92 protein-coding genes, 1 pseudogene and 2 riboswitches (1 of these 95 running past the window's edge) are annotated in these 115,343 nt (G+C 42.3%); of the genes and pseudogenes, 37 read left to right on the plus strand and 56 right to left on the minus strand.

From position 1 onward, the window contains the following. Positions 1-279: 279 nt before the first annotated feature. Complete coding sequence (locus WAZ74_RS07755) at positions 280-723, plus strand: PACE efflux transporter (protein ID WP_422307522.1); 444 nt, start codon at positions 280-282, stop codon at positions 721-723. Positions 724-856: 133 nt separating this feature from the next. Here the strand turns inward: WAZ74_RS07755 and WAZ74_RS07760 are convergent, their stop codons facing one another. Further along, positions 857-1,654, minus strand: a complete 798-nt coding sequence (locus tag WAZ74_RS07760; protein WP_422307524.1) for an enoyl-CoA hydratase/isomerase family protein — start codon at positions 1,652-1,654, stop codon at positions 857-859. Positions 1,655-1,951: 297 nt separating this feature from the next. Between WAZ74_RS07760 and WAZ74_RS07765 the strand changes: the two genes are divergently transcribed. Then, positions 1,952-2,764, plus strand: coding sequence for an alpha/beta fold hydrolase (locus WAZ74_RS07765; RefSeq protein ID WP_422307526.1), 813 nt, complete (start codon positions 1,952-1,954; stop codon positions 2,762-2,764). 106 nt (positions 2,765-2,870) lie between these two features. Here WAZ74_RS07765 and WAZ74_RS07770 read toward each other — a convergent pair whose 3' ends face one another. The 3 genes from WAZ74_RS07770 to WAZ74_RS07780 all read right to left on the minus strand — a co-directional run bounded on the left by WAZ74_RS07770 (position 2,871) and on the right by WAZ74_RS07780 (position 6,079). Beyond that, complete coding sequence (locus WAZ74_RS07770) at positions 2,871-3,935, minus strand: HpcH/HpaI aldolase/citrate lyase family protein (protein ID WP_422307528.1); 1,065 nt, start codon at positions 3,933-3,935, stop codon at positions 2,871-2,873. An 84-nt stretch (positions 3,936-4,019) separates the two neighbouring features. Then, positions 4,020-5,213, minus strand: coding sequence for a cysteine protease StiP domain-containing protein (locus WAZ74_RS07775; protein WP_422307814.1), 1,194 nt, complete (start codon positions 5,211-5,213; stop codon positions 4,020-4,022). A gap of 20 nt (positions 5,214-5,233) precedes the next feature. Further along, positions 5,234-6,079, minus strand: coding sequence for an HAD hydrolase family protein (locus WAZ74_RS07780; protein ID WP_422307530.1), 846 nt, complete (start codon positions 6,077-6,079; stop codon positions 5,234-5,236). A gap of 260 nt (positions 6,080-6,339) precedes the next feature. Between WAZ74_RS07780 and WAZ74_RS07785 the strand changes: the two genes are divergently transcribed. Next, on the plus strand, positions 6,340-6,465 hold the full coding sequence (locus WAZ74_RS07785; protein ID WP_422307532.1) for a hypothetical protein: 126 nt from the start codon (positions 6,340-6,342) through the stop codon (positions 6,463-6,465). 50 nt (positions 6,466-6,515) lie between these two features. Here WAZ74_RS07785 and WAZ74_RS07790 read toward each other — a convergent pair whose 3' ends face one another. The 9 genes from WAZ74_RS07790 to WAZ74_RS07830 form a co-directional block, all read right to left on the minus strand. Further along, on the minus strand, positions 6,516-7,487 hold the full coding sequence (locus WAZ74_RS07790) for a peptide ABC transporter ATP-binding protein (protein WP_422307534.1): 972 nt from the start codon (positions 7,485-7,487) through the stop codon (positions 6,516-6,518). Next, entirely contained in the window at positions 7,484-8,560 is a 1,077-nt protein-coding gene (locus WAZ74_RS07795; RefSeq protein WP_422307536.1) for an ABC transporter ATP-binding protein, read from the minus strand. The genes WAZ74_RS07790 and WAZ74_RS07795 overlap by 4 nt, the downstream gene beginning before the upstream one ends. Beyond that, positions 8,560-9,474: an ABC transporter permease gene (locus WAZ74_RS07800; RefSeq protein WP_422307538.1), complete on the minus strand. Its 915-nt coding sequence runs from the start codon at positions 9,472-9,474 to the stop codon at positions 8,560-8,562. Before WAZ74_RS07800 ends, WAZ74_RS07795 begins: the two co-directional genes overlap by 1 nt. 262 nt (positions 9,475-9,736) lie before the next feature. Beyond that, positions 9,737-10,753, minus strand: coding sequence for an ABC transporter permease (locus WAZ74_RS07805; protein WP_422307540.1), 1,017 nt, complete (start codon positions 10,751-10,753; stop codon positions 9,737-9,739). Between the two features lie 215 nt (positions 10,754-10,968). Then, positions 10,969-12,612: an ABC transporter substrate-binding protein gene (locus WAZ74_RS07810; protein WP_422307542.1), complete on the minus strand. Its 1,644-nt coding sequence runs from the start codon at positions 12,610-12,612 to the stop codon at positions 10,969-10,971. Positions 12,613-13,091: 479 nt separating this feature from the next. Beyond that, entirely contained in the window at positions 13,092-14,402 is a 1,311-nt protein-coding gene (locus WAZ74_RS07815; RefSeq protein WP_422307544.1) for a phosphoribosyltransferase domain-containing protein, read from the minus strand. After that, entirely contained in the window at positions 14,395-15,741 is a 1,347-nt protein-coding gene (locus WAZ74_RS07820) for an NYN domain-containing protein (RefSeq protein ID WP_422307546.1), read from the minus strand. Before WAZ74_RS07820 ends, WAZ74_RS07815 begins: the two co-directional genes overlap by 8 nt. A gap of 55 nt (positions 15,742-15,796) precedes the next feature. Then, entirely contained in the window at positions 15,797-17,026 is a 1,230-nt protein-coding gene (locus WAZ74_RS07825; RefSeq protein ID WP_422307548.1) for a S1 family peptidase, read from the minus strand. Positions 17,027-17,084: 58 nt separating this feature from the next. Further along, complete coding sequence (locus WAZ74_RS07830; RefSeq protein WP_422307816.1) at positions 17,085-18,269, minus strand: ATP-grasp domain-containing protein; 1,185 nt, start codon at positions 18,267-18,269, stop codon at positions 17,085-17,087. Positions 18,270-18,566: 297 nt separating this feature from the next. Between WAZ74_RS07830 and WAZ74_RS07835 the strand changes: the two genes are divergently transcribed. Then, positions 18,567-19,832, plus strand: coding sequence for a TerD family protein (locus WAZ74_RS07835; RefSeq protein WP_422307550.1), 1,266 nt, complete (start codon positions 18,567-18,569; stop codon positions 19,830-19,832). 106 nt (positions 19,833-19,938) lie between these two features. Here WAZ74_RS07835 and WAZ74_RS07840 read toward each other — a convergent pair whose 3' ends face one another. The 11 genes from WAZ74_RS07840 to queC all read right to left on the minus strand — a co-directional run bounded on the left by WAZ74_RS07840 (position 19,939) and on the right by queC (position 32,578). After that, positions 19,939-20,547: a TerD family protein gene (locus tag WAZ74_RS07840; RefSeq protein ID WP_422307552.1), complete on the minus strand. Its 609-nt coding sequence runs from the start codon at positions 20,545-20,547 to the stop codon at positions 19,939-19,941. A 113-nt stretch (positions 20,548-20,660) separates the two neighbouring features. Next, positions 20,661-21,413 (minus strand): TIGR00266 family protein, encoded by a 753-nt coding sequence (locus tag WAZ74_RS07845; protein ID WP_422307554.1) that lies wholly within the window; start codon positions 21,411-21,413, stop codon positions 20,661-20,663. Positions 21,414-21,592: 179 nt separating this feature from the next. Continuing rightward, on the minus strand, positions 21,593-22,168 hold the full coding sequence (locus WAZ74_RS07850; RefSeq protein ID WP_413519960.1) for a TerD family protein: 576 nt from the start codon (positions 22,166-22,168) through the stop codon (positions 21,593-21,595). 579 nt (positions 22,169-22,747) lie between these two features. Next, positions 22,748-23,815, minus strand: coding sequence for a DUF475 domain-containing protein (locus WAZ74_RS07855; protein WP_422307557.1), 1,068 nt, complete (start codon positions 23,813-23,815; stop codon positions 22,748-22,750). Positions 23,816-24,019: 204 nt separating this feature from the next. Continuing rightward, the gene (locus WAZ74_RS07860; RefSeq protein WP_422307559.1) at positions 24,020-24,595 is read right to left on the minus strand and encodes a TerD family protein; all 576 of its coding nucleotides are present in this window, start codon (positions 24,593-24,595) and stop codon (positions 24,020-24,022) included. A gap of 271 nt (positions 24,596-24,866) precedes the next feature. Beyond that, the gene (gene rlmKL / locus WAZ74_RS07865; protein WP_422307561.1) at positions 24,867-27,176 is read right to left on the minus strand and encodes a bifunctional 23S rRNA (guanine(2069)-N(7))-methyltransferase RlmK/23S rRNA (guanine(2445)-N(2))-methyltransferase RlmL; all 2,310 of its coding nucleotides are present in this window, start codon (positions 27,174-27,176) and stop codon (positions 24,867-24,869) included. A gap of 211 nt (positions 27,177-27,387) precedes the next feature. Next, the gene (locus WAZ74_RS07870) at positions 27,388-28,575 is read right to left on the minus strand and encodes a mechanosensitive ion channel family protein (RefSeq protein ID WP_422307563.1); all 1,188 of its coding nucleotides are present in this window, start codon (positions 28,573-28,575) and stop codon (positions 27,388-27,390) included. A 226-nt stretch (positions 28,576-28,801) separates the two neighbouring features. After that, entirely contained in the window at positions 28,802-30,331 is a 1,530-nt protein-coding gene (locus WAZ74_RS07875) for a dihydrolipoyl dehydrogenase (RefSeq protein WP_422307565.1), read from the minus strand. Positions 30,332-30,509: 178 nt separating this feature from the next. Continuing rightward, positions 30,510-31,007, minus strand: coding sequence for a peroxiredoxin (locus WAZ74_RS07880; protein ID WP_422307567.1), 498 nt, complete (start codon positions 31,005-31,007; stop codon positions 30,510-30,512). 177 nt (positions 31,008-31,184) lie between these two features. Beyond that, the gene (locus WAZ74_RS07885; protein ID WP_422307569.1) at positions 31,185-31,514 is read right to left on the minus strand and encodes a hypothetical protein; all 330 of its coding nucleotides are present in this window, start codon (positions 31,512-31,514) and stop codon (positions 31,185-31,187) included. A gap of 284 nt (positions 31,515-31,798) precedes the next feature. Next, positions 31,799-32,578: a 7-cyano-7-deazaguanine synthase QueC gene (gene queC, locus WAZ74_RS07890; protein WP_422307571.1), complete on the minus strand. Its 780-nt coding sequence runs from the start codon at positions 32,576-32,578 to the stop codon at positions 31,799-31,801. 401 nt (positions 32,579-32,979) lie between these two features. On the opposite strand from queC, the gene ttcA reads away from it, so the two are divergent. After that, the gene (gene ttcA, locus WAZ74_RS07895; RefSeq protein ID WP_422307573.1) at positions 32,980-34,158 is read left to right on the plus strand and encodes a tRNA 2-thiocytidine(32) synthetase TtcA; all 1,179 of its coding nucleotides are present in this window, start codon (positions 32,980-32,982) and stop codon (positions 34,156-34,158) included. Positions 34,159-34,261: 103 nt separating this feature from the next. On the opposite strand, the gene WAZ74_RS07900 is transcribed toward ttcA, so the two are convergent. The 6 genes from WAZ74_RS07900 to ccoN all read right to left on the minus strand — a co-directional run bounded on the left by WAZ74_RS07900 (position 34,262) and on the right by ccoN (position 40,396). Further along, on the minus strand, positions 34,262-34,843 hold the full coding sequence (locus WAZ74_RS07900; RefSeq protein ID WP_422307575.1) for a FixH family protein: 582 nt from the start codon (positions 34,841-34,843) through the stop codon (positions 34,262-34,264). A gap of 212 nt (positions 34,844-35,055) precedes the next feature. Continuing rightward, a complete protein-coding gene (ccoG, locus tag WAZ74_RS07905) occupies positions 35,056-36,465 on the minus strand; it encodes a cytochrome c oxidase accessory protein CcoG (RefSeq protein WP_422307577.1) in 1,410 nt (469 codons plus the stop codon). A gap of 471 nt (positions 36,466-36,936) precedes the next feature. After that, complete coding sequence (gene ccoP, locus WAZ74_RS07910; RefSeq protein ID WP_422307579.1) at positions 36,937-38,088, minus strand: cytochrome-c oxidase, cbb3-type subunit III; 1,152 nt, start codon at positions 38,086-38,088, stop codon at positions 36,937-36,939. After that, entirely contained in the window at positions 38,085-38,267 is a 183-nt protein-coding gene (locus WAZ74_RS07915; protein ID WP_422307581.1) for a cbb3-type cytochrome oxidase subunit 3, read from the minus strand. The genes ccoP and WAZ74_RS07915 overlap by 4 nt, the downstream gene beginning before the upstream one ends. Then, entirely contained in the window at positions 38,267-38,905 is a 639-nt protein-coding gene (gene ccoO, locus WAZ74_RS07920; RefSeq protein ID WP_422307583.1) for a cytochrome-c oxidase, cbb3-type subunit II, read from the minus strand. Before ccoO ends, WAZ74_RS07915 begins: the two co-directional genes overlap by 1 nt. A 9-nt stretch (positions 38,906-38,914) precedes the next feature. Next, positions 38,915-40,396, minus strand: coding sequence for a cytochrome-c oxidase, cbb3-type subunit I (gene ccoN, locus WAZ74_RS07925; RefSeq protein WP_422307585.1), 1,482 nt, complete (start codon positions 40,394-40,396; stop codon positions 38,915-38,917). A gap of 853 nt (positions 40,397-41,249) precedes the next feature. Here ccoN and WAZ74_RS07930 point away from each other — a divergent pair. After that, on the plus strand, positions 41,250-41,639 hold the full coding sequence (locus WAZ74_RS07930; RefSeq protein WP_422307587.1) for an SCP2 sterol-binding domain-containing protein: 390 nt from the start codon (positions 41,250-41,252) through the stop codon (positions 41,637-41,639). Between the two features lie 130 nt (positions 41,640-41,769). On the opposite strand, the gene WAZ74_RS07935 is transcribed toward WAZ74_RS07930, so the two are convergent. Next, positions 41,770-42,753, minus strand: a complete 984-nt coding sequence (locus WAZ74_RS07935) for a hypothetical protein (protein ID WP_422307589.1) — start codon at positions 42,751-42,753, stop codon at positions 41,770-41,772. Between the two features lie 449 nt (positions 42,754-43,202). On the opposite strand from WAZ74_RS07935, the gene WAZ74_RS07940 reads away from it, so the two are divergent. The 3 genes from WAZ74_RS07940 (at position 43,203) to WAZ74_RS07950 (ending at position 45,646) form a co-directional block, all read left to right on the plus strand. After that, positions 43,203-44,438, plus strand: a complete 1,236-nt coding sequence (locus WAZ74_RS07940) for a lipoprotein-releasing ABC transporter permease subunit (protein ID WP_422307591.1) — start codon at positions 43,203-43,205, stop codon at positions 44,436-44,438. A 44-nt stretch (positions 44,439-44,482) separates the two neighbouring features. After that, complete coding sequence (gene lolD, locus WAZ74_RS07945; protein ID WP_422307593.1) at positions 44,483-45,163, plus strand: lipoprotein-releasing ABC transporter ATP-binding protein LolD; 681 nt, start codon at positions 44,483-44,485, stop codon at positions 45,161-45,163. A gap of 174 nt (positions 45,164-45,337) precedes the next feature. Continuing rightward, complete coding sequence (locus WAZ74_RS07950) at positions 45,338-45,646, plus strand: hypothetical protein (RefSeq protein ID WP_422307595.1); 309 nt, start codon at positions 45,338-45,340, stop codon at positions 45,644-45,646. Positions 45,647-45,726: 80 nt separating this feature from the next. Here the strand turns inward: WAZ74_RS07950 and WAZ74_RS07955 are convergent, their stop codons facing one another. Continuing rightward, positions 45,727-46,302: a DUF2062 domain-containing protein gene (locus WAZ74_RS07955; RefSeq protein WP_422307597.1), complete on the minus strand. Its 576-nt coding sequence runs from the start codon at positions 46,300-46,302 to the stop codon at positions 45,727-45,729. 303 nt (positions 46,303-46,605) lie between these two features. Here WAZ74_RS07955 and WAZ74_RS07960 point away from each other — a divergent pair, with 303 nt between their 5' ends. From WAZ74_RS07960 to WAZ74_RS07975, 4 genes are all read left to right on the plus strand, one after another. Then, complete coding sequence (locus tag WAZ74_RS07960; RefSeq protein ID WP_422307599.1) at positions 46,606-49,716, plus strand: ComEC/Rec2 family competence protein; 3,111 nt, start codon at positions 46,606-46,608, stop codon at positions 49,714-49,716. A gap of 198 nt (positions 49,717-49,914) precedes the next feature. Beyond that, positions 49,915-50,970: a signal peptide peptidase SppA gene (gene sppA, locus WAZ74_RS07965; RefSeq protein ID WP_422307601.1), complete on the plus strand. Its 1,056-nt coding sequence runs from the start codon at positions 49,915-49,917 to the stop codon at positions 50,968-50,970. 189 nt (positions 50,971-51,159) lie between these two features. Beyond that, a complete protein-coding gene (locus WAZ74_RS07970) occupies positions 51,160-52,050 on the plus strand; it encodes an alpha/beta fold hydrolase (protein ID WP_422307603.1) in 891 nt (296 codons plus the stop codon). An 11-nt stretch (positions 52,051-52,061) separates the two neighbouring features. Beyond that, a complete protein-coding gene (locus tag WAZ74_RS07975) occupies positions 52,062-52,859 on the plus strand; it encodes a CPBP family intramembrane glutamic endopeptidase (protein WP_422307605.1) in 798 nt (265 codons plus the stop codon). Between the two features lie 54 nt (positions 52,860-52,913). On the opposite strand, the gene dusA is transcribed toward WAZ74_RS07975, so the two are convergent. From dusA to WAZ74_RS07990, 3 genes are all read right to left on the minus strand, one after another. After that, positions 52,914-53,885, minus strand: a complete 972-nt coding sequence (dusA, locus tag WAZ74_RS07980) for a tRNA dihydrouridine(20/20a) synthase DusA (protein ID WP_422307607.1) — start codon at positions 53,883-53,885, stop codon at positions 52,914-52,916. 177 nt (positions 53,886-54,062) lie between these two features. After that, positions 54,063-55,364, minus strand: a complete 1,302-nt coding sequence (locus tag WAZ74_RS07985; RefSeq protein WP_422307609.1) for an MFS transporter — start codon at positions 55,362-55,364, stop codon at positions 54,063-54,065. 229 nt (positions 55,365-55,593) lie between these two features. Then, on the minus strand, positions 55,594-57,291 hold the full coding sequence (locus tag WAZ74_RS07990; protein ID WP_422307611.1) for a phospholipase D family protein: 1,698 nt from the start codon (positions 57,289-57,291) through the stop codon (positions 55,594-55,596). A 405-nt stretch (positions 57,292-57,696) separates the two neighbouring features. Here WAZ74_RS07990 and WAZ74_RS07995 point away from each other — a divergent pair, with 405 nt between their 5' ends. From WAZ74_RS07995 to WAZ74_RS08010, 4 genes are all read left to right on the plus strand, one after another. After that, positions 57,697-58,971: an O-succinylhomoserine sulfhydrylase gene (locus tag WAZ74_RS07995; RefSeq protein WP_422307613.1), complete on the plus strand. Its 1,275-nt coding sequence runs from the start codon at positions 57,697-57,699 to the stop codon at positions 58,969-58,971. 113 nt (positions 58,972-59,084) lie between these two features. Continuing rightward, entirely contained in the window at positions 59,085-59,414 is a 330-nt protein-coding gene (locus tag WAZ74_RS08000) for a YbaB/EbfC family nucleoid-associated protein (protein WP_422307615.1), read from the plus strand. Positions 59,415-59,521: 107 nt separating this feature from the next. After that, complete coding sequence (gene recR / locus WAZ74_RS08005) at positions 59,522-60,115, plus strand: recombination mediator RecR (RefSeq protein ID WP_422307617.1); 594 nt, start codon at positions 59,522-59,524, stop codon at positions 60,113-60,115. 159 nt (positions 60,116-60,274) lie between these two features. Beyond that, positions 60,275-61,573, plus strand: a complete 1,299-nt coding sequence (locus tag WAZ74_RS08010) for a ribonuclease D (RefSeq protein WP_422307619.1) — start codon at positions 60,275-60,277, stop codon at positions 61,571-61,573. Positions 61,574-61,589: 16 nt separating this feature from the next. Here WAZ74_RS08010 and WAZ74_RS08015 read toward each other — a convergent pair whose 3' ends face one another. From WAZ74_RS08015 to gcvT, 5 genes are all read right to left on the minus strand, one after another. Continuing rightward, the gene (locus WAZ74_RS08015) at positions 61,590-62,264 is read right to left on the minus strand and encodes an esterase/lipase family protein (protein WP_422307621.1); all 675 of its coding nucleotides are present in this window, start codon (positions 62,262-62,264) and stop codon (positions 61,590-61,592) included. A gap of 229 nt (positions 62,265-62,493) precedes the next feature. Then, positions 62,494-65,394, minus strand: a complete 2,901-nt coding sequence (gene gcvP / locus WAZ74_RS08020; protein ID WP_422307623.1) for an aminomethyl-transferring glycine dehydrogenase — start codon at positions 65,392-65,394, stop codon at positions 62,494-62,496. 68 nt (positions 65,395-65,462) lie between these two features. Beyond that, complete coding sequence (locus WAZ74_RS08025; protein WP_422307625.1) at positions 65,463-66,233, minus strand: nitroreductase family protein; 771 nt, start codon at positions 66,231-66,233, stop codon at positions 65,463-65,465. Between the two features lie 260 nt (positions 66,234-66,493). Beyond that, positions 66,494-66,874: a glycine cleavage system protein GcvH gene (gene gcvH / locus WAZ74_RS08030; protein WP_422307627.1), complete on the minus strand. Its 381-nt coding sequence runs from the start codon at positions 66,872-66,874 to the stop codon at positions 66,494-66,496. 80 nt (positions 66,875-66,954) lie between these two features. Further along, positions 66,955-68,133 carry a glycine cleavage system aminomethyltransferase GcvT gene (gene gcvT / locus WAZ74_RS08035; RefSeq protein WP_422307629.1) on the minus strand — a complete coding sequence of 393 codons (1,179 nt, stop codon included), beginning with the start codon at positions 68,131-68,133 and terminating at the stop codon, positions 66,955-66,957. 191 nt (positions 68,134-68,324) lie between these two features. Next, a riboswitch (glycine riboswitch) is annotated at positions 68,325-68,467 on the minus strand. Between the two features lie 54 nt (positions 68,468-68,521). Next, a riboswitch (glycine riboswitch) is annotated at positions 68,522-68,660 on the minus strand. A 237-nt stretch (positions 68,661-68,897) separates the two neighbouring features. On the opposite strand from gcvT, the gene WAZ74_RS08040 reads away from it, so the two are divergent. The 4 genes from WAZ74_RS08040 to WAZ74_RS08055 all read left to right on the plus strand — a co-directional run bounded on the left by WAZ74_RS08040 (position 68,898) and on the right by WAZ74_RS08055 (position 72,637). Further along, a complete protein-coding gene (locus tag WAZ74_RS08040) occupies positions 68,898-69,218 on the plus strand; it encodes a YcgL domain-containing protein (protein ID WP_422307631.1) in 321 nt (106 codons plus the stop codon). Positions 69,219-69,488: 270 nt separating this feature from the next. Next, the gene (locus WAZ74_RS08045) at positions 69,489-70,166 is read left to right on the plus strand and encodes a hypothetical protein (RefSeq protein WP_422307633.1); all 678 of its coding nucleotides are present in this window, start codon (positions 69,489-69,491) and stop codon (positions 70,164-70,166) included. 290 nt (positions 70,167-70,456) lie between these two features. Next, positions 70,457-71,320, plus strand: coding sequence for an AAA family ATPase (locus WAZ74_RS08050; protein ID WP_422307635.1), 864 nt, complete (start codon positions 70,457-70,459; stop codon positions 71,318-71,320). An 81-nt stretch (positions 71,321-71,401) separates the two neighbouring features. Continuing rightward, entirely contained in the window at positions 71,402-72,637 is a 1,236-nt protein-coding gene (locus tag WAZ74_RS08055) for a vWA domain-containing protein (RefSeq protein ID WP_422307637.1), read from the plus strand. Between the two features lie 76 nt (positions 72,638-72,713). Here the strand turns inward: WAZ74_RS08055 and WAZ74_RS08060 are convergent, their stop codons facing one another. The 6 genes from WAZ74_RS08060 to WAZ74_RS08085 form a co-directional block, all read right to left on the minus strand. Further along, complete coding sequence (locus WAZ74_RS08060; RefSeq protein ID WP_422307639.1) at positions 72,714-73,565, minus strand: phosphodiester glycosidase family protein; 852 nt, start codon at positions 73,563-73,565, stop codon at positions 72,714-72,716. A gap of 53 nt (positions 73,566-73,618) precedes the next feature. Further along, positions 73,619-75,427: an FMN-binding glutamate synthase family protein gene (locus WAZ74_RS08065; protein ID WP_422307640.1), complete on the minus strand. Its 1,809-nt coding sequence runs from the start codon at positions 75,425-75,427 to the stop codon at positions 73,619-73,621. Positions 75,428-75,641: 214 nt separating this feature from the next. After that, complete coding sequence (gene rtcA, locus WAZ74_RS08070; protein ID WP_422307643.1) at positions 75,642-76,745, minus strand: RNA 3'-terminal phosphate cyclase; 1,104 nt, start codon at positions 76,743-76,745, stop codon at positions 75,642-75,644. 360 nt (positions 76,746-77,105) lie between these two features. Next, positions 77,106-77,564 (minus strand): DIP1984 family protein, encoded by a 459-nt coding sequence (locus WAZ74_RS08075; protein ID WP_422307645.1) that lies wholly within the window; start codon positions 77,562-77,564, stop codon positions 77,106-77,108. Positions 77,565-77,593: 29 nt separating this feature from the next. Further along, positions 77,594-79,225 carry an LA2681 family HEPN domain-containing protein gene (locus tag WAZ74_RS08080; RefSeq protein WP_422307647.1) on the minus strand — a complete coding sequence of 544 codons (1,632 nt, stop codon included), beginning with the start codon at positions 79,223-79,225 and terminating at the stop codon, positions 77,594-77,596. Between the two features lie 41 nt (positions 79,226-79,266). Then, positions 79,267-80,499: an RtcB family protein gene (locus WAZ74_RS08085; RefSeq protein ID WP_422307649.1), complete on the minus strand. Its 1,233-nt coding sequence runs from the start codon at positions 80,497-80,499 to the stop codon at positions 79,267-79,269. A 380-nt stretch (positions 80,500-80,879) separates the two neighbouring features. On the opposite strand from WAZ74_RS08085, the gene WAZ74_RS08090 reads away from it, so the two are divergent. From WAZ74_RS08090 to WAZ74_RS08105, 4 genes are all read left to right on the plus strand, one after another. Further along, positions 80,880-81,290: a hypothetical protein gene (locus WAZ74_RS08090; RefSeq protein WP_422307651.1), complete on the plus strand. Its 411-nt coding sequence runs from the start codon at positions 80,880-80,882 to the stop codon at positions 81,288-81,290. Between the two features lie 36 nt (positions 81,291-81,326). Further along, positions 81,327-83,024, plus strand: coding sequence for an RNA repair transcriptional activator RtcR (gene rtcR / locus WAZ74_RS08095; protein ID WP_422307653.1), 1,698 nt, complete (start codon positions 81,327-81,329; stop codon positions 83,022-83,024). Positions 83,025-83,192: 168 nt separating this feature from the next. Continuing rightward, the gene (locus WAZ74_RS08100; RefSeq protein ID WP_422307655.1) at positions 83,193-84,377 is read left to right on the plus strand and encodes an acyl-CoA dehydrogenase; all 1,185 of its coding nucleotides are present in this window, start codon (positions 83,193-83,195) and stop codon (positions 84,375-84,377) included. A 400-nt stretch (positions 84,378-84,777) separates the two neighbouring features. Further along, positions 84,778-86,244 carry an NAD-dependent succinate-semialdehyde dehydrogenase gene (locus tag WAZ74_RS08105; RefSeq protein WP_422307657.1) on the plus strand — a complete coding sequence of 489 codons (1,467 nt, stop codon included), beginning with the start codon at positions 84,778-84,780 and terminating at the stop codon, positions 86,242-86,244. Between the two features lie 500 nt (positions 86,245-86,744). On the opposite strand, the pseudogene WAZ74_RS08110 reads toward WAZ74_RS08105, so the two are convergent. The 8 genes and pseudogenes from WAZ74_RS08110 to WAZ74_RS08145 form a co-directional block, all read right to left on the minus strand. Beyond that, positions 86,745-87,866 (minus strand): annotated as a pseudogene (locus WAZ74_RS08110) (glycosyltransferase); the annotation flags it as partial. A 161-nt stretch (positions 87,867-88,027) separates the two neighbouring features. After that, entirely contained in the window at positions 88,028-88,912 is an 885-nt protein-coding gene (locus tag WAZ74_RS08115; RefSeq protein ID WP_422307659.1) for a TIGR03915 family putative DNA repair protein, read from the minus strand. Positions 88,913-88,993: 81 nt separating this feature from the next. Beyond that, positions 88,994-90,262 (minus strand): putative DNA modification/repair radical SAM protein, encoded by a 1,269-nt coding sequence (locus tag WAZ74_RS08120; protein WP_422307661.1) that lies wholly within the window; start codon positions 90,260-90,262, stop codon positions 88,994-88,996. 234 nt (positions 90,263-90,496) lie between these two features. Further along, positions 90,497-91,435: a hypothetical protein gene (locus WAZ74_RS08125; RefSeq protein WP_422307663.1), complete on the minus strand. Its 939-nt coding sequence runs from the start codon at positions 91,433-91,435 to the stop codon at positions 90,497-90,499. Between the two features lie 380 nt (positions 91,436-91,815). Then, a complete protein-coding gene (gene greA, locus WAZ74_RS08130; protein WP_422307665.1) occupies positions 91,816-92,292 on the minus strand; it encodes a transcription elongation factor GreA in 477 nt (158 codons plus the stop codon). A gap of 357 nt (positions 92,293-92,649) precedes the next feature. Continuing rightward, entirely contained in the window at positions 92,650-95,904 is a 3,255-nt protein-coding gene (gene carB / locus WAZ74_RS08135; RefSeq protein WP_422307667.1) for a carbamoyl-phosphate synthase large subunit, read from the minus strand. Positions 95,905-96,089: 185 nt separating this feature from the next. Continuing rightward, positions 96,090-97,322, minus strand: a complete 1,233-nt coding sequence (gene carA, locus WAZ74_RS08140; protein ID WP_422307669.1) for a glutamine-hydrolyzing carbamoyl-phosphate synthase small subunit — start codon at positions 97,320-97,322, stop codon at positions 96,090-96,092. Positions 97,323-97,715: 393 nt separating this feature from the next. After that, positions 97,716-98,285 carry a phosphatase PAP2 family protein gene (locus WAZ74_RS08145; RefSeq protein ID WP_422307671.1) on the minus strand — a complete coding sequence of 190 codons (570 nt, stop codon included), beginning with the start codon at positions 98,283-98,285 and terminating at the stop codon, positions 97,716-97,718. A 174-nt stretch (positions 98,286-98,459) separates the two neighbouring features. Between WAZ74_RS08145 and WAZ74_RS08150 the strand changes: the two genes are divergently transcribed. From WAZ74_RS08150 to WAZ74_RS08165, 4 genes are all read left to right on the plus strand, one after another. Further along, positions 98,460-98,996 carry a gamma carbonic anhydrase family protein gene (locus WAZ74_RS08150; protein ID WP_422307673.1) on the plus strand — a complete coding sequence of 179 codons (537 nt, stop codon included), beginning with the start codon at positions 98,460-98,462 and terminating at the stop codon, positions 98,994-98,996. A 137-nt stretch (positions 98,997-99,133) separates the two neighbouring features. Continuing rightward, the gene (locus tag WAZ74_RS08155; RefSeq protein ID WP_422307818.1) at positions 99,134-99,844 is read left to right on the plus strand and encodes an HAD family hydrolase; all 711 of its coding nucleotides are present in this window, start codon (positions 99,134-99,136) and stop codon (positions 99,842-99,844) included. Positions 99,845-99,953: 109 nt separating this feature from the next. Continuing rightward, a protein-coding gene (prfB, locus tag WAZ74_RS08160) for a peptide chain release factor 2 (protein ID WP_422307675.1) occupies positions 99,954-101,049 on the plus strand; the annotation gives its coding sequence in 2 pieces (ribosomal slippage) (positions 99,954-100,025 and positions 100,027-101,049; 1,095 coding nt in all). A 49-nt stretch (positions 101,050-101,098) separates the two neighbouring features. Then, positions 101,099-101,383 carry a pyrimidine/purine nucleoside phosphorylase gene (locus WAZ74_RS08165; RefSeq protein WP_422307677.1) on the plus strand — a complete coding sequence of 95 codons (285 nt, stop codon included), beginning with the start codon at positions 101,099-101,101 and terminating at the stop codon, positions 101,381-101,383. Between the two features lie 247 nt (positions 101,384-101,630). Here WAZ74_RS08165 and WAZ74_RS08170 read toward each other — a convergent pair whose 3' ends face one another. Beyond that, positions 101,631-102,107, minus strand: a complete 477-nt coding sequence (locus WAZ74_RS08170) for a GNAT family N-acetyltransferase (protein WP_422307679.1) — start codon at positions 102,105-102,107, stop codon at positions 101,631-101,633. A gap of 173 nt (positions 102,108-102,280) precedes the next feature. Here WAZ74_RS08170 and WAZ74_RS08175 point away from each other — a divergent pair, with 173 nt between their 5' ends. The 8 genes from WAZ74_RS08175 (at position 102,281) to WAZ74_RS08210 (ending at position 115,026) form a co-directional block, all read left to right on the plus strand. Further along, positions 102,281-103,414 (plus strand): DNA topoisomerase IB, encoded by a 1,134-nt coding sequence (locus WAZ74_RS08175; protein WP_422307681.1) that lies wholly within the window; start codon positions 102,281-102,283, stop codon positions 103,412-103,414. 202 nt (positions 103,415-103,616) lie between these two features. Then, positions 103,617-105,323 (plus strand): AMP-binding protein, encoded by a 1,707-nt coding sequence (locus WAZ74_RS08180; RefSeq protein ID WP_422307683.1) that lies wholly within the window; start codon positions 103,617-103,619, stop codon positions 105,321-105,323. 88 nt (positions 105,324-105,411) lie between these two features. After that, on the plus strand, positions 105,412-106,200 hold the full coding sequence (locus WAZ74_RS08185; protein WP_422307685.1) for an SDR family NAD(P)-dependent oxidoreductase: 789 nt from the start codon (positions 105,412-105,414) through the stop codon (positions 106,198-106,200). 125 nt (positions 106,201-106,325) lie between these two features. Continuing rightward, positions 106,326-106,904, plus strand: coding sequence for a L,D-transpeptidase family protein (locus WAZ74_RS08190; RefSeq protein WP_422307687.1), 579 nt, complete (start codon positions 106,326-106,328; stop codon positions 106,902-106,904). 340 nt (positions 106,905-107,244) lie between these two features. Continuing rightward, positions 107,245-109,842, plus strand: coding sequence for an ATP-dependent chaperone ClpB (gene clpB, locus WAZ74_RS08195; protein ID WP_422307689.1), 2,598 nt, complete (start codon positions 107,245-107,247; stop codon positions 109,840-109,842). Between the two features lie 170 nt (positions 109,843-110,012). Then, on the plus strand, positions 110,013-111,266 hold the full coding sequence (locus WAZ74_RS08200; RefSeq protein ID WP_422307691.1) for a PQQ-dependent sugar dehydrogenase: 1,254 nt from the start codon (positions 110,013-110,015) through the stop codon (positions 111,264-111,266). A gap of 249 nt (positions 111,267-111,515) precedes the next feature. Beyond that, the gene (locus WAZ74_RS08205) at positions 111,516-113,165 is read left to right on the plus strand and encodes a BCCT family transporter (protein ID WP_422307693.1); all 1,650 of its coding nucleotides are present in this window, start codon (positions 111,516-111,518) and stop codon (positions 113,163-113,165) included. Between the two features lie 205 nt (positions 113,166-113,370). After that, positions 113,371-115,026: a BCCT family transporter gene (locus WAZ74_RS08210; protein ID WP_422307695.1), complete on the plus strand. Its 1,656-nt coding sequence runs from the start codon at positions 113,371-113,373 to the stop codon at positions 115,024-115,026. Between the two features lie 116 nt (positions 115,027-115,142). Here the strand turns inward: WAZ74_RS08210 and WAZ74_RS08215 are convergent, their stop codons facing one another. Further along, positions 115,143-115,343, minus strand: the 3' portion of a protein-coding gene (locus WAZ74_RS08215; RefSeq protein WP_422307697.1) for a hypothetical protein. Its footprint extends 183 nt past the window's final position; only the last 201 of its 384 coding nucleotides appear in the window; the start codon falls outside the window, past its right edge — the gene reads right to left on this strand; its stop codon occupies positions 115,143-115,145.

A 115,343-nucleotide genomic window follows, 5' to 3' on the forward strand; every position in this document is an offset into this window, starting at 1 on the left:
CAAACAAGAATTCAAAAGGGCTTGGGCTATAAAACGCCAAGGCAGGTGTGGTTTGACTTCTATCGTCAGGCTGCGTAACTAAACTCTCCCAAGTTTAACTGTACGGATTTGACGGCAGGGGTCAAAGTGTACTGGCTGATTTTTTACACCATCTTATGTATAATATGGGAGCAGGCGGAAACCGTGGCTCTGTATGTGACTCATCTTTTTCTATCTCGGGGCGGACCGATACTTTGATAGGCACTTTTTTGTTTACGCTCAAGTGCTTTGGAGTTTTGGTTGATTACTTTATCCCCCATCAAACGTCGTCTGCTCTATGTGACGATTTTTGAAATCATTGCGATTATCTCATCTACCTTTGTGCTTATGTTGTTAAGCGACAGCAGCGCAGCAGAGTCTTTACCAGTTGCGGTGATGGTGTCGTTAGCAGCGGTGATTTGGAATTTCATTTACAATACGGCGTTTGAAAATTGGGAACGTCGTAAGCAGGTAATGCAGCGCACGTTCTTCATACGTAGTGCCCATGCGATAGGATTTGAGGGCGGCTTGGTTTTGATTTGTCTGCCGTTATATATGATTTGGTACGATGTTGGTTTTATCAAAGCCTTTATGATGGAAGCCGCCTTACTACTATTTTTCTTGGTTTATACTTTCTTCTTTACCTTAGGTTTTGATAAAATATTTACCCTACCGCATCACTATAAAAACGCTTCTGCTTCTTAATAAGTAAAAATATTAATGACAATGCTGTTGACTATTATTACTAAAATTTATGGCTTATAAAGTTTTACCCAAATAAAAGGCTACCTAATGGCAGCCTTTTTAATGATATTGCAAAGAGCAGTGTTATCAGTTTTTATTTACCTTGATAAATCGGCTTACGTTTTTCCATAAATGCCGTAATACCTTCTTTAAAATCATCAGTTTTGGCCAACATCGTTTGTTGATCGACTTCCATATCTAGCGCTTCATTAAGACCCATATACGCATGAGTATTAATCATATGCTTCATTGATGCCAATGCTTTTCCGGGCAGATTACTTAGACGAGTTGCCAATGCCATGACCGTTGCATCTAATTCTTCCGCACTCACTACATTATTCACTAAGTTTAAACGTGCCATGTCTTCGGCTTTTAGCTTATCGCCAAGCATTACCATCTCAGTGGTTTTTGCCACACCAATCAATTGATTAAGCAAATATATACCGCCAGCATCTGGAATCAGACCGATATTGACAAAGGCTTGTACGAATTTGGCATTATCAGAGGCTATACGGAAGTCACAAGTGAGGGCTAAGTTCATGCCTGCACCTGCGACTGCACCTTCTAGTTTAGCGATAATAGGCTTATGAATATTGCGCAGCTTTAAGCTAATCTCAGCCACTTCACCGACCATAAAATTCAGCTTGTCTGATAATGCTTCGCTTTCCATGCCGTTTTCTAACATCTCACCGATATGACCGCCACTAGAGAAGTTGTTGCCTGCGCCTTGTAAAATAATAACTCGTACTTGTTGATCTTCATCTGCTTTGGTCAGTGCTGCCATCATGGCGTCTTTAAGTACAGTGCTGAAAGCGTTAAGCGTTTTTGGGTCGTTCATTGTGATGGTGGCGATATGGTTTTCGGCTTGGTATTCGACGAGAGCTTGTGACATTTTGGATATCCTTAAGAGGGTTTTCTAGATAATGATGATAATAAAAAGATGGTATTGACAGTAAGTCAGACAAATAATGTAATGCCAATTACTATAGCAGCTTGGGGTTATTATAAAAGCGAGATTTGTGCGCGCTTAAGGCACATTTTAAATAATATTTTTTGCCGTTATCACTATCGCTACAGGCATAAAACCTACCGTTCAAAAATAAGGCTACTAACTGTAGGGTGGTTGAATTATGCTAGAAGACAGATTTTAAAAGGTTTGATTTTTTATTACACCAACAAGGAAGTGGTTATGCCAATTATTCATGTCAATAATGTCGAACTTTATTATGAAGATAGTGCGCCAAACGATAAGCAAATGCCAGTCATGGTATTCGCCCATGGTTTGCTATGGAATACGCGCATGTTCGACAAGCAAGTTGAGTATTTTAAAGCCGGTTATCGCTGTATTGCGTTTGATTTCCGGGGACAAGGCCAGTCTGAAATCACCAAATCTGGCTATGATATGGAGACCTTAACTGAGGATGCACTGGCATTGTTAGAGGCGCTAGATATTCAGCAGTGTCACTTTTTAGGACTATCGATGGGTGGGTTTGTCGGCCAACGTATTGCGTTAAAACGACCTGAATTATTGCTATCGCTGACGCTGCTTGAAACATCAGCCGATCCTGAAGATCCTAAAAACGTGCCACAGTACCGTAAGCTTATGAAAGCTATTCGTTGGTTGGGTATGAAGCGTGTCAGCCAAAAGGTAATGCCTATTATGTTTGGTAGCAGTTTCTTGGCTGATAAGTCGCGTAAGGCTGACCGTAGAGAATGGTTATCCATATTGCAAAGCAACCGTAAGGATGGAATCATTAAGGCGACGATGGGCGTTATTGAGCGCACGGCAACCTATGATCAGCTAAGTGATATTAAAACGCCCACACTTATCATCGTTGGCGATGAAGATGCCGCAACACCGTATGCAAAAGCTGAGCGCATGCATTTTGCAATAGCAGGCTCAAAGCTGGCGGTGATTAAAGGCGCAGGACATACTTCAACAGTCGAAGAGCCGGAGCAAGTTAATAAAGCTATCAATAAGTTTTTGGCAAACTTTATATAGTGCTCATTTATCAGTAAAAAATACTCTAATAAAAAAGCCGTTATCAAATTTATGATAACGGCTTTTTTTGTTAGAATTTTTAAAATATTTACTTTACAGTTTTAATTTATAAACGAGCAGTATAGTTATTATTACCATCATTAATAGTGCCAAATACTTGAGCTCGATTAACGATTTCTGTTGCCCAAGCGCGATGGGTAGCGGGCTCTAGCATGGTATTGTTATATTTAAACACTGCCTTTGCCTCGCTATGTAAGATAGCCTGTGCCTCATCTAAAATGCTAAGCGGTACGCAATAGGCTTGCTGTACCAAAGCGATTTGGCTTGGATGAATAACGGTTTTTCCGACCAGCCCCAAGCTGACATCACGGGTCAGCTCTTGCATAAATAACGTTGGCTCATCCAAATACTCAAACACCGGTGCCGACAGATAAAAACCATGCGGTACAAAGCAGCCAAGTAGTTGGTAGGCTAGCGTACCAACAGGCGTATCATAGACAATGCTATTTTTAGGACGACGCAAACGCAGCGCCGCAAACAAATCATTGCCACCGATACGTAAGGCAAAGACTGGTTGGCTAAACGCTTCTTTAAAAGCAATGGCCAACTCTTGATTGTGATGCGGATTAAATAGCGCTGCGGTCTCAAGGGTCGGCATCAACAGCATGTCAGTATTTAGAGTCTGACACGCCATACGCCAATTAGATAGGCTATACATATCGACTTTGGGCATCACAAAACCATCAATCAAATCAATATGGGCAAAATGTGATAGCTGCTCTAACATTGCCGGATGACGCGGACGGATAAACACCAATGGGCGCGTTGGCTGCTCGGTATGAATATCTGCTTCTTTCGATGGCTCATTGATGCTATCGACGTGCGCCGCCCACGTATGCAGCAGGGCTTGCAGGCGCATGAGTGCTAGCTCAACATCATTGTGGCTGACGGCATCTTCTAAGCAGATAATAATACTATTAATCGTTGGTAATTTATCACGCTTAATCACTTGCCAAATATCTTGGCGCGTCGCTGGCATATAAAGACTCGCACCCAATTGGTATGGATGATGCGCATGCGGTTTGATCATCGCATGACGCTCAGTGATCAGATGCGCATAAGACTGGGTATTCTGATAAAGGTTGGACTCGTTGTGTGGCATATCTGACATAGTGGGCAACATAAATAGTGATAAATGAGTGATTAGGGACAGAAGGTAATACGATAAAAAGCGCAGCGTTAAAACAATAAATCATTAATCGTTTTTGGCGCGCTGCTTGATCAGTGTAATCGCTTGATAGGGGAGTATTTTATCACCTAATACCCTGATAGGGATATGTCGCTGTGTACATAAATGTCGCAATAATATGGTATCGGGATGCTCAGCGCTCGCTAGCAGAATACACTCAGGGTCGCGGCGCAATATCGCCCGTGTCGCCTCAGCGATAGTCGGCTTAATACGATTACGATTACTGATATTGTATTCTACTGCCAACTTATCTATTAAGTCTGCGGTCTGGTAGCGAGGTTGCTTATACGTTGGCAAGCCTTGTAAAGGCGTGGTCAATGTACGCCTTGTTGCATCAATACAATCGATAAAGGCTAAGCTATGATCTGCTTCAATTAAATTATCATAAAAAACACTACGATGTAGCCCCAGTTCTGGCTCGGTATATAAGCTACGTGAAATCAGTCCTGACACCGTACTATTTAATAAACCCGATGGAATCAGCCAGTCTTCCTCGCTAGCCGTAAGCCAAGCAACGCCAGCCGGATCAGCAAGGGTAAGTAGCGGTATAACATCTATACCTTGATGGAAAATATTGGCAAAATTGGTATGGCTAGGATCGGCAAACGCTTCTAAACTACGCGCCAGCTCTTGATAAATTGCCCCTTTACCCGTCCAGCCATCGACAAAGACAATCGGACTATGAGGATGGCGGTTTAATATCATTTGTAAAGCAACCGCATCCAAACCACGATCTCGGATGATGCTGACGCCGTAATGTATACTTGGTAAAGAATAGCCGCTATCAATATCTGCCAATGCGCGCTGCAACAGCACGCCAATAGGTAAACCAGCACGAACTAAGCTAACCAATACTAATGGGCGTTTATGATCAACGGTTTGCTGAAAAACTTGCTGTAGCGTATAGGCCAAGTTAACAATATCAGTCGCCGCTCTTGTCTTACCTTGCTCTAACGCTTCGACATACAATTGCTCGTGCATGGTACTTGGCGCATCTTCCAAGGTTAGCATATCAGAGTAATGACGCTGCCCACTCTGAATCAGCGCTTCCTTCTGACTGACTGGCACATCAGCAACGGCGTCTTTATTAACAATATCGAGTAGCACAGTGACATCGCTGGCAAGATAGCTGCCCGAGCCGTAATTTTCCATATGATTGTGGTTGCTTGCAGGCTTTGAATTAGAGTGGTCTGGGTTCATAGGTGAAATATTAGTGCTCATTATGATTGCAACGTTTGTAGTTGATTATGAAGTTGCCCGTGATTGGGCATACCATACCAGTCAAGGAGTTGCAGAAATGGTAAATCGGCCATGCTATCACCAAAACCAAAGCTTGGGCGCTGGCTATCTAAATGATGGTCTAGCAGAAATTGTACAGCATGACGTTTATGAACGGCATGCGGCAGTATGGCTAAGTTATTAGCATTCACATGCACATAAAAATGCGTATCAAAGTCTGGTATGAGAATAGGTAGCTGTGCATCTAAATCTACCAATACTTGATGATCCTTTTGCGCATGTTTAATGGCTAAATAAATGGTCAACTTGTGCTTGTTAGAACCATTATAACTAATCTTACCACTATTAAAAGTATCGCTATGTGGCGTAAATACTAACTGACTGTTAGCCCCTTTACTGTGATTCGCAAATACTTCGCTTAGCTGGTTAAGCTTATCTTGTAATGGCGCAAGCGCATGATACATCTGCTGCTGCCACGTACTTAGTAATTCGCCATCAGACGTTAAAATAATCGCGCCATGAGTCAATACTTGCCAGCTATTAAAGGGCAACTTAACGCGCTTAATCTCCTGACGATCACGTGCTGTAACGGCGATTAATTCGGTGCTGGCAAGTAACCAATTAAAAAACGCTGACTGACGCTGAGTCATAAAGCTTAGTGGCTCGCCTTGTTTATTAACGGTAGCGCAGACTAAATCTTCAACTTTAGCAGTTGGCAAATTCCAAACGTCAATCTTACGCTGAGTTTGAAAGAGCGTATCGTCTAAATCCATTAGCGCATAAGGTTTGATGGTATTTAAGCTAGGTTGGAAAAATGGGGAGGTCATAACGTTTTCCAAAGATAAAATGATGACAAGGCTGTTTAAATATAGGTTGAGGATTGATATTCAATCGAGGTAGAGCGCTGATTTTTACAGTTATCAGTTATCAGTTATCAGTTATCAGTTAGCTATCTATCAGACCTTAGCCAAATGCAGACAGTATAACGATAATCATAAAAAAGGTCAGAATAAATCGGTAATAAAAGTGCAAAATTATTGCAAGAGGATTGGGTTCAGCGAATTTGGGGTTGGATAGATCAGTTTGAATGACAGAAGATGAAATGGGGCGTTATAAAAATGGGTTAGAGCTGATCGCAGCTATCAATTTAATAAACTCAGAAAGTTTAAGTAGTAAATATTCCGAGTTTATTAAAGTTGGGTTACTTGGATAATAGGACGGTATTAAGCTGATAGAGATAATAGTGATAAAGTCAGCATCCAATTATCCATATATCTCCTCTAATCTTAAACAAGAGACCAAGCGTCCTTCCCATTCGCGCAGCTCAGGCTCAATTTCGCTACATACAGGCTTGGCATAAGGGCAGCGTTTATGTAGGGCGCAGCCACTTGGCGGATTCAGCGGACTAGGTAATTCACCTTGTAAGGTCAGCTCTTTTTTATGACCCGTCACCGAAGGCGCAGCCGAAAGTAGAGCGATGGTATAAGGGTGCTTAGGATCATTATAAATGGCATCTTTAGCACCATGTTCAACGGCTTTGCCTAGATACATCACCATCACATCGTCTGCGACATGGCGTACGACTGAGAGGTTGTGCGAGATAAAGACATAGGCAGTATGATACTCATCTTGCAAGTCCATAAAGAGATTGAGTACTTGCGCCTGAATCGATACGTCCAGTGCTGATGTCGGCTCATCAGCGACGACAATTTTAGGATTGAGCATCATGGCACGAGCAAGAGCAATACGCTGACGTTGACCGCCAGAAAACATATGCGGATAGCGACCCGTATGCTCAGGACGCAAACCGACATGCTTCATCATGGCATGGACTTTGGTACGTTTTTCTTCTTTAGATAAAGTAGTATGAATGTCTAATGGTTCGGTCAGCTGAAAACCAATGGTATGGCGTGGATTAAGACTGCCATAAGGGTTTTGGAACACCATCTGAATCTCAGTACGCAAGTTTTTCAGCGCACTTCTGCTATAACTGGTGGTTGCTTCATTATTAATAAATAGCTCGCCACTGGTTGGCTGCTCTATCAACGTCAGCTGGCGCGCTAAAGTAGATTTACCGCAGCCAGATTCACCGACGACCGCTAAAGTCTTGCCTGCTTCTAGCTCAAATGAGATACCATTTAATGCTTTGACGAAGGCTTTACCTTTTCCTATACCTAGAGAGACTTCATAGTGTTTATGTAGATTATCTGCCTTTAAGACGATTTTATGACTCATATTTCAGACTCCAGAGTAGCGGTTTGAGCAGTCCGAGTAGGATGTTCAGGAAGGGTGGCGTGAATACAGCGAACCTCGCCATTTGGAGTTTTTAAAATAGGTGGCGGAACCTCGCAAGCTGGCTCTTTGTAGGGACAACGTGGTGAAAGCAAGCAGCCTGTAGGTCTATCATATTGACTAGGCACCACACCTGGCAAGCTATTCAATCTATCTTGTCCAACAGCCAGTTCAGGAATCGCCTGTAGTAGAGCTTCGGTATAAGGGTGGGCAGGTTTTTGGAATATTTCTGGTACTGTACTGGTCTCGACGACTTGACCGGCATACATGACGGCGACATCACGAGAGTTTTGCGCGACTAAGCCCAAGTCGTGAGTGATAAGCACCATTGCCATCTGTTTTTCGCGTTGCAAACGACCAAGTAAATCCATAATTTGCGCCTGAACGGTCACATCAAGAGCGGTAGTCGGTTCATCAGCGATAAGTAGTTTCGGCTCGCAAGCTAGTGCCATCGCAATCATCACTCGCTGACTCATACCACCTGAGAGTTGGTGCGGATAGACACGCAGACGGTTCTTAGCATCTGGCATTTCAACCAGTTCTAATAACTCTAAAAGACGCTGCTTTACGGCTGCTCCGCGCAAGCCAAGATGGGTAGTTAATACTTCTCCCATTTGCATCTCGACCGTAAAACTTGGATTGAGGCACGACATGGCATTTTGAAAGATCATCGAGATATCTTTGCCAATAATCTTGCGCTTTTGTTTTGCCGGCATGGTGAGGAGTTCTTTGCCATCAAAGTTGAGTCGATCAGCAACGACGGTGGCAGAAGAGGGCAGTAAGCCCATCAGTGCCATCATAGTGACGGATTTACCCGAGCCAGATTCACCGACAACCGCGATGACCTCTCCTTGTTTTATTTTTAAAGAAACATCGTCGACCGCACGAAATGCTCGTGCTCCTTGACCAAAGGTCACGGATAGATGCTCAATATCAAGGAGTAATGAGTTATCTGTGGCAGAATTATTCACTATTGGGCTATTCACGTCAAAGCTATTTACTTGAGAATCGTTCATTAAGAAACCTGCTTCAATTTTGGATCTAAGGCATCACGCAGCCCGTCGCCCGTTAGGTTGATGGACAATGCAGCTAAGAAAATCGCCACACCCGGCCAAATCGCTAACCAAACATTGCTTTGGATATATTGACGCGCAGTACCTAGCATCGCACCCCACTCCGCATCGGGTGGTTGAACACCGAAACCTAAGAAACCAATCGCACCTGCTTCCAAAATAGCCGTAGAGAAAATCATCGTAGCTTGAACGATTAATGGCGCCATACAGTTGGGTAGTATGGTAATAAATAACAGCCTTAATACGCCTGCACCCATGACCTGTGAGGCAATAAAGTATTCACGTTGTAGCTCAACCATTGCTGTAGCGCGAGTCAACCTGATAAAAGGTGGCGTACATACTAAGGCAATGGTAATGATGGTGTTGGTCATTGAAGGCCCTAAAATGGCAGCAATGATAATGGCAAGCAGCAGACTAGGATAAGACATCAAGATATCATTGACCAGCATGACGGCTTTGCCCCAAACCTTGGGCCAAAAGGCAGCACTTAACCCTAACGATACACCTACAATCATCGCTATCGAAGTGGCACTGATACCGATAAATAATGAATAACGTGCGCCGTGCATGACGCGAGAGAGGGTATCGCGACCAGCATCATCGGTACCCAAAAAGAACATTGAATCACCACCACTAAAGAAGGATGGTGGTAGCTGCTCTTTACCGGTAAATAATTCATAAGGGTCATAAGGAGCAATAGCAGGGGCTAAGATTGCGACGATGACCATCAGCATTAAAACGATAAAACCCAAAACTGCGCCTTTATTTCGGCAAAAGGTGTATAAAAACAGCTGCCAAGAAGACGGCGGTTTTGGGGCTGCCAGAGCAACGTCAGAAGGAATTACAGAAGGCTTCATTGGATATTCCTTTAGTGAATCAGACCTTGTTTTACGCCACTGGTTTGCTCACTTTATTCAACTAAGTTGCTTATTTTATTGGGCTAACTTAGGCAGTGCTTGGCTTATGCAAGCTTAGTAATACAAACTCAGTGGATACAAGGTCGTCACGGGCACTATGGGTAATTAATTATAAAAACTATAAATAGGTGTTGCAGATACAGTCACGATGTATTTGAGATGCATCAAAAATGTATCAAATGGGCTTCACCCTAACAATAGGCTATGAGGAATGCCGAATTCTAGGATTAATAAATCCATATAAAATATCGATCATTAAGCTCACCAGAATCAGGGCGGTGGCGACCAATAAAATACCATTTTGTACAATGGGGTAATCACGGGTAAAGAAGCCATCTAGCAACCAGTTGCCAACGCCTGGCCAACTAAAGATAGTCTCAGTGATAATGGCACCAGCCAGTAACGTCGCCATCTGCAATCCAACTACGGTAACCACAGTAATGAGCGCATTACGCATCACGTGAATCAAAATCACGCGTTTTGGTGATAGACCTTTTGCTCTTGCGGTACGTACATAATCTTCATCTAACACCTCAAGCATCGCCGAGCGTGTCATACGAGCGATCATAGCTAGAGGGATAGTAGATAAAGCAACAGAAGGTAAGATAAAGTGCTTTACAACATTCCAAAAGGCGCCGGGCTCACCAGAACTTAAGGAGCCTAGTAGCCAAGAACCATATAGGGGTTTGACATCTAGGAACTGTGCGACAGAGATGACGCCAGAGACGGGCAGCAGACCTAAATAATGAGCGAAGATACCCGTTAGGATAGGGCCCAATAAGTAAATAGGCATAGAATAGCCTGCAAGTGCGCCCGACATTAACGTGTAGTCAATCCATGTACCTCGGCGTAGGGCAGCAAAAATACCTAGGCTGATACCTACCACGCTGGCAATCGTAATCGCACAAAGCGCCAACTCTAATGTTGGGACAAAATGGGCGAAAAAGTCCTGCAAAATGGGCGTTCGGGTGCGGAAGGATTCACCAAAGTCACCTTGCAGTATTCCGGTGAGATAATCCCAATATTGCACTGGTAACGGTTTGTCTAAACCAAGGCGGGCTAAAGCCTGCGCATGTAATTCAGGATCGACCATGCGCTCTCCCATCATAATCTCAACCGCATCGCCAGGTACGAGGCGAATGAGGATAAAGGTCGATAGGGTTAAGCCGATATAGACCGGAATTAGAATTGAAATCCGGCGTAGAATGTAAAGTAGCATAGCTCAGCTCGTTTTTATAAAAGTGGCTTTTAGCAGATATAGATTATGCTCAGACAAAGACGGCTGGAACAGAATATCTGTACCAGCCGCAAACGCATATAAAGCAATGACTATAGAGTAAAAGGCGTCACTAGGGTTTGTTAGGTACTGGTATTGAAGCTAATACCAGTACCGAATGCAGCACTGATATTAGCTAAGGCTATTATTTAATAGCTTTATTCAATATCAACGCCATCAAAGCGAATTGAGCCGAGTGGGCTAATTTTGTAGTCTTTAACATTGGGCGTGGTTAATACGGTCACGACTGAGTTGGCGACTGTGGTCCAAGGCAGTTGGTCTTTAAATATCACCTGAGCCTGCTTGTAATTGGCAATACGCTCATCTTGATTGGTATTTGCACGCGCATCCATCACTAGCTTATCAAACTCTGGATTACACCAGCGAGCGTAGTTGTTGCCACCGACCGCATCACAAGATAATAGAACGCCTAACCAGTTATCAGGATCGCCATTATCGCCTGTCCAACCGGCTAGAATAGCTTCAGGCTCGCCTTTGCCGGCACGCTTTAGATACTCGCCCCACTCGTACGTTACGAGCTTGGCTTTGACGCCGATTTTAGCCCAATCAGATTGAATCATTTCTGCCATGAGCTTGGCATTTGGGTTATAAGGGCGCTGAACGGGCATATACCATAAATCGATTTCTAGATTTTTAGCACCTGCTTCAGCCAGTAGGGCTTTGGCTTTTTCAATATCATAAGGCGCGTCTTTGATGTCCTCGTTATAGCCCCATTGCGTTGGTGGCATAGGGTTGGTTGCTTTGATACCAGAACCTTGATAGACCGCATTGATGATGGCGTCTTTATTAATCGCCATATCGAGTGCACGGCGAACGTTTACGTCTTTAAGGTCTGGCTTTTCAGTGTTATAGCCTAAGTAGCCCACGTTAAAGCCAGCATCATCTAGCACATTTGCTTTGCCAGATTTTTTAGCAGAATCCACTTCAGATGGGTTGGCGTAAGCCGAGACATTACATTCGCCTGCTTGTACTTTCTGTGCACGAACCGCAGAGTCTTTAGTGATGACAAACACCAGATTATCGATATGAATGTCGTCTTTGTTCCAGTAATCGGGATTTTTGGTATAACGAATCTGCGCATCTTTTTGATACGAGGTAAAGACGAATGGTCCGGTACCGACTGGCTTGTTATTCAGGTCAGCGGCGTTACCAGCGTCTTGTAATTGCTTGGCATACTCAGCAGAATGCACATAAGCAAACGGCATTGCTAGATTTTGTAAGAAGGGCGCATTAGTTTCAGTTAGGGTGATTTTGACCGTATAATCGTCAACTTTTTCTACCTTGTCGATAATCTCAGGCAAGCCCATACCTACTGAGTACGGGAATTCAGCCGGATAGTCTTTATTAAAAGCAAAGCCCGTATCGGTCAGGCGTTCGATAGTAAAGATAATGTCATCAGCGTTGAAGTCACGCGTTGGGGTGAAATAATCAGTCTTGCCGAATTTGACGCCTTTACGTAGATTAAGTGTATAAGTTTTGCCGTCTTCGCTGATATCCCAGCTTTCTGCTAAGCCTGGCTCAATTTCGGTTTCGCCACGTTTGAACTGTACGATACCGTTAAAAATAGGATAAGCACTGGCATCAAAGTCAGTACCCGCCGTGTATTGCGCAGGGTCAAAGCCGGCTGGGCTACCTTCTGAGCAGTAAATAAGGGTCTTAGCGGCTTTGGCATCGCTGCCGGCATCTGCTGTTTTGTCAGTGGTTTTGTTATCGCCGCTACAGGCACTAATGCCTAAGGTGAGGGCTGCTAGCAGAGTGAGCTTGAAGAAAGGTATTTGCATTATGATTACATCCTGTATAAACCGTAAGATAATTATCGATTAATAGCACGACAACAACGCTAAACCACACGCCGTTGATATCGAACCTCAATCGATAAACCTTTAATTCCTTTTAAAGTATTTACCAATTCAAATTATTTCAGGTCATTACAAATTATTTAGATTTAAAAATAACTTGAGAACACTTGCTTCAAGTTTTTAATCTTCTAATAATTGAGAAGTTGGCGCTGAATGAGCAAATGAATAGACCGAATATATATGTAAATGTAAGGTTACGCAAGGTATCTATAGCGTAAATATAAATTTTTTTATGCTATGGGTATCTTTTTTATTATGATTTCTAGGATTAACTCCCTTAAAATCAAAGGTGTATAAAAGTAAGCTTCGTTTTAGAAAGAGTATTAAACAGTCTAAAAACGCTGTTATTACGGCTATAAATCCATTACTAGTAGCTATTAATATTTATGTTAAATGAGCGATTATATAGGACTCACCACCAACACATTATCCAAACCTTTCCACATGGCATCAACGCTATCAGCAGAGGTTTCTACGCAGAGTACAATCAAATCCCAGTCTTTAGGATTAACGTTATAAACAAAGTTGGTCATGCCAAGCCCGTAATTATCGTTAAAGCTTAACATCGTGCTAATACCGCCACCAAGCGCAATCGGTGAGCGGGTCAAGGCACTAAAATTAACCGTGTTATTGCTGCTATCTACATTCGTGTTTTGCTCAAGCCATTCCGCCAGCAAAAATGGTAGCCATACAAATTCATTGCTGCCTAAAACTAATATCTTTTTTGGCAAATCAGCTTTATCAAACGGCGTTTGCTCATTGAAATCTGTAAATACTGTTTGGAAATTTGCTAAATAATTATCAAACCCATCCGTACTATCTAAGGCTGGGAAACGCCCCCAATTACCAGTATCACCTAACGATTGCGAGCCTGCCGCAGTAGTATCAACCGATGGCATAATGATAGGCTCAGGGTTGGGGGTATCTGTCCATTGCCAAGCACCCGATAATAGATGGTGGCGATGAAAGTCAATATTTGGCAGGCGTTTAGCCATTGCGTCATCTGCTCCCTCTTGCGCTAATGACCAATCAACTAAGGTCGTCAAATGTACCTGTTTTAACTGAGACAATCCTGCACTGCGTAGTGCAGTGACGACATTGATACAGGTATTACCCGTTGAGGCTTCGTCATCGACCATAATCAACGTTTTACTGGCAAGTAATTGTTCTTGAGTGATTTTATCTTTACTTTGATAAATCAGATGCTGACTGGCATGACTGTGGTCTTCGCTAAAAGTCGTCAGTAAAGCGTCTGTATCATTGTCATCGTGCTGCGCGTGACGAGTAGAATTCAGTAATAAAGCATGCGGATAGCGCGTTTGTAGCGCTTGATGGACGCCAGCAGATAAGCCAACCGCCGTTTCAGCCATACCAATCACCAAAATAGGTTCAGGTAAGTTATCAGGGACTAAATTTGCCAAGTCAGTAAAAGCACCACGCATAGTACTGGGCGCAACTGGAATATGACGACCTAAGACTTTTGAGACAAACAAAAACGCCCGCTTTGGATTAATACGCTGAGCAAAATCAAGCAAGTCTTCTAATTGATAAGGCTGATTGTCGGTATCTGAGTTTTGCTCATCACTGATCCGTTTGGTAGCCGCATTTATCTGGTAGGTTAGCTCAAGCGCACCTCGGGGTAAGGTGATGGTACGCTTATAAAAATTATTAGATATTAAGTTAGATGTCGCATTGTTTTTTAGATTAGTCATCGCTTAGTTCTACCCCATATTTTTCGCAAAGATAACGTAAATCGCCATCTATACTCTGATGCTTTGGCACAAACTGCCATTGGTTGCCTGCGCGGTTCAAGGTAAACAGTAGCAAGCTTTTGCCTGCCTTATTCTGTATATCAAATTCACCCGTGAATAATACGGTGCTTTTTTGCTTATCTGTAATACTTAATTCAATAGAAGTGTGTTCAACATATAAAGATAAACTATCGAGCAGTTCACTAGATAGGGCAAACGTAAGCTGAGCGATGCTAGCGGGCTGATTATTTAAATCACAACTGAATGCTGATACTGATTTATCGTCCTCAAACTGCTGGTCAAGTGCGACTGTTCCGTCTTCGCTATGAGTTTGCCCATAAAATATCATATCCTCATCGCCACGTACTTTTGTATTGGCGTCTATTCTAAATAACACGGCATCAATAGTTGGGGCGGTCCCTATTTTGATCGTAATAGTAGAAGCAGTGAAGAGGTTCAAAGCTGTATGGTTTGTCGCTTGTGCTGCTACTGACCTGTTTGGAATAGGTTTTTTATTAGTATCCAGCGCGTTTTGCGACTTTGTTTTAGCCCAAAACCCATTAGATTGTCTTCTTATATCATAAATACCTAAGGCATTGATAAAAGTGGAGAATTTATCGTAACCATATTTATTTACTTTGATACTGTTATGGTTTTGACTAAGTTGGCTAGCAAGATGAGATAAGTTCGACCAGCCATTGTGTGCATTAGGATCTTCTTTAATGATTTTATTTAGAGCGCTAATTAAGTGTGTCTGGGTTTGTAATTGCTTGGTTGTCCAAGGTGTTAATGGATTGTTCACAGATTTATTGGAAAGCTGGCGGTTTGCTGAAAGCGCGATTGTAGCAGAATGATCGGACTTAGGTAATAAGTCCTCGACATAAAAGAATTTATCACAAGCTTTGGTAAACGCAGCGACAGTATTACGTCTACCAAAGCCAAAAACTTTTACTCCATTTTTTCGAATACGCAGTGCCAGTGAGGTAAAGTCGCTATCACTTGATATCAAACAGAAGCAATCATATTTATCACTATACAGCAAGTCCATGGCTTCAATGACCATACCAATATCGGTGGCATTTTTACCTTTCACATAAGCAAACTGTTGTATAGGGTCAATGGCGTACTTAAGTAGTGCTTCTTGCCAACCTTTAATATGAGCGTTACCCCAATCGCCATATATCTTTTTACAAGTAACGCGACCAAAGGTATTTATCTTTTGGATAATATCGCCAATACTATTCGCCGAGGCATTATCGGCATCGATAAGTACTGCGATATTATTAAGCTTAGACGACATTCATATTCCTTAACGTACTTCTAGAGAAGCTACTATTCTTATAGTTCTTTATTTTTTAACCTTCACAGCCAACTAGCCATAACGCGCCGCGGCTTTGTTTGCTCAATTGAGGTGTGGTCATAGCGGTAACGCGTGACGCATCGGATGAGCTTTCCAAGCTAATACCAGCGCTCGCGAGTAGGGCGGATAATAACTGAAATTTCACCGCATAGTTCATGTTTTGTGCATGCTCATGAACGAGGCTTGACGTGACCATTCCGACGACTTCACCCGTTGGTAATAGCAGCGGACTACCGCTAGAGCCGGGTTGAATGGGCGCGGTGAATTGCATGTAACGAATATCATCGCCAAAGCCGGTTAATCCTGATATACAACCTTGTGTGACTTGTAGCTGGCTGCTCAATCCCGACAATGGAAATCCCAAAGTCGTGATAGTCTCACCCAAATTATCAGAGCATTGCCGTGCTAACAGTAAATAGCTGTTTAGAGGCTCACTTACTCTAATAATCGCCGAGTCGCTACCAATATCGCTGAGCACCACCTGCGCCTCGCGATCAGGTTGTCCTTGCTGGCGTATTCCAATCATCGCTGCCGATTCAATCACATGGTAACAAGTTAATAAGTGATATGGGTCAATGGCAAATGCTGTACCTGTCCAAGTCTCACCGGTTTGAACTTGGCGCGGTGGGCGCGATTCGTTATTATTTCCCGATATATTTTGTTGGCGTTGATTTTCTTGAATCAGCGCATGCGTATCTGGTGGACGGATATCAAGGCTGATTTGCACTCGATGCTCAAGACTTGCCAGTCCTTGGGTGGAGCTTTCACCAAGGGCACGACATTTAAATTGCCCATTACGTTGGTATATCTCTAATATTATCGCCGCTTTGACATGACGCTCGCTAGCTGTGAATTCATAGCGAATATCACCATTATTTAGAGTTAGGCTGACACTATTTAACTCAACCGCAGGTAAGTTAAGCGCTGGCTCATGATAAGTATAAGCAATAAGTTGTAAAAAACTAACGCCTTGGGTATCAAATAATTTTGGCAAGTCTAACTGCCATGCGCTTGGGTTGTTGGCATTATCTAACTTCGCCCAGTCTTTAGGCTCATGAAGGTAGGCAGGACTACAAGCTGCTTTACGATGCTCATCTAAAGGCAGCCATAGTAGCCCAAGCTGCTCGCCAAACTTTGGCTGATTTGTCGTAGCAAAAGCGACCGAACAATTGGGTTGCGCGATAACCGTATTTGCGCCTAACACTAACGTGGTTTGTGCTGTCATCGTGCGCCTCTAATAAATTATGTAATCGTTAATGGTCAGTTCTTTAAATGCCTGCTGCTTACTCAGTAATGTCTTCTTCAATCTTGACGCTGACCATAATTGAACGCACTTGGCAGGGTACGATTTTCTGAGCGCTATCAGCTAGCTTCGGCTTATCACTTAAGCCCAACCAATAGGCAAAACCAACTTGGGTTAAATCGACACCGCTATGTGTGGTGTAATCGATACCGCCAGAAGGGCGGCTATTGATCTCAAGCACTCGGTGTTGACCGTCATCATCGGCTTTGGTTTGAACGCTGACAATACCGTCACAGCCAAATACTTTAATCAAAGGAATGACGACATCCATGACCGACTGCTCGTATCCAATATGCTGAATTTTTCCGGTTTTGTAACGGGTGACAGCCGCCAGTACTTCACCGTATTCACAGACGACATCGATAGAATACTCTTGCCCTGATAAATAAGGCATCAGTAGCATGGGAATTGGGCGTTCATGCACCATGACACTGTTAGCATAAGCGTGAATAAATTGCGCCGTATTGATTTTTTTCTCTTCGGTAAAGTATAAATGCTCAAAGCTATCGTATTGTTCGCCTATTTCTTGACCTGCTTCTTTATCCTTACCCAAACGCCAAAATCCTTGCGCGAAAATACCTGTGACCGGTTTAACGCATAATGGTTGATGGCCGTGTTCGGCAAGTAGTGCCTTGAGCTCCGTCACATTATCAAAGCGCCACGCATCGGCGACAGGAATATTATGCTCATGGCACTGCTGCATAAAAGCAAACTTATCATCGATGGTTTCTAACGCCGCTACGCTGGTCGCACCTGTTAATAAACGAATACCAGCGCCGCTAAATAGTTCACGATGGGCTTCATAATCAATACCGTTACGACCGGTTAATAGTACTTTCACCTTTTTCTGCTTAGCTTGTTCTAATACGAACTGCCAACGTGGCTCAATAGACACAGCAGATTCAAACATTGCTTGATCATCGCTGTCAGTATCAGAGACAGCAGCATTAGAGGGTTCACGATAAGCGCTATCGGCAAACTCAAAAATTTCAGGTCTATCATGACGGTGCGATGCAATAATATGAAAGGGCGTATTAGATTGGACTTTCAGCGCTTGAAGGCTGGCTAACATATCACGCTGGCTTGATTGACCTTCAGCTAACCAAGCCGCTGCTATGTCAGTTTGATGATTGCTATTACCATTACTATTGGTTTGATTATTCATAATTTTCTCAGCGCTTTCGTTAGTCATTTTAATTATCAGTCAGCTCAAGGTTGCATATTGGTTATCAGAAGTGCTTGGTAAATCAATGATGTCAGTATTTAATTATTTCACTGTTTAATATTTCATGTCACCGTCATTATATACAAATGCGGCTAGATATAAATGCTTAACGAAAAATAGCATTCAGGTTAGATTAAAATATTTAGGTAGGAGTGTTCATTAAAGAATAGCCTACATTCATGCTACTATATGGCGATAGCCAATATAACAAATTATAATGAATTTTAAGGATAAACCATGAGCCAAGCCTTGATTGCCGGTGCCAATGCGCCACTGCCAACTGATAATATTAGCATTCGTATATTAAGCCAAAATGCCATCGATTGCGCGGCTTATCGTCTGGCTAGCGATGGTAAAGTACGCGGTGATGGTGACATGATATTTTATGGGCAGACGCGAAGCGATGATGGCAGTGTCAGCTTTCGAGGGCACGATAGCGATGGGTTTTTTGATATAAATCTGTCTGCGCAGCCTGCGAGTATAGAGAAGATAGCATTGGCGTTTTCTAGTGCGCAGACCTTGGCTCAGGTTAGCGATGTCGATATTCAAGTATTGCAAGGCAGCCAAGTGCTAATGACTTGCCAGCTTAGCGCTACTGGACGTAATGAAAAAGCCATTATCTTAGCGGAATGCTATCGCCGTCAGGGCAGTTGGAAGTTTCGCTTTATTGCGCAAGGTTTTGAAGGTGGTCTTAAACCGTTGTCTGAGCACTTCGGTGTTGAGATTGCTGATGACGTTCCGGCACAAGCGCCTCCATCGAACAATCAGTCTATCAATACGCAAAAGCCAATCAATACGCAAAAAGCCAGTAGTGCGCCTCAAACAAGTACGCCACCACCGATTCCAGCTGGTAATACAAGCGCCCCTGCAATTAACTTAAGTAAAATCACCTTAACTAAAAATCAATCTAGCATCAATCTGACCAAGCGCGATGACTTTGGTAAGATATCAGTTAATCTTAACTGGAACCAGCGTCCAGATATGGATAAGCAAGCCCCTAAAAAAGGACTGTTAGGTGATTTGTTTAAACAGCATAAAGCTGGCGGAATAGATCTCGATGTTGGCGCTATGATTCATTTGAAAAACGGTGAAAAAACCCTAATTCAAGCCTTGGGTAATCGCTTTGGTAGCTTGACATCAGCGCCGTATGTGCTGTTGCGTGCCGATGATAGAACAGGACAGGTAAGCGGCGGTGAGTGGCTCGATATCAATGGTCAGCAGTGGTCACAGATTGAGGAGGTGTTTATTTTCGCCTTTATCTATGAAGGCGCGCCAAATTGGGCGCAAACAGATGGGGTAGTGACCATTCATGTACCAGAGCAACCGCCAATTGAAACACGCTTGACAGAAGGCACGGGTAACTTACCGATGTGTGCCATCGCTCGTCTAGTCAACCAACAGGGTAGTATCAACGTTGAGCGCATTGACCAATATTTTAAAGGTCATCAAGAGATGGATAAAGCCTTTAATTGGGGCTTTAGTTGGAAGCGTGGTAGTAAATAATTTTTTAATATTAAAAGAAAATCAAAAAAGAAGCCTCTTTATTAATAATAAAGAGGCTTCTTGCTGATAGACAACTAACAGTACTTATTAGAAAATATTGAACTCATTAAGCATGCGGTGTAATAGCAGGCATCAAATCATGGAAAGTACGACCTGAAGCGGTCTCACCAATCGCGTGCATTTTCCATTCATCATTATGGCGATAAACTTTTGCCATAATCATTGCGGTATGAGTACCTTGTGACGATAAGTTATAGCGCGCCACTTCAGTATTGTTATTAGCATTGACGATACGGCAAAATGCGTTTTCTACTGTCTCAAACGTCTGACCGGTAAAGCTATTCACGGTGAATACCAATGAAACGACGTTAGCTGGTATTTTTGATAGATCAACATTGATGACTTCATCATCACCATCGCCGTCACCCGTACGGTTGTCACCCGTATGAAGGATGCTGCCATCTTTTGATTGCAATTGGTTGAACCAAATAGCATCAATTGGTTGTTTGTTGCTATCGAACATGATGCAAGACGCATCTAAGTCGATAGAATCGCCGCCACTACCGCCGCCGAATAATTTACCTAAAAAACCACCTTTTTTATCTTGTGGACCTTGAGCAACATCCCAACCAAGACCTAATTTCACTTGAGTGAGTGTGCCACCGGCTTCTTTGCTTAAGGATATTTTCTGTCCCTTTTGTAGACTGACTGCCATACGATAATCCTTGTAATAGTGAATGATAAAATTAAAAATAAATGGATAAATAAAGCATTGATAAATAAATTACTAAATAAGCATTGATGCGGTCAAGCTAAAACTGAATAGTGCTATAAGACATTACCTAAAAAGCCACTACTACCGCCGCGACCACCTGAGCTGGTGCCCAAGATACTTTGTAGCCAACCTTGATAGCTGTCGCGATTGCGCGAGCAGATGATCACTTTACCCGTACCAGAGAAGTTTAGAACCATACCTTCTCCACTGGTGACAGAGTTGATAATATTGCCCATAAAGCCTTTTTTCTTGCTGGTTGCGACCGATAGTTTGTATTCCAAACGCGAGTCCCAGCAGACTACATGACCATTATCAATAATGACATCTTTACCAGGTTCGACATCAATCTCAAACAATGAGCCGAAGCCTGATACCACTACTTGACCATTACCTTGGGTTTGCATAACCATAAAGCCGCCAGTGTCGCCAAAGATAGCGCCGCCCAAATTACGCTGAATCTTAGCTTTCACATCGACACCGGTTTGCGCCGCTACAAATGCGCCGTCACTAAGCGTATATTGCTGCGTGCCGACATCAAGTATTTGCATATCACCATCAAGCGTTGGTGCTAATAGACAATCACCTTCACCATTCACGGCTTCAATCTGTTGCTGAAATAATGATTCATCATTGGCAAAGCGTCGCATCAGTGACTGCACTAATCCGCCCTGTAATTTACCTTTAAGCTCAAGATTCGACTCCATCATCACCATTGCATTGGCTTCGCAATATATCGAATCGCCTTTTTTAAGGTTACAATGTAAAAATGGTTCAATCGTACCGATTAAGCTAAACGTTGCGGCCATGAGGTGCAGATCCTTATATAAGCATTTGAATAGTGATTTAATATTTTTTTAAAGTTATTTACTTTTTAAACGCCTATCTAAAAGCAAACTTTTGCTAGCCAATTACTTTTAAAGCCATCAAATGTGATAGTAGGACACACTTGATAGCTTTTTTGAGTTTACCGATTTAGCTTTTGGTCTTAAACACTAACGCCATAAGATGAGGCTAATGGACCTAGACCGCCGCTAAAGCCTTGACCAACGGCACGGAATTTCCAGTCACCAGCATGGCGATATAATTCGCCAAAGATCATTGCCGTTTCAGTACTGCCGTCTTCTGAGAGGTCATAACGAGCAATTTCAGTGCCACCATTATCATTGACGATACGGATATAAGCTTCGCCTACTTGACCAAAGTTTTGGTTACGGCCTTGGCCTTCATAGATGATGGCACAAAGGGCTACTTTACTCACATCAGCTGGAATGCTTGCCAAATTTACTTTGATTGCTTCATCATCGCCATCGCCTTCACCCGTACGGTTATCGCCAGTATGCTCAACCGCGCCATTGTCTGACTTTAAGTTGTTAAAAAAGATAAAATCTTGATCATTACGCACTTTTCCTGCTTCATTAACCAAAAAGCCAATGGCATCTAAGTCAAATTCTTGACCGTCAGTGGCGCGTGGATCCCAGCCAAGACCGACCGTGATATTTGTTAAACCTGGCGCTTCTTTTGATAAATTTACGTTGCCGCCTTTCGTTAAGCTAATAGCCATATGAATATCCTTTGATTTATTAATTAAATGATTTTATTTTTGATAGTATGAGAATTGAGCTAAAAACAATAATACATTAATGTTAAGCCACGTCCTGCATATCGTTACGTTTTACTATACTAAGCGAATCAATACTAAGCAAGGCGAATTTTGTGTGCTTACGAATGAGTATAATAGTCATGTACAGCTGATACTTTTTTAACACGCTAGGCTATAGTAGATAAGGTATTGTTATTAAAAAATAAATTTGTTAGTAGGTAAGAGATAGATATAAAACATCTCTATTCAGCGAGCAATAAGTAGATAACATTCTAAGGCGCAAGGAATATAGTCGTTCCACTATTAAATAAATACAGCGCTACTGGGATAAACTTTGCGCAGCCTCTGTCTGCGCAGGCACAGTAAGCAAGTAAAATTTACACCAGTAGCGTCTGATAATAGTTGTACTTTTTTTATTTAGGTCTGACTATATGAATAAGGTTTGAAAATAAAAACAGGTCATACCAATTGCTTGATATAACCTGTTTATAGTCCAACTTCGTACTCACAAAATCGTAAGTGCTTACTTTTAATTTAACGTTAAGTAATCGATTTTGCTTGTTGCTTGCGGTAATTGAGTGAGGCAACAAATGCCCAGCCAATAAAGGCAATACCGATAAGACCAGTAATGATCTCTGGTACATGGAATTTCACTGATAACAGCATGATAATGGCTAAAGCACCGATGGCATAATGCGCACCATGTTCAAGATAGACAAACTCATCAAGCGTGCCTTTATCGACCAAGAAGATGGTCATCGAACGCACAAACATCGCACCAATAGCAAGACCTAACATAATAACTATCACGTCATTGGTAATTGCAAATGCGCCAATCACACCATCGAAACTGAATGAAGCATCAAGGACTTCAAGGTATAAGAACCCGATAATACCCCCTTTCATAATCGCACTGGTCGCTGCTACACCCGAACCGTTTTCTTCATTTTCTAAATCTTCTTCAAGGTCACCCTCAAGCATGCCAGAGACGACTTGTACGCCCAGGTATACCAAAATACCCCAAATACCGGCGATTAAGACAGCATTTGACTGTTCAGGAGCGGCAAATGATACGGCAATCATTAATACAATAAGCGCTACAAACACACTCATGGCATCGACTTTGCCCAGTTTGGCCAAACGGCTCTCAAGCCAATCAAACCAATGTACTTCTTTTTCATCAAAGATAAAGTTTAAAAAGACGAGCAATAAGAAAATACCACCAAATGCTGAGATTTCAGCATGATGCGCCAATAGTCTGGCTGAGTATTCTTTAGGATCGTTTAAAGCCAAGTCGACTACTTGCATAATACCAAGGTCGGCAGTCACGGCAACGATGACAATCGGGAACACCAAACGCATACCAAATACGGCAACTAAAATACCAACGGTTAAAAATATCTTTTTCCAAAACTCGTCCCAGCCTTTAAGCACTGAGGCGTTGACCACCGCATTATCAAATGATAATGAAATCTCCATGACGGCCAAAATAGCAGTAATAGAAAGGGTGGTTATCATGCCGCCCATACCACCATGTGAATATCCCCACCACGCAGCGACCATCAATGCGATAGCTGTGAAGATGAAGTCTAAATAAAAATGTCTCATGACATATCCTGTCTGGTTGCGTAAAGCTAAAGTCTATCGACTAGAGATATAGACCATAAAAAAGCGGCTATCTCTAGCCACTTCTTATGTGTAATTTTAAATGAAACATAAAGCATTATTAATCGTTTTACTATAGCGAATTGTGACTATTTTGCAACTAAATGTACTTTACTTTTTAGACACGACATAAATATAAGGCGCCACTTAGATATTTACACCATATTGCTGACACATCGCTTGCAAGCCACCTGAATAGCCTTGACCAACGGCACGGAATTTCCACTCGCCGTTATGACGATAGACTTCACCAAATACCATCGCTGTTTCGATAGAGTAGTCTTCTGCCAAATCAAAACGTACCACTTCGGTGCCCGTTTCTTCATTAACAACGCGAATAAAAGCATTAGCTACTTGACCAAAGTTTTGACTGCGAGCAGTAGCATCATGAATGGTAACGGTGACGACGATTTTATCGACATCAGCAGGTACTTGGGTGAGGTTGACTTTGACGACTTCATCATCACCATCGCCTTCGCCCGTGCGGTTGTCACCAGTGTGCTCAACCGCGCCATTATCAGATTTAAGCTGGTTATAAAAGATAAAGTCATGGTCGCCGCGTACTTTGCCGGCACTACTTAGTAAAAATATACTGGCATCAAGATCAAACTCAGCACCAGAAGTTGCACGCTCATCCCAACCAAGACCGATAAGCAGCTTGGTTAAATTTGGGTCAGTTTTGGTTAGCGATAAGTTACCGCCTTTATTAAGTGATAAAGCCATGGAATTATCCTTGTTATTAGAGTAGGAAAGCTTTCAATAGTAAAGTTATAAACATGAAAGCTGTAAAATAAAAATTTTGAAAATAAAAGCTGTAAATATAAAAACCATATAAGCACAAGCGATAGTGGGATTAAAACTGATTCAAAACCATCGCTCAACGGTTGCTTAGCTTCTAATTAGTGACGCTCTATCATAACAACAAAAAATGACCCAATCAAAGCTGATTAGGTCATTGTTATGTTTCTTATAAGGTTGCCTTTCATTTAAAGCTCTAACGATGACGAATTTCAAAGCTCTGATGAATCGGTTTTTTAACATCAAAATCAAAACCAATGGTTTTTTGGGTGATATCGATAATGTCGTAGCGTTCGGTTAACTGTTCATCCAACTCAAAGCGGGTAAAGTTGTTCGAGAAATACAAAACGCCGTCAGCCGTCAAACGGTTCATCGCTCGATTAATGAGCGCTGTATGATCACGTTGAACATCAAACGTACCTTGGAACTTTTTGGAGTTCGAAAAAGTGGGTGGGTCAATAAAGATAATATCAAATTGCTCAGTATTGTCTTTAATCCACTCAAAAATATCGGCGGCAACGAATTGGTATTTGTTGCGACTGACATCCAAACCATTAAGCACAAAGTTTTGCTTGCCCCAATCTAAATAGTTCTGCGATAAATCAACGCTAGTGACTTTTTTGGCACCAGCCAGTGCCGCGTGTACGCTTGCCGTGCAAGTATAAGCAAATAAGTTTAGGACGGCTTTGCCACGACTGTTGTCTTTGATACGCGCACGCATATTACGATGGTCAATAAAAAGCCCAGTATCGAGATAATCGGTAAAGTTAACGTAGAAATACGCACCATCTTCACGAGCGACATAAAACTTACCACGCTTTTCGGTATTACCTTGCTTGCTATATTGGTCATTACCCGATTGACGAGCGCGGGTTTTGATAAAGATTTGTTCACGGTTAATACCAAAAACTTCACGGATACCCATTAACGCCAGATTAAAGCGTTTTTTAGCGGTTTCAGGGGGAATGGTTTTTGGTGGCGCGTATTCTTGTACGTGCACATAATCGCCATATAAATCGACGGCAACCTTGAAATCAGGCAGATCAGCGTTATAAACGCGTAAATTACTTACATTGTCCTTTTTAGCCAGCTTCTTAAGTTTGCCAAGATTTTTTTGCAAGCGGTTGATAAAGTCTTGTCCTTCTTCCACTTCAATCTCACGCTTTTCAAAGCGGCTGACAAGATTACCTGTTTGTCCAGCAATCAAGGTTCCATAGCGGAAATAAACGGTGATGGCACCATTATGACAACGCAGAGTTTTTGGGTCTTTAATTGGTAATATATCTACTTGCTCAACATTGGATGCCAATATACCTAGCATTGGCGTGACATCACTATCAGCAAAGCTGTCTTGTAGAATAAGTCCAATCGCCTGGTACAAAGGTTTAATCATCTCCTCATCACCCAAGCGCTCACCATAAGGTGGGTTGGTGATGATTAAAGGATTGCTCAATCGACCATCATCAGCCAATGGTTTTAGGACGGCACTCAGTTGATCAAGGGCACGCGTTTCAATGTCGAGTAGTGGCAATAAGTCTTGCAGACCGGCGGCAATCAGGTTCTTTTCTGTGGCAATAATAGCGCCACTATCAGCATCAAATCCTAAGATGAGCGGTAGAGTATCTGGCTGCTCATTGGCAATCTCTAATGCTTCACGGAAACGTGTCTGTGCATCATCGATCATTTCTTGCCATAGCGCATCGTCATGATGCTGCCATTGGTAAAAACCAAATTGATTGGCCGCTTTATCGATACCCACGGCATAATCGCAATGCATCAGTAACGCTTCAATGATAAAGGTTCCTGAACCACACATCGGGTCGATTAGCGCATTATAAAAAGGTGCATTGCCCGCGTCATTCTTCTTATGCCAGCCTGCGCTATAAAGTAGGGCAGCGGCTAAGTTTTCTTTTAACGGTGCATCGGTCATTGCCACGCGATAACCACGGCGATGTAAGCTAGTACCTGACAAATCTAGATACAGCTCAGCTTGCTTATCATTGACGGTGGCAAAGACAGAAAAGTCTGGGTTTTTACTATCGACGTTAGGACGACTGTCATACACTTCGTTAAAAGTATCAGCAATCGCATCTTTAATACGTAGCATGGCAAACTGCTGACTGACCGCAACACGCTTATCGACAGACAGGCGGATAGCAAAGGTTTGCTCTAAGCTAAATTGCTCCGTCCAATTGACCGATTTTGCTAAGCCATAAAGCTGCTCAGCTACATCGTATTCGGCATTGATGTTTTTGCGTTTAATGAGCATTAATACGCGAGATGCAACCCGCGACCAAAGGCAAATAGTATATAGATCACGCAATGTACCCGTAACCGCAAGACGGCCTGTACTTTTAATTTCGCTTGCCATACCAAAACTTGTCAGCTCAGTCTGTAGCGGTACTTCCAGCCCATCGGCACAAGTGATAATAAGGTCAAGCGGCAATGTTTGTGCAGATGCTTGCAAAGGTGCTATAGAAGAGGCAAGGGCGGTTGTTTCGGTCATACGGATACCTGTGGGCTAAATTGATAAATAATGCACATCATAAGATAAGATGTTTAACCGCTAATTTTACCATAATTCCATAGGATATGGTTTAAAGCGCTGATGTTTAAGCCAGCTGGCTTTAAAACGCCCGTGTCTAATGCAGTGTGTTTTATAAAAAACGGTTCTAGACAATACGCTCAATAATATGACGGTATAAGTGAATCGCCAACTATGAATCGCCCTTAGTTAGCTTGGTTTTTCCTTCTACCAGCTGAGTCGTAGTCGCAAAAGGCTTGGTAGGAATCGGATAATCAACGTCTTTGGGCATCAGCAGACGCATATGAGGATAAGGGGTCGAGATATTAGCGGCATCAAATGCGTGTTTGATATTCTCTCGTAAACCCTCTTTAATTTTTGGCATACGAGCAACTGCCGCTGGCTTGACCCAAAAACGTACGATAAAAAACACGCCGTATTCTCCAATCTCTGCCACGGTCGCTGAAGTTTCGGGACGGTTAAGCACCACATCGCTATCAGCCAGCACTTGCAAAATCTCCTTGCGCGCGGTATCGATATCATCTTCAAAAGCAATGCGCATACGGAGATCAAAGCGTATAAAGTTCTTGGAGGTTAGATTGGTGACCACAGAAGAAGCCACGTTTGAATTAGGTATGATGACCGTAATATTGTCTCGAGTTAAAACATGAGTTGTGCGCAAGGCAATGACCACGACGCGACCTTCATTGTCATTGATATTAACCCAATCGCCCACTTGAAAGGATTGCTCAAGTAAAATAGTAATACCGGCAATAAAATTGGCAAGCGTTGATTGCGCAGCAAAACCTACTGCCAATCCAGCGATACCTAAACCTGCCACCAGCGAAACAATATCAAAACCAAACTGCGCCATGACGCTGGCAAGTCCTAATACTAACAAAAGCACCGATAAGATATTTTTGAGTAACTGTTCAATAGAAGCATTCAGACCATAATGCTGCAGGACTTTATGAATGATTTGTCCAGATGACGTCCACAGCACATAATATATCCCCGCCCAAGTGCTTGCCTTGGCAGTTGCCTTGATAGTATCTGGCTCAAAATTGAGCTGACTCATAATGGCAATGATACTGGTCACGACCCATATATAACGCAAGATTGAGCGAGCAATTTTAGCGCGGCGTTCATTCAGGCGAATGCGGTTTTTGCTTTTTTTAAGCACATAGATAGCTAGCCAGTAAAGAAATCCCGATATCGCAAGCAGTATTAGGATTTTGATCCCAGTGCTCACCAGCTCTACTGATTTAGATGACCAATCTAAAGTGCCTTCTTCGATAGAGCCGCCAATCGCAACATAAAGGCTAGTATGTAGATCACGGGCAATCTCTTGAAAAAACTCAGTAATACTAGCGATTGCCATTGTCTCATCCATGCAAGGTCGGGTTCTAAATTAGTATGGTTCTAAATTAACTCAATAACTCAATGCTAAATTAACTCAATGCTAAATTAACTAAGTGCTAAATTGACTCGGTTCTAAAAACTCTAATAGTCATCTAGCTCAAATCATTGATACAAATTGAGCCTGACTGACATTAGTGGTAATAAAAATTAATAATAGCATCGGTATAAATGGAGTTTATAGATATTTAAGAGTTGTTTTCCTGCGTATCATTAGACTGGTAAGGTATCTCCATCAGCCGTTGCACATCGCGTAATGCGGTACGTAGACCTTCTAAGATAGTAGGATGGTAAAAAGGAGTATCAAGCATATCCTTGATACTTAAATTATTGGTAATAGCCATCGCTAATATATGCCCGATATATTCCGCATCAGGAGCAACCATGCTCGCGCCCAAGATTCTATCTGTTTTTTTGCAACCATAAATATGTAATAGACCGCAGTTGACACCCATAACTCGGCTGCGCCCTTGATTGTCAAAGCTCACTTTTCCAATCACATGCTCAAGCTCTGAATCTTCTTGGATTTCGGGTAACGACATACCAACATTGACGATTTGCGGTGAGCAAAATACAATCGAAAACGGCGTGGCTGGTGGACGGATATAGGCGTCTTTTTTGTTGTCGCAGACCATGCTGCCAGCACTAAAACCTTCATCGCTCGCTACATGTAGTAGGGGAATATTCGCATTGGCATCGCCAACGATATAGACGTCTAAATCGCCGATTTTACCCGTTTTTTTATCAAGCTGCTTTGGACGATTTTTCTCATCAAGCTCAACGCCAAGATTTTCAACGCCCAATTCCTCTATATTATTGCGCCGACCTGTGGCGACCAATACATACTCACCTTGCCACTGCTGTGACGCGCCAGCACTATCTTCATAGTCGATAAATGCGGCTGCGCTTGATGAATTGTCTTCATTTGCTTGGCTATCGACTGCTTCACTACCGACATTAATAATCTTGCTGCCCAAATGCATGGTCAGCTCACGACTTAAGCAATCAATAGCTTTGTTATTGATATCATCGTCTTTCAGACCAGCGACCCGTTTGACCTGATTAAATAAAGTAACGTCAACGCCTAAGCGGGTAAAAGCTTGAGCAAGCTCTAACCCTATGGCACCTGCGCCAACCACTGCCATTGATTTCGGTAAGTCAGAAAGCTCAAAAACCGTATCGGAGGTGAGTAACGTCTTGCCAAGCTTATCGACCCAGCCTTCTGGAATAAAAGTCGAGCTGCCAGTGGCGACGATGATCTGCTCTGCTTCAATCAACTCATCATTAACTTCGATAAGTCCTTGCTTATTGATACGAGCACGTCCGGCGATCTTGTTATCTTCAGGCCAGCTATCCACTTGCTCTTCGATATAGCTGGCAAAATGACTGCGTTCAGCACGAACGCGTTCCATGACTTGCTTGCCATCTATCTGAGCGTTAGCATGAACCCCAAACTCGCTAGAGTGATTGGTATCATAAGCACGGTCAGCGGCTGCAATAAGTAATTTACTCGGCATACAACCAACTGCAATGCAAGTCGTTGTCCAAAACCCATCATTAATAATAAGGACATCGTCTTTTATTCTTCTAGCTTGGCGAAAGGCGTTTTGACCTGCAGTCCCAGCACCAATGACCGCAACAGATACCTTGCGTGTCACTTTTTTATCAGTACTAGGATAAGTGCTATGATCAGATGCGGCATCAGGCTGTTTATTCATATTATTCTCAAATAAAGATGGTTTAATGATTGATTAGTGCTTTAGTAATCGGCTTTACGTTGATATCAATTTTTTAATAAAATCAGTCCTAAATAAAAAAACTAACTATCCAAAAGCAAATCAAAAACGACATTAGAAGAATGTATCGTAACATTTAGAAAAAACTAGGGTACTAAAACTAAGGCGCTAATGTGGTAAGTAATCGCTCTGTGTAGTCTTTTGCGCGTAGATTGCGCTGTGCATGAGTAAGTATGCCATTTTTATCAAATACAAATGCTGAACGTACAAGACCCAAAGTGATTTTTCCATACATGTTTTTTTCTTTAATCACGTCAAAATATTGGCACAGTTTTTCATCACTATCGCTGATAAGTGGAATATTAAGATTGTACTTAGCAATAAATTTTTCGTGAGATTCGACACTATCCCGTGAGACGCCAATGATGTCATAGCCTAACTCATCAAACTCATTAAGATGAGCGGTAAACTCTGTCGCTTGTGTGGTACAGCCAGGCGTATTGTCTTTCGGATAAAAATAAAGGATAAGTCCTTTACTGGTATTAGCAACCAGCTCTTTTAGACTAATATCATCATGAATAAAATTGCCATCTAGCTCGCGTACTATTGTAACTGGGAAATCAGGTAGGGTAATGGTTTCTGTGGTCGGCTTTGCCATCGTAAAATCCTTATTAGTTTTGGTTAGTCTTATTTTTGGGTAGGCATATATCGTTATTAGTGGTCTTATTATAGGCAGATTAATAAAAATAAATACTCAGCTTTACACTTCACTTATGTATTAGCAACAAAAAAGACTGGCAATGACCAGTCTTTTGTATTTTTGCGCAACTATTTATTAAGCAGGTTTTTGTGGCTGCTTTAAGTCTAAACCAACCGTACATTGTTGCAAATCTTTTTGCATTTTCTTCACATAAGGTAGAGATGATGGATCTTTTTTACTTTGCGCATAGCTTTCAATTTCCCACATCTGACCAATGGTCATATTGCTACGGACACCGATGGTGCAATTACAAAGCTTGGTCGCTGTGCTTTTGTCAGCGATTTTATATTTAACCGCGCCATTGACGCAGGTATTGATATTATTCTGCTTAATATCGACAGCATTTGCTTGTGGCATGGCAAACAAAGCAGCGAGAGCTAGGGGTAATACTGGCAACAACTTCATAAATATCCTCTTACGGGTAGCATCAATTTCTTAGATTTTTTATTAACAGCAAAATCTTATTAATGTTATAAGTGCTATTTTTTATAAGCCCATGTTTATATGTATTGAACTATGTAGCAGCACTCATATCTTGTGATAGATATATTTGTCCATACCATAGCAAGTATATTGCTTAAAATACAACGGCAGCGTGCTGTGTTAATGCAAGCGAATGTTTCGCAACTGTTTAATTGGCTATATTTTAAGAGGACTTCTCTTGTATTTTAAGACGATTATCTCTGCTATTAAGATTGATAATGCGTAGGGTCAGCGATACCTACTTGTGCAAAACCTTGACGGCGCAAAGCACAGCTATCACAAACACCGCAGGCAAGACCATTGGCATCTGCTTGATAACAAGAAATCGTTTGTCCATAATCAACACCCAGCGACAGACCAAGCTCGATGGTTTTGGCTTTTGATAGCTGCTGCAGCGGTGTTTGAATCGATAAATGATGACCCGTTACGCCAGCTTTGGTGGCAAGGTTTGCCATATGTTGAAAGGCAGCAATGTATTCAGGACGGCAGTCAGGATAGCCAGAATAGTCGACTGAGCTAACGCCAATCACAATATGATTGGAATCTGTCACTTCAGCCACTGCCAACGCATAAGATAAGAAGATAGTATTGCGCGCTGGTACATAAGTGTTTGGAATGGCGTCGTTATCAATCTCATCGCGTTTTTTATTCGGGAACTTATCCGCATCACCATCAGGGACAATCATACTGTGGTCAGTTAGCGATGAGCCACCAAGCTGAGCGATGTCGATATCAATAATTCGATGATTGACCTCTGCGGCGTCAGCGATGGCTTTGGCGGCCACCAGCTCACTATTATGACGTTGACCATAATCAAAACTGACTGCTGTCACAGAGGCATAGCGTGCCTTTGCCCAATATAAACAAGTCACTGAATCAAGTCCGCCTGACAGTAGCACGACAGCATTTTGGCTTTTATGAAGTGCATTTAAATCAGTATTATTTTCTTGATCAGGGGAAGTGGTCTGTGTAGTAGAGTTCGTCATAGTAGTATCTATTATTGGTTTACGAAAAACGCCTATTTTAGCAAAAATACGATCATTACTAAACCTTGAAAACAGCATAAAATGGCTATTAAAATAATATTAAAGTAGCGTTATAAAATTCAGGAAAAATGCGTTATGAACCGTCAGCAGTTGTTAACGCATAAGTTAAGGTTTAGACGGTTTTGAGGATTTAACGCTATAATTTAACGTCATCTTTTCAATCTGTTAGCAAATTTTGTTATAATCGCGCTGCTCTAAAGTTCTGTTTGCTCGAATAGCAGCAACGCTAGGACATGAACAGACATGTTTTTATTAAGCTATTTTTATTAAGCCATTCTTAGTAAATCAATTTATTGCACATTTTATAGTAAAACAATCCTTGTAAAGACATTGAGTAACTTATGAACGCAGCCACATTGTTTACGCTAAAAATCACGCCTCAGTTTGAAGATAGCTCTATGAATACCGACTTGTATAGTTATGATTTGGAAGCTGATGTCGAGTCTGATGCAGATGAAATGCAATACGATGAGGGCGAAGTTTATTCTACTGATGAACAAGCTGTTGCAGCCTCGACTAACGAGCAAGAACTGACTGAATCTGCATACTTTCGCAAGTTACAAAAAAAGCTACGCCGCCAAGTATCATGGGCGATTCGTGATTTTAATATGATCGAAGAGGGCGATGTAGTGATGGTCTGTGTCTCAGGTGGTAAAGACAGCTATACGTTACTTGATATTCTTTTGCTTTTAAAACGTATTGCACCGATTAGCTTTGATATCGTGGCGGTCAATCTTGACCAAAAGCAGCCAGGATATCCTGAAGACATTTTGCCAGCTTATCTAAACGAGCAGGGCATCGCGCATTATATTTTAGAAAAAGATACTTATAGTATTGTTAAGAGCGTAGTGCCAGAAGGTAAAACTTATTGCTCGGCGTGCTCTCGCTTACGCCGTGGTTCGCTCTATGGCTTTGCCAAGCAAATCGGCGCAACTAAAATCGCACTTGGTCATCACCGTGATGATATGTTGGCGACTTTCTTTTTAAACTTATTTCACAGCGGTTCGCTCAAATCTATGCCGCCCAAATTACTCAGTGACGACAAGCAAAATATGCTTATCCGTCCACTAGCTTATGTGGAAGAGAAAGACATTATTGAGTATGCACGCTTAAAAGAATTTCCGATTATTCCATGTAATTTGTGCGGTAGCCAAACCAACCTGCAACGTGCGATTATTAATGACATGCTGCGCGAATGGGATGATGCGCATCCGCAGCGCTTAGCGTCTATTTTTAAAGCAATGCAAAATGTCGCTCCCTCGCAATTAGCAGATCGCGAGTTGTTCGACTTTGAGCGATTAAGTCTCGAGCGCGACGATAACGAGCGCTTATTTGAAGGTGATAATATTCAAGCTGGGCAAACAGAGAGTTTGGCTGAGATTGGTCTACCAATATCACCAAAAACGCAGATATTCAATCCAAAATCTGCTAATCATGATCTGCAAGCAGAAAAGTCCACTAACGCAGTAAAAAATAGCCAAACAACACAAAAAATCCCAACGATTAATCCCGTTATTTAGCTTTTTTTAGTTAAATCTCTGTAAATTATCTCCATAAAAAACCAGCTCATTATAGATAAATGGCTGGTTTTTTTATTTTAACAATATTCACTTTTTAACAATATCAGCTTTCATCAAAGACCGGTAATGGATTAAAGCTAACTTCTGAGCGCGGTAGCTTAGCGACATCCTGCATACGCCAGTCATCTTTACCATCATTACTGACCTGTAAATAATACTTCGCTTTTAAAGGGTCAATCTTTACTTGCGCACTGTACTTATTACCTTCTTGGTGTTGCAATACCACATCACGATCTTTTTTGATGTCAGTTGCATGCGAAATAGATAAATCTAAGGTATCCGGATAAGTTAGCGTCTCGCCATTAAGTAACTTTCCTGTTTGCAGACTTTGCTCCGGGTAATTCAGATAAAAAGTAACATCACCCGCATCTGAAAACTGCATTTTACCATGCAAGTCTAAATCATACGTCAGCTTATCGCGTCCGACATCGTGATATAGCGTCTTACCATCCATATACCAATCGTCACGTACCACGCTATCACGAATTTGGTAAGAGTAATACACAAACCAAAGGCAGGCAACCACCACAAAAGCTGGCATCCCAATCACAAAGATGATTACCATGTAGTTTTTATACCATGGCTGGCTATCCTGGTGTTTAAAGTTCGGTGCTGGAGCAGACATAAAATACCTGTTAGTCAATAGTAAAGTGCCACTTAAATCTAGCAATTGATAAACTTGCTATTAAAGGCTGCTAGATTAATGATAATCAATAATCGCAGCCATTATAGCTTGATTCAAAAGATACTGCATCTGCTAAGTACCTGATTTATATAAAAATTAAGCATCCAATAAACAAGCTCTTAGCAAAAGGAGTTGGAAATTTCAATTAAACGTTACTGACCTTGAGTCGTAAATATATTTTGCTTACTGACTTTATATTTACCATCTTCACTCACCACATTTAAAGTTACTGGTGTTTGACCTGATTCGATAATATCTGGATCACCATAAATACTAACGGACATATCGAAGCTTTCACCCGGCTCTAGGGGTACATCATTAAAGCGTAGCTCCAAGCTCATACCGTCTTGGGGTGCTAAAGTAATTTTATAAGCATGTGCATCTTGTGTTTTATTGGTTAATTTTACAATATAACTGTTTTCAATCATTCCTTGAGCATTGGTTGAGGACAGCTGGTTACGGTCACGGCGAATATCAATTTCTAATGGCACGCGATCCGATAAGGCATAAATAACACCGCCACATAATATGGCAAGCAATGCTAAGTAAGCAAATAGACGCGGACTGAATACTCGGGTATCCTCTTTTTCCACCAACTGCCGTTCTGTAGTATAACGAATCAGCCCACGTGGATAACCAACCTTGTCCATAATCTCATTACAAGCATCAACACAGGCCGCGCACTGAATACAGGCGACTTGCAAACCATCTCGAATATCAATCCCAGTAGGGCAGACCTGCACACACATTAGGCATTCGATACAATCACCTAAGTCTTCAGGGTTGGTGCCTTTTTTACGTGCGCCGCGAGGCTCACCGCGCTCATAATCGTAAGAGACAACTAAGGTGTCTTTATCAAACATCACACTTTGAAAACGGCCATAAGGACAGATTTGAATACACATCTGCTCACGCATATAACCAGCATTAACATAAGTAGAAAAAGCAAAAATAAATACGGACACCCATATCCACGTTGACCAATCAGGAAAAGGTATAAATCCGATCATCTGCCAACTTTGGTATATGGCGTCTGTGCCTGATACATAGCTGACAAAAGTAGTGGCTGTAATCATCGAGAATACAAACCAAATAAAATAAACCAAAAAGCGCTTAAAAACTTTAGTAGCGCTCATAGGCTCTTTATCGAACTTAATACGTTTGTTACGGTCGCCAATCACCAATTTCTCAGTATATTGGAACATGTGCGTCCAAATAGTTTGTGGGCACGCATAACCACACCACACCCGCCCTGCGTAAACGGTTACCATAAATAAGGCAAACGCTGCAATAAGCGCAAATGCTGCAATAAAGTAAAAATCTTGGGTTAAAAAGGTCGTCCCAAAAATATAGTAATGTTGTGATGGGACATCAAACCATATCGCTTGCCTACCGTTATAGCGTATCCACGGTATAATAAGGAACAGCGCCAAAAATGTATACATACTAATAATACGGATGTTTTGATAAAAACCGGTGACAAATCTAGGATGAATACGTTTTTTTGTGGCGTTAAGATCGACTTCAATGACAGGAATTCGATTGGGTTGTGGTGCTGACATAAACTTGCCTCTTTAAGAAAAGAATCAGTCTGCTGGCATGGGTAACAAACACCTATTATAAAAATAAGGTGTGTAGACGTGCGGTGTTATCAATGTCAGTAAGTAGTGGAGTAGTACTACAAATCTAAATACTATTCCAATTACCAAATGAGCGATTATACATAACGAATTATAATAGTGACTATTTTAGCATTCTCCTTAGTATAAATGGGGAGACAATCTAAAAAAACAATCATTATACGAATATAAATAGCGATACATAGCCTATATTTTACCTAGTGTGTGGTCTTAGCTAGCAGAAAAAATCAATGGTCAAAATCCTCTATTGATAATAAATGGTAAAGTTCCAATTAAAAATCATTAACTCAGTATATTGGACAGGGTTATTTTAAATAAAAAAGGAGAACTGCAATGACAGTTCTCCTTTTTAAATATTAACTTTTTATGAGTGAGCAATCTAGCAAAATGCTACTAATTAACAGTAGTCGCTGCGGGTGCTGCTGTTTTAGGAGCAGTAGCATTGGCAGGCATTGTTACTTTAGCCGTTTGCACACCTCGGTCTGATAGCGAATAAACATAAGCCGCAAGTAACATAATACGCTCGTTACCTAGCTTAGTTTCCCACTGAGGCATCACGCCAGCACGGCCATAACGTAGAGTATTGCGTACGGTTTCGCGGTCGCCGCCATATAACCAAATATTATCCGTTAAGTTCGGCGCACCAGCGGAAATCATACCTTTACCATCTTTACCATGACACAACGCACAATTTTGCTGAAAGATTGCACTGCCTTGAGCGACCATAGTTTTATCTAGCTCGCCATTGCTTTTGCTACCGTTATTACCAGATAACGATAATACATATTCTGACGCTGCACGTACACCATCTTCACCGATTTGATCGCGCCAAGCTGGCATACCGCCAACGCGGCCTTTATGTAGCGTAGTTAAGATATTAGTGGCTTCACCACCGTATATCCAATCGTTATCAGTCAGGTTAGGATAGCCAGTTGCGCCTTTAGCGTTAGAACCATGGCATACCGAGCAATTCTGTAAGAATAAACGGCTTCCGACCTTTAAAGCATTCGGATTTTCAGCAAGCTTTTCGACGTAAGGCGCAAGTTCTGCCGTCTTCTCATCAATTTTGGTCTGTAAGTCTGCTGGTGGAGTCTCGCTACGACGCAGTGTTGCTTGCATCTCAGATAGGCTAGCCAAAGATTTAGTGGCCCCACTAGCATTCGCTTTTGCTAAGATATTCTGCTCAAAGTTATCCGTAAATACTTTGTTGTTACTCTCAAGCTCACTATTCAACTCGTTGTGAGAAGTCCATGGCACGGTTTCGCCATCTACTTCTACGGTTGCGATACCTTCCCATTTTGATGGAAAAATAGCAGGGAAGAACACCCAATAGGCGACGCCCCAAATGATTGAACCAAAAAATATTACTAGCCACCATTTAGGCAGCGGCTTGTCGTATTCCTGAATACCGTCATAAGTGTGGCCTGTGGTACCGTCTTCTTCTACTTCTGGTTTGTATTTCAATACCATTAGTAAAACACCGAGGATACCGCCCCAACACATGATGCTTAGTACAGTAATCCAAGAACTCCAAAAAAATGTCATGGCTTATCCTTATTGCGCTGCTCGTTAGCCAAGGCTTGTATATCCTCGTCATCAAGCGCAAGTTGTGCATCTTCTTCGAACCGTTTTATATTTTTTGGTGAATACGCCCACCATGCAACGCCTATGAAGGCAACAAAGGCAGAAACGGTCGCAACAATTTGTAAATCGAGTATATCCATTAGCGCTGTCCTTCCATCGCAGTGCCTAGTTGCTGGAGGTAAGCAACTAAAGCATCAAGCTCAGTAGCACCAAGCACAGCATCCGGCGCTCCCTCGATATCTTCTTCAGTATAAGGAACACCGAAGCGATCGCGGAATAGACGCATTTTGGTTTGAACATTGGACCCATCAACTTCGTTGGTCGCAAGCCAAGGGAAACCAGGCATAACCGACTCAGGCACTAATGAGCGTGGGTTGATTAGATGTTGCTTTTGCCAATCTTCAGAATAACGTCCGCCGACACGTGCTAGATCAGGTCCAGTACGTTTTGAGCCCCATAAAAATGGGTGATCCCACGTTGACTCAGCAGCGCGCGAGTACGGCCCATAACGTTCAACTTCAGCACGTAGCGGACGAACCATTTGAGTATGGCAGACGTGACAACCTTCACGGATATAAATGTCACGACCTTCAAACTCAAGCGCAGTCCATGGTTCCATAGCAGGAAGGGGAGCGTTCACCCCACCTTCTTCAGGGCCCTTGTTGTCATATATTAGCGGTACGATTTCAACGAGTGTTGCAAAACTAATCGCAATAACGATACCGATGACCAACAAGCCTGTATTTTTTTCAATAATCTCATGCGGTGTACCAGCCATGATCGCTCCTTATACGTTAGCTGCCGAAGGTTTATCAACACTAGGTTCATGATCCGTTGGGTCAGCGATACTTACTGGCTTACCTTCTGGCATTTTAAGTGTTTTATAAACGTTATATGCCATCACAAACATACCCGATACATACAGTAAGCCACCAAAAGCACGGCCGATATATGGGAAATGTGAGAACTCAACCGTATCAACGAAGCTATATACCAACGTACCGTCTGGATTAGTAGCGAGCCACATCATGCCTTGGCCAATACCTGAAATCCACATTGATACGATATAGAAGATAGTACCCGCTGTCGCCAACCAGAAATGCGTAGTGATTAAGCTGATTGAATACATTTTCGGCTTATTATAGATACGTGGTAACAGTACATATAATGAACCAATGGTAATCATACCAACCCAGCCAAGGGCACCTGAGTGTACGTGACCGACTGTCCAATCCGTGTTATGCGATAACGCATTAACGGTTTTAATCGACATCATTGGACCTTCGAAGGTAGACATTGCATAGAATGACAATGCCACAATCATAAAGCGAATGATCGGATCGGTACGTAATTTATCCCAACTACCTGATAAGGTAAGAACACCGTTAATCATACCACCCCAAGATGGTGCAAATAGGATGATTGAGAATACCATTGCTAGAGACTGCGTCCAATCTGGAAGCGCTGAATAATGCAAATGGTGACCACCAGCCCACATATATGAAGCAATCAATGCCCAAAAGTGAACGATAGACAAACGATAAGAATAAATAGGACGACCAATCTGTACCGGAACGAAGTAATACATCATCCCAAGGAACGCTGCTGTTAAGTAAAAACCTACCGCATTATGCCCGTACCACCACTGCACCATCGCATCGGTTGCACCGCCAAATAATGAGTAAGATTTAAACGCACTAACAGGAATAGCCATACTGTTTACGATATGGAGTAGTGCAATCGTAATAATAAAGGCGGCAAAGAACCAGTTAGCCACATAAATATGTGAAGTCTTACGTTTGATGAGCGTGCCAAAGAAAACGATGGCATAAGATATCCACACCAACGCAATCAAAATATCGATTGGCCACTCAAGCTCAGCGTATTCCTTAGTCGAGGTTAAACCTAGAGGAAGGGTAATAACGGCTGATAAGATAACCGCTTGCCAACCCCAAAAGGTAAACCAAGCTAGATAAGGGGCAAATAGTCTTGTCTTACAAGTACGTTGAACAATGTAGTAAGACGTTGCGAATAGAGCAGAGCCACCAAACGCAAAGATAACTGCGTTAGTATGCAGCGGTCTTAACCGACTGAATGTCAACCATGGAATGTCAAAGTTGAGTGCTGGCCATGCTAACTGTGAAGCAATGAACACACCAATGCTCATGCCGACGATGCCCCATATCACGGCCATTATCGTAAAGAATCTTACGATAGTGATTTCGTACTCACGGTCAATTGGGGCGACTGCTGTGTTTTGTAAACTCATTGGATGATTCCTTTACAGCCCGAATTATCAACAGAATTAACTAACTCTCCGCGGTATCTGTATTATACAAAATATATAAACAAATAAGGATTGCGGTACATGCTGTTTTTTGACTTATCTTACCAGGCTGACATTATTAACTATCAAGCTAAGCTCTCGCTAGAAATCAGCTGCTGCTGATGGGTAGAGAGCGGCGCTAATAACGCACCGCGCTCACAGCTAGTCGATAGTAGGATTGTTAAAAAATTGTCAGGTTTAATAAGAAATGTGCCTTCCTTGAGCATCAAACATCTATTGAGGCGAAGTATTCATCTTCATTATTACTAATAAAAGCAGTACTAACGAAGATAAATACTGATATTCAATTGGTGATAAAAAACTTATCGACCATCAATGTATGCTAGCGGCGGCTGACAAAAAAACATGTTTACGTAATGTTTAGTTAAAACTCCCGACTCTGTTTAAGGGTATTGTAACGCAAACCTAATAAAATATCATCAGAACTATGCGCCAAAATACAAACTCTTTGGTAAAAATACTAGCAAGCAACTTATTATTGCTGCGTTGTTCCTCTATTTTATACCCAATCTTCAAACTATTCTAGGGTTGAAAAAATATACTGCTAGCAAGCTCAAAAAACATATTGTTACGAAGGTTTTGTAACAATTACAGCGTTAGCGCTACAAATAGGTTTTACTTATTATGAAGTCGCATCTTATAATGAAAGTGAACAATATAAGTAATAGAGTGCTTTTGACATTAAGGTTAATGACACTTTTAATCATTTAAATAGCGGTCAGGCTAGGGTTCTAAACAGCAATAGCCTACCATAATAAGTATTAGGGATAATAATATGGCAGTTTTTTTGACAGATGAATGGTTTGATCAAGTTGAACAAATGGGTAACGAAGCTGGTGAGTTAAATTTACCACCTGCGCTATCCAATATGATCGTTAACTTAAAAGTATCTGACACCGAACAAGATATCGAAGCGAGTTTCGCCGATGGTTTGTTACATCGTGGCCTAAATGACGCGGCGACGACCACCTTGTTGCTTGATCGCAGCGTTTTACAGTCGATCATCACAGATTTCGATACCAATGAGATCATGGGTGCGTTTATGAGCGGCAAAATTCGCGTCGAAGGGGATATGTCACAATTGATGGCGGTACAAACTGCCCGTCCAAGTGCTGAGCAAAAAGATCTTTATAGTCGTATTAAGTCAATCACTACGATGGCTTAATTTTTTATCGATCGACTCATGTTTAGCTCAAATAAAAAGCCCCTAATATAATTACTAGGGGCTTTTTATTTGAGCATTCAATTTCAATGTGAGATTAGTTTAAATGCTAAAATGACTTATCAACAACTCATTAACTAGCTTTAGATTGTTGTGCGGTCGCTTGTGGTTTTTGATTATCTTTATAAATCGCCGCCTGTAGCCAAACATTCGCTTGCACATAGTCATGAACTTTAATAAATGTAGTGTTTGGGGTTTTGAGCGCGCCAATACGTACTACAAAAGGGTCGGCATCTTGCTCACGTAATATCACCACATCAAATAAGATGATTGGCTTACCATTAAATAGGGTTTCTTGCTTGCCGAGCACCTGACCTTGACACCATGCTTCGTCTTCTTGTCCTAAGGTATCACCAAACAAATAGGCACACATATGACCCAGATTAATCTCTACCGGCGCCATTTGCTCTTTGGTCTCTGGCTTCCATGCTTTGATTTGTTCTTGTAAGTCATCCGGCATTTTCCCATCGTTTGCCGCAACGATATCATTAAAAGCACGGTGATAGCGAATAGACTCTTTGTCTTCCACCATAATGACTTCGTTTTGTTCACTTAGCTTAATCTCATGTGCCCAAGCACTAAGATTGACGAAATAAGTCATACCTTGCTGATACAAATGACGGTTAGCGGTATAAAGCTGGTCAAAAGCGTAGATGATACTACCATCGGTCGTACGTAAGCGTAAAACCGCATCGTGTGAGTTATCATTAACAATCATGCGTTCAATTTTACACGTCAGTCCATAGGGGCTATCGACACAAGGATAAGCATTGATAAAGCATTCAGGCTTACCATCTTTCATGGCGAGGACTTGATTAATGTGACAAGGCTGGTCTTCAGATAGGAGCAAGCAGCTGTCTTTTGCCGCACTAACACTGGTATTGAGTCCTTTAGGCATGGCTGCCTGCTCAATCATCTTTTGTAACCATTCTGGTACATCATGACTCATGTCATCGGTCAAAATACGCCAATGATCGGCATGACCTGCTGACTGCTCATCAGTTAACGTGATTTTGGTGGGAGATTGGATGTTTTTATATTGATAATTAATGGTCATAAAGATACTCAAACTTAAGTCAGCCATGAGGTTTGGTTCTGAAACTGTGATTGCTTGGCTATCATTCAATATTTTAAATTATTGGTTTATGATAGTCAGCAATGTCGTCAGTAAAGAGGTAGCAAACAACAATGAGGGGTTAATGACAATTGTCCTTAGCATACAATATATAGGTATAGACGCAAGGAATAGCAAGTCCCTCAAGAAAAATAATAATAAAACCCAACTTTTTATTAAAAAATCTGCGCAGTTTGCGCGAATGACTGGCACATATCAGCCGAATTGTGTCAAACTAGCTCCCTTTTGACAGTCGTATTTGGCTTGTCTGAAACCCTGTTTTGTGTTCGATTGATATGTTTCTGTGGCAGATGCAAAAGTATGATGCAGTTGCCGTTATTTGTTTTGTAACCTACATAAAGTCGCACGTAGATAAGATAAAGAGTTTGAATATGTTTCGTCCTTTAGCGTTATTTATCGGTTTACGGTACACCCGAGCAGAGCGTAGTAATGGCTTTATCTCCTTTATATCGCTTATCTCGATGATTGGTCTGACTCTCGGCGTGGCTGTATTGATTACGGTGCTATCAGTCATGAATGGTTTCGATCGTGAGTTGAAAACTCGTATTTTGGGTATGGTGCCGCAAGCGACTGTCACCTCAACCGAGATTATAGGTGATTGGAAGCAACTGGCCGATAAAATTAAAGAAGATCCGGAAGTTGCTGCTGTCGCGCCTTTCATACAGCTGCAAGGTATGTTGACCTCAAACGGTCAAGTGGCAGGAATCATGGTCACAGGCGTAGACCCTGAGTATGAGAAAAATGTTTCTATCATTAATGAACACATGGTGGAAGGTAATATTGACACGCTACAAAATGGCGAGTTCAGTATTGTGCTCGGCGAAGGGATGGTGCAATCGTTAGGGTTGCAGTTAGGTGACAAAGTGACTTTAGTGCTGCCAGAAGCCTCGCCATCACCTGCAGGCGTGATACCGCGCTTTAAGCGCTTTACCTTGACCGGTATATTTACCATTAGTCCAGAAGTCGACAGTCTCATGGCATTTATTCCCATGGGTGATGCCGCAAAATTACTGCGCTTGCCAGAGGGTGCGCAGGGTATCCGTATGAAGCTTAATGATATCTTTACTGCGCCGATTGCATCGCAAAAAGCGGCAGCGATAGCGCCAGAGCAGCTATATCCTAGTGATTGGACACAAACGCACGGTAATCTGTTTGGCGCCATTCAAATGGAAAAAGCCATGGTAGGGCTGCTGCTATTTTTAATTATTCTAGTTGCTGCCTTTAATATTGTTTCAAGTTTGGTCATGTTGGTCACGGATAAAAAAGCAGATATTGCTATTTTAAAAACTTTTGGCGCGTCCCCTCGTCTGATTACCCAAATTTTTATGGTTCAAGGTGTGGTCATCGGCTTTATCGGTACGATTGCAGGTACGATATTGGGCGTGATATTTGCGCTAACGGTCAGCGATATTTTAGGCTTTATTAACCAAAGCTTTGGTTTGAATTTATTCGATGCTTACTTTGTTAATTATCTGCCATCGCAGCTGCGCTTGACCGATGTGGTGCTGATTACGAGCGCGTCATTTGTGTTGAGCTTTTTGGCAACCATTTATCCAGCAAGGCGAGCGGCTAAAATCCAGCCTGCACAAACGCTGCGTTACGAGTAATATAAAGGCGTAAATGCCACTATAAATAAAATAAAGGAAGCGTTATGTCTGCTATTTTGAAAGCGACTAATATCAATAAGATATATGACGAAGGCGCAGTGAGTACACAGGTATTGACGGGATTGGATTTAACGGTCAATGCCGGTGAGCGTATCGCTATTGTTGGAACCAGTGGCTCAGGAAAAAGTACCTTACTGCACTTGCTTGGTGGACTTGATACCCCAACCAGTGGCGAAGTTTGGCTACATGGTCAGTTACTGAATAATATGAATGAGACTGAGCGTGGTGCGATGCGCAATAAGTACTTGGGATTTATTTATCAGTTCCATCATCTATTGGCTGAATTTACGGCTATTGAAAACGTAGCGATGCCGTTACTGATGCGCCCGGAAGTATCGACGACTGAAGCGCGCCAACAAGCGATTGATATCTTAAATAGTGTCGGCCTTGAGCATCGTTTGATGCATAGACCCGGTGAATTGTCAGGCGGTGAGCGTCAGCGCGTGGCTATTGCCCGTGCCTTGGTTACTAAACCATCGCTCATTTTGGCAGATGAACCAACGGGTAACTTAGACTATGACAATGCACAAAGCGTTTTCGGACTGCTATCAGAGCTACAAAGTACGATGCAAACGGCGCTATTGATGGTGACGCATGATCGCAATTTGGCGGCACTAGCTGATCGTCAGCTATTATTGCGCAATGGTCATTGGGAAGAGTATTAAAGACTGTGATTTTAAATAGTATACTTTTAATAAGGTAAGTAATTGCCAGCGCGCTAAGTGTTTTATGCTAAATGCTACTGGGTAGTCTGTTTTTACGGTTAGACTTTTAATAAAAAATAAGATAAAAAAGAGGCTGCAAAATAGCAGTCTTTTTATTTAATGAGGATTGATGTTATGGATAAAGATGACGACCCGATTGCGGCTTTTGGCAGTATTGAAGAAGGCGATGAGCCCTTAAAACCTTATATGGATGCAACACTATTTGATACAATCGATAAACAAGCACAAATAGAGCTGCTGACCCCTGTTTTTGATAGCATTACTTTAGCCGGTGTTGATTTTGATTTAAAAGCTCAGGATAGCGCAACAGGCAAGCGCTATATATTACTTAAAGATGAAACAGTGGTTGATGTTTTTGTGATGGATACCGAGCTCACTGATAACATTCTTAACGCTATAGAAAAAAACAAAGACGACGACTGATATGGTCCACACAAAATAAAAGCTAATGGTTTATAGCTTTTAGCATACAAACTGGCAGTCGCTTTTTCTGCGATGGTCTATTAAAGTTTGGGTGGTGTGTCGGAGGAATTGCGCTGACGTTTTTGCCAAGTGGTCACAGTTTTATAGCGCCAAATCGCTTTAAATGCTAAGCCGCATACGATACTGGTGATAATGGCTAGTATAGTGAGACCTAAACAAAAAGCGGCTAATGATACCGTGCCTTTATAAGTTACAAAGGGATTAGTACCATCAGATATGATCCATAAACTTAAGTCGGAAATCATCCTGCCAATTGTCCGTAAGCTAATCATCGGTACATCTAGAATCTTGGCACCGATATAGTAACCGGCATAAAACACAGGAAGTGTGGTGAGCGGATTGGTAATCCATGTCAGACCAAGCGCCATTGGTACATTAGCGCGAAAAATAAGCGCGCCGATCAATGCCAGTAACATTTGTCCTGGTAATGGAAAAAACGCGCTAAGCACGCCAATATAAACTGCTTTGTTTAAACTATGCCGATTAAAATGCCACAAACGTGGGTCGGCAAGTTGCGGCGCAAACCATTTTAATGTGCGACTCTCTAAAACTTTTTCAGGAGTAGGGAGCAGGTCTTTTAGACGTTTTTTTGGCACAGAATCGCCTTTGTTCTTTATCTACAGCCCGCTCAATCATATTGATGGGTTGGTATGCAGTAATGTTGTTAATAAAAATACAGATAAGGATGTATCAGAAAAACAGGATAATAATGTTGAATAATTACCATCGCAGTGTGTTTAATCAGTATAGGGTAATATTATAATAAATACCATCGCTTGATATAGCGGTCTTTGTGGCTAAAATAAGAATAACGGAACAATCCAATTCTTTATTTACGCTAATGATAAAGCTATTGTTAGCCATTATTTATTATTCAGAATATCAAGCAAGGAGTGCTGGTGTATTGGTTAATAGGTAGCTTCATAATCATTGTGATGATGGGCGTTTTAGCGGTTGCCGATAGTATAATGATGCCACTTAGTCTGTGGTTAATGGATGTCGCAAGCACGCCTGTTCTATTTTTAGCACTTATTTCCCTTGCTATCATTCTGATGGTGATTAGCCAACTCAATATACCTTCAGTCCATACCATAAACCTCTCTCACCATTCATCTCGTCACTCTAAGCTTGCTGCTCGTATCGTCAATCATATCTTAGTTTCCATATTAGTAATCGGGCTGGTTATTGGAAGTGCGTTGCAAGCTTTGGTTAGTCAGCAACAGGTAGAAGCTACAAAAATTATTGAGCCCATGCGTGTGCAGGCTTTAGTTAGTATCGAGGGTATCAGTGATAGCGTCTATGATGCCAGCACTGATAGTGGCTATCGACAAGTTGCTATCATCAGCCACATATCGCCTTTGGTATCTGAGTTGACGGCGCAAGATTTAGATGGGGTTTCAGCGGATTATAGAGCAGGGCCTAATAAACCTCTAAGCGTGGATAAGGTAAATAACGATTATTTAAGTGAGAATGATTTAAGCGGAAATAGTAGCGAAAGTATTGAATATCGTGTATTGCTCAGCGCTTATCCGAAAAAACCAGTTAAACAGTCATTTAATAAACTGTCTAACAAAACATCTAAAAAAGCATCTAAAAAACTATCTAAGCGCTCATCGAACAAAGCCTTTAAGCAAAATCAGATGACAGACTTAAATCATTTGCAGCCTGGCGATAAGCTGTTTATGACCTTGACGCTTGCGCCGCTAGCTACTTCTGAGCAAGCGCTAAACAATCCTTCGGGTTTTGATAGTTACCGTTGGCTACGAGGTCGTCATATTGATGGGGTAGCCAATATACTCGCTACCAGTACCTCGGCTATAGCGCTTGATGATTCAATGTCGCTGGCAGTATCTGATGATTCTTATCTAAAACACTTACGTACTGGTATTGATCAAGGGCGTTGGCAGTTACGCCAGCACTTTTATCAAGGTTGGTCTGCAAATACTACCGAAGAACAGCAAGCGAAAGCGGTAACTTTAAGTTTGCTAACAGGCGATCGCAGTTTAATCAGTCGTGATACTAAAGATTTATATCAACTGGCGGGTATCTCACACTTATTGGCTATCTCAGGCACGCATGTTTTATTTTTAGCAATCATGCTTGCAGGGGCCGTTGTACTATTGCTTAATCGGCTGTATCCAGAAGTATATCGTTATTTATCGCGCTGGCAAATACGCTGGTGGGTGATGATTAGCGCTGCTTTTATTTATGCGTTATTTACAGGGTTTGATGTGCCAGCTGCTCGTACTGCATGGATGTTATTAGCAATAGGTTTGGCAAGGCTAACTTTATTACCCATCAGTACCATGCGAGTCTTATTTGCACTGGCAGTGCTAATGGCATGGCGCGATCCCTATGTACTATGGCAGGCAGGTTATTGGCTGTCCTTCATCGCCGTGGCGCTACTACTCAAGTATGATGATAGTTCACAGCAGCGTCATCAATCAGTATCAAGCCAAGCCTCTCTTTCTACACATAGCTTCTCTCAAAACAAGCTCTCTCAGAATAACTCTTCTCAAAACAACCTCCATACAAACCGTCATTTGCTCAGACACATATGGTTAGGTTTTAAACGTCTATTTAAATTACAGTGTTGGCTATTTATCGCTTTATTGCCTGTTACCTTATTATTGTTTGGTAAGGCGTCGCTGTGGGGGCTGCTCATCAATCTATTTGCCATTGGCCTATTTGGTTGGGTTATTGTACCGCTGAATCTATTGGCAGGACTTTTCTATCTAATATTGCCTCCTGTGGCAGATGGTATTTGGACGCTGGTCATTGCAATAGTAAGTAATTTACATGAGCTGATAGCATGGCTAACGGCATTGCCTGCGTTATCCGGTGCGTGGCTATATACACCCGTTAATATGGCGATTTTACTCATGGTATTACTAGCCATGTTGCCTTGGTTAGTACCTCGTGGTCTACTCAGTCGTTGGCTAGCACTACCGCCGCTCAGTCTTTTGGTTATGACGGTATATGCCAATCAGCAGTCCCTAACTATGACACCAAGCTTATATATTCTGCCAACGGGTGATCCATATATTAGTGCTGCTTTGTTACAATATCCTGTCATCAATGACACAGATAATAAAAATGTCAGCTGGCTGTTTTTAGCCGACCATAGACCTATTGATGCAAGAACAATGCCCAGTAGTCTGACGGCAGATAAATTATCTGCCGCATTAGAGCAGCAATTACGTAGCTTATCTGTCAATAAACTAGAGGGCATCATAGTACAGAGCAGTAGTATGGGAGTGACTGATACACTTATTCCTGACAATACACGCGATGCGGTAAAACCTAACGCGATAAAACCTATAGCTTCTGAACTTTTGCCAATGGCAGTAGCTCAGATAACGCAGCGTTTACCCGTTAGCCAATATTGGCAAGCAGGGCGTAGTGAGCGTTGGTCTGCGCTTCAGAGCGCTTATAAAGTAGCCAGTGCCTCCAATAATACTGCGACTATCAGTGCCCAACGCTGCGAAGCAGGTAAAACATGGCAACTAGCAAAAGGTGGTTTGACGTTGCAAGCAATAACAGGCTGGAGCAAGATAGAGGACGCCAGTGTTTGGGACTGCACTGTTGCTATTGATAGTAGCAGACCTATAAGGGTGCTAAAGTATGATGCAAAAGATCCACTTAAGTCATTGCCTGCTACTGTGCAAACATTTACGTCAAACAACCAACCACCTAACTCTCAAGAAAATCATCAAGCAAATCGTCAAGCAAATAGTTCTCAATCACGTCTGATTTTGAATGCAGATACGCATCAGCGCGTTTGGCAAATGTGGTCATTACTGTGCTCGTATGAGTCAAGCAATACAAATATAGCGATGAATGGTACAACATGGCTTGGTCACAGTGCCTCGCATATCTCAAATGATGCAATCAGCCGGCAACAAGTGCATGAGATCATAACCTATGATGATAAACCGTTAGAAGCGGCTTTATCCTCTGGTGCGCTTATTAATCAGGATGTAGATACCGATGGCAATACTGAGCCTTAGCTCTTATCTTTATAATATTGCCATTATAAAATGCGCGTATTTCACAGATTCGCTATTGAACCATGAGCGAAATGCCACCATACTTAGTAGCCTATTCATACAGAAAGCTTAAACAGTGAGAAGTATCGACTTTTACTGTATTGAGTTTTTAGACTCTGTCTTTTATCGTTCTATATTGTTTCTGACTTAGGAAGTTATATGCCCAACTGGCCACCAGACCCTAACAAACGTCCTGATCATTCTACAAACCAGCCAGCACCATTACAGCAGTCCAACCAGCCGAGCGGACAAGAATGGCGACTGATTGAAAATACTTTATTGGCCAGTGTGGTTGAGCAACGTCGCGCCCGTCGCTGGAGTATTTTCTTCAAACTCTTAACCTTTGGTTATATCTTGTTGATATTTTTGACTATCGGTCGCGGTTGTAGCACTAAAACGTCAACCGGTCTTGAAAGTGTCGATACCAGTAAGCCGCACTTGGCAGTGGTTGAGATCCAAGGGACTATAAGCAGTGGCGATGTCGCCAATGCTTATGATGTTAATGAGGCCTTAACTCGCGCTTTTGAAAATAGTAATTCAAAAGCGGTGGCGCTAGATATTAACTCACCGGGTGGCTCGCCCGTACAGTCTGATGAAATCTGGCAAACCATGATGGACTTACGTAAAGAGTATCCGGATAAAAAACTCTATGCGGTGATTGGTGATATCGGTGCTTCTGGCGCTTACTATATCGCTTCAGCAGCCGATGAGATTTATGTGAATCCATCAAGTTTGGTAGGTTCGATTGGCGTTATTATGCCAAGCTATAATATCGAAGGCCTTATGGATAAAGTGGGTGTCAAAGATCGTACTATTACTGCTGGCGAGTATAAAGATATTTTGAGTCTGTCACGTCCGCTTACAGATTATGAAGAAAAGCACGTCGAAAAAGTATTAGCCAATACGCACAAACACTTTATCAATGCGGTAAAAGAAGGTCGTGGCGCTCGTCTGAAAAATCCTGAACAGAATAAGCTATTCTCAGGACTATTTTGGACGGGAGAGCAATCTATCGAACTTGGTTTGGCGGATAAAAAAGGTAGTATCTCGAGTCTAGAGAAGCAGCTTAAACTAGATAATGTGGTCAATTATACCCCAAATGATCCGTTCCAATTATTCATGGATCGTTTTGCGGTTAAATTAGGGGCGGGTGTGGGCTCAAGCATCAAGCTTGATGTCTTACCGCAAGAAGAAGGCAATGCGCAGATGCGTTAATGCCTTTAATTTTTAGATTTATTGTGTATGATTGTTAAGGCTGAGCGTAAATTACGCTCAGCCTTAATAGTATCTAGTATTCAAAATAACTGGTATTCAAAATCATAAATAAAATACCAAATAGCTTAATAATTTAATAATTTAATAATTTAATAATTTAATAACTTAATAATCTAATGAGAGCCTGTTATGAGTGATGAAATCGATTTGCAGACCTTTGCTACTTTACCCATATCTAAAATAACACAAAAACCAGTCATTCATTTCGCCCATGCTAATGGGATGCCAAGTGCCGTTTATCAATCGTTTTTTGAAAATTTAGCGGAATTTTTTACGATTGAATATATTGCTATGCTGGGTGATACCCCTGATTATCCGGTCGATGACCATTGGCGTAGTCTCACACAGCAGATTATTGATAGTGTTAAAAATACCTGCGAGAAGCATGGTGTCACCCAAGTAGTGGGTGTTGGTCATTCGCTCGGTGCTATGTGTACCTTGCAAGCGTTATATCGCGCCCCAGAATACTTTGCTCAAGCGGTACTCATGGATCCACCTTGGATTTATGGCAAAGTCAGTTTTCTATGGCATCTTGCTAAAACCGCTGATAGATTGCCAATGATGAATAATCGCTTGATGGACAAGCTATCGCCTGCCGGTGTCTCTAAGCATCGCCGTGATGTTTGGGACAGCCGAGCAGATGCGTATGATAAGCTGCGCCATAAAGGTTTTTTTAAAAGTTTTGATGAGCGCAGTTTTCAGGGTTATATCGAGCATGGTTTACATAAGCGCGCAGATGACAAGGTGACACTGGCCATTCCAAAAGAAAGTGAGGTTGCCGTCTTTCGAACCAATCCATCTTGGTATTGGTTGACCCCAAATCGTGCGCCTAAGCCTCCGGTCACATTGATTATTGGCAAAGAAAGTGTGTTTTTAAAGAGTCGCTTCCCACAGAAGATACAATCGCGCTTGAATATCCCATATGAAACCCATGCAGGCGGTCATATGTTTCCACTCGAACATCCGGAATCTGTATCACTACAAGTGTTAGATTTAATCAAAAAACAACTGCCATCTTGAGTCACGATGCTATGTCAAAGCTCAGTCAAACCATTGCGACAAATGACGACTCTGCTTCGCCGTCTAACCATTTGCCACTATTTTCGCGCCTAGGAACCTTGCTGCTGGTTATAGGAATGGTCGTTACATTCTTTATTAGCCAATTAATAGGCGTTTATATCGCGGGCAAATTGTTATTACCTGCTACTAAAAATGCAACCGTAGGCGATATATTCTTTTTCGGTAGTAATAATGGAACGGTCGTCAGTATCTCTATCATTATAGGCTGTCTACTATTAGTGGCAATCAGCAGTTCAATCATTCGCCTAAGAGGGGGTGATTTACGCCAGTATTTGGCGCTAAAACCGTTTTCATTAGCGGTTGGCGTGGGCATGGTAGGATTGCTACTGCTATTTATGATTGGCAGTCAGGCATTGACGTACTTGCTTGATGCGTCGCCGCTGGCGTTTGTAGACCCTTTATATCAGTCTGTGAGCTCAGTGTGGTTATTGGTTTTTGCGATGGTCATCGTCGCGCCATTCTATGAAGAGCTGATATTTCGTGGCATATTATGGTCAGCTATTGCCGAGCAATTTCCTAGTTCATTATATTCTGAGCATCGCAGCGCAATAGTAGCAAGTATGGTGACCAGTTTAATATTTGCCATCATTCACTTGCAATATGGCATTTATGAGATAAGCACCATTGTAGTGCTGGCATTGATATTCTGCTATGCACGTATCAAATCAGGCTCGCTACTACTGCCAATACTATTACATATGATAAATAATGGCGCGGCGATGGGGCAATATTTAGCGCAAGTCGCATAAAATAATGGCTATTAGTGTCTACTTAATAGCCATTATTTCGTATTATAAATTCAGCTAAGCATCAGGGTTTAACCCTAAAACCTCATCTGCCTCGCGTTTAATATCGTCAATCCTTAGCTGAGGTTTGCCGCTTAACGCCTGTCGCCATTTACGTGCACCTGTTAGCCCTTGGAACAATCCTAAATAATGCCGTGTCATCGTTGGAAGTGCTTCGCCTTTGGCTGTTTGCTCTTCTAAATAAGGATAGAGCTGCGCTAAAATATCTGAACGCTTAGGTGTTGGCTCGCCCCATAAGCTATTGGCTTCTGCGAGCAGATAAGGGTTATGATAGAAAGCTCGTCCAATCATGACTCCGTCGATATGTTGCAAATGTGCTTCGATATCAGCGACGGTCTCAATACCACCGTTAATCTCGATATCAAGCGTTGGAAAATCTTGTTTAAGACGGTAAACATCCTCATAACGCAGCGGCGGTATCTCGCGATTTTGCTTCGGGCTTAAGCCCTGTAGCCAAGCGGTACGCGCATGAACGATAAATCGTGTACAACCCGCTGCCGCCACTGTTTGCACAAAATCTAGCATAAACTCGTAACTGTCAAAATCATCGATACCAATACGGTGCTTAACTGTCACTGGGATATCAACTGCCGCTTGCATGTGTCTCACCAAATCTGCAACTGTCTTAGGTTCCGCCATCAGACAAGCACCAATCTTATTATGCTGTACGCGGTCAGATGGACAACCAACATTGATATTGACCTCGTCATAGCCATGTTGCTGAGCAAACTCAGCACATTGAGTCATCTCGGCGATATCTGCCCCACCAAGTTGCAGCACCAACGGGTGTTCAAGCGTATCAAAGCGCAGATGCCGCGTGCGATTACCATGTATCAGCGCGCCAGTACTAATCATCTCGGTATAAAGATAGACATGTGGATTAAAAAGGCGCGCAAAATAACGATAATCTGTGGTGGTCCAATCGATCATAGGGGCGACCGATAGGCGCTTGTTGGTCATATCAACCATGTTTGTTAAGCCTTAGTTTTCAAGAGATTTTTGATTAGATTCTATATGGCGATTCTGGATAATAATTAAATAAGGTGCAATGGGTTAAATACGCATTGCACCTTGTGGTGAATCTACATAGTTCAGAGAATCACTAATTCAGACAACCCAATAGCAAGTAGGTTAAATGTATTTTATTTAAATGACTTCATCAATTTGTTTGAATTCAGGCAAGTTATAAAAATAAATACCCATTATTATTCCAATAAAACCGATGAATGCAATATACAGTGCAGGTGAAAAACTCACGTAGAGAGTGGCGTAACCAAGCCCAAAAGGTACCAATACACCTACAATACCGTAGGCGATATTATAACAAAAAGCGATTCCTGTTAGTCGTACATTGGTTGGAAATAATTGTACAAGGATAGCCGGTATCATACCAATGATGCCAGCGCAAAATCCTAAAAGGGCATACATGATTAAGATGTAGTCGCCACTTGCTTGCAGATGATAAAAGAAGGCAAACATCTGGGCGATTAATAAAATGGAGCCTATTGTCAAGATTTTGCCAAAGTTTTGGTGGTTAGATATGATGCCATAAAAAACACAACCGAAAATCATAAACACAATACCTAGACTATGTGAAAATCCAAACAAATCATTGTCTAGCGTAAAGCTTAATTCAATCAAATCAGGTAGTAGCAGCACAACAACGGTCGTTATACTAGAAATTATCAAGGCGAGAACCATACCAATAAATATTGAATGTCTACAATGCTTAAAAAGAAGAGTAAATGGTTTGGCAACATAGTCACTCGGTTTTGAGTTTTTCATCTGAGTAAAAAATGGTGATTCATCTATCCACCGCCATCCTAGTAAGGGCAAGATGCTTAAGATAGCTGCAACAAAAAATGGTATACGCCAGCCATAATCAGCCAGTTGCTCAACGGTCATCGAATTGCTTAACCAGAGAAAAAAAGCATTAGAAAATAATACACCCGTAAAGAAACTGGCAGTGACGTAACTGCAGCCCACTGACAGGTATTGGCGCGGTACACGTTCTGCCACAAAAACCCAGGCAAGCGGTACATAAAGACCAAATGCCATACCTTGTATGAGCCTTAATATAATAAATAAGGTGGGCGCAACCAATCCCAATTGTGCATAAGTAGGCAAGCATGCCATGGCTAACACACTGCCCGCAGTGACCAAAATACTGATTAACAGCATGGGTTTGCGACCTTTGATATCACCATAACGACCAAAGATGACGCCGCCAAGTGGGCGCGCCAAATAACCAATGGCAAACAGTACCAGCCCCTGTATCTTTATAACAGCAGGATCGGTAATAGTAGGAAAAAAAGAGGCAGCAATAATATCTGAGAGGTATAAATAAATCAAAAAATCAAAGAACGCGACTGCGCTGCTGAAGCAGATAAACAATATCGTGTTTCTGTCTTTAGACGACATGAGTGCATATTCAGAACGAGAGGGCATAATAGGTCGCGCATCCACATATGAGAGTATTTGTTAAAAAGGTCATTATATAGATAACCAGCTATAATAAAAAACGACAAATCAGTATCAATAAATAATGATTTGCCGAAAAAATAAAAGTTATTGAGCTAAAATTATTGAGGTAAAGTTTTTGAAAAGTAAGCACTTAAATTAAGAATGCTCAAATGCTTATTAGAAATGGAAAGCTTATAAGATAAACTTTCCATCATTATAACAGCCAATCAATAGGTAACCATGACATGATGGTTAGCCACACATGGTCCGTGACGTCGATGCGCGGCTCCGAATCGTAAACCACCTTTTGACCATCTTCAATGGTATGCCACTGTAAATTACCATTATCTAGCAATTTAACCTCATAAGCTTGGGTCAGTAGGTCGTCGCTTAGCGCATCATGTAACTGGGTGGCAAGTTGATCGTCATTGATAATCACACCCATCTCAGTATTGATATTAGCGGAGCGAGGGTCAACATTGTATGAGCCAATGAATACTTGATAGTCATCTACTGCAAAAGCCTTGGCATGTAAGCTGGTTGATGATTGACTGCGAGCTTTCCAAAGTTTATTTTCACGTTTTTCTTCAGATGCGGTCGCTTTTAGCTCATAGATTTTGATTCCAGCGCGCAGCATGCTAGCACGCCACTGGCTATAACCAGAATGTACGGCCGTTACATCAGTGGCATCAAAGGAGTTGGTCAAAATTTTAATTTCGATACCAGATTCCGCCAATTCTACCAGTGTATTGACCCCATCTTTGGTGGGTACAAAGTAAGAAGATATAATAGTCAGTTTTTTTGACGGGCTACCTAATAAAGCACGCAGCTGATGAACCAAATTGGTATCTGCTGGGACAGTTTTGGTTAACTTGCCCACGTCATCACTTAAAAACTGCATGTCCGTCCAGCGAAACGGCACACGCTTATTGATTAAATCTGTATCGATAGAGGAGTCTTCAAGCGCAGTTTTATATATCGATAAGCTGCTTTTGTTGCCGTTTTTCTCATCTTCTTTTAACTTATCGAGTCCTTGTACAAAATCAGTCGTCTCTCCTTTATCAAGAGTCGCTAATGTTTCGATATCAAAGGATATTGGCGCTGACCAGTAATTGATAAAGCTGTTATCAATATCTGCCACGACTTTACCAATCAGTAACACATCTAAATCAGCAAACTGGCTACTTTTATCATTACTCAGGTATTCATCGCCAATATTACGCCCACCAATGATGGTGATTTGCTTATCAAAGATCATGCTTTTATTGTGCATGCGCCTATTGATACGAGGCAGGCCTGTCAGATAGTTTAAGGTTTGAAATTTACGGTACATCAATGGGTTGATGATACGTACGGCGATATTGGGGTGACTGGCAAAACGTAATAAATGCTGATCAAACTTAGCATTATTATTAAAATCATCGAGCAATAAACGGACGATGACGCCACGCTCAGCGGCATCCCATAAGTCTTTAAGCAGCAGTTGACCCGCTTCATCATCATGCCAAATATAATATTGCGCATCGATATTACGTGTTGCCATACCTGTTAAAATACTGCGTGAGGCAAAGGCATTAGCACCGGTGACGATCGGATGGTAGCCTGACAAATCGGGGTGAATCTCGTTTTGTTCACTAATGGCCGCAACCAAATCAATATTATCAATACTGTCAGTATTTGAGTTGGTAATACTCGTGCCGTTGTCCAAGCGATTTATTTGAACGCTATTTTGTTTTTTATTGTCTTGTTTCTTATTATTTTGTTGGTATAACGCTTCAACACGTGCCGAAAGTGCTTGGCTTTCAGGTAAATGCGGCTGCTTGGGTAAACTTTGGCATGCACTAAGACCTAATGTCAGGCCGAGTGTCATACTCAACGATAAGTTGCTTGGTTCTATACTGAACATCGACATAAATAAGTGACCTTAATGAGCCTTAATATAATAAAAATTTGCCGAAAAACGTGGGTGAACTTTGAGGCGATTTTGCAGATGACAAGATTAATGACAACAATGATTATAAGGCATAGAATAATATCGACCAAACCAGATTTTAAATCGCCGCTAATCTTATCAGTTGTCGCTAGCTGTGCCTATTATAAATACGTTATTTTTATTATATGCAGCCTTCAAAATTTATCTTATATCCCCTTAATTAGTAGGGCGATCGGTATTCAAAAATAATAGGTAGTGAGCGTTTGAAACCAGCTGTTTGGAATAAGTTGACATGATATGATAACGCCAATGAATAATATTTATAATCAACAATAAGCTGTACTAAACCGTATTTTTAATAATAACCAGTACAATGGAAAATTTATGAGTCAGTCGCAAGTGGATAATAAAAGCAATTTGAATACATTAGATCCAAACTGGCGCGATGATGCGCTAAATTTAGAACTTGATTATGGGATGCAAACCATTGCGGTGCGTGCAGGACAGCATCGTACGGACGAGGGCGAGCATTCAGAGGCTATTTTTACCACCAGTTCTTACGTTTATCATTCAGCTGCTGATGCCGCCGCCCATTTCGATGGTACAAAAACGGGCAACGTCTACTCGCGCCATACCAATCCCAGTGTGCGTACCTTTGAGCGCCGTTTAGCAGCACTTGAAAACGGTGAGCGTGCGGTGGCTACAGCCTCTGGCATGGGTGCCATTTTGACCATGTGTTTAGCATATTTAAAAGCCGGCGATCATCTGCTAGCTGCCAATCAGTTATTTGGCTCATCCATCGGTCTGTTTAATAACTATATGGCTAAGTTCGGCGTTGAAGTCAGTTACGTCGACTGCTTCGATAATGAGGCATGGGCAAAGGCTGTTCAGCCAAACACCAAGGTCATTTATTGCGAAAGCCCAAGTAATCCATTGGCACAGATTTGTGATATTGGCTTTTTAAGTCAGCTATGTAAAGCCAATGAGATACTATTGGTGGTTGATAACTGTTTTGCGACACCTGCATTGCAACGTCCACTCGATTTGGGTGCGGATGTAGTGATTCATTCTGCAACCAAATATTTAGATGGACAAGGTCGAGTATTGGGCGGCGCGTTGGTCGGTAGCGACAAACTGATGCAAGAAGCTTTTACGGTGGTACGTTCAGGCGGTATCAGTATGAGTCCGTTTAACGCTTGGGTATTTACCAAAGGACTTGAAACCCTTAAGTTACGTATGCAGGCGCATTGTCATAACGCCAATCAGGTAGCGGATTTTTTAGTTAATCACCCAAATGTTAGTATTGTGCATTTCTCAGGGCTAAGCGATCATCCGTCACATGAGCTTGCCACCCGTCAACATCATATGCAAGGTGGCTACGGGGCTATCATGGGCTTTGAAGTGAAACCGTCTGATACGCTTGATTCAAAAGCTGCCGCTTGGCATGTGATTGACTCTACGCAAATGGTTTCTATTACTAATAATCTTGGCGATGCCAAAACTACCATTACTCATCCTGCAACCACCACACATTTTCGTTTGAGTGCCAAAGAGCGCGCAGAAGCTGGCGTGAAAGATGGTCTTATCCGTCTATCGGTAGGTTTAGAGGATGTAGAAGATATCATCAAAGATTTGGCGCGTGGTTTAGACAGTTTGTAAAGATAACGGTATAATCGCGGTTAGCATTTTATTTTATTTCATATAATGACAATACCCATACCAATACCAATCATTTAACCAATCATTTGTTATTAAAAAATAAAGAGGCAACTATGAATATTCAAGCATTAATGCAACAAGCACAAACGATGCAAAAGAAAGTCGAAGCAAACGTTGAAAATGCTAAAAAAGAGCTGGCCAATAAAGAAGTTCATGCAGAATCAGGCAGTGGTCTGGTAAAAGTGACTATGACAGGTCGTCATGTGGTCAAACGTTTGACCATCGATCCAAGTTTATTGGAAGATGAGCCAGACATGATCGAAGATTTGATTGCAGCGGCTATCAATGATGCAGTACGTCAAGCAGATGAGCTATATGAATCAACCATGGCTGGCGCGACCACAGGTATGGGTCTACCACCAGGTATGCAAGGTATGTTTTAGACTTTAATTTGCGCTAAATATGGCATATTGAATTTAGAAATGGGGTTGTTATCGACATGATACGACCCCATTTTCATAGCTATGGTTTATAAATAAAGGAAGACACTTTGCTGACAGCCAAATTTGATCAGCTGGTCAAACAGCTGCGTATTTTGCCGGGCGTTGGTCAAAAAAGCGCTCAACGTATGGCGCTACATCTGCTTACCAAAAAACGTCCACAAGGCATGGCGCTAGCCCAAGCACTTGATGAGGCAATGCGTGATATTGTTGAGTGCCAACGCTGCCATAGCTTTAGTGATGATGCGATTTGTCCCTTATGCCAAGACCCAAGACGTGATGACAATATATTATGTGTGGTTGAAACTGCAGCGGACGTGATGGCGATTGAGCAGACGGCAGGCTATCGCGGGCGTTACTTTGTATTGGGTGGTCACCTGTCGCCCATTGATGGTATTAGCGCTGACGATTTAAACATTGAGCAATTGGTTTGGCGAGTCAAACAAGAACCGGTCGAGGAGCTGATATTGGCAACTGGCACCACGGTTGAAGGTCAGACCACAGCGCATTTTATTAGTGAGGCGGTTAGCCGTCATGTTAATAAGGTGACACGTCTGGCGCAAGGCGTACCGATGGGTGGTGAGCTTGAATACCTCGATAGTATGACGCTTGGTCAAGCCATGCAAAATCGCTCTTTTTTATAACATTTTCACAATAACCTGTTAACCTCTTTATAATATCGAATGTTTGCCCACTTTATTTGATGATATTGTTATAATCGTTTTACTACTATTTCCTCTTTTAATTTTATTAAGACGCTATATTAGCGTTTTATTTCCTCTTATCAATGCAGGTATCTGCCCGTGTCCAACAATGCTTTAACCGATTTAAACCTTCAAAATACGCTTTTTGCAGATCCCATAGAGCAATCATCTAGTACAACCGTCTCAGTAGAATTGCCTGCAGAGCCAGATATCGATGCACTATTAGATACCGCCGATGAGGTGACTATCACTTGGGTACGGCAGCAAAGCGGTCTAGATGAAGTGATTAAGGCATTAGCCACTTGCGGGCGGGTGGCATTAGATACTGAATTTATCAAACGTGATACTTATTATCCGCTCTTGGCATTGGTACAGCTTAACGTTGGTGATCATATTTATCTGTTAGATGCGCCGCAGCTACAGTTGGATGAGTTGTGGCAAGCACTAATCAAAGTTGATGTGGCTATTTGGCACGCTTGCGGTGAAGATTTGGGCATTTTTTACCTCCTATCTGGCTGCCCGCCATTGACCAATATTTTTGATACCCAAATTGCCTTGTCTTATTTGACCGGACAATTGCAAATGGGCTATCAGCAGGCGCTTGACGATCAGCTAGATATGCATATTGATAAAGAACAAAGTCAGTCTGATTGGCTCAGGCGTCCGTTGTCAGATGAGCAAGAGCAATATGCGATTGATGATGTGCGCTTTTTACCAGCGTTATATTTAAGCCTTGAATATGCGCTAAAAAAACAAAAGTTATACGATTATGTGTGGGCAGATTGTCAGCTATATGCTCATGATTTATATAAAGCACAGCATGTCGAAGATGAGGCCATGTATCTGACCATGGCTGATTATCGCTATACCTCACAACAAATGGCAGTATTACAAGCAGTGGCCACATGGCGTGAGGCACTAGCGCGCGCGACCAATCAACCGCGTACTTTTGTGATTAAGAAACAAGCGGTACGTGAGATTATTACTGAAAATCCAAGCAATATGCGTGAGCTTGCCCATAAAACGACCATGCACCGCAGTATGCTGCGCCTCTATGGTGAAGAGTTGATGAAAGTGATTAAGGAGGCAAAAATGCTCGCGCCTGTTGAGCATCCCCCTTGCTTATTACCCCCTTATCGCTCTAAAAACAAAGTGCTATCAAAAGCGGTGCAAGAAGCAGTAGATAATCAAGCAGAGAAAACGGGTGTACCTGCTAGCGTACTGATGCGTAAAAAATGGTTAGGACAGTTGTACGAAGTTATTGCCTTTGACCAAGGATTAGAAGCATTACCACAAGGCTTAAAAGGGTGGCGCAATGAGTGGGTAACGCAAACTTTGATACCAGTTATTGAAGCGCATAAAAAGGAGCTGCAACAAGGGATGGGTATCAACGTTTAATTGACGTTTATATTTACTAGCGTCTAAATATCCCATGCTGTAAAAAATACCCTGTCTGCCTAGCAACGTCATTATCGACTAACATGCCTGTATGCGATACCGGCATGATTAAATGGTCTGTAGCAGCGTCAAGTTTGGTCTCTTTTAAATATACTGTGCCATCATGCACAAGATATTCATCGAGCCGTGGGCTGTCTGCCTTACGCAATTTGCGATTATGGTATTGCAAAAATACTTGCCCTAAACCATAGGGGCGATTGCCAGCAATGATACCCAAGGTGATATGTTCAGGTAAGGGCGCAACGGTACCATCTAAAGCGTCCACGTACGATTTTCCTACCATAACAGGTGTCAGTCGCCAAATATAATCGGCGCATATACTGCCGACGTGCGGTGTACCAAGTGTCACGCAACGTCCAATCTGCCACTGTGGATAATGATAAACAAAATCACGAATGATAAGCCCGCCTAGACTATGACCAACAAGGTCTATAGGCTGGTCAGGATGATGGTTTTTCTCAAGCCACTTATTAAGGCGCTCACTATTGGTTTGAATACCATCACGCATACTACGATAGCCATATTGATGCGTATCAAGCCCCTGCGCCTGTAGGCGCTTAGCGAGCGGTCGCATAATCAATGCCGTCTGATGCAAGCCATGAACCAGAATAGTGCGGTTTTTTTGCTGCATAATATTGTCCAAAAGATATTTCAATCGAATTAAGCTAGCTTGTACTTTTATTATATTAAGCTTTTATAGCAGCTTTCAATACTGAAGGTACATAAATAACTGAATGTAAATAAATAATGTATGACTGAATAATAAACAGAACAAATAAAAACCTCCAAATCAATAACTGACTTGGAGGTTTTTTTAAAACTTATAATAGACTATTCAATAAATAGTCCGTTATTAAAGACTACATATAGTTTTCGATACTTGGGCAAGAACACATTAAGTTCTTATCACCGTAAGCGTCATCAATACGACCAACGCTTGGCCAGAACTTATTGTTACGAACATATGGTAATGGGAATGCGGCGACATCACGGCTATAAGGATGCGACCAGTCGCTGCCAGTAATCACAGCAGCGGTATGCGGTGCATTGACTAATGGATTATCCTCTAACGTCCAACCATCTTCGCCAGCTTTGGCTTTCATCGCTTCAGCTTTGATAGATTTCAGTGCACTGATGAAGCGATCCAATTCTTCTTTTGATTCAGACTCAGTAGGCTCAATCATCAAGGTGCCTGATACTGGGAAGCTCATGGTTGGGGCATGGAAGCCATAATCCATTAAGCGTTTTGCAATATCACTTTCACTGATGCCAGTTTCGTCTTTTAGTGGGCGAATATCGATGATACATTCGTGCGCCACACGGCCGTTTTTGCCCGCATACAAGATAGGGTAGTCACCTTTAAGCTGATCAGCGACATAGTTAGCGTTTAATAATGCAAGATTGGTCGCTGCTAACAGACCGTCACGGCCCATCATAGCAATATACATCCAAGAGATTGGTAAAATGCTCGCTGAACCATAAGGCGCAGCTGACACGGCTGAGCAATCATTCTGTGCATTATGTACAGGAATGATTTTGTGGTTAGCAATAAACGGTGCCAAATGCGCTTGCATACCGATAGGACCCATACCTGGACCGCCACCGCCATGAGGAATACAGAAAGTTTTGTGCAAGTTCATATGCAATACATCAGCACCTACTTCCGCTGGTTGCATGATAGCGACCTGTGCGTTCATATTGGCGCCATCCATATAAACCTGACCACCATGCTTATGAATCAAGTCACAAATTTTGCGGATACCTTCTTCAAAAACACCATGTGTTGATGGATAAGTAATCATCAACGCACCTAGATTGGCGCTGTGCTCTTCACATTTAGCCGTCAAGTCAGCAATATCAACGTTACCATTGTCATCGGTACTGACGACGACGACTTTCATACCCATCATGATGGCTGTTGCTGGATTGGTGCCATGAGCAGATTGTGGAATCAAGCAGATATCACGATTCATTTCACCTAATGACTCATGATAACGACGGATAGCAAGGATACCGGCATATTCACCAGAGGCACCAGAGTTTGGTTGCATAGAGATTTCATCAAAACCAGTAATGGCTTTAAGTTGCTCTTGCAAGCTATCAATCATCGCCACATAGCCAGTGACTTGATCGACTGGTGCAAAAGGATGAACATTCGCAAATTCAGGCCAAGTAATCGGAATCATTTCACTGGTTGCATTCAACTTCATGGTACAACTACCAAGGGCAATCATACTACGGTTCATTGCTAAATCTTTATCTTCTAAAGATTTTAAATACCGTAGCATTTCATGTTCGGTATGATGCGAGTTAAATACTGGATGGCTTAAGATGTCATCGGTACGTAAATGTGCCGCATCTAATGAAACGGTAGCCGCTTCTGGTAAGTCATGCGCTTTGCTGACGAATAATTGAGTTAAGACACTAAAGTCTTCTTGGTCACTGGTTTCACTAAAAGCAACGCCCAGTTTATTATTGCCAAGACGCCATAAGTTATAACCAACGTTGTCCGCATTTTCAAATATTTGTGTCGCAAGTTGCTCTGAACCACAATCAACCACCACGGTATCGAAAAATTGGTCGTGAACAACACTTAACTTATTATCACCATTGGCATTTTTGATAACATCAGCAAAAGCCGTAGCAAACGCATGAATACGCGTAGCAATCCGCTTAACGCCCGTTGGACCATGATAGACCGCATACATGCCGGCTAGATTGGCAAGTAATACTTGTGACGTACAGATGTTTGAGTTGGCTTTTTCGCGGCGAATATGTTGCTCACGAGTTTGTAGCGCCATACGTAGAGCAGTATTGCCTTGCGCGTCTTTTGATACGCCAATGATACGACCAGGTGCTGAGCGCTTGGCTTTATCAGAGAAGGCAAAGTAAGCGGCGTGTGGACCACCAAAGCCCATAGGAATACCAAAGCGCTGTGTGCTACCAAGTGCTACGTCTGCACCCATATCAGCAGGTGATTTTAATAATACTAAGCTCATGATGTCGCTGACAACTGAGGTATAAGTTTTATTTTCTTTCACTGCAGTGATAACGTCGGTTAAATCTTTAACATCGCCTTCTTGACCGACATATTGGAATAATGCGCCAAAGTAGTCGCCAGATTTAGCCAGTTCAAAATCACCAACGACCACGTCAAAACCAAAGTATTTGGCACGAGTATGGATAACGTCTAGCGTTTGTGGATAAATGCGCTCATCAACAAAGAACTGGTTTGATTTGCTTTTGCTCATGCGCTTTGACATGGCCATAGCTTCTGCAGCAGCCGTCGCTTCATCAAGTAATGAAGCACCAGCAAGCTCAAGACCCGTTAAATCAATACAAACTTGTTGAAAGTTAAGCAAGGCTTCTAGACGACCTTGGGCGATTTCTGCTTGATAAGGAGTGTAAGCCGTATACCAGCCTGGGTTTTCTAACACGTTACGTTGAATAACGGCTGGCATACGCACAGGCGAATAGCCTTGACCGATATAGCTTTTATTCACGGTAATATTGTCTGCCATCTTGCGTAATTTGGCGAGAGCAGCGTGCTCACTCATAGCAACTGGCAAATCTAATGCTTTATGCATGCGTACTGGCTCAGGAACCGTATCATCGATAAAGGTTGCCATGTCTTTATAGCCAATAGCACTAAGCAGGTCAGCTTGTTTGGCATCATTGGAGCCAAGATGGCGATAAACAAATTCAGCTTCGTTGAACAAGCCTTTAAAGGTATCAAACGTTGGGTTTTGAGAGATAGTCATGATAATCCTTGCAAAAGGGTGATAAAAGAGATGGCTATAATAAATAATAAAAAGAATAACTTAATGAATTAAACGTAATGGACGAACTGGTCTTGATCAAAACGAAACTGGGTGTTGTAAACGCCATTATCAGCACGCTCGCCCGCACCAATCATCATAACGATATGATGATCGTCGCCTAATTTTAACAAGCGTTTCATCGCAGGTTCATCAAAACCGCCCATCGGACAGCTATCAAAGCCGTGTGCTCGCAGTGCCAGCATCAAGTTTTCGGCAGCTAATGAGGTGTTATTAGTTGCCCAGTTTTTGGTATCTTCAAAGGTATAATAAGGCGATTTAATTGGACCTTTGACGCGTCTGACCACTTGAGTTGCACCCCATTTAGCAGCTGATATCACATTGGCTGGCCCACGCAAAAAGTCCATGGCAACGACTTTGGTATAGTAGTCTTTCACTTTTTTTGGCACAGGAGTATCAGGATATTCACGTAGAATCTGTTTAGCATGGTCGTGCCAAACGTCAGTACGAGCAACGACAGCGATTAAGCGTGCTGATGTTTTTGCCGCATTTTGATTCATGCAGTTTTTGACCGCACGTTTGCGCTTATCTGCATCATTAATGACGTAAAACTCCCACGGCTGTAGATTGCTAGAGTTTGGCGCTAGCATAGCCAGACGCAGACAGTCTGCTAACACATCGTCAGGTATCGGTGTATCCGTAAAACGGCGTACCGAACGGCGTGACTCTACTATGTCGCGAAACGCTTGTAGCTGTGGCGTATTATCGGGGGTGGCAATGTTTGCTTGAGAGTTTGCTTGATTATCAGTGTCAGGAGTCATATTAGGATCCATGCTGAGGAGTGAGTAATCAACTTAGTCATTATTGAGGGCACTTTTCAATATTATCTGACCAGTGATTAATACGAATAAATCAGATAGCGATTGAGAGCAATAGTATCGAGTAGTGATAATTCTGGTAATAGCTTTTACAATAAATCATATAGATACCAGCTGACGCAAGTATCTATAGTTGTCATTTACCTCTATAAAACAGCAATGCTAAGATTAAATGCTGCTTTTAAGAAAGCGTAAGACTAATATTACAGCTCGTTTTCGTACTCGTCAGCTGTTAGCAGTGCTTCATAATCAGCCATGTTATCAGGCTTCATTCTAAAGAACCAACCTTCACCGTATGGATCAGAGTTGATGATTTCTGGATCTTCTTCTAATGCTTCGTTGATGGCAACGACTTCACCTGAGATAGGCGCATAAACGTCAGAAGCGGCTTTTACTGATTCAACCACTGAGATTTCGTCATCAACAGCGATGATGTCACCCACGTCTGGTAATTCAACAAATACCACATCACCCAATAGGTCTTGAGCATGGTCAGTGATACCAACAGTGATAGTACCGTCGTCTTCTAAGCGTAACCACTCATGGCTGGCAATGTATTTTAGTTCTGCTGGGATATTACTCATGGTCTCTCTCCTAAGTGATAGAGGTTAATTAATAAAATTAATTAATAAAAAAAGAAAGCTAATAATAGTGTTTATGATGCCTATGCGTCAAATTGCTGCTTGCCATTACGGACAAACGGTAGCTTAAGAACGCGCACATCAACGAATTTACCTTTGCCGCGTAAATCAATTTGCACATTGTCATCGTCTGCTAGGGTAGCAGGAACACGGGCGATGGCGATAGAGTTTTTGAGGCTAGGAGAGAAAGTACCACTGGTAATGATACCTTTTTGCTCTTTATCAGACCCTTGATTGATGGTCACTTCCATACCTTCACGTAATACGCCACGGCTGGTCATTAATAGACCGACTTGTTTCATCGCGGTGTTGTCATCTTTGGCTTGCTTACGTTTACTAACAAGTGCTTCGCGACCAATAAAGTCACGCTCATCTTTGAGGGCAAGTGTCCAACCCATGTTTGATTCGTAAGGGCTGATGCTCTCATCCATATCATGACCATAAAGGTTCATACCTGCTTCCATACGCAAGGTATCACGAGCGCCAAGACCGGCAGGTTTTATGCCATTGGCTTTTAATTGCTCAAAGAATGCTGGTGCGTCATCACCGTGCATGATGACTTCGACGCCATCTTCACCAGTGTAGCCAGTACGAGCGACAAACCAATCTTTGCCTTCGATATTGGTTAAGTCAGCACCAACAAAAGGCTTGATCGCTGCTAACGTATCCGCCCAGCTAGGTTTGACTTGTGCCAGTTTTTCAACGGCATTGGGTCCTTGAACGGCAAGCATAGCAAGCTCTGTACGCTCAGTTAACGACACATCATAGTCTGCCGCAGTTTTTTCAAAATGTGCCATGTCTTTATCGCGTGTGCCAGCATTTGATACGATACGGTATTGCGTTTCTTCGCTATTCGATAAATAAACGATTAAGTCATCGATGATGCCGCCTTGCTCATTTAGCATAGGAGAATATAAGGCTTTACCAACCGTTTTTAGCTTGTCGACATCATTGGCCAATAATTTCTGCAGCCACGCTTTACTGTCTGCGCCTTGCACATCAACAATGACCATATGTGAGACATCAAACATACCTGCATCGCTACGTACTGCTTCATGTTCTTCGATTTGTGAGCCGTAATGAATAGGCAATTCCCAGCCAGAAAAATCTACCAGTTTGCCATCACTATCGACGTGAGACTGGTAAAGGGGAGTGCGTTGAGGGGCTTGGGTGCTAGTATTTTGGCTATTGGTATCAGTCATAACAAATCCTTATGGATACATCATTCGTACTCGATAACCAGTAGTAAAAACAAGTATCGAAGTATGAGGGTCGATGCACATTATCATAGTAGCGAGAAGCAATATTGCAGGGTGCAAGCATTGCAACCAAGAGTAGTACAGAAAAAAGATAAAACTATCCACCAAACAGACGCTAAACGTCGGTTTAGGCAAAAGCCCTATCTGTCCTGTAACCTGAGATTTTCAACACGAATCATTGTCTATATATGTTCAATATAGCACTAATGATAACGTATTTTCTCCCCTTCGGTGGGTAAGACGTCGTCCGCCTTTACCGCTCTCCAGATTTGTTATGCCTTATGTTTGAGTGTAATGCGCGATTGACGGCACACTACTAAACCATAATGACATGTGTTTTTCAGTCCTTTTACCTGAGCGATTGGCAGGGTGTATGCGCCTTCGGTGGTCGAATGGCAATCAATATATCGTATGACCAATGCAGTTTAATACGATATCAACGCCTAAAGACTCTCTCCTGAAAAACGCTTTTATTATGAAAGGTTCACAGCATTTTTACAAGTCATCAAAGGTATCAAAGTGAATAATTTTGGCAAAAATGATTTTTTATGATGCTAATCGGTCAAAGTGTAGAGAAATAAAGCATTTTTATGTCTATGGTAGTGCATAGCTTGTAAAGCGATTTACCATATCAAAACGTAAAGCGACTAATGATATTAGCTTGAAATATGCTAATCTATGACCATAGTTTCTGATAGGTTATTCTTATGCATTGCGATATTTATAAATTCCCTAAACATAACGACATGTATGTCTATGTTGCGCGTCCTGATTATCCTAACGATACCGACGAGATTAAGGATTGGCTAGGCGTTTTACCAAAAGATTTTCGTGCCAGCTTAGGTCGTAGTGAATTTGTCATGCATTTGGATTTGGCGGCCACGCCAACGCTTGCTCGTGTCGACAAAGAAGAGGTATTGGCAAAATTACAGTCACAAGGGTATTTTGTACAAATGCCACCCCAAGACGTCATGCGTCGCCAAGCAGAGTTGCGTGCGCGCGAAGCCCAAGACAATATTTATGATTAGGGTGTATATTTAAAAGCGGTTATTGCTAAATAACTTTAGGATTTCGTCTTTAATTTCTTATTTAAAAGTCATGCAATAAAAAATATACTTAACATCGGCTGGTATGCATTTTTGTAGATAGTCGTGATAAACTAATAGCCTATTAAGTGTTGAATGTGAATGATATGTTGGCGGTATTTATAGTCAAACGGTATATACCGTGTAGCTTTAAAAAAACGCTGAACATAAAAACGTGACGCACAATCTATAAACGCAGGTAATAAAACACGCATGGACTGGTTAAAAAATCTCTTACACAGCTTACCGCTGGAAGCCATCAGTGACATTCTCGGTGAGATTGCTATTTGGTGGGGGCAGCTGGTAAAAGACGTGCCACCGGCCGACTTACCGATGTATGCGTATCTTGGCGGTGTCATTATCGTGTTGATACTTTGGGTACTAGTCGCTCGCGTATTGCCACGGCCATTAGGTGGTATGAGCTGGATGATATTGTTTGCCGTTCTGCTCGCTCCGGGGACTGCACTTGGTGATCCGAGTGTGATTGCACCGGCTAGTATCAGTGTCGTCTATGCGATTATGATGAAAGACACGGCTGGCGCGATTGCTAATTTGTCACCCATATTAGTAGTGCTGGTAGTAGGCTTGTTTGTTGGCTTTGTTTGGCAGCTCATTCGCGGAGCATTTGAGTCAAGTTTAGATAAAGCGCGTCGCCGTACTTCTGAGGATACGCAAGCTAATATGCAGCTGGCGACCGGTAACTATATGGCAGAAAGTGCGACTTTAACGGAAACCTCTGAATTAAATGACAAGTCTAACTTAATCCAGCAGCCCAATAGTACGCCTTTGGCAGCTAAACCTGAAACAGAGATCAGCTTAAAAAAAGGCAGTTCGAAAATAGATAGTATTTTCGCTAAAAAACGGGATGCAAAAAAACCTGATAAGCGGTAAAACGAGATTGAAATATCAATAAAGACAATGAGATTTTGTCTTTATTGATAAATAGAATAAAAGACACCGTGAGTGTCTTTTTTTATGCGTCATAAGTATTGTGAAGTTATTAGATCTATAAATTGCGTCTTTTTGACAGGTCTTGAGTATAAGGAATTGCGAACGCATGAGTATTTTGGCAATCAACAAGGCTGTGCTAACCTAAATGATTATTTATCATCCATCGATTACCTATAAACCTTTTATTACTCTTAAATCCTTTAACGTATAACAATAACTGAGATTTCATTATGACTACAACGGATAAAACGAAGAAAAAATTTACTGGTACACAAAGCTATATCGCTACTGATGATTTACAATTAGCTGTCAATGCGGCGATGACGTTACAAAAACCGTTGCTGATCAAAGGTGAGCCGGGTACCGGTAAGACATTGCTGGCTGAAGAGGTTGCTGAGAGTTTAGGTATGCCACTGATTACATGGCATATTAAATCGACTACCAAAGCAGAGCAGGGACTGTATGAATACGACGCGGTATCGCGTTTGCGTGATTCGCAAATGGGTGACGATAAGGTGTATGAGATTGGCAACTATATCAAACCGGGTAAGTTATGGGATGCCTTTACCAGTAAAGAGCGTAGCGTATTATTGATTGACGAGATTGATAAGGCGGATATTGAGTTCCCGAATGACTTGTTGCATGAGCTTGATAAGATGTCTTTTTATGTTTATGAGACGGGCGAGACCATTACCGCTGAGCAGCGCCCTGTGGTCATTATCACCTCAAACAATGAAAAAGAGCTGCCGGATGCATTTTTACGTCGCTGTTTCTTCCATTATATCGATTTCCCAGAAGAAGAAACCATGCGCCAAATTATTGAGGTGCATTTTCCTAATATTCAAGAAAAACTGGTCAATGATGCGCTCGATATTTTTTACAAATTACGTAACGTTCAAGGACTTAAAAAGCCGCCGTCAACCTCTGAATTGGTCGATTGGTTAACGCTATTGCTTGCTGATGATATGGCGCAAGCAGAATTAGAAGAAAACTTGCGTGGTGAAAAGTCTATTCCACCGTTATACGGTGCGCTGCTTAAAAACGAAGCCGATGTGAATCTATTGCAGCGTTTTGCCAATATGATGCGTCGTTAAGCGTAAGCTTTGCAGCGAAGATTGAAGCTTAGGCAAACGTTTAAATATTAATCATATCAGCCAATAAGTGATGCGACTCTTATGTTTATCAAACTATTCTATACCTTGCGTACTTACGGCGTGCCGGTCAGTACCCGTGAGCTACTTGACCTAAATGCCGCGCTTGAGCAAGGGCTGATGATGCAGCCAGTTCTCTCATCAAAGCAGGAAGATTCAGCATTGGCTACCTTTGCCAGCCGCGAAGATATGTACCGATTAATTCGGCTTTGTATGGTCAAAGACGAGCGCCACTTTGATAAATTTGATCGAGCAATGGCGGATTACTTTGAAGGCGTTGATAGTCTTGATATGGATGAGCTTATGTCTAAGCTGACTGACGTCCCTAAAGAGTGGCTCGACTTAAAATTAGATCCTAAAAACCTCACTGAAGAACAGCGTCGTCTGCTCAAAAAATATGGCTCGCTTGAAGAGTTGATGAAAGCGCTTGAAGAACGTTTAAAAGAGCAAAAAGAGCGTCATCAAGGCGGTAGTAAATGGGTCGGGACTGGCGGTACGTCGCCATTTGGCGCCTATGGCGATCATCCAGAAGGCGTGCGCGTTGGCGGTGAGTCGCGTAAACGCAGCGCAGCCAAAGTTTGGGAACAGCGTAAATACCGCAACCTCGATGACGATAGTCAGCTTGGTACCCGCCAAATTCAGATGGCACTACGCAATTTGCGCCAGTTTGCACGGACGGGCAGTGCTGATGAGTTAGATATTCATGAGACCATCAAGCGTACTGCGAAAAAAGGTGTGCTCGATATTCATATGCAAGCGGAGCGTCGCAACCGAGTTAAGGTGCTGATGCTGTTTGATGTTGGCGGTAGTATGGATATCCATGTTGAAGCACTAGAAAAGCTGTTTTCTGCGGCAAAGAATGAATTTAAAACTTTAGAGTTTTTTTACTTTCATAACTGTCTGTATGATTATGTTTGGAAAGACAATGAACGTCGCCATAGCGCACCGATGCCGACCTTTGAGCTGCTCAATAAATACGGTCGCGAATATCGCGTTATCTTCGTCGGTGATGCCTCAATGTCGCCCTATGAGCTTATGACAGTGGGCGGCAGTGTTGAGTATATGAATAATGAAGCGGGTATCGTCTGGCTAAAACGCATGCTTGCGCATTTTGATAAAGTCGCGTGGCTCAATCCTGAAGATCCAGCGTACTGGCAATATACCCAAACCATCGTTGAGATTAAAAAACTGTTTGATAATAAGATGTACCCTATGACTTTGCATGGCGTAGAAGAGATGACCAACTATATGGCGCGGTAGTGACGGTTTTGAGCATTACTGGACTCACTTCAGTCATAAATCACTTAATAAAAGTAGCCGTTATGATTCATAACGGCTACTTTTTAGTTTCAATGACGCCAATGATAACACCCATCTCTTTCTTATCGTGTTTATCGATGCTAGGCGCATACAATGCCGAAGCAATCCCGCCATCCAAAAATAAAGCATTTGGACACTTTAGATAATCTTTGAACAGCGCTGCAAACTGATAAAAAGTCACAGGCTCATCACTATTGACAAACTGTATGCTGCCATCGTTGCAAACGCCTGCGCCATTACGGAGCTTGGCTGATGCGCTATTGGGGTTAAACTGTGGGTGAATCTTATTATTGATAACCAGCATCGGCCCTGATTGAGTGGCATACCAAGGTTGTGCTTGACCGCTTTTTAGCTGCTCGTCTAAGGCGTTGCTTTCAGTGATTTGTACTGCGCCAGTCTTATCCCACCACATGACACCGTTGGGCAATAAGTGAAAGTTGCCGCCACCTTCTTTGAGATTTAACGAATGAATCTCTTTACCTTCAATGACGGTATAGCCGATAGGCGCGTAGTTCTCATCATACATGCCAGCGTTCATGGCAAAATTCAGCCTTTGGTTATCTGGTAAAGTCGTCAATAAGTTAGCAAAAGACAGCAATGGCTGAGTGCTATTAGGCTGCTGCCAAAACAGTTGTAATGAATAGTGTCCACTAGTGAGCGCTTCCGCTTTAACACTACAAACACTATAAGCAAATGGTGATTTCTGCGACTCACACGACCCGCTTTCTGTATTGCTATCAGTCACATTATTTTTTGTATCGTCTATTGGCTGACAAGCGCTAACACTTAATGCAATCAGCGCTACCGTCAGTAGAGAGGTGGGTGAATTAAAAATGGCGTTTAGCATCAATAACTTATCTTTTATCATAAGGAAAGATATCATAGGAACAGAGTTTGTCTATTTTAATCAGTCAATAGTGCTTAGTCGTCTGTAGGTGGAAATTCGCGAAAAGTATTATTGACGTTACCGATTAACTGTCCACCGTCGTTAATGTTAACAAAACTTCCAAGACCTTGTTCGGCTGTCGCACTGGTTTCTCGACCTTTATCACGCGAGTCTTTGTTATAAGCAATTAAGGCGTCGTTATTGGCTAAAAAGCTATCAGAATTTGCCATCACCCACATTTGATTAAATACGTCCGCGCGCGCACTATTATTAAGTAACGCTCCCTTATCGGTAAAATAAAAGAATTTAGACAATAGTTTAATCTGCCCGTCATCTAAACGGCGAGCAATATGATAAGGCTGCAATTGGCTTGGGTGTTGCAGACCAACTGCACCTACAATGCTGGCCAGTGATTTAAGCGTATTCTTATGGAAGCTTGCGACGCGATCAGCTTTGCTAGGCACATCAAGTGCCTTTTGACGATATGGGTCTTGCGTTGCAACACCGGTTGGGCAGGTATTGGTATGACATGAGCGCGATTGGATACAACCAACGGCAAACATAAAGCCACGTGCTGAATTACACCAGTCCGCGCCCAATGCAATCAAACGAGCAATGTCAAAGCCGGAAACGATTTTACCGCTGACACCGAGTTTGATTTTGTCACGGATACCGGCACCGACTAAGGTATTGTGCACCAATAAAAAGCCATCGACCATCGGCATGCCGACATTATCCATAAACTCTACGGGTGCCGCACCTGTACCGCCTTCAGCGCCATCAATAACGATAAAGTCAGGATAATTGTCGGCTTCAATCATTGCTTTAACAATCGCCATAAACTGCCAAGGCTGCCCGATACAAAGCTTAAAACCAACCGGTTTCCCCTCTGATAATTCACGTAGTTGTTGCCAAAACGCGACCAGCTCACGTGGATTACTAAAAGCTGAGTGCGAAGAGGGCGATACGCAATCCTGTCCCATCGGTACTTGGCGGGTATCGGCGATTTCTTGCGTAATTTTCTCTGCTGGTAGGACGCCTCCCTGACCAGGTTTCGCCCCTTGTGATAGTTTAATCTCTATCATTTTAACTTGTGGATCGACGGCCTTTTCGGCAAAAGATTGCGGATCAAAATGACCGTTGTCATCACGGCAACCAAAATAACCCGTGCCCAGCTCCCAAATCAAGTCGCCACCGAACTTACGATGATAAGGACTGATTGCCCCTTCACCGGTATCATGGGTGAAGCCGCCCATCTTTGCGCCTTGATTGAGCGCCATAATGGCGTTAGCGGACAAACTGCCAAAGCTCATCGCTGAGATATTAAACACCGACATATCGTGTGGCTGCTGACAACGCTCGCCACCAACAATGATACGAAAGTCTTTGTTTATGATCGGTTCACTGACAGCTGACTGCAAAAACCATTCTTTACCATGGGCGTATAAATTGTCTAAAGTACCAAAAGCATTGGTATCACTGACGTTTTTTGCACGTTGATAAACAAGTGCACGCTGCTGACGCGAAAACGGCACTTGTTCCTTATCATCTTCAAGTAAATACTGACGAATCTCAGGACGAAAATCCTCCAGCACGTAACGAATATGCCCAGCAACCGGATAGTTGCTCAATATCGCATGCTTCGATTGAATTAAATCATAAATACCCAAACCTACACCAATGCCACCAATAATAATCAGCCACCAGTTAAACAATAACAGCCCAGCTAAGAACAGCAATATAGTTGCGCCAAAAGTGCCATAGCGCAGCAGCATGCCAGTCAGATAAGGAGAGGAATTATGATGTTTAGGCTTTGGATTTAGATTGGTACGAGATTGGGGCATAGTAACGCTCAACAATAAGACATGAAAGTTAAAAAACGCACTAATTACGAGTAAAAATAAAAGTAACATACTCCAACTATCGATATAGATGATTTGGAAGTAAGCCAGCTTTATCTTAACTTATAATTAACGCGCATATTATACGCCTATGATATCACTGCATCGGTGTCATTGGGTAACAGTGTGCTAATGCGGGTTTTGCAGCCCAGTTATTTTAAGCTGTAACCTTTACCACTGTTTTTTTATTATCAATCACGTCAAAGGTAATCTCAACCGGTAAAAACTGTTTTATTAACCAAGCTTGAGTCTCAGTATGCTGACTAATGACGCGTGCAGTAAACTCACCGCCACCTGATAAAGCTAAAGGCAGCAGCAACTGGTCGGTTAGATACTCGTCAACTAATGCATCGGTTTTAAACAAGTAACGCTTCACCAAGCCTGCTAAGCGATTACCCATCTTTTCAGCCGAAGTACGTTTTTCTCCGAGCAAAGTAAATATTTCTTGATGACAGTGTTCGTTATTGTTAGTTTCACCAACTTTATGAGTTACTTTTGCGTAGCAAGTATTACCTTCACCGATACCGAGCAGTTTATGGCCTCTTGTGGTAATAAGGGTGTCGTCGATTCCAGATTCAACCAATACCGCTTTCGCGCTGGCAAGCTCACGTGTACCAATATCATATTCCAAATTGAGCACACTGGCGACTAGCTCTACGCTCATCATCTCACCACGTTCAATAATTTTGAAAGGCAACGAGTTAGCACGGCGTAAAAACGGCGTTATCGTTGCTTTGATGGTGCCACCGCCAACGGGCGCGAAGCCTGCTTGTAGACATTCAATATCTATTTGCATACCCAACTTAGTAAGCGCAGGAATAAACGCCTGTTGTAAGAAATCTGTGGTTGGTGCCAGTGGATTGTGGGTTCCACCTTTAATCGTTACGGTCGATTTTGAATGTTGATTGGTGTTAGCAAAGAGCAGAGCAGGTAATAGCGTTTGTAGCACCAGACTGGTACTGCCAGCCGAGCCAATATCAAAAGTATAATCACCTGACTTAATCGTATTTGGCGTAAAGCTAAAACTGCTGCTGCCTAAATCAGCGCCTGACACGTTGGCATCTGATATCGCTTGTGACGCTTGCACGCACATTAAATGTTGACGCATTAATCCAGGTTTAGATCGACCAGCACGGATATTGCTAATCTCAATAGGAATGCCCGTCAGCATAGATAGTGATAGGGCGGTACGGATAATTTGTCCACCGCCTTCGCCTGTGCTGCCGTCGATTTTTAGGGATTTAGTTTTTGATATTGGCATGATATTAGACTTTCTTATTTTTGGGGAGGCTTTTAGATTTTTTTAATGATGCTTATCGCATCAGGATAATTAAATAGGTTTTATAAAAATGGAAAGGTTAGAGCGCAATAAAAATAAAATTGAGACCGACTGTCATTGTCTGGTGGTAAGGTCTAAATGGTACTTTGTGCCTAGTGAAGTGTATGGGGCATGAGGTGTAAAAAAGACGTTTGCCCACAACGCGTGGCAGCCACTACAGTATATTTTCAACCCCCTGTTGTGGAAGTAAGGGGTCTGACACTCGCCCAGTCGGTTCCAAACGGGTAGTCTGCTTACTTACATTAAGCGCGCAGAGAATTCTGAAATTGGTTTTAAAAATAATTATTCTATCAGGTCAATTTGCCAGTTATTAGCTTGAATAACAATGTTAATCTTGCGAAGTTTCATGGCGATGTCATCGGCTTGCTTTTGTAATCCTGACACAGAAACTATAATATTCCATTTAATTTCACGATGGCTATAACGATCTGCTTCAGTCTGTGTCGCTTCAATGGCATCCACCAATAGCTTATGACGCATCTCTAATGTATCGCGCTCTACCAATAGCGCCAGCATTGACTGACCTTTATCGGTCTGAGCAATGGCATTAGTACGATGAATGCGCTCAATCAAAACACTTAGCTCCGTAATGATTTGACTGGCATCAATCATCAGCGTATTAGGATCTTCGCTTGGTGTATCGCCCTCTTGAACTTTGACATTGTTACGAATACGACCTTTAATCTGTGCTAGCTTTTTTTGCATATCGCTACGGATAAGTAGGGCTTCTGCGAGTTTCATTTTGGTTCTCTCTAAATGTTGATTTCATTTTAAATATATATTTTTCGCTCAATAAACTTGCTTTGAATTAAATTATCAGACATATCTTCAAGAGCTTCTTTCTCAGCTTTGATCCTAACTGCAAAGACGAAAGAGAAAATAGCTGAACGTGTCAATTGTAAAACATGCTCTGCGCTTTCAACAAATTCAGATTCTGGAATAAAAACTGGTTCTTCGTAATAAGCTAATGAATTTTCAATACTTTCAGGTTTTTCATTCTCGTAAACAAATACAAAACTATGTTCCAATGCATTCCGCCACTGCTTATAAAAACTAAGTTCACCTTCTAGGTTATGATTCAAACCGCAAGCTATGCTATATAAACCAATCAAGCCTTCATTATTATAAGCTTCGAACTTTTGAAGTCTGTCTTCGTCTTCAAGTTCCCAAAAAGTATGGAAATACGAAGGCCTGACTTTTCCTTTCTTAGTTTTAAGTTGTAAGTCAAACAACAAACCAATAGCGTTACCTATTTTATCTAGTACGCCAAAGCAAATCCTAAAAGCGGTACGAAGCTTTTCGATATTTGTTCCTAGTAACTCATTGTCATGCAACTCTGCATAGCAAGCATCATCGTCTATATTGTTATCTCTCTTAGCAACCTTATATTCGTATAACATTAGCCTAGCAAGTCCAAATTCCGATTTAAGCCTATTTAGTACCTTTTGCATTAGTAATATGAAATCTCCAGAAATCGCTCTAATAGACATTGGGATATTTAAATTATCACTTGCACTTCCGTAGCATTTGCAATATAAACCATGCTCACTAAGACTTAGGAAATTATCCAAACACCATTTTCTAAATTCTGATAAGGATTGGTATTCTTGCTCATCTAAGTGGCTATCATCTTCTATAGCTACTCCCATATCTAAACAATCTTTTTCGATATCACTATCTATTTTCTCGGCTCTTATGAGATAAGATTTTGCCCACTGAGGTGGTAATTTGTTAGATTTGCTAGCATTCCTAAAACCTAAAGCAATTTCTCTACCTTGTTTAATTGAAGAAGAGTTATTTATTCGACTTATCACACTCAAACACTCACTACGATTTGTCCAAACTTGTGGAATGTCTAAATTCATTGCGATAACTTGATCATACAAGGCTAACGCCTCGGGAAATCTATATTGCTTTTGCAGGTTTATAGCTAAATTAACAAGATATTCAGGTTGAGAGTCTACATCCTGCTTTCTACAAGACAAAATTGCTTTAAAAAATAGAGAGCTTACCTCTGCAAGTTGCTTTATTAGTTCTACATCGGTATCAAGTTGATCTCCAGATGAACTTTGAATTAAGTTGCTTTTTGCATTTCCCAGATTGTAGTAATAACTATCCCGAGTTAAAATGTTTGCAAAAACTTCGGACTCCATTATGTCAATACCTAGCTCAGATGCTTTATTATTTGACGCCATGTTGCCTAAATCAACGAACAACATTCCCAGCTTGTAAAGTGTGTAAGAGTATTGAGTATCATCTTTGTTTACTTCCTCACTCAAAATTGTCTCTATATCTAAACATAGTTTAAAACTTTGATTAAAGTTTCCTAGGTCAATCATTTTTGAAGCACTTTCAAGTTGAAAATTAATATTTTCAAAATTAATTTGCTCGTGACTTTTCATCAAAATATCCTTATTTTCTTAGAATATATTTTATGTCTAACTTAGCCTTTAACACAAACCACTTGCCTCAAAGTATGTACGATCTCTACCAAATCACTCTGCGCTTTCATCACGTCGTCAATATTCTTATACGCTGCTGGGATTTCATCAATCACGTCTACATCTTTGCGGCATTCTACGCCCTCCGTTTGGGCAATTTGATCGGCGACCGTGAAGACTTTTTTGGCTTCAGTACGTGACATCACTCGACCTGCGCCATGTGAGCAAGAACAAAACGATTCTTCGTTACCTTTGCCGCGGACGATAAAGGATTTCGCGCCCATCGACCCCGGAATGATACCGTATTCACCAACGCGGGCACGTACTGCGCCTTTGCGAGTGACAAAGATTTCCTCACCGTAATGCTCTTCTTTTTCCACATAGTTGTGGTGACAGTTCACCGCTTTTACGGCGGCATTAAACGGCTTGTTAATGATTTGACGTAGCGCCTTGATGGCTTTTTCCATCATGATCTCACGGTTCTTAAAGGCGAATCGCTGCGCCCAACCGACCGCAAACCAGTAATCATCAAAATGCTCTGTGCCTTCCGCAAAGTAGGCCAAATCTTTGTCAGGCAGGTTGATAAACCACTTGCGCATATCTTCACGTGCCAGCTCAATAAAGTAGCGACCAATAGCATTACCGACGCCACGAGAGCCTGAGTGCAGCATAATCCATACTTGATTGGTCTCATCAAGACATACTTCCACGAAGTGATTGCCTGTGCCAAGCGTACCCAAATGATTGAGATTGTTGGTGTTTTTAAGCTTAGGATGCTTTTGAGTCAGATAATTAAAATCATTGACCAGCGTTCCCCAACCATCCGTTACACTATTATCAGGGTTTGACCACGCACCAACATCACGACGTGAACCGCGTCCACGAGTTTTACTACGTCCATGAGGAATCGCTTTTTCAAGTTCGGTACGTAGACCCAGCAAATTATCAGGCAAATCATTCGCGGTCAGCGTCGTTTGTACGGCCATCATCCCGCAACCGATATCGACACCGACCGCCGCTGGGATAATGGCTTCTTTGGTCGGCAGCACCGTACCGATAGTCGCGCCAATCCCGACATGGACATCAGGCATTACCGCGAGCCACTTATAAATAAACGGCATTTGCGAGGCTTTAATCAATTGGTTATGAGCTTTAGGATCGACAGGTACACCCTTTGTCCAAAGTCGAATAGGGGTTCCGCCGTCCTGAATAATATTATGAGTGGTAGGTTGCATCGCACTTTCCTTATATTTAAAAATATAATTTATCATTGAATAATCTGTACTTTATATAATGCTAGGAGTATGCCAAGTCTTGATAATTGAAGCTATTAATATCCAAGATACTGATATTGTTAATTTAAATTATTAATTTTAGTTGTGTAAGAAGTTTGGCTAAATATACTATAGTGTTGGTTTATAGAAAATATTCTATTCTAATAGAATTTAAGATATAATTTTGTTTAGCGATAATTCAAACTATATATGAATTATCGATGCTTAATGAACCAAACTATCTTTTACATTTTAATCTAGTGAATTTAGCTACCATATTAACTAAACCAAACTTGCTATTATCAACACTAACCAACTGTATAAACCACAAGGAGATAAAAATGGGTGCTGAAAGTTATCGGAGTGTCACAAAATACCAAGAAGATACCGAGCAAGCATTAAGCGATTTACAACAGCAAATATTTGCAGCAGGAGAATATCGCTACAGTGAGGATGCTGAAGCTGGTGATATCGATGAGGCACGCGAGTTTGCAGCCGAGGACGGTACGAAATCTGTGTTAGATATCTATGGGATTAGTGATGAACCTACAATGGCTCATGCAGCGTTAGTGACCGATGATGAAGCCAGATCATGGTTTGGTTGTACGGAAATCGATGAAAAAGATATACATAAGATTGATGATTGCAGCGATTTTTGGACAAGTATGGATAGGGGCGAGGCGCGCTATTTAATTTTATATAAAGATGGTAAGCCTTCGCAGTATTATTTTGCTGGGCTATCTTTTGATTAATTTGAGCCTAAATATTATTAAGCGATTGAACACTAAATGCGTAAAAATAAAACCGCCGTCATCGGATTTCTCGGAACCACGCTAGATAATGGCTTTAATGATAAACGTTGGCAGCGTTGGCGACCGACGGTTAGCCTAGGTTTGCATGATGAGTTACTGGTTGATGAGCTGCATATCTTATATAGCACCCGTGATAAGCGGTTGTTTAAGATAATAGTTGATGATATTGCACAGGTCAGTCCGCAGACTAAAGTGATTGGTCACCATGTCTCGTTATCTAGTCCGTGGGATTTTGCGGAAGTCTATGCTGAGCTATATGACTTTGCGGCAGCGTTTGATTTTCAAGATAATACGGACTATTTGCTGCATCTGACTACGGGCACGCATGTAGCACAGATTTGCTGGTTTTTATTGGTAGAGGCGGGCTTTATTCCAGCAGATTTGCTGCAGACGTCTCCTTGTCCGAGACCAGATCAAGCGGATCCGCAAGGTCGCTATCAAGTCATAGATTTGGACGTGTCGCGATATGATGGTTTACGTGCACGCTTTGAGGCGGAAAAACAGCAGCATTGGCAAACCTTGCAAGCCAATCTGGTTACCCAAAATGCTGCTTATCAACAGCTCATATCCGATATCGAAAAGGTGGCTACGCGCTCAACTGCGCCGATACTATTGATGGGTGCAACAGGGGCTGGCAAGTCGCAATTGGCTAGCCAAATTTACGCGCTAAAGAAAGCCAAAGCGGATAACTCCGTTCAAAATAAATATGCGTTAAATAAATTTGTCGAAGTCAACTGCGCCACCTTGCGCGGTGATACGGCAATGAGTGTGCTGTTCGGTCATGTCAAAGGCGCATTTACGGGTGCAGCTTCAAATCGTGATGGGCTATTAAAATCAGCTGACGGTGGCTTGCTATTCTTAGATGAAATCGGTGAATTGGGACTTGATGAGCAAGCGATGTTATTAACCGCATTAGAGGAGCAGCGCTTTTATCCACTCGGTAGTGATACGTCGATTAACGTCTCGTTTCAGTTGATGGCAGGAACCAATAAAGACTTGCGACGAGCGGTTGCTAATGGCGAGTTTCGTGCCGATTTATTTGCTCGACTCAATACGTGGACGTTCTTTTTGCCATCGCTGAAAGATCGTCTTGAGGATTTACCCGCAAATATTGATTATGAGCTGGCACGCCTTGGTAGTGAGCAACAGCAGCAATTTCGCTTTGAGCCAAGCGCACGGCAGTTATACGAAGACTTTGCGATGAGTCGCGAGGCAACATGGCAAGGAAACTTTCGGGATTTGACCGCCAGTATGATTCGCCTGACCACGCTGGCTGAAAGTAAAGTTATTAGGGTAGAGGATGTGCAAGTAGAGATTGAGCGTTTGTCCAATCTTTGGGGCTTGCCTGACCATTTTAATAGCATGGCTAATAATAGCCTAAGTAGTTTTAACTCTGACTCTAGTTTAGCGTTAGACAGGCATTTAATTGAAACCACAAGTCAGAATACTTTAGATAAATATCTTGATAAAGATATCCTTATGAAGGTTGATACATTCGATGCGGTACAACTGGCCTATGTCATTGAGGTTTGCATCCAGCATAAGAATCAAGCAGCCGCCGGTCGTTATCTTTATGCTCAAACGCGTGATAAGCTGAAAAGTCCCAATGATAGCGATCGTTTGCGTAAGTACTTAATGAAGTTTGGGCTTAAGTTTGACGAGCTGATTCGATAAACTAATGTAATGGTTTGGTTTGGTTTGATGAGCTGGTTTGACGGATTTTTTTAATAAGTTAGGCTGATTTTTTTAATCATTACTTTCTATCTCATGTGCTAGCATTTAGAACTGAGAGAAAATTCTCACTATTTATTGTTCAGGATAACTGAAGCTAAGGAGAACTATATGGCAAATTCCACCAAATCACGCTTTGATTGGGAAGACGCGTTTTTATTGCGCGACCAATTAACCGAAGAAGAGCGCATGGTTACTGACAGCGCACGTCAATTTTGTCAAAAAGAGCTAATGCCTGGAATCATTCAGGCCAATCGCCATGAGCAGTTTGATCGTAATATTATTCGTCAGATGGGTGAGATGGGGTTTCTTGGTGTCACTATCGAAGGCTACGGATGTGCAGGCTTGTCGAGTGTCGCTTATGGTTTAATTGCCCGTGAGGTAGAAGCCGTAGATTCAGGCTATCGTTCAGCAATGAGCGTGCAGTCAAGCTTGGTCATGCATCCGATTTGGGCGTATGGCACTGAAGAGCAGAAAGAAAAGTATCTGCCTAAGTTGGCTAGTGGTGAGTATGTCGGTTGCTTTGGTCTAACCGAGCCAGATTCAGGATCGGACCCTGCTTCGATGTTAATGCGCGCACGAAAAGTCGCTGGCGGTTATGAGCTGACGGGTAATAAGATGTGGATTACCAACAGTCCTATCGCTGATGTGTTTGTCATTTGGGCGAAAGATGATACAGGTGAGATTCGTGGTTTTGTCTTAGAAAAAGGTATGAAAGGCTTGTCCGCTCCTAAAATTGAAGGTAAGTTCTCATTGCGAGCATCAGTTACTGGTGAGATTGTCATGGATAAAGTATTCGTCCCTGAAGCCAATGCTTTTCCAGATATCCGCGGTCTCAAAGGCCCGTTTGGTTGTTTAAATAAGGCGCGTTACGGTATTGCATGGGGCTCGATGGGCGCAGCTGAATTCTGCTGGAAAGCTGCCCGGCAATATACTCTTGACCGCATTCAATTTGACCGTCCGCTAGCAGCAACCCAATTAGTACAGTTAAAACTTGCTAATATGCAAACAGAGATTACCCTTGGCTTACAAGCGGCGCTACGTGTTGGACGTCTAATGGATGACAATAAAGCCACGCCAGAGATGATTTCAATGATTAAGCGTAACAATTGCGGTAAGGCGCTGGATATTGCTCGCGTTGCCCGTGATATGCATGGCGGTAATGGTATCTCTGATGAATATCACGTCATCCGCCATGTGATGAACTTAGAAGCGGTGAACACTTATGAAGGCACGCATGATATTCATGCGCTTATCTTAGGTCGCGCGCAGACTGGCATTCAAGCTTTTTCATAACTGCTAGCCAAGTTTTATGGCGTTATAGTTAATAGTTACATGCATAAGGTGATTGGAAGTATAGTCAGTCCTAAATAAAAGAAATACAAACATTATAATGTGCTACTGGTATCAATTTTTCTTACTTGCTGTGCTTACGCAGACAGAGGCTGCGAATAATTAATCCCAGCAGCACTGTATTCTCTTAAAAGTAGAACCACTACATAAAGATAAAAGAATTTGTTCTTAGGTGTATTAGCAAAACGTTATAACAGTAATGCTTAACTTAGAATGGTGATAGAAGTGTTAGTGAGGGTTGCGAATGGCTTCTTATCGTTCTTATAATAATAGTTGTTAATATTATCTGTAATCATTAATTGACGAATAACTATAAATAAGCCCAGCGCCAAGGAGCGTTAACATGTCTAAAAATACATTAAAGCTATCAAATCCAGATTTACTCAAACAACAATGCTTTATTAAAGATGGCTGGCACGCTGCCAGTGATGCCGCGACTATCGATGTGAGCAATCCTTTTAACGGTGAGGTTATTGGTAACGTCCCAAGTCTTACTGAGCAAGATGTTAAAGATGCTGTCGCTTATTCTCATAAATTACAGGTTAGTTGGGCAGCAAAAACGGCGCAAGAGCGTAGTGATTTGCTACAGAAATGGGCCGATCTCATTGATGATAATAAAGAAGATTTGGCGATTATTATGACCGCTGAACAAGGCAAGCCATTGACCGAGTCGCGCGGTGAGATTGGTTATGCCAACAGCTTTATCCGCTGGTTTGCAGAGGAGGGTAAACGCGTCTACGGTGATGTCATTCCTGCTACCAAGTCGCAGCTGCGCCATGTCATTATAAAACAGCCTATCGGTGTTTGCGCGGCAATCACGCCGTGGAACTTCCCAGCGGCTATGATTACTCGTAAGGCGGCTCCGGCATTAGCTGCTGGCTGTACCATGATTATCAAACCTGCTACTGCCACGCCATTTTCTGCCTTAGCACTTGGCGTATTGGCTGAGCAAGCAGGCATCCCAGCCGGTGTCATCCAAGTAGTTACTGGTAAATCCTCAGTTGTCGGTGATATTTTAACCGGTGATGCACGTATTCAAAAGTTATCATTTACTGGCTCTACTGAAGTAGGCCGTAAATTGATGGCGCAATGTGCGCCTACGGTTAAAAAACTATCTTTAGAATTAGGTGGCAATGCGCCATTCATTGTATTTGATGATGCTGATTTAGAAAAAGCCGCTGAAGGCTTAATTGCCTCTAAATTTCGTAATGCTGGTCAAACCTGTGTTTGTGCCAATCGTGTTTATGTGCAAGACAGCATTAAAGATAAGTTTTTAGACATCTTTGTCAAAAAGGTAGAAGCGTTAAAAGTTGGTAATGGCATGGATGAAGGCGTTGATATTGGCCCTTTAATCAATAAAGATGGCTTAGAGAAAGTCCAAGCATTACTAAAAGATGCGCTTGCTAAAGGGGCAACCATAGTCACTGGCGGTGATAAAAACGATGCTTCAGCGCTTAGCTTTAATCCTACAGTGATTACTAACCTTAGTAGCGATATGGATATTGCCAGTGAAGAAATATTCGGTCCTATCGCCTCAATATTTACCTTTGAGACCGAAGAACAAGCTATTCAAGCCGCTAATGATACTATTTATGGGCTCGCTGCTTACTTCTATAGTAGTAACTTTGCACGCTCGTGGCGCGTAACAGAAAGTCTTGAGTACGGCATAGTGGGGCACAATACCGGCATGATATCGACCGAAGTGGCGCCATTTGGCGGTGTAAAGCAGTCTGGCTTTGGTCGTGAAGGTTCTAAATACGGTATCGAAGAGTATGTCGTAACTAAATACTGGTGCTCTGACATTAGCTAATAGGGTTTATCGTAAAACTGATCACTTTTTCTAATAAAGAACATATAATTCTAGGGTAGTAAACCAAAAGATTTTTATAAAAAAAGCCTAACGTTTAATGCTAGGCTTTTTTTGGCATACTGATAGCTGGCAGGTTATAAAAGCTCACTAGTTGAAGATTCTTCATCAAGACTTTTATCTTTTAGTACTAAAGAGTCAGGATGCTTTGGCAGTACTTTTTCAGGGTCGATGGGTTCAGTAGCTATAATTTTAGGATCTAAAGATTTCGTTGCTGGTATGCGTTCATTTTTGCCAGTGGTTTTATAACCAATAACTTTATCATCATTGGTTTTATAATTAGTGCCTTTATCAATCGCTTTCTTTTTAAGAATAATGGACGGAGTAGGCTGTTGAGTAACTAAGCGCTCGGATGGTTTATTAAAAGGTTTCATTATCGGTTTAAGGCTTTTTTTAACTCGTCTTACGGCGGCCGCATCAGCTTGTACCTGTTCTTCTGCTAGCGATTTTTCATACAAACCTTTGTACACAGTAAGGGTTTCTTCAATCATTTCACGCATAGTGAATTTATTGGTCATCTCAGGGCGAGTGACGCTTTCTAACTGGTTTCTTACTGCTTTACAGAGCGCATGGGCATTGTATTTCTTGACCAACCCTTGTGGGTATAAGGGCTGCAAGATTTCGCTAAAGGCGGCTTGATCCCAGCCAATCACAGGCGTACCTAAATGAATGGCTTGCAGGGCGTTAATACCGATTGATTCAGGCTCGTTAGCAAGCGCCAACACGATATTGGCCGCTGATAACCACTCACGCATATCGTTACGTTTACTACCTACATAGGTAATGCGTTTAGAAAAACCTAAAGTATTGCTGCGTTGGCGAAAGTCTTCATGTGCGACATCACCAGGTCGATAATCCTCATCCATAATAATGACATGAATATTCGGGAAATCTGCTTCTAAATTACCCAAGATGTCAATGAGCCATTCTTGTCCATATTCCTTACCAATAATGGTGGGGAATACCAGCCATTTTTTATTTTCAAGCTCAGGATATTCAGCAAAGGTGTAGCGCAGCCAATATACCGATGGATTATGGCGATAAGGATAACGGCGCGTATCAATACCGCGATAAATCCGCTTAATCACTTTAGGATCAAGGTCTTCACGGCGTAGGCCTTTTTTAAGGTAATCGGTCACACTATCAGACACGGTAATGATGGTATCAACATCAAGCAATGCTTGTGAATATTTATTAATAGGATAAAAACCATACATGGTTGAGACAAGCTTAGGTCGACGTTTCACACGCGCACGGCGCAGTGCTAAATGTAATATCCATGCAGGTGTACGCGAGTGCACATGAATGATATCAGGGTCATATTTTTCGATCAGACGACGCAGCGGCGCGACTTGTAGTAATGACAACCAAGACTTTTTATTCATATATAGCTGGTGGTAATTATTACCATCACGCTTTAAACGCCTGACCAAATCATTGTCTTCATCAGCACTAGAGATAATGATTGAAGTATGCTCATTTTTGACCAATGCGCGTCCAAGATGAAAAATACCGCGCTCGGATTCATCATGCTTTAAAGACGATAGTAAGCGCATAACTTTCATAATGGCGTAGGTCACTGGTTTAGAATATTAAGTTGCTATTGTCAGTTAAAAGTCGCTAAAACTCAACCATCAAGATAAAAACATAGCGTTAGATAGTTGGTTTTTCTAAAGAGAGTTGAAACAGTGTTATACATGAAGGCTTTAAGTAAGTGATAAAACGATTAGCGACGTTTTTGTAGATGCTCGGCATTCGGCAGTACTTGTTTTTCGCTGAGATATTTCCAATAGCGCTGCGGCAAATATTGCTTATGCAAGCGCGGATTTTTACGCTCTTTAATATTGACGTTGGTAAAGTAACCTTGCCAAAATTTTTGATAACGAAGTTCGTCCTCGCTATGAATGCTGGCAGGATTACGCAATACCGCATCATCAAGGTCAGTGATGGTTTGCAAAGCGGCAGGGCGCGAGGGTGTACTTAGACTTTTGTCATAATAAATACCAAAACCGCGACGGATATCATAAATTGCCCAATGTTGATCTTGATAACGCTGGCGAAAATGCTCACCAATCAATGGCAATACATTAAAGTCAGGCTCCACGCGCGCAAAATAGATATCATCAACCGTATGCTCAAAGCGCACAAATGCTTCCATACGATGCTTCTCACGACCAACGGACTTGACCGTTTGTACCAGCTCTAAAACATTCAGATTGCCTAAATCGTCCATAACAGAACGACTCGGGTAGTCAATGGCGTATTTTACCACTCGAAACAAGATGCTACCGATATTATATTTCTCTGATAAAAATCCCCATAGGATATTGCGCAACCCTGAGCGACCTAAGAGTGTATTCAGTTTTACTAGCACTCGCTCAGCTTTGTCGCCATCAGTATCAACGCTGGTCGCTTGAGCAATTAATGAGGGTACATAACAATCTTGTGCCGTTAATTGAAGCGATACATCGTCTTGTAATTTGTGGGCGTAGACATAAGACACAGCACTGAGCCAACCTTCAAAACTTGGCTCATAAAGTACGATACTTGGCGTCAATTGACCCACAGGATACGTTGCACTCTGGGTAAGCTCCGATATCGGTTGCGACATTATTTATCCTAAGATAGCTTTAAAAAGTATGACTTTTAAAATATAACTTTATGTTTTAAAAGCCCTTTACTGATAGTAGGTCTAAAATAAAGACAGCTGTCCGCTACGTTGATCTTTAAATTTTGTCTGCGTTTGTGCTAGTACGTATTGACGAAAGTTATCACGGGTTAGATGAGCAAGGTGCTCGTTTTTACCGGTAGTAGCGATGAAGTATTTAGCACGATTGACCGCTGCACCCATTTTCTTCAAATGATAAAGTGTCAATTGATTAAACTTGCGTGCTTTGATAATTTTTTTAGCCGTTTTCGTACCGATACCGGGAATACGCACAATCATTTCATAAGTGGCGGTTTGAATATTGACCGGGAAATGCTCACGATGGCGGATTGCCCACGCCAGCTTCGGGTCACAGTCCAAATCTAGAAACGGCGAGTCTGGTTCAACAATCTCGTGCGCACCAAAACCATAAAAACGCATCAGCCAATCGGCTTGATAGAGACGGTTTTCCCGCACCATCGGTACAGGCGTGCCAATGGCTGGCAAGCGATCATCAGATAACATTGGCACATAGCCAGAGTAGTAAACGCGCTTAAGATCGTATTGTTTATAGAAATGACTCGATAACTGAATGACTTGTAAATCGGTCTCATTGCTAGCGCCAACAATCATCTGACTGGTTTGACCGGCAGGTACAAATTTAGGCGCTTTTTTATGGGTTTTACGACTTTCACGAATGGTAATGATTTCTTCTTTTACGGTTTCCATCGGCGCTTTTAGCTGCTCGTGCGATTTTTCTGGTGCGAGTAAAGCAAGGCCAGATATTGTCGGAATCTCAATATTAACACTTAAACGATCAGCATAGAGTCCTGCCTCGAGTAATAACTCCTTTGAGGCACCCGGAATGGTTTTTAGATGGATATAACCATTAAAACGCTCACGGGTACGTAGTATCTTAGCTACTTCGACCAGTCGCTCCATCGTATAGTCGCCACTTTTAAAAATACCAGAGCTGAGAAATAGCCCTTCGATGTAATTACGCCGATAGAATTGCATGGTTAAATCAACGACTTCCTCGACACTAAAAGCTGCGCGCGGGGTGTCGTTACTCTTTCTAGAGGTGCAGTAAGCGCAGTCGTAAATACAATGATTGGTCAGCAGGATTTTGAGCAAACTGACACAGCGGCCATCTTCGGTATAGCTGTGACAGATACCAGATTGCGAGGCATCACCGAGACCACCGCCTTGGTTTTTGCGCGTGCCAGCGGAGGAGGAACAAGAGACATCATACTTCGCCGCATCAGCTAAGATATTGAGCTTGCCTTGCAGTCTTTCATAATTGATGGTTGCCATAAGCAGTATTTACTATGTCAGTAATGAAAGACTATTTTAACAAAATTAGTGATAAGTCTTTGTATTTAAGAGTGAAATTATAGAAGTGTACGACAACGGTTGTCGCCTGCTAGCTATTCGTAACCCTCAAAGAATAGTTTGTATTTAGATATTATTGGACATAAAAAAAGTCCTGCATAAGCAAGACCTTTGGTAAAACTATTGAATAGGGTGCGCCGCTATACGAAGCAATAATTATTGAACTTTAGCGCGTATAACCACCGTTTGTGCTGCATTGGGGTTAAGATTGACTAAGTTCCACTTAAGACCAGAGTAATTCTCTTGGACAACCACCGTATTACCGACTTGCTGGATGGTTTGATAGCTGTCACCACCAGTGGTTGCAAGTGTTGGTAGCGGACTGTTCAATGACACCAATCTCACGCCATTTGGTAAAGATACCATGGCATTGATATCAGTTACCGGCTGCGCTGTGGTATTAGTATAAACGGTATGATACTCAATAATATCACCAGGAGCGATATGGTTAGCTGGTACTGCTATTTCACGTCCATCGCTATTTTTGAGGATTTTCATAACCTTGGTTTGTGCATTGACCACATCAGGTGTACTAAAAGTTGGTTTTAGTTGTAAGGCATCTATAGTGGTTATTGTAGTTACTTGATTAGTCACTGGTTGAAGCACTGATTGATTAGCAATGACTTGAGTAGTCACAGGTGCATTAATGACTGGCAGCTGAGTAACAGGAGTGACAGGCAATACTTGTGTCACCGTACTCATAGGCACCGCTATTACGTCAACACGGCTGCTTTGATTGGTTATCTGATTGGTCACAGGTACGCTAGTAACGGTCGCACTCCCTTGAGTCACAACAGTATTAATAGCGCCTTGGCGCACCACGTAGCGCGGTATATTAGTAACCTGCGTCACAGCAAACGGCATTCCATCTTGCATACCAATGCTATTAGGTGTAGCGGTGATAACAGCTGTTTTACCATCAGAATACTGCTCGACTACGGTGGTACTGCCACCCGTAGATGGTAGAACAGTCACCTCAGTAGCGGCATTGGCTGAGGACATAGCCAGTACAGTGCCTGCCAACAGTGCGGATATTGCCGTGAATGTAGCTGTTTTTTGCATCACACCTGATGAATGATTAGTAGTGTTGGTCATAGTAAAGTCCTTTAAAATTATAATAAGTAAAACAAAAATAGAGAGTAGTGAGATAAGAAAACCCTCGTTAATTGACACTACAAAGCAGGTCAAATAACGAGGGCAATAGTACTGAACTGATAATAAACAGCCAAGCAATATCAGCTATCTATCAAAGCATGCTATCAAACTATAAAATTACCGATTTATCCGTCATTATTTTAATGAATAGCTAAGCACTCGCCCAGTCATTTCAACTCAACAATTATGCGCTAAAACGAATTGAGTAAAATAGCAGCGTTGTGTAACTGCTGTCATATAAACGACGACTCTTTATGTGCTTTACTTTATCTGACTTTTAAGAAAATCACTATTCGACTCACTAGTAAAAGCTTATTAGATTAATCATAAATGACTTTCATGATTTCGTATTCGACCACGCCTTTAGGCGTTTCAATACGTGCTTCATCGCCTTCAGATTTACCGATAAGACCACGAGCAATCGGCGAGTTCACAGAGATTTTACCGGCTTTAAAGTCCGCTTCATCATCGCCAACGATTTTGTATTGTTTTTCTTCTTCAGTGGCCATGTTTTCAATAACGACGCTCACGCCGAATATCACACGACCGTCTTTTGGTAAAGTCGCAGGATCGATCACTTGGGCACCGCCAAGCTTGGCTTCGATATCACGGATACGCGCTTCACAAAATCCTTGCTGTTCACGAGCAGCATGATATTCAGCGTTTTCTTTTAAATCGCCGTGTTCGCGTGCTTCAGCAATAGAAGCAGTGATGCGTGGACGGTCAATACTTTTTAACTGCTTTAATTCCGCTTCTAAAGCGGCATGTCCTTGCGGAGTCATGGGATAACGTTGCATGTTTTTTCCTTAAACCAATAACACCACACCATCTCCTAGTGAATAGTGAGATGGTGTCAGTGTTGTTGCAATGGGTATAAAATATAAAAAGAGTAATGGTTAAGACTGCGTAATAATTAAGTTGGCTATTATTTATGAAGTTATTTCACCGCAATTCAATAATAGGTGCACTTAAGCTTACGTAATAAAAAGCATAGTCGCAGTTTAGCCACTATGCTTTTTAGGTCTATCATTATAAAGATGTTGTTTTTCAAGCATTGTTGTCATCTTAAACAATGAGCAATGCTTGAATAAGCTTTTAGGCAAGCCTATCGGTTATGCTTAATTTACTGAAATTCTTCAGGCAAGTCAATAGAGCTAGACAATAGACTTTGCTTGTTCATGTAAATCTTGTAGTTTATAAACCTCAAATGGCAAGTCAATCGCATAAGATTTACAAACAGCATCTGCCGCGCCTAAAGTGGTGACGTAGAATACTTTACCTTGTAGCGCGCTACGGCGGATAGAGAATGAATCCTCTTGTGCCTGCTTGCCTTCGGTCGTGTTAATAATCATATCGATTTTGCCATTTTTCAAGGCATCAACGATGTGCGGGCGACCTTCGGTAACTTTATTAATTTGCTTACATTCGATGCCGTTTTCCGCCAGTACTTTTTGGGTGCCAGTGGTCGCGACAATGTTAAAGCCGAAGTCGATTAGCTGACGGGCGATAGGCGCAACTTGTTCTTTATCGCTATCACGTACAGAGATAAAGACGGTTTTGGTCTCGCCTTCAGTTGGTAGACCGGGCAGACGCTCATTACTACCGATGACGGCTTTATAGAAGGCTTCGCCAAAGGTTTTGCCAACGCCCATGACTTCGCCGGTTGATTTCATCTCAGGGCTCAAGATTGGGTCAACACCCGGGAATTTGGCAAACGGGAAAACCGCTTCTTTAACGGCAAAAAACGACGGTACGATTTCAGTAGTAAAGCCTTGGTCTTTTAGCGACGTGCCAGCCATACAGCGAGCCGCGATTTGTGCTAATGAGATACCAATACATTTAGATACGAAAGGTATGGTACGCGCAGCACGTGGGTTCACTTCTAAGATGTAAACTGTTTCACCTTTTACCGCAAACTGAACGTTCATCAAACCGATAACGCCCAGCTCTTTTGCCATGGCGACAGTTTGTGCGCGCATGACATCACACAATTCTTCTGATAGCGAGTATGGCGGCAATGAACAGGCTGAGTCACCAGAGTGAACACCAGCCTGTTCGATATGCTGCATGATACCGCCAATTACCACATCCGTACCGTCGCTAACACAGTCGACATCGACTTCGATGGCATCGTCTAAGAAGCGATCTAATAATACTGGCGCTTCGTTTGATGCTTGTACGGCGGTACGTAGGTAATGTCTGAGCTCATCTTCGTTATAGACAATTTCCATCGCGCGACCACCGAGTACATACGATGGACGTACCACTAACGGATAACCAACGTCTTTAGCTTTGACCAAACCGTCTTCTAAGCTGGTCGCCAAGGCATTGGTTGGTTGAATAAGATTCAACTGATGAATCATATGCTGGAAGCGTTCGCGATCTTCAGCGCGGTCAATCGCATCAGGGCTCGTACCAATGATTTTGACGCCAGCGGCTTCAAGAGCACGGGCTAGTTTCAATGGCGTTTGTCCACCGAACTGAACAATGACGCCATCAGGATTTTCGATACGGACAATCTCTAACACGTCTTCAAGCGTGATTGGCTCAAAGTAGAGACGATCAGAGGTGTCATAATCGGTTGAAACCGTTTCAGGGTTACAGTTGACCATGATGGTCTCATAGCCGTCTTCGCGCATGGCGAGTGCAGCATGTACACAGCAATAGTCAAACTCGATACCTTGACCGATACGGTTAGGACCGCCACCGATAACCATGATTTTCTTGTTATTCGTTGGATTGGCTTCACATTCGCTATCGTATGTTGAGTACATATAAGCGGTGCTAGTAGCAAATTCTGCGGCACAAGTATCGACGCGCTTATAGACTGGATAAACATTTAGGTCCCAACGCTTAGTGCGTAGCTGCTTTTGTGAGACACCAAGCAGTTTGGCTAAACGCAAATCTGACAAACCTTTACGTTTAAAGCCACGCAAGTTCTTTTCAGTTAAGCCACCGAAGCCTAAGGCTTTAACGGTCGCTTCAGTTTTCACGATATCTTCAATTTGTACCAAGAACCATGGGTCGATTTTGGTTAAATTAAATACCTCATCGACGCTCATGCCAATACGGAAAGCATCGGCAATATAATAGATGCGCTCAGGCGTTGGAATGGTCAAGCGATTGGTAATATCGCTGCGTGCTTTTTCAATGCTTACTTTTGATAAGTCAATTTGCTCGTCAAAACCATCATTACCTGTTTCCATGCCGCGTAATGCTTTTTGCATCGACTCTTGGAAGTTACGACCGATAGCCATGACTTCACCAACCGACTTCATTTGCGTTGATAAAACATTATCGGCTTGTGGGAATTTTTCAAAGTTAAAACGAGGTATTTTAGTAACGACATAATCAAGCGCAGGCTCGAAGCTGGCTGGTGTTTTACCACCGGTAATGTCATTTTGTAATTCATCTAGCGTGTAACCAACGGCTAACTTGGCAGCGATTTTAGCAATTGGGAAGCCAGTCGCTTTTGAAGCAAGCGCTGAAGAACGTGAGACGCGTGGGTTCATCTCGATGACGACCATACGACCAGTATCAGGGTTGATACCGAACTGGACGTTTGATCCGCCTGTTTCAACACCAATCTCACGTAATACTGCCAATGAGGCATTACGCATGATTTGGTATTCTTTGTCTGTCAGCGTTTGTGCTGGCGCAACGGTGATAGAGTCACCGGTATGTACGCCCATTGGGTCAAAGTTTTCAATCGCGCAGATGATAATGCAGTTGTCGTTTTTGTCACGAACCACTTCCATCTCGTATTCTTTCCAACCAATCAATGACTCATCGATAAGTAGTTGATGGTTGGGTGATAAGTCAAAGCCGCGCTCGCAAATCTCGATAAATTCATCGCGGTTATACGCGATACCGCCACCTGAACCGCCCATGGTAAATGACGGACGAATGATACATGGATAGCCCATTTTTTCTTGGGTGATAAATGCTTCTTCCATCGTTTCAGCGGTTTCAGCGCGCGGACATTCAAGACCGATACGCTTCATTGCTTTATCAAATAAGTTGCGGTCTTCTGCCATTTCAATAGAATCTTTGGTCGCGCCAATCAATTCGCAGTTATACTTGGTCAATACGCCATGCTTGTCTAGTTCTAAGGCACAGTTTAGAGCGGTTTGTCCGCCCATCGTTGGCAAGATGGCATCAGGACGTTCTTTGGCAATGATTTGCTCAACCGTCTGCCAAGTAATCGGTTCGATATAAGTGGCATCTGCCATGGCAGGGTCGGTCATAATGGTTGCAGGGTTAGAGTTAACCAAGATGACGCGGTAGCCTTCTTCTTTTAGCGCTTTACACGCCTGTGCGCCTGAATAGTCAAACTCGCACGCTTGCCCGATGACGATAGGGCCTGCGCCAATGATAAGAATACTTTTTATGTCGGTACGTTTTGGCATAATTAGGGCTACCTTCGTTTGGGTGATATTTTATTGAATTTATATTTTATTAAATGCTATATCTGAATAAATGCTATATCTGAATAAATACTATCGTATTTTGCGTGGGTCAGCTTAAACCACCGTTAGTGATTCAAGCTTTATAACGAATGTCTAATTATTAATAATGGTTTATGATTAATAAATTAAGCCTTAGCTGCTGCCATCATATCTGCAAACTTATCAAACAGTGGCGCGGCATCATGTGGACCAGGGCTGGCTTCTGGATGACCTTGGAAGCTAAAGACGGGCTTATTGGTCAGCTCGATACCTTGATTAGTGCCATCGAACAAAGAGCGATGGGTAGATTTGACGTTGTCTGGCAAAGTGTCTTCATCAACCGCGAAACCATGATTTTGACTGGTAATCATGACTGTACCCGTGGCTAAATCTTGTACCGGATGATTAGCACCATGATGACCGGTTTTCATTTTGATGGTTTTTGCGCCGCTAGCAAGACCAATCAGCTGATGACCTAAGCAAATACCAAAGGTTGGAATATTGGTTTCTTCAATGATATGACGTACGGCATCAATGGCATAATCACACGCAGCAGGGTCGCCAGGACCATTTGATAAGAAGATGCCGTCCGGATTCATTGCTAGCACGTCTGCGATAGGCGTTTGCGCTGGCACGACAGTCACATGACAACCACGGTCAACGAGCATGCGTAGGATATTGGTTTTACTACCGAAGTCATAGGCGACAACATTGTACTTTGCTTCAACATGCATGCCCAAATGCTTAAAGAAACCGCCCGTACCGCTTTCATGGCTACCCGCTATGTCGCGGTTGAGTAGGGTGTCTGATAAATCCCAGCTACCTGCTGTCCATTCAAAGCTGCTTGGCGTACAGCATTCTTTTGCCAAGTCCATACCTTCAATACCAGCGAATTCTTGCGCCAATTTAATCGCTTGTTGCTCGTCGTCGCGGCTAATCGTTTCACCGTCAGAGGCAGTCATGATACAGCCGTTCTGAGCGCCTTTATCACGTAATAAGCGCGTCAGTTGGCGGGTGTCGATGTCAGCAATGGCGACGGTATCGTGGCTCTGTAGATAATCGCTCAGTGATTGTGAATTGCGGAAGTTTGAAGTAACCATGGTGGCATCACGGATGATAAGACCGTCTGCCCAGATTTGGTGACCATTACCAGACTCGACATCTTCAGCGTTGGTGCCGGTATTGCCGATGTGCGGATAGGTGAGGGTCACTAGCTGACGCGCGTAGCTTGGGTCGGTCAGGATTTCTTGATACCCTGTCATGGCTGTATTAAAAACCACCTCACCGACACGATGACCTTGACTACCGATACTAATACCACGAAAAATCGTACCATCTGCTAGTGCCAAAATTGCTTGTATTTCTGTCGATGAATTCAAGGGTTGCCTCCGCTGTTATTGGTAAGTGCTGTGCTGTTTTTTGGTTAAAATAAAGCGCTGCTTTTTTGATTATTGCTATTTAACTGCGGCTAAATAACCATAATAAAAGAGACAGCGCCAAAATTTTCCCACAAAAAAGCGAGAAGACATCATAGATGAAAAGGTACAGGATTCACTAAGGGTGAATAAGTAACTTACATCATGTCCGCTCGCTTTGGCACAGATTTTGCGCATTATACTAGAGTTTTGCGTTAAGGGCTAGCACCTTAAGGATAAGTATGGTGAATAATATTAAGATAACGCTTAAGTGCTTCCCAAATATTACCAATCATACTCAATAAATAATAAGCTGTTATAGGTAAAAAAACAACTATGAGCAATAAAGCTTATCAATTAAAAATTATAATGTACCGATAAGCCATAATAATCTGGCGATAAGTTGGTAGCGATATGTAGCTGGTCGTCTTGATAGCTTTTGGTTAGATACATACTGCTCGCCATACCTAGGGCAGCGCCCGCTAATACATCAATAGCATCGTGCTCATCGGCTTCGACACGGCTATAGGCGACAAAACCTGCGCCAACATAGGCGGGAATACTATATTTTAGCCCATAGCGCTTATGAATAAAGCTAGCGCCTTGGAACGCTCTTGAAGTATGACCCGATGGATAAGAATCATCGTCGCTGCCATCTGGTCGCTCTTTATCAATCACCGATTTTAGCGCATAAGTGGCTGCAACATTGGTTGCAAATGAATAATAAAATTGCTCTCGTCCCTCTTTATCATCCATATAATAAGTGCTACCGTAAGCAACTGCTGGTATGGCGAAAGATAAAATGTCGCCTGCCTTGTCGATATTATCGCTACTACTGGCATGGGCTGGGATAGCGATAAGCAAACTGCTCGATAATAAAAAACTACTGGGTAATAAAATGATAGCGGAAGCGTTTTTGCTGATCATTGCGGCAATCCTAAAAAGGTTTGGTAGAGCGGATAGAGGAAAATGGCATTACACTACAAATGCTTGCTGTCACATGACGCGCTCACCTATTTATAGGTCAGTTTTATAGCCGACATCCGTGCCAACGACGTTTATGAATAATAACAACTGAATAAAACCCATCAAGGATAGATTATGATTTATCAATATTTAGACAAAGTACCTGAGTTTGCCGTTCCCTTTAACGGTTGGGTGGCAGACTCAGCACGCGTGATAGGCGATGTGTATTTGGGTCATCAGGCAAGCGTTTGGTTTGGCGCAGTGATTCGTGGTGACAATGAGCGTATTCATATCGGCGACTATAGTAATGTACAAGAAAATAGCGTGATTCATACCGATGCCGGTATTGAGGTAAAAATTGGCAATCATGTCACTATTGGTCATTTAGCGATGCTGCATGGCTGCGAAGTCGGTGACAATAGCTTAATCGGTATCGGTGCAGTGATATTGAATAACGCCAAAATCGGCAAAAACTGTATTATTGGTGCCAAAGCCTTAGTCACTGAAGGCAAAATCATTCCGGATAATTCTCTGGTTGTGGGTGCCCCTGCAAAGGTAGTCAAAACCTTAACGGATGAGCAAGCATCGATGTTGAAGTTGTCAGCAATACATTATGCGGAGCGTTGTCAGAAGTTTAAAACCGGTCTTAGAGAGATTGAGCAACCAGAGTAAATGGGTTTTAACAATGATTAATATGAACAGTAACTAGCATTAACGGTAATTAGCCTTATCACACTTCATCTATTATTAACGAGTATTCTTCTATGAGCACGCCTGCTATCGATACTATGAACGCTACCAATAACGACATGCCATCTGCTAACCCAAAAAGTGAGCCACGCACCTTACGCACATTAGCGCTCTTTGATTTAGACCATACCTTACTCGATGTCGATAGTGACTATTTATGGGGCGAATATATCGTCAAGCATAATCTGGTTGATGAAGCTGAATATCGTACCGCCAACCAGAAGTTTTATAACGACTATATCGAAGGCACCCTTGATGCGACGGAATATAACGAATTTGTGGCACAGTTTTTAAGCAGCTTACCGATGGATAGATTACATGAGCTGCGAGAAGATTATATTAAAAGTGAAATCGAGCCGCATATCCGCCCAAAAGCGATGGAAGTCCTTTGTCAGCATGTCGAAGCAGGTCACGATGTAGTTATTATTTCGGCGACCAATGATTTTGTGGTATCTGCGATTGCAAAACGCTTTGGGATTGAAGATGGTAATGTGCTCTCAACGCCGCTCGAAATAAAAAATGAGCGTTATACCGGTAAATTAACGGACAAGCCAAACTTTAAAGAAGGTAAGATTTATCACTTGGATAAATGGATTGGCAAGCAGCAATTGGCTGGCATTCATTTTGACAAGACTTATGCCTATTCTGATTCCAAAAATGACATACCGCTACTCGAGTGGGCGGATGTGGCTATTTGTGTGTCACCGGACGATGCGCTACATGCTCATGCGTTGTCGCATCGTTGGGCAGTAGAAGACTGGTCAATTTAGAGGACGTACGCAGCGGCTAAAATTAGCCAAACATTTCCTCTGAATCTCATTTAAAATAGCGCCACCGTTATTTTTTAAGAATAATCGTCTAAAATATATAGGAACCCTTATGGAAATCAATCCGTATCAAGAAAGAATTAAAGACTTATCTGAGCGTGGGCAGGACTTGCGGAGGTATCTTTGACTTCGATGGCAAGCAAGAACGCTTAGAAGAAGTCAATTTGGAACTAGAAAACCCTGAGCTATGGAATGATCCAGAACGCGCGACTAAGATTAATAAAGAAAAAAGTCAGCTTGATGGGGTGATTGATGTCGTGGTGTCGCTTGAAACCACTTTGGAAGATGCGGCTGCGATGCTGGAGCTTGCAGTGGATGAAGATGACGAGTCATTACTTGCCGATGTACAAGCTGAATTAGATGATGCTGAAAAGCGCGTTGCCGATTTAGAGTTCCGCCGGATGTTTAGCGGTGAGATGGACCCCAATAATTGCTACTTGGATATTCAGTCGGGCAGTGGCGGCACCGAAGCGCAAGATTGGGCGGAGATGCTACTGCGTATGTACACGCGCTGGGCAGAAACGCACGGTTTTAAAGTAGACGTTATCGAAGTATCTGCTGGTGGTGTGGCGGGTATCAAGTCAGCAACGATTGAGATTAAAGGCGATTATGCTTTTGGTTGGCTACGTACCGAAATTGGTGTTCATCGCCTAGTACGTAAATCACCGTTTGATAGTAATAATGGTCGTCATACTTCATTTGCAGCAGTATTTGTGTCACCTGAGATTGATGATAATATCGAGATTGATATCAATCCGGCAGATTTGCGCATTGATACTTATCGCTCATCTGGCGCAGGTGGTCAGCACGTAAACACTACCGATTCTGCGGTACGTATCACCCACGAACCGACTGGTGTGGTGGTAACTTGTCAAAACGAGCGCAGCCAGCATGGTAACAAAGCAACGGCAATGAAAATGCTACGTGCCAAGCTTTATGAGCTTGAGATGCAAAAGCGGATGGAGTCACAACAAGCGGTCGAAGATGGTAAGTCTGACGTTGGTTGGGGTAGTCAAATTCGCTCTTATGTACTCGACGACTCACGTATTAAGGATTTACGTACTGGCGTTGAAACTTTTAATACCGGTGCAGTACTCGATGGCGACCTCGATCAATTTATTGAAGCGAGTCTAAAAGCGGGTCTTTAACTATTGATATCGTTTTTTAAAATTAAACAAAAGCTACTTAGGAAAAATTATGCCAAGTGTTAATAACTATTTTGATGATAAAGTCACTTCTATTGCCTTTCAGACGAGCACTCTCCCTGCCACTGTTGGAGTAATGGAGATTGGTGAGTACGAGTTTGGCACTAGCGAATTTGAAACGATGAGCGTGGTTAGCGGTGCATTAACCGTTAAATTACCAGAGAGCGACGAATGGCAAACGTTTAATGCTGGCGAGCAGTTTACTATTGACGCCAACCAGAAATTTCAAGTAAAAGTTGCAGTGGAAACGGCTTATTTATGTGTTTATGGTAAATAGCTTTTTAAGATAAAACAGTCGTCAAACAATTAACGCCAAGGGTTTAGCGCTTGGCGTTTTTTTATGGCTATTGAATTTTGGTTTGATATATAGCCGATATCCAATAAAACAGATACATTATTTTATAACGTGAGACTAGGATGAGTTTTTCTGGCTTACTATGCCTACGCCGACAGAGGCTGCAAAAAATTCATCCTAGTTCCGTTGTATCGTTTTTACATTGAGCTCACTATAGAGTGCCCTTACATTATAAACTCTTCCTATATTGAATCATATCTGTCTTGGTCGCTAGCGTGTCATAAAGGCGGCGTGCGGCTGTATTGTCTTCTTGGGTCGTCCAATAAACACGGTTGCAGTTCTGCTGGCGCGCAAACGCATAGACATGCTCAATCAATGCCCGTCCTACGCCTTGCCCACGTACCGATTCATTTACATACAAGTCCTCTAAATAGCAGCATTCAGTGGTATTCCAAGTATTGGGATGTAGCACTACATGAGTGATGCCTACTAATACGTCATTTTGCCAAGCACCAAATCCATAAATAGGCATACTGCTATCGAGCACATTGTGCCACGTTACATTCGTCGTTTCTAACGGCAAGCTGCTCTCATAAAATCTAAGATAGCTTTGCCATAAGTCGAGCCAAAGCTCGTAATTGTCTTTAGATAATGGCGCTATTTTTAAAGAGCGATTGGTTGAGTTTGTAAGAGTGGGATTTGTCATATTAGTGGTGTCTCCAGTAAATTATCTTAAATTATGCCTTAGCGACTAAAATCCACAAGCCTTTTATCGGTTTTATTTTACACAGGATTACACATTGTCCATGGCAAGTACACAGCAATGATAATGGCAGTTGATTATGCTAAAACAACGATATTATCAAATGAGTATTTTTTATGGCGAAGTCAAATCAACCAACCAATACGCAAGATATACGCCATGATTATGAGCACTTAGCGAGCCTAGCGAATTTGCGTTATGCCAATGACGATGAGCCTGGTTATGGGCGCAGACGTTGGGGGCGCGGCTTTAGTTATCGAGACGTTACTGGCAAGACTGTCAAAGACAAGGCTCTGCGCCAGCGCTTTGATGCCTTGGTGATACCGCCGATGTGGTCAGAAGTGTGGATATGCCATGATGACAAAGGGCATCTACAATCGACAGGGCGGGATGATAAAGCGCGTAAGCAGTATTTATATCATGCAGAGTGGGATCGCGTTCGAGATCAGGCTAAATTTAATGCCATGATTGGGTTTGCAGAGGCGTTACCAGCGTTGCGCGCGCAAGTTGAGAAAGATTTAGAAGCGCCGCCACTATCGCGTGATAATGTGTTGGCAGCAGTGGTCAAATTGCTTGAGACTACCTTAATCCGTATCGGTAATAGCCGCTATGCTAAGCTCAATAAAAGCTATGGTTTGAGTACCTTACGCAGCAAGCATGTGAGCGAAACTGACAATGGACTGGCTTTTGACTTTGTCGGTAAAAGTGCTAAGACCCATCATATTGAGTTACAAGATGAGCGTTTAATTGACATTATCCAAGCCTGTTCTGAGCTGCCAGGCTATCAGATTTTTAAATACTTAGATGAACAAGGTGATAAACAAGTGGTGGATAGTGCTGATATCAATGACTATCTGCGAGCGCATACCTGTGGTAATAAGTGTAACAGTGAAAGCTATAGCGGCAATTTATACAGTGCAAAAGACTTTCGTACTTGGATGGCAAGTGTGTTGGCAGCAAGCTACCTTTATGATGAGCTGCAAACCAAGTCTGGCAAACTAATTTTAGCCAGTGCACCTGATAGTAAAGAGCGCCAGCAACTGGTAACTGATATGGTGAAAAGTGTTGCTGATGAGCTGGGCAATACGCCTACCGTCTGCCGGGCTTCTTATATTAACCCTATTGTCATTGAGCAGTTTTTAGCAGGGCAGTTTTTTGAGCCTTATAAACAAGCACGCCGTGGACGTACTAAGCAATATCAAAGCTGTGAAGAGAAGGCATTGCTTGGATTTTTAAGTACTTTACAGTAAACCTTTATTAAGTAAATATCTTTAGCAAATTATAAGAATGATACGTTATGTATTGAAATAATTATAAAAATACGTTACTAATAGAGCGTATGCCATTTAAAATATTTAAACGGTTAATAGAATATGACTGTTTTACAGTTTTTATTATTATTTCTAAATCTCTGGTTTTTTCAGTGATTCTCGATTGCTAAAGGATTAGCTTATGAATACCTCATCTATAGAAACCACAGTAAATACTGTCGATACCATAAAAAGTTATAACGATTATTATCATAATTTTGATATGGATACCTTATTGACAGAAATATTTGGCGAGCATTTAGACGACCGCCTCAATGCTTATGTGGCCTGCTGTGGTCGTCATGTACGTGATGGTCGCGGTGATAATATCGCACTGGTGCATGAAGATACCGCTGGCAAGATTACCCGTATGAGTTTCGGTGAGCTGGATAAAGCAAGTGCACAAGTTGCCAATTTATTACAGTCTTATGGCGTGCAAGCGGGCGACCAAGTGGCGACTATGCTACCGCGTACCCCTGAGCTACTCACGATTGTATTAGCCACTTGGCGGATTGGTGCAGTCTATCAACCGCTATTCACCGCCTTTGGTTATGACTCTATTAAGTATCGGATGGATAAGGCTAATACCAAGGTTGTTTTTACCAATCAAGAAAATCGTGGCAAGTTTGACGACTTGGCTAAGCAAACCAAAATGGTGTTGGTTGGTAGTAAGGTAGATGCGCAAAGCTGGGGTGATGATAACTATGCTGAAAAGATATCGAAGCAGCCGCAAACGGTAGACGCTGTTATTTTGAGTACGGATGCACCGTTTTTACAGATGTTTACCTCGGGTACGGTTGGTAAATCAAAAGGGGTCAGCGTACCACTTGCTGCCTTATCTTCGTTCTATCTATACATGCGTTACGCGATTGATTTACGCGAAGACGATAACTACTGGAATATGGCAGATCCAGGTTGGGCATACGGTCTGTACTATGCGATTACAGGACCTTTATTATTAGGGGTCACAACGTATTTTAATGAAGCGGGCTTCGATGCACAAAATACGCGCGACTTTATGGTACGCCATAAGATTAGTAATTTGGCGTCCTCACCGACGGCATTTCGTATGATGAAATCAAGCGGTGTGTTTGAAAGTGCTCACGATGATGCTAATGTTAATGCCGAGGCTAAATTATCGCTGCGCTGTGCCAATTCAGCAGGTGAGACCTTAAATACTGAAGTGGTTAGTTGGGTAGAAACCTATCTTAACTGTAAGGTTTTCGACCAGTACGGACAGACAGAAACCGGCATGACTTGCTGTGAGCACCATGCATTGGAACATAAACGTCCTGTTGGCTCAATGGGTATGGCGCTACCTGGTCATACACTGGTGGTCTTAGATGATGACATGCAAGTGTTACCTGATGGTGAGCAAGGACAATTGGCAGTGGTGGTCAGTCAATCACCAGCGTTTTATTTCCGCGGCTATAGCTGGAATGAGAAAGATGCCTTTTTTGAAGATTACTATCTAACAGGCGATGTAGTCGAGCGTCACACTGACGGCAGTTATTGGTTTTCAGGGCGTGATGATGACATTATTACTACCGCAGGCTATCGAGTAGGACCGACTGATGTTGAAAATACGGTGCTTGAGCATGAAGCGGTTGCAGAGTCAGCGGCAGTTGGCGTGCCAGACGAAGTGCGCGGTCATACGATTAAGTCTTTTGTAGTGTTAAAAGATGGTATCGAAGGAACCGATGAGCTGGCTCAGCAAATCAAAGACTTAGTACGTGAGCGTTTATCTACTCATGCTTATCCCCGTGAAGTTGAGTTTGTTGCAGCATTACCAAAGACGCCAAGTGGCAAAATTCAGCGCTTTTTGCTGCGCAGTTTATCTGCTGGATAAATATGTGTTGTAGACAATATTTTACGCTGAGAATTTAAGAATAATTAGCCAGTTAACCTATTATAAAATAATACATTAGGATTAAATTATGCATATTGAAGACAAAAGCTTTTTGGTAACCGGTGGCGCATCAGGGTTAGGTGAAGCAGTCGTGCGCGCTATCATCGCTCAAGGTGGCAAGGTGGTCATCGCTGATTTGAATGAATCGGCTGGGCAAGCTTTAGTTGATGAGTTGGGAGATAGCGCCCGTTTTATCCGTTGTGATGTGACCAGTGGCGAAGAAGTACAAGCGGCTGTTGATTTAGCGGAACAAGCATTTGGTGGCTTAAAGGGTTCGATCAACTGTGCTGGTATCGCTGTGGTACAAAAACTCTTAGACCGCGACAATAATCCAGCAGATCTCGATGCCTTTAGCCGCGGCGTTACTATCAATCTTGTCGGTTCTTTTAACGTGGCGCGTTTAGTTGCGGCTAGTATTGCGCGCCGAGTTGCTGCGGCAAAAGACAGTGGTAATACAAAGAAGAATGTCGATCAAGGTATCATTATTAATACGGCCTCTATTGCCGCCTTTGATGGGCAAGTCGGGCAAGCAAGCTATGCATCGTCAAAAGCGGGTGTGGTCGGTCTGACATTACCGCTGGCTCGTGAGCTGACACGTCATGGTATTCGTGTGATGGCTATTGCACCAGGCGTATTTGCTACCCCAATGATGGATACTATCCCTGATAAGGCTCGTGAGCAGTTAGAAATGGCAGTGCCTTATCCTAAGCGTCTGGGCGAACCGAGTGAGTTTGCCAAACTGGTACTACATATTATTGACAATAGTTATCTAAATGGAGAAGTGATTCGCTTAGACGGTGCGATTCGTATGGTGTAATAGGGTGTTGGACATTTAATAGCGAAGCTTTACGCGCTATTCATATAACTTGCACAATACGTGGCATGGTTTTTTGCTATCTTATAGGTAATAATTTTATCTATTCATTATAAGAAGCAAAAACCATGTCATTTTTTTATTTAACGACTTATAAAAATACTCGTGGGTTACTAGCGGCTGTCGTGCTTGCTATAGTAGCGATTATAAGCAGCAGTGCCAGTGCTGCTATGGCTTCTACTAAGAACAGCTTGAACAATACAGACGCCATTCCTAAGAATGTCATTATTGATAAAGTGTTTGTCGATAAGTCCAAGCGTATTCTGCAGTTATTAAGTGATAACAAAGTTATTAAAACTTATCATGTTGCGTTAGGTGGTAATCCGACAGGCCATAAGCAGAAACAAGGTGATAGTCGCACACCAGTAGGCAGTTATAATTTAGATTATAAAAATGAGAAATCTAAATTTTATCGCTCTATCCATGTCAGTTATCCAAATGCAGCTGATAAGGCATTTGCTAAAAAACTGGGCGTCAGTCCTGGCGGTGATATTATGATTCATGGACAGAAGAATGGCTTTGGTGCACTGGCTTCAATTACTCAGAAGCTGGACTGGACGGAAGGCTGTATCGCAGTTACCAATGATGAAATAGATGAAATCATGGCGGCGGTTAAGGTTGGTATTGCTATTGAAATCATCGAGTAAGGCAGTTGGCTTGTTGTCTATTAATCCACTTTTTTAACCGTACTGTTAATTATCACGCCTTTAGTTGTTGTGCTTTTAATTGTCGTGCTTGTAATTATCGTATTTTAAATTATACAGGCATTCATCTTCCTTTTATTTCTCATCTTTGTTCTTAAAAACTCCTTTCGTTTCAGTCATTAATCCATAACGACTAATATCATTGTTATTAGTAAGGTTTATCGTATTGGTCAGTTGAAATTTTCCACGACATACCACATATATATAACAGTTGACGGTAAGCGCTATTTGATAAAGGGCTGCCAGATATAGATATTAATACTAATTATAAAAGGATACCAATATGAGATTTGAGAAATTTACCCAAAAACTGCAATCTGCTATTCAAGAAGCACAAAGTTTGGCACTAGGGCGTGACCATACGGGGATAGATCCAGTACATTTGCTCGCGGTCTTATTACAAGACGAGGCTAACTTATCTATCTGTCAGCAAGCCGGTGCTTCTATTCCAGCGCTAAAGAACGGCGTGGCAAAAGCATTGGACAATCAAGCAACGATTTCGGAGCCGACAGGCGACGTTAATCTCAATCCGAATTCGGTCAAGATTTTGAACTTGGCAGACCGCCAAGCGCAAAAAGAAGGCGATGATTTTATCGCGACTGAATGGGTGATACTGGCACTCGCTGAACAAGGCGACACCAAAAAGATATTTGAAAAAGCTGGCGTGACGGCAAGTAAATTAAAAGCGGTGATTGAGCAATTGCGCGGTGATGATACTGTAAACAATCAAAACGCCGAAGATCAGCGTGATGCACTGAATAAATATACGATTAACTTAACGGAGCAAGCAGAGCTAGGTAAGCTTGATCCGGTGATTGGTCGTGATGAAGAGATTCGCCGTACCATTCAAGTATTGTCACGCCGTACCAAGAATAACCCGGTACTTATCGGTGAGCCGGGTGTTGGTAAGACGGCTATTGTCGAAGGGTTAGCGCAAAAAATCATCAATGGCGATGTGCCAGAAGGTTTGCGTCATAAAGAAGTATTGTCTCTAGATTTAGGCTCACTGATAGCAGGTGCGAAGTTCCGTGGTGAGTTTGAAGAGCGCCTCAAAGCAGTACTTAGCGACTTATCAAAGCAAGAAGGCAATGTCATTCTATTTATCGATGAATTGCATACACTAGTCGGTGCCGGTAAAGCGGATGGCGCGATGGATGCAGGTAATATGTTAAAGCCTGCGCTAGCACGAGGCGAGTTACATTGCGTCGGTGCGACGACTCTCGATGAATATCGCCAATATATCGAAAAGGATGCCGCACTTGAGCGTCGTTTCCAAAAAGTGCTGGTTGATGAACCAACGGTCGAAGACACTATTGCGATATTGCGTGGTCTAAAAGACCGTTATGAGCTGCATCATGGCGTTGTTATTCAAGATAGCGCAATTATTGCCGCTGCTCGTATGAGCCACCGTTATATCACCGATCGCAAGCTACCGGATAAAGCGATTGATTTAATTGATGAAGCCGCGAGTCGTCTGCGTATGGAGATGGACAGCAAACCTGAAGCATTGGGTAAGCTCGATAGCCGCCGTATTCAGCTAAAAATGCAGCGTGAAGTGCTCAAAAATGAAGAAGATGCGGGCGCGCAAGCAGAGCTTAAAATATTAGATGCTCAGATCGAAGAGCTAGAGAAAGAGTATGCAGATCTTAATGAGATTTGGCAGGCTGAAAAGGCGTTAGTCGAAGGCAGTAAACAGCATAAAGAAAACTTGGATAAAGCCCGTATTCAGTTAGAGAAAGCCACGCGTGATGGCGATTATGCAGAGATGTCTCGATTACAATACGGTGTCATACCTGAACTTGAAAAACAAATTGCTGATATTGATTCGGCTGAGCAAAAAGAGCAAACGGGCGAGCCAATCATTGTAAAATTGCTGCGCAATAAAGTCACCGATCATGAGATTGCCGAAGTCGTTGCCGCAGCAACAGGTATTCCGGTTAATAAAATGATGCAAGGCGAGCGTGACAAGATGTTGGCAATGGAAGAAAAACTCCATGAGCGCGTCATTGGTCAAGATGAGGCAGTCGAAGCGGTAGCTAATGCCGTGCGTCGTAGTCGTGCTGGCTTGTCTGATCCGAATCGTCCATCAGGTTCGTTCTTGTTCTTAGGACCTACGGGTGTTGGTAAGACTGAGCTGACTAAGTCACTAGCGAACTTCTTATTTGATAGTGAAGATGCGATTGTTCGTATCGATATGAGCGAGTATATGGAGAAACACAGTGTCAGTCGTTTGGTCGGCGCGCCTCCAGGCTATGTCGGTTATGAAGAGGGTGGCGCTTTGACGGAAGCGGTACGCCGTAAGCCTTATAGTGTGATTTTGTTTGATGAAGTCGAAAAAGCGCATCCTGATGTGTTTAATATCTTGCTACAGGTATTGGACGATGGTCGCTTAACGGATTCACAAGGTCGCGTCGTTGACTTTAAAAACACCGTCATTATTATGACCAGTAACTTGGGTTCGCACAAAATCCAAGAAATGGTTGGTGAGAGCTATGAAGACATCAAAGCGGAGGTGATGGAAGCAGTTGGACAGCATTTCCGTCCAGAGTTTGTAAACCGTATCGATGAGATTGTGGTCTTTCATCCACTTGGTCTGTCGCAGATGTCAGGTATTGCTGCGATTCAGTTGGATCGCTTGCGTCAGCGTTTACATGAGCGAGAGTTAGACATCGAGTTATCAGCGGATGCTATGAACAAGCTAGTGGCAGTTGGTTACGATCCTGTATACGGTGCGCGTCCACTAAAACGTGCTATCCAGCAAGAGATTGAAAACCCATTATCATTGAAACTGCTAGCAGGTGACTTTGTCGCTGGTGATATCATCAAAGTCGATGTCGGTGCTGATGATAAGCTGACCTTTAATAAGCTTAGAATGAGCTAATAGTAAACTCTAGCTATCGTTTTAAACGTTATATTGAACCCCTTACTTGCAATAAATAAGTAAGGGGTTTTTTTATGCGCAATGATTGTTTTACTGCCTGAATGTTTTTACTGTGTTATAAATAGCCTAAGCTCTAATAATATGACTGCAAAATTAATGGAGATAATAAAATGACAATTATACAAACTAAGAGCATCCATGTGTCTTTGGCCTTACCTATCCTCATAACTACGCTGCTGTTTAGCGCCTCTGCTTGTTCTAATCCTTCCGCAGTCAATACCAATGACGATCTTGCTCAATACAAAGAAGCAGAAAATCCTGCCACTGATACGCAAGTAGAGGCTGATAAACCTGCCTTTACTACTAAAGCGGTGACAATCTTCAATGAACCTTGGGCAATGACTGCTTTACCTACCGTTAATAATGAGCTACCCAAATTACTTGTCACCCAGAAAACAGGCGAGTTATTCATAGTTGATACGACGACCGGTACTAAGACAGTAGTGACTGGTATACCAAAAGTCGCTTACGGCGGGCAGGGCGGTCTCGGTGATATTGTCATTGCACCAGATTTCGCCACCTCAAAGAACATCTACCTTAGCTATATTGAAGCAGGCAAAGGAGATGATAGCAATAAATTTGGGGCAAAAGTTATCAAAGCTAAACTATCAGGGTTAGATAGCAACGCGCCAAGTTTGCAAGCGATTACTCCTATTTGGCAGCAGAATCCAAAAATTGACGGACAAGGGCATTATAGTCACCGCTTGCTATTCTCTCCTGATGGGCAGTATTTATATATTAGCTCAGGCGAGCGCCAAGAAAAAACCCCAGCGCAAGATATGAGTGGTAATTTGGGCAAAATAATTAGATTAAATCTCGATGGTTCGCTACCAACGGATAACCCTTTTGCAGATGATAACAATGACATCGCTGCTCAGTTTTGGAGCATAGGACATCGTAATGTACTGGGTATGGCATTTGATACTAAAAGGCAATTATGGGCGCATGAAATGGGTCCACGCGGTGGTGATGAGTTCAATCTCATTGAAAAAGGTAAAAATTATGGTTGGCCAATCGTATCAAATGGTCGCAACTATTCCGGTGTTGATATTCCCGACCACGATACCCGCCCCGAATTTGCAGCGCCCGTCATTACGTGGACACCAGTGATATCGCCTTCATCAATAAGTATTTATTCCTCTGGTAAATATAATGATTTTCCGGCGTGGCAAGGAAACGCCCTTATCAGTGGTTTATCATCCGAAGCGCTGATAGTTGTTGATTTTGATGAAAATAATGCGGCTTCTGAGCGTTATCGCTATGATATGGGAGAGCGAATTCGTAGTGTACTGAGTGTCGATGGGCAAGTATGGTTATTAGAAGATGGTGCTGAGGCTAAGCTGCTGCGATTGCTCCCCAATTAAACAGGGTATTTATACATTTATTCAGATATTTATTCTGAGCAATTATCCAGTAACTAAACCGCGCATTTGCTTGAGTAAATGTGGGGTTTTTTAGGCGTTATTGTTTAATATAAGTTATTATTTAATTGAAAATTTAATATAAAGTGTTGAAAATAAATCGGTTATTTTTTTCAAGTTTTATTTTGTAAAAAATTGATAAATAATGGTTATTTTGTTAAGGTGGCTACCCTTAAATCACGAGATTAAAGTATGAACGAAGTAAAAGTAGGCCGACTGGGCCCTTTTCCACGGGTGAGTAAACCTGTGTTCATTGTATCAATGGTATTAATCGTCGGATTTATCATTTTTGGGACTTTCTTTACCGAAACTGCGGGTGTGCTTTTTAGCTTTTTACAAAACTTTATTACCCACAAATTTGGTTGGATGTTTATTATTCTAGTCAATGTGGCGCTCTTACTTTGTATTTATCTGGCCATGAGCCGCTACGGTGACATTCGCTTGGGTGCGCAAACTGAGACCCCGCAATATAGCTTATTCTCATGGATTGGGATGTTGTTCTCTGCTGGTATCGGCATCGGGCTACTGTATTGGGGCACCGCAGAACCCTTGTATCATTTTATGGCACCACCGCTGGGGGAAGCTGAAACTATAGCCGCCGCCAAACAAGCGATGAATCTGTCATTCTTGCATTGGGGGCTGCACGCTTGGGCGTTATATACCATCGTTGCTTTGGCCTTAGCTTATTTTCATTTTCGTCGCGGGCTACCGTTATCGATTCGCTCAACCCTATATCCACTATTGGGTAAAAAGATTTATGGCCCATGGGGACATACCGTTGATATTTTAGCGGTATTTGGCACCATGTTTGGGGTGGTCACCTCACTGGGTCTAGGCGTCATGCAAATCAACTCTGGTCTAACCAGTTTATTTGGTATTCCCAATAATATAACCGTCCAGTTTATTCTAATTGCTTTTGTTACCGCAATGGCCGCCTTGTCAGTGATGATGGGACTGAATAAAGGGGTTAAGCGCCTAAGTGAAATCAATATTGCCCTGACTCTGTTGATGCTGATATTTATGGTCGCACTGGGACCAACTCTATTTATTTTCGACAGTTATATAGAAAATATCGGCAATTATGTTTCGGCGCTAGCGACTTTAGGGACGTGGGGTGAGTCTTATAGTGGTACAGATTGGCAAAGTGCTTGGACGATATTCTATTGGGCATGGTGGGTGAGCTGGTCGCCATTCGTGGGCATATTTATTGCCCGTATCAGTCGTGGCCGTACTATTAGAGAATTTACCCTTGGGGTATTGCTTATACCCATGATGATTTTGTTTTTTTGGTTCACTACTTTTGGCGGTGTTGCTATCAATATGGAATTATTAGCGGGAGCTGATCCTAGTATAGTCAGTCCTGGGCTTATTGAAGCGGTGCAAGCCGATACTGGTAGTGCTATTTTTAAATTAATTGAATACTATCCGTTTGCCAAGCCGATTACCTTAATGATTGTGGTTATGATTATGCTGTGGTTTGTCACCTCATCGGATTCAGCCAGTCTCGTCATTGATATGTTGACTGCTGGTGGTGATACCAACCCACCGCGGATTCAGCGCTTATTTTGGGCGACAACCCAAGGGGTGATTGCAGCAATATTACTGGCAGCTGGTGGCTTATCTGCCCTACAAGCTGCTGCTATCATTGCTGGCCTGCCATTCGCGCTAGTCATCTTTGTTATTATGTATGCGCTGCTGCGTGGGCTTAGCCGAGATCGCTTGATTCTATATCGAGCTCAGCAGTATTTTATCACTGAAGAATCGGCAGATCATAATTCGGCCAATGAGTTTGTTGATGAGCACTTACTAAAAGGGCCTCCTAAGATTATAGAAGGAGATTAATAATCGACTTTCTAATCAGCCGTCAGCGTTAGTATTAGTACAATTAATACTAAAGTGAAAGGTTAAAGTTACAGTAATAAAAAATCCTAAGAGGCACTATTATCTTAGGATTTTTTCGTTTTTAAAACTGGAAGGTGTCCAAACAAATTTGATAGTTACTATCTATCTTGTTAAGGTGGGCACCTTAAAAAATTGAGATGACTAAATGGATCATGTAAAAGTTGGCCGATTGGGGCCTTTTCCTCGCGTTAGTAAGCCAGTATTTTTATCCTCGGCAATTTTAATTGTCGCGTTTATTATTTTCGGTGCTTTCTTTAATGAACTTGCAAATGAAGTATTTGGCCAAGCAAAGGCATTTATTTCTGTACGCTTTGGCTGGTTCTTTATTGTCGTCGTCAATCTAGCCTTAGTAATGAGTATATATTTAATATTTAGTAAATATGGTGATATCAGGCTTGGATACCAGACAGAAAAGCCTGAATACAATTTGATTTCTTGGATTGGTATGTTGTTTTCAGCCGGTATCGGTATTGGTTTACTCTACTGGGGTACTGCTGAACCGCTACAGCATTTTATGGCACCGCCACTAGGTGAGCCTGAGACGATTGCCGCTGCCAAGCAAGCGATGAATATCTCGTTCTTACATTATGGCCTGCATGTATGGGCCATCTATGGCATGGTTGCGCTGTCATTGGCCTACTTTCACTATCGCCGCGGTTTGCCATTGGCGATTCGATCGACGTTATATCCTTTGATTGGTAAAAAAATCTATGGTCCATGGGGTCATACGGTTGATACTTTAGCGGTATTCGGTACGATGTTTGGGGTAGTAACGACTTTGGGTCTTGGCGTATTGCAAATTAACTCTGGCCTTGAAACCTTATTTGGCATTCCTAATAACATTACCGTACAGATTATTTTGATAGCTTTTATCACTATGCTTGCCGGTCTGTCACTGATGATGGGCTTGGACAAAGGTATCAAGCGCTTAAGCGATATCAATATTTTCCTGACCATTGTACTGCTAAGCTTTGTGATTATTTTAGGGCCGACCCAGTTTATTATAAATAGTTTTGTAGAAAACATCGGTAACTATATACATCAAGTGATTCCATTGGGTCTTTGGACGGAATCGTATGCTGGCAAAGAAAACTGGCAGTCGTCTTGGACGATTTTCTATTGGGCATGGTGGATTAGTTGGTCGCCATTCGTTGGGGTATTTATCGCGCGTATTTCTCGTGGTCGTACTATTCGCGAGTTTATATTGGGTGTACTGCTTATTCCCATTACAATTCTATTTCTATGGTTCACAGCGTTTGGTGGCTCGGCGGTGCATATGGAGTTGATGGCTGCGGCTGATCCTAGTCTAGCAAGCCCCGGTCTTGTCGAAGCAGTAAAGGTTGATTATGGTAGTGCTATCTTTAAACTGATGGAGTTTTACCCCTTTGCAGAAGCGGCAACCTTACTGATTATTGTGATGATTGTGCTGTGGTTTGTGACGTCATCAGATTCAGCCAGCTTTGTGATTGATATGCTGACTTCAGGTGGTGATGCCAATCCACCAAAGATTCAGCGTTTATTTTGGGCAGGTACTGAAGGTGTTATCGCTGCGGTATTATTGGCAGCAGGTGGATTAGGCGCTTTACAAGCGGCTTCCATTGTCTCAGGCTTCCCCTTTGCCGTTGTTATACTGATTATGCTGTATTCATTACTGCGCGGCTTAAGTCGAGATCGCTTGATTTTGTACCGCAATCAGCAATGGTTTATCACTGAAGAGTCCGCCGAGCATAATTCAGCCAATGAGTTCCGCGATGAAGACTTACTCACGGGTCCACCTGATATTGAAAAACCGTCCGAATAATGATTCAGTAGATTATCGTTGAATAGAAAAGCCCCAACTTTATCATAAGCTGGGGCTTTTTTTATGTTGGCTGTTCTCTTGTCAATAATAAAGGAGGTCTAACTAAGGTTATGAGCTTAGGAACATTGCCCTTTTACATAACCGACGGCTGCCGTTGTGCCACAAGCTGAGCATGAATTGCCTGCAGTGCGATAGCTTACTCCTGATTTGGTTTTTACGGTGACACAAACAGGATCATATTGCGCAGTGCACATGGTTTGCTCAGGATTGTACGGCGGACACTTGGTAAAAGCGTTGCTATTAGAGCCCTGATTGGT

It is taken from the genome of Psychrobacter sp. (genome assembly GCF_049295055.1).
Taxonomy (GTDB): domain Bacteria; phylum Pseudomonadota; class Gammaproteobacteria; order Pseudomonadales; family Moraxellaceae; genus Psychrobacter.

Coding starts and splice junctions, on each gene's coding strand:
- WAZ74_RS07760 (WP_422307524.1), bottom strand. CDS start 1,654: ATGTCACAAGCTCTCGTCGAATACCAAGCCGAAAACCATATCGCCACC.
- WAZ74_RS07765 (WP_422307526.1), top strand. CDS start 1,952: ATGCCAATTATTCATGTCAATAATGTCGAACTTTATTATGAAGATAGT.
- WAZ74_RS07770 (WP_422307528.1), bottom strand. CDS start 3,935: ATGTCAGATATGCCACACAACGAGTCCAACCTTTATCAGAATACCCAG.
- WAZ74_RS07775 (WP_422307814.1), bottom strand. CDS start 5,213: ATGAACCCAGACCACTCTAATTCAAAGCCTGCAAGCAACCACAATCAT.
- WAZ74_RS07780 (WP_422307530.1), bottom strand. CDS start 6,079: ATGACCTCCCCATTTTTCCAACCTAGCTTAAATACCATCAAACCTTAT.
- WAZ74_RS07785 (WP_422307532.1), top strand. CDS start 6,340: ATGACAGAAGATGAAATGGGGCGTTATAAAAATGGGTTAGAGCTGATC.
- WAZ74_RS07790 (WP_422307534.1), bottom strand. CDS start 7,487: ATGAGTCATAAAATCGTCTTAAAGGCAGATAATCTACATAAACACTAT.
- WAZ74_RS07795 (WP_422307536.1), bottom strand. CDS start 8,560: ATGAACGATTCTCAAGTAAATAGCTTTGACGTGAATAGCCCAATAGTG.
- WAZ74_RS07800 (WP_422307538.1), bottom strand. CDS start 9,474: ATGAAGCCTTCTGTAATTCCTTCTGACGTTGCTCTGGCAGCCCCAAAA.
- WAZ74_RS07805 (WP_422307540.1), bottom strand. CDS start 10,753: ATGCTACTTTACATTCTACGCCGGATTTCAATTCTAATTCCGGTCTAT.
- WAZ74_RS07810 (WP_422307542.1), bottom strand. CDS start 12,612: ATGCAAATACCTTTCTTCAAGCTCACTCTGCTAGCAGCCCTCACCTTA.
- WAZ74_RS07815 (WP_422307544.1), bottom strand. CDS start 14,402: ATGACTAATCTAAAAAACAATGCGACATCTAACTTAATATCTAATAAT.
- WAZ74_RS07820 (WP_422307546.1), bottom strand. CDS start 15,741: ATGTCGTCTAAGCTTAATAATATCGCAGTACTTATCGATGCCGATAAT.
- WAZ74_RS07825 (WP_422307548.1), bottom strand. CDS start 17,026: ATGACAGCACAAACCACGTTAGTGTTAGGCGCAAATACGGTTATCGCG.
- WAZ74_RS07830 (WP_422307816.1), bottom strand. CDS start 18,269: ATGAATAATCAAACCAATAGTAATGGTAATAGCAATCATCAAACTGAC.
- WAZ74_RS07835 (WP_422307550.1), top strand. CDS start 18,567: ATGAGCCAAGCCTTGATTGCCGGTGCCAATGCGCCACTGCCAACTGAT.
- WAZ74_RS07840 (WP_422307552.1), bottom strand. CDS start 20,547: ATGGCAGTCAGTCTACAAAAGGGACAGAAAATATCCTTAAGCAAAGAA.
- WAZ74_RS07845 (WP_422307554.1), bottom strand. CDS start 21,413: ATGGCCGCAACGTTTAGCTTAATCGGTACGATTGAACCATTTTTACAT.
- WAZ74_RS07850 (WP_413519960.1), bottom strand. CDS start 22,168: ATGGCTATTAGCTTAACGAAAGGCGGCAACGTAAATTTATCAAAAGAA.
- WAZ74_RS07855 (WP_422307557.1), bottom strand. CDS start 23,815: ATGAGACATTTTTATTTAGACTTCATCTTCACAGCTATCGCATTGATG.
- WAZ74_RS07860 (WP_422307559.1), bottom strand. CDS start 24,595: ATGGCTTTATCACTTAATAAAGGCGGTAACTTATCGCTAACCAAAACT.
- rlmKL (WP_422307561.1), bottom strand. CDS start 27,176: ATGACCGAAACAACCGCCCTTGCCTCTTCTATAGCACCTTTGCAAGCA.
- WAZ74_RS07870 (WP_422307563.1), bottom strand. CDS start 28,575: ATGGCAATCGCTAGTATTACTGAGTTTTTTCAAGAGATTGCCCGTGAT.
- WAZ74_RS07875 (WP_422307565.1), bottom strand. CDS start 30,331: ATGAATAAACAGCCTGATGCCGCATCTGATCATAGCACTTATCCTAGT.
- WAZ74_RS07880 (WP_422307567.1), bottom strand. CDS start 31,007: ATGGCAAAGCCGACCACAGAAACCATTACCCTACCTGATTTCCCAGTT.
- WAZ74_RS07885 (WP_422307569.1), bottom strand. CDS start 31,514: ATGAAGTTGTTGCCAGTATTACCCCTAGCTCTCGCTGCTTTGTTTGCC.
- queC (WP_422307571.1), bottom strand. CDS start 32,578: ATGACGAACTCTACTACACAGACCACTTCCCCTGATCAAGAAAATAAT.
- ttcA (WP_422307573.1), top strand. CDS start 32,980: ATGAACGCAGCCACATTGTTTACGCTAAAAATCACGCCTCAGTTTGAA.
- WAZ74_RS07900 (WP_422307575.1), bottom strand. CDS start 34,843: ATGTCTGCTCCAGCACCGAACTTTAAACACCAGGATAGCCAGCCATGG.
- ccoG (WP_422307577.1), bottom strand. CDS start 36,465: ATGTCAGCACCACAACCCAATCGAATTCCTGTCATTGAAGTCGATCTT.
- ccoP (WP_422307579.1), bottom strand. CDS start 38,088: ATGACATTTTTTTGGAGTTCTTGGATTACTGTACTAAGCATCATGTGT.
- WAZ74_RS07915 (WP_422307581.1), bottom strand. CDS start 38,267: ATGGATATACTCGATTTACAAATTGTTGCGACCGTTTCTGCCTTTGTT.
- ccoO (WP_422307583.1), bottom strand. CDS start 38,905: ATGGCTGGTACACCGCATGAGATTATTGAAAAAAATACAGGCTTGTTG.
- ccoN (WP_422307585.1), bottom strand. CDS start 40,396: ATGAGTTTACAAAACACAGCAGTCGCCCCAATTGACCGTGAGTACGAA.
- WAZ74_RS07930 (WP_422307587.1), top strand. CDS start 41,250: ATGGCAGTTTTTTTGACAGATGAATGGTTTGATCAAGTTGAACAAATG.
- WAZ74_RS07935 (WP_422307589.1), bottom strand. CDS start 42,753: ATGACCATTAATTATCAATATAAAAACATCCAATCTCCCACCAAAATC.
- WAZ74_RS07940 (WP_422307591.1), top strand. CDS start 43,203: ATGTTTCGTCCTTTAGCGTTATTTATCGGTTTACGGTACACCCGAGCA.
- lolD (WP_422307593.1), top strand. CDS start 44,483: ATGTCTGCTATTTTGAAAGCGACTAATATCAATAAGATATATGACGAA.
- WAZ74_RS07950 (WP_422307595.1), top strand. CDS start 45,338: ATGGATAAAGATGACGACCCGATTGCGGCTTTTGGCAGTATTGAAGAA.
- sppA (WP_422307601.1), top strand. CDS start 49,915: ATGCCCAACTGGCCACCAGACCCTAACAAACGTCCTGATCATTCTACA.
- WAZ74_RS07970 (WP_422307603.1), top strand. CDS start 51,160: ATGAGTGATGAAATCGATTTGCAGACCTTTGCTACTTTACCCATATCT.
- WAZ74_RS07975 (WP_422307605.1), top strand. CDS start 52,062: ATGTCAAAGCTCAGTCAAACCATTGCGACAAATGACGACTCTGCTTCG.
- dusA (WP_422307607.1), bottom strand. CDS start 53,885: ATGGTTGATATGACCAACAAGCGCCTATCGGTCGCCCCTATGATCGAT.
- WAZ74_RS07985 (WP_422307609.1), bottom strand. CDS start 55,364: ATGCCCTCTCGTTCTGAATATGCACTCATGTCGTCTAAAGACAGAAAC.
- WAZ74_RS07990 (WP_422307611.1), bottom strand. CDS start 57,291: ATGTCGATGTTCAGTATAGAACCAAGCAACTTATCGTTGAGTATGACA.
- WAZ74_RS07995 (WP_422307613.1), top strand. CDS start 57,697: ATGAGTCAGTCGCAAGTGGATAATAAAAGCAATTTGAATACATTAGAT.
- WAZ74_RS08000 (WP_422307615.1), top strand. CDS start 59,085: ATGAATATTCAAGCATTAATGCAACAAGCACAAACGATGCAAAAGAAA.
- WAZ74_RS08015 (WP_422307621.1), bottom strand. CDS start 62,264: ATGCAGCAAAAAAACCGCACTATTCTGGTTCATGGCTTGCATCAGACG.
- gcvP (WP_422307623.1), bottom strand. CDS start 65,394: ATGACTATCTCTCAAAACCCAACGTTTGATACCTTTAAAGGCTTGTTC.
- WAZ74_RS08025 (WP_422307625.1), bottom strand. CDS start 66,233: ATGACTCCTGACACTGATAATCAAGCAAACTCTCAAGCAAACATTGCC.
- gcvH (WP_422307627.1), bottom strand. CDS start 66,874: ATGAGTAATATCCCAGCAGAACTAAAATACATTGCCAGCCATGAGTGG.
- gcvT (WP_422307629.1), bottom strand. CDS start 68,133: ATGACTGATACCAATAGCCAAAATACTAGCACCCAAGCCCCTCAACGC.
- WAZ74_RS08040 (WP_422307631.1), top strand. CDS start 68,898: ATGCATTGCGATATTTATAAATTCCCTAAACATAACGACATGTATGTC.
- WAZ74_RS08045 (WP_422307633.1), top strand. CDS start 69,489: ATGGACTGGTTAAAAAATCTCTTACACAGCTTACCGCTGGAAGCCATC.
- WAZ74_RS08050 (WP_422307635.1), top strand. CDS start 70,457: ATGACTACAACGGATAAAACGAAGAAAAAATTTACTGGTACACAAAGC.
- WAZ74_RS08055 (WP_422307637.1), top strand. CDS start 71,402: ATGTTTATCAAACTATTCTATACCTTGCGTACTTACGGCGTGCCGGTC.
- WAZ74_RS08060 (WP_422307639.1), bottom strand. CDS start 73,565: ATGATAAAAGATAAGTTATTGATGCTAAACGCCATTTTTAATTCACCC.
- WAZ74_RS08065 (WP_422307640.1), bottom strand. CDS start 75,427: ATGCCCCAATCTCGTACCAATCTAAATCCAAAGCCTAAACATCATAAT.
- rtcA (WP_422307643.1), bottom strand. CDS start 76,745: ATGCCAATATCAAAAACTAAATCCCTAAAAATCGACGGCAGCACAGGC.
- WAZ74_RS08075 (WP_422307645.1), bottom strand. CDS start 77,564: ATGAAACTCGCAGAAGCCCTACTTATCCGTAGCGATATGCAAAAAAAG.
- WAZ74_RS08080 (WP_422307647.1), bottom strand. CDS start 79,225: ATGAAAAGTCACGAGCAAATTAATTTTGAAAATATTAATTTTCAACTT.
- WAZ74_RS08085 (WP_422307649.1), bottom strand. CDS start 80,499: ATGCAACCTACCACTCATAATATTATTCAGGACGGCGGAACCCCTATT.
- WAZ74_RS08090 (WP_422307651.1), top strand. CDS start 80,880: ATGGGTGCTGAAAGTTATCGGAGTGTCACAAAATACCAAGAAGATACC.
- rtcR (WP_422307653.1), top strand. CDS start 81,327: ATGCGTAAAAATAAAACCGCCGTCATCGGATTTCTCGGAACCACGCTA.
- WAZ74_RS08100 (WP_422307655.1), top strand. CDS start 83,193: ATGGCAAATTCCACCAAATCACGCTTTGATTGGGAAGACGCGTTTTTA.
- WAZ74_RS08105 (WP_422307657.1), top strand. CDS start 84,778: ATGTCTAAAAATACATTAAAGCTATCAAATCCAGATTTACTCAAACAA.
- WAZ74_RS08115 (WP_422307659.1), bottom strand. CDS start 88,912: ATGTCGCAACCGATATCGGAGCTTACCCAGAGTGCAACGTATCCTGTG.
- WAZ74_RS08120 (WP_422307661.1), bottom strand. CDS start 90,262: ATGGCAACCATCAATTATGAAAGACTGCAAGGCAAGCTCAATATCTTA.
- WAZ74_RS08125 (WP_422307663.1), bottom strand. CDS start 91,435: ATGACCAACACTACTAATCATTCATCAGGTGTGATGCAAAAAACAGCT.
- greA (WP_422307665.1), bottom strand. CDS start 92,292: ATGCAACGTTATCCCATGACTCCGCAAGGACATGCCGCTTTAGAAGCG.
- carB (WP_422307667.1), bottom strand. CDS start 95,904: ATGCCAAAACGTACCGACATAAAAAGTATTCTTATCATTGGCGCAGGC.
- WAZ74_RS08145 (WP_422307671.1), bottom strand. CDS start 98,285: ATGATCAGCAAAAACGCTTCCGCTATCATTTTATTACCCAGTAGTTTT.
- WAZ74_RS08150 (WP_422307673.1), top strand. CDS start 98,460: ATGATTTATCAATATTTAGACAAAGTACCTGAGTTTGCCGTTCCCTTT.
- WAZ74_RS08155 (WP_422307818.1), top strand. CDS start 99,134: ATGCCATCTGCTAACCCAAAAAGTGAGCCACGCACCTTACGCACATTA.
- WAZ74_RS08165 (WP_422307677.1), top strand. CDS start 101,099: ATGCCAAGTGTTAATAACTATTTTGATGATAAAGTCACTTCTATTGCC.
- WAZ74_RS08170 (WP_422307679.1), bottom strand. CDS start 102,107: ATGACAAATCCCACTCTTACAAACTCAACCAATCGCTCTTTAAAAATA.
- WAZ74_RS08175 (WP_422307681.1), top strand. CDS start 102,281: ATGGCGAAGTCAAATCAACCAACCAATACGCAAGATATACGCCATGAT.
- WAZ74_RS08180 (WP_422307683.1), top strand. CDS start 103,617: ATGAATACCTCATCTATAGAAACCACAGTAAATACTGTCGATACCATA.
- WAZ74_RS08185 (WP_422307685.1), top strand. CDS start 105,412: ATGCATATTGAAGACAAAAGCTTTTTGGTAACCGGTGGCGCATCAGGG.
- WAZ74_RS08190 (WP_422307687.1), top strand. CDS start 106,326: ATGTCATTTTTTTATTTAACGACTTATAAAAATACTCGTGGGTTACTA.
- clpB (WP_422307689.1), top strand. CDS start 107,245: ATGAGATTTGAGAAATTTACCCAAAAACTGCAATCTGCTATTCAAGAA.
- WAZ74_RS08200 (WP_422307691.1), top strand. CDS start 110,013: ATGACAATTATACAAACTAAGAGCATCCATGTGTCTTTGGCCTTACCT.
- WAZ74_RS08205 (WP_422307693.1), top strand. CDS start 111,516: ATGAACGAAGTAAAAGTAGGCCGACTGGGCCCTTTTCCACGGGTGAGT.
- WAZ74_RS08210 (WP_422307695.1), top strand. CDS start 113,371: ATGGATCATGTAAAAGTTGGCCGATTGGGGCCTTTTCCTCGCGTTAGT.